Origin of the sequence: Pseudomonas huaxiensis (assembly GCF_003231275.1) — a bacterium.
Classification (GTDB): Bacteria; Pseudomonadota; Gammaproteobacteria; order Pseudomonadales; family Pseudomonadaceae; genus Aquipseudomonas; species Aquipseudomonas huaxiensis.
On record NZ_QKVL01000019.1, the window covers coordinates 1 to 115343 of the forward strand.

Here is a 115343-nt window from a genome sequence, read left to right on the forward strand (position 1 = left end):
CACTTATTGCAACAAAGTTGTCATCACGGTCAAAAGCGCTGAAAAGCGAAGAAGGGAGGCCTTGCGGCCTCCCTTCTTCTATATAGCTACATAGCTAGCCTTACAGACTCGGGAACGCGAACTGCGAAGCCTCATGGCTGGCACGCTGCGGCCAGCGCTGGGTGATCGCCTTGCGCCGGGTGTAGAAGCGCACACCGTCTGGGCCATACGCATGCAGGTCGCCGAACAGCGAACGCTTCCAGCCGCCGAAGCTGTGGTACGCAACCGGCACCGGCAGCGGCACGTTGACGCCGACCATGCCCACTTCGATCTCGTCGCAGAACAGCCGCGCCGCTTCACCGTCACGGGTGAAGATGCAGGTGCCGTTACCGTACTCGTGATCGTTGATCAGTTGCATGGCCTCTTCCAGGCTGCCGACACGGACGATGCACAGCACCGGCCCGAAGATCTCTTCTTTATAGATGCGCATTTCCGGCGTAACGCGATCGAACAGCGTACCGCCAACGAAGTAGCCGTCTTCATGACCCGCTACGCGATAGCCGCGACCATCCACCACCAACTCGGCACCCGCAGCGAGGCCATCGTCGATATAGCCAACGACCTTGTCTCGCGCAGCTGCGGTTACCAGCGGCCCCATGTCCAGGCCACAAGAAGTGCCGGCACCAATCTTCAGCCCCTTGATCTGCGGAACCAGCTTGGCCACCAGCGCATCGGCGACCTGATCACCCACGCACACGGCAACGGAGATAGCCATGCAACGCTCGCCACAGGAACCATAGGCCGCGCCCATCAGCGCGCTGACCGCGTTGTCCAGATCCGCATCCGGCATCAGTACGGCATGGTTCTTCGCGCCGCCCAGCGCCTGGACGCGCTTGCCGCGTTTGGTGCCCTCGGAATAGATGTACTCGGCAATCGGGGTCGAACCCACGAAACTCAGCGCTTTCACTTCCGGCGCCTCGATCAGCGCGTCCACTGCTTCCTTGTCGCCATGCACGACGTTCAGTACGCCCTTCGGCAGCCCGGCTTCCTGCAGCAGTTGAGCGATCAGCAGCGTCGAGCTTGGATCACGCTCCGACGGTTTGAGAATAAAGGTGTTACCGCAGGCGATCGCCAGTGGATACATCCACAGCGGCACCATGGCCGGGAAGTTGAACGGGGTAATGCCAGCAACCACGCCCAGCGGCTGGAAGTCGGACCAGGCATCAATGTTCGGACCCACGTTGCGGCTGTACTCGCCCTTCAGCACCTCAGGAGCGGCGCAGGCGAACTCGACGTTCTCGATCCCGCGCTTCAGCTCACCGGCGGCGTCTTCCAGGGTCTTGCCGTGCTCTTCGCTGATGAGCTGGGAGATGCGTGCTTCGTTCTGCTCCAGCAATTGCTTGAAACGGAACATGACCTGGGCGCGTTTGGCAGGCGGGGTATTGCGCCAGGCCGGGAACGCAGCCTTGGCCGCATCGATGGCCTGCTGCACGGTAGCGCGGCTGGCCAGCGACACTTTATGGATCGCCTGGCCGGTAGCCGGGTTGAAAACGTCGGCGCTGCGCTCGTTCGGGGAAACCAGCTCGCCATTGATCAGGTGTGCAACGGTGCTCATGCAAAACTCCAGAATTCGGGTTCGGGCAGGCGCAAGACCGCGCCCGCCCCGGAAGAAGAAATCAGTCGATGGCGTTCAGGGCTTCGCCCACGGCGTCGAACAGGCGGTCCAGTTCTTGTGGCTTGGTATTGAAGGTCGGGCCGAACTGCAGGGTGTCGCCGCCGTAACGGACATAGAAGCCGGCTTGCCACAACTTCATCGCCGCTTCGTAAGGACGCACGATGGCGTCGCCGTCCCGCGCACCGATCTGGATCGCGCCAGCCAGGCCGTAGTTGCGGATGTCGATGACGTTCTTGGTGCCCTTGATGCCGTGCAACACGTTCTCGAAGTGCGGCGCCAGTTCGGCAGCGGACTGCACCAGGTTTTCTTTCTGCAACAGGTCCAATGCGGCGATACCGGCCGCGCAAGCCACTGGGTGCGCCGAGTAGGTGTATCCGTGGGGGAATTCCACCGCGTATTCGGGCGTTGGCTGATTCATGAAGGTCTGATAGATCTCACTGCTGGCGATCACCGCGCCCATCGGAATGGCGCCGTTGGTGACCTGCTTGGCGATGCACATCAGGTCCGGGGTCACGCCGAAGGCATCGGCACCAAACATCGCGCCCATGCGGCCGAAACCGGTGATGACTTCGTCAAAGATCAGCAGGATGTTGTGTTGGTCGCAAATTTCCCGCAGACGTTTCAGATAACCCTTAGGCGGCGGCAGGACACCGGCGGAACCGGCCAGCGGCTCGACGATCAGCGCAGCGATGTTGGACGCATCGTGCAACTCGATCAGCTTGAGCATCTCATCGGCCAGGGCGATACCGCCCTCTTCCGGCATGCCTTTGCTGAAGGCGTTGCCCGGCAGCACGGTGTGCGGAATGTGGTCGACGTCGAGGAACTGGCCAAACATTTTACGGTTGCCATTCACACCGCCCAGGCTGGTACCGGCGATGTTCACGCCGTGGTAACCACGGGCACGGCCGATCAGCTTGGTCTTGGTGGCCTGGCCTTTCAGGCGCCAGTAGGCACGGACCATCTTCACCGCGGTGTCACAGCACTCGGAACCGGAGTTGGTATAGAAGACGTGATTGAGGTTGCCAGGCGTCAGGTCGGTGATCTTCTCGGCCAACTGGAACGACAGCGGATGACCGAACTGGAACGCTGGCGAGTAGTCCAGCACGCCCAACTGACGAGAAACGGCTTCCTGGATTTCCTTGCGGGTGTGACCGGCGCCGCAGGTCCACAGGCCCGACAGTGCGTCGAAAATCTTGCGGCCTTTGTCATCGACCAGATAGTTGCCTTCAGCGGCGACGATCAGGCGCGGATCGCGCTGGAAATTACGGTTGGCGGTGTAAGGCATCCAGTGCGCATCCAGCTTCAGCTGGCTAGCCAGACCGGCAGGAGCGTTTTCAGGCAGGTTCATCGTCAAGACCTCGCAAGGCGGATTGAACAGCATTCGAAGAAAGCGTTGTGTTGCCGATACGTTGTCACGGCTATAAAGTCCGGAAAACTGGACTTTTCTAATCCTCAGTTCACTGGACACTAAACTATGAGCCGTCGCCCGGAGCCGCTTTCCCAAGTCAGTGATTTCGACATCCGGCTGCTGAAGATTTTCCGCAGCGTTGTTGAATGTGGCGGCTTCTCTGCGGCGGAGAACGTGCTTGGGATCGGGCGCTCGGCGATCAGCCAGCAGATGGGCGATCTGGAACAACGCCTCGGACTGCGCCTTTGTCAGCGTGGGCGTGCCGGGTTCTCGCTGACCGAGGAAGGTCGGGAGGTCTATCAGTCGGCGCTGCAGTTGCTCAGCGCACTGGAGAGTTTCCGCACCGAGGTCAACGGTCTGCACCAGCACTTGCGCGGCGAGCTGAACATCGGTCTGACCGACAATCTGGTGACCATGCCGCATATGCGCATCACCCATGCCCTCGCCCAGCTCAAGGACCGTGGCCCGGACGTGCGCATCCGCATCCGCATGATCCCGCCGAGCCAGGTCGAACAAGGCGTGCTCGACGGCAGCCTGCATGTCGGCGTGGTGCCGCAGGCCAGCCCGCTGTCCGGGCTCGAGTACCAGCCGCTGTACAGCGAACGGTCACTACTTTATTGCGCCGTGGGCCACCCGCTGTTCTATGCCGACGACCGCCAACTGGACGACCAGCGCCTCAACAGCCAGGACGCCATTGCCCCGACCTTCCGGCTGCCCGCAGAAATTCAGGAGCACTATCAGGCACTCCACTGCACCGCCAGCGCATCTGACCGTGAAGGCATGGCGTTCCTCATCCTCACTGGGCGCTACATCGGCTACCTGCCGGATCACTACGCCAGCTTCTGGGTACAACAGGGCCGCCTGCGCGCACTTAAACCCAGCGAGCGTTTTTACGACCTGAGCCTGGCCTGGGTAACGCGCAAGGGACGGCGTCCGCACCTGGTGCTGGAGAGCTTCCTGGAGAGTCTGGCTGCGACACGATGAGACGCATTTGCGATATTCTGCCGCTTCGCGCTTGTCTGCCCGCTGCGGCTGGGGTATCAGTGCAGGTGCCTCTATTTCCCAGCTCTTGCCGGAATCGCCCATGACCCTCGAAGTGCCCGCCCACCGCCCCTTGGCCGCCAAGCCCGCCGGGCGAATTCGCCAGAAGAACGAGCAAGCCATCATCCAGGCCGCCGAGGACGAATTCGCACGGCACGGCTTCAAAGGCACCAGCATGAACACCATCGCCCAGAACGCCGGGCTGCCCAAAGCCAACCTGCACTACTACTTCACCAACAAGTTGGGGCTGTACATCGCAGTCCTGAGCAACATCATCGAGTTGTGGGACAGCACCTTCAACGCCCTGAGCGTCGATGACGACCCGGCCGAGTCCCTCGCCCAGTACATCCGCGCCAAGATGGAGTTCTCGCGACGCAACCCGCAGGCGTCGCGGATCTTCGCCATGGAGATCATCAGCGGTGGCCAGTGCCTGAGCGACTACTTCAGCCAGGACTACCGCGAATGGTTCAAAGGCCGGGCCGCGGTGTTCCAGGGCTGGATCGATGCCGGCAAGATGGACCGGGTCGACCCGGTTCACCTGATTTTCCTGCTCTGGAGCAGCACCCAGCACTACGCCGACTTCGCCACCCAGATCTGCCAGGTCACCGGCCGCAGTCGCCTGACCAAGCAAGACATGGAAGAAGCCGGCAACAATCTTATCCACATCATCCTCAAAGGCTGTGGCCTGACGCCGCCGAACTGACACCCGCTTATGCCTTCTACCCTGCTGGACACTTGCGAATACCGCGAAGAGATTCGCAAGAGCCGCTTCATTACCCTGGCCGCGCCTATCAGCACGCCCGGCGACGCCCAGGCGTTTATCGAGCAGAACAGTGACCTCGCCGCCACCCATAACTGCTGGGCCTGGAAGATCGGCGAGCAATACCGCAGCAGCGACGACGGCGAACCCGGCGGCACTGCCGGTCGACCGATACTGGCCGCCATCGAAGCCCAGGACTGTGATCAAGTGGTAGTGCTGGTGATCCGCTGGTACGGCGGCATTCAATTGGGCACCGGCGGACTGGCCCGGGCCTACGGCGGCGGCGCCAACAAGTGCCTGCAACAGGCGCCGAAGCGCCTGCTGGTCAGTCGCACGGAGCTCAAGTGCAGTTGCTCGTTCAGCGAATTGGCGCTGCTAAAGTTGCGGGTGAGCGAAGCCGATGGCTTGGTGCTGGGCGAGGAATTCACGTCCAATGGCGTCGACGTCCGCCTCGCCCTTGGCGCAACGCAGATCGATACCGTGCAACGGCAACTGGCTGACCTCAGCCGTGGCCGAATCCTGCTCGAGCCCTGCTGAGCGATTTGCCCACATCTGCTGTGGGCCCGGTTGTGGATAACCTCTGCGCACTCCTCTACAGGCCTTGCCCAGCAAGGCCTGCAGGAAAACGATCAGATTTTGATCACAATCTGATGACAACCGCTTATTCGCCGAAAAATCAGCCGCTTAAGTCCGGTTATCAGCGTTGGAAAGCAACAAATCCGGACTTGAACCCCCTACGCGGTGTTGCACACAAATACTGTGGAGGAAGTTGTGGATAAACCGTGCACGCCTGCATCAATCGCTTGCCTGGCCGTCACGCGGAGCAGTTGATCGTTTTTTGATCAGACAAGTTTTCCACAGCCCGTATCGGCCACAACTGTAGCGCCGCCCAGGCCAACTCCATCACCAGAATCCCCCAGATCAATTCGGTCGCGCCCTGCATCAGCGCATACGCTTGCCAACTGGCGAACAGCAATCGGCCCACGGCGTCATAGCGACCGAATTGCACCTGTGGATCGCGAATACGCAGCACAGACCAGACGCAGACAATCGAGCCCATCAGGTTGGCCATCAACACGTGCATCGGGGCGAACGGCGGCAGTTCCCCCGTCAATCCCCAACCAGCGCTCAACTGGGTCAAGGCGCCGTGCAGCAGCGCCAGGCTCCAGGGCGTTACGAATGCCGCCGTGATCAACAGGTCGTACCAGCCACTGGCCCTGACTAGACCCCGATAGCCTTTCTGACTCCACATGTGCCGCTCCTTGCTGGAAAGTAAAGGCAGCAGGCTAAAGCCTGGAGTATGCTCCAAGGTCAACCCTTCCTCAGGAATCGATTGTGCGAATCGGAGAACTGGCCCAGACCTGTTCCGTCAGCCGCGACACGTTGCGCTTCTACGAGGAGCGCGGTCTGATCCGCGCCCATCGCAGTGCCAACGGCTACCGCAATTACCCGGCTGAAACCGTGCAACTGGTGCTGCTGATCAAGACCGCGCAGAAGCTCGGTTTCAGCCTTGGCGAAATCAGCCAGAACGTCGCCGAGTTGTGGCAGGCGAAAGACCCGGAAGCACTGGTCACGCGCTTTATCGAAGACAAACTGGCACTGGTCGAAGCCCGGATCGAGGCTCTTGATCAGTTGCGCCAGGAGTTGCGTGAACGGCTGCAGCAACGCTGCCCCTTGCGCCTGACGGCGTCCCCCTCATTGAAAGGAGCTCTCGCATGACTAACCCGAAAACCGCCCTGATCATCGGCGCCTCCCGTGGCCTGGGCCTTGGCCTGGCTGAACGCTTGAGCGAAGACGGCTGGAAGGTCGTCGCAACCGTGCGCGACCCGGCCAAGGCCAGTGCGCTGGCAGCATTGCCAGGCATCCAGGTGGAAACCCTGGAAATGAACAGCACCACACAGCTCGACGCCCTGCAAAAGCGCCTCGAAGGCCAGGCGTTTGATCTGCTGTTCGTCAACGCGGGGGTTAAAGGGCCGGATAACCAAAATGCCGAAGTCGCACAACTGAACGAGATCGGAGAATTGTTCCTGACCAACAGCGTGGCACCGATCCGCGTGGCCCAGCGCTTTGCCGGCCAGGTGCGTGGAAGCGGCGTTATCGCGTTCATGAGTTCTATCCTCGGCAGCATCAGCATTCCCGACGCTCCGGACCTGGCCCTGTACAAAGCCAGCAAGGCCGCACTGAACTCCATGATCAACAGCTTCGTCGTGCGCCTGGGCGAAACCGGTCTGAGCGTGCTGGCCATGCACCCGGGCTGGGTCAAGACCGATATGGGCGGCGACGGCGCCGACATTGATGTGCCCACCAGCACCCGCGGCATGGTCGAGCAAGTCAACGCTTACGCCGGCAAGGGCGGCGTGCATTACATCAACTACAAAGGCGAATCGCTGGTCTGGTGATTTTTCCTGCGATGTGGGCCGTTCCACGCTAGGTGAAACGGCCCGGCACGGCGCAGCTATAGTTCAACCGGCCGGTCAGGTTTCACAGCCCCGGTCCGACAACCTCTGTAGAATGCGCCGATTGCACCTGATGAGAATTGACCATGTACGACTGGCTTAACGCGCTGCCCAAGGCAGAATTGCACCTGCACCTGGAAGGATCGCTGGAGCCCGAGTTGCTGTTCGCCCTGGCTGAGCGCAACAAGATCGCCCTGCCCTGGAATGATGTCGAAGCCCTGCGCGCGGCTTATGCTTTCAACAACCTGCAAGAATTCCTCGACCTGTACTACCAGGGCGCCGACGTGCTGCGCACCGAGCAGGACTTCTACGACCTGACCTGGGCCTACCTGCAACGCTGCAAGGCTCAGAACGTCATCCATACCGAGCCCTTCTTCGACCCGCAGACCCACACCGACCGTGGCATTCCCTTCGAAGTGGTTCTGGACGGTATCGCCCGCGCACTCAAGGACGGCCGCGAGCAACTGGGCATCGGCAGCGGGCTGATCCTCAGTTTCCTGCGCCACCTGAGCGAAGAAGAAGCCCAGAAGACCCTCGACCAGGCTCTGCCATTTCGCGATGCCTTCATTGCCGTGGGCCTCGACAGCTCGGAGAAAGGTCATCCACCGAGCAAGTTCAAGCGGGTCTTCGACCGTGCCCGTAGCGAAGGCTTCCTGACTGTCGCCCACGCCGGCGAAGAAGGACCACCCGAATACATCTGGGAAGCGCTGGACCTGTTGAAGATCGAGCGTATCGACCACGGCGTGCGCGCCATCGAGGACGAGCGTCTGATGCAGCGCATCATCGACGAGCAGATCCCGCTGACCGTGTGCCCGCTATCCAACACCAAGCTCTGCGTGTTCGACCACATGAGCCAGCACAACATCCTCGACATGCTCGAACGCGGTGTGAAGGTCACGGTGAACTCGGACGACCCGGCGTACTTCGGCGGTTATGTCACCGAGAACTTCCACGCCCTGCACACCCATCTCGGCATGACTGAAGACCAGGCCCGTCGCCTCGCCCAGAACAGTCTGGACGCCCGCCTCGTCAAAGCCTGAAATACCTGAAAGAACGCTCGGCGACCTTCTCGCCGGGCGTGATGTTCAGCCCATCGACAGCGGCGCCGGCATGCGGGCGATTTGCTGGATGCCACGCAGTCCACCGGGGGTCAACTGCACGACCCTGGACTCATCGCTGATCCGCACCCAGCCTGACTGAACGAACAATTTCATGAGACTGCTGCCCAGCGCGCCGCCCAGGTGCGAGCGCCGGTCATGGACCTCGCTGCAACAGTTGCAGAGGCTGCACAGGCGACCATCGCGTGGGGCCAGTGCGTCGATGAAGATGCCCTGGCGAGCAAAATGAACGCGGCCGTGCAGGGTGATTTCCAGTTGCTGCTCGGCCTGTTGCACCCACTGCGCGTCCAGCAGTCGCTGCAGCAAGTCTGCCGCCACCTCGCCGCCAAGATGATCCCAACACAACCGTGCCCGACGCATCGCCAGCGGCACTGTCACTGGAGCCTGCTCGCGTGACGTCGCCGGCCGCTCGAAGTCGCGGATGGTCACGCTGGCCAGTGCTTCCACGGCAGTGCCGATTTCCGGTGCGGCCAACCGGAAGTAACGCTTGCGCCCCCGAGCTTCACGTTTGAGCAGCCCCCCGGCCGACAGCCGGGCCAGATGTGCGCACGCCGAAGAAGGTGTCAGCCCGGCCAGGGTGGCCAGTTCCTCCAGGGGACGCGCCATTCCATCGATAAGTGCCCAGAGCATTGCACTGCGTTTGGGATCGGCCATCAAACTGGCGATCTGGCTGATACTGGCTATCGGTTGCATCTTTCCACTCCCTGCGTAGTTGTCATTGGCGAATGCGGGCTCCTCCCATCTTCAAGCCGGGCAGACAAAGGCCCGGCCGCCGATACCAGGAAACCGGTACGGTACTTACTCGAGGTATAAGTTCATGGGAAAAGGGCATCCCGCCCTTGCTTCAACCTGGAAACATTATCCCGATGATGGCAATTGCCCGGTCCAGTATAAGCCTGCTTATTCCGGCACAAGCGCCACCTTTTGCGACAAACTGCCCATGCTTTCGCAACCCTGGGCGAAAGCCCGGAGCGAGGTGTTCTGCGGAACAACGGTCATTTTTGAGGCGCAAGTGCCTATGTATTCATGGCATCGCGGATTACAGGAAAGTCATCAAGGCAAATTGAATTGTTACTTTACCTACGTTCAAAGTAATAACTTCCTTCATACATATGCGCAGTGTATGTCGGACATAAAAATGAATGCTTAACCTGCTTCTGTTTTCAACTCATCCAGCAACAACCGGCAGCGCTCCTTGAGCAGGGCGCTCAAACGTTGTACCGGCTTGCTCAACTGCGCCCGGTGAGTGCACAGCAGGTTCAGCGGCGTGGACTCACCGCGATAGTGCCCCAGCAACACCCGCAGACGACCGGCGCGTACATCGGCGGCCACATCCAGCCAGGATTTGTAGGCGATCCCCACACCCGCCACGGCCCAGCGCCGCACGACATCAGCGTCGTCGCAGAAACGGTCGCCGCTGACCAGCACGCTTTCCTCACCGTCCTGCAGCTGGAACCGCCAGTGATCATGCACACCGCTGCCCAATTGATAGAGCAGGCAATTGTGTTCGCTCAGTTGGGCAATGCTGCGCGGCTCGCCATGTCGCGCAAGATAGTCAGGCGCGGCGCAGAGCACACGGCGGTTCTCCAGGCACAGCGGCACCGCGACCAGGCTGGAGTCCTCCGGCGTTCCGTAGCGCAGGGCGATATCCACCGGTTGGCGAAACAGGTCGGCGTTGCGATCGCCCAGCAACAGACGCACGTTGAGCAGCGGATGGGCGCGTTGCAGTTCGTCCAGCCAGGGCAGCAGCACGTTGCGGCCAAAATCCGAAGGCGCCGATAACTGCAACACCCCACTGATTTCATCCTGTTCGCGGGCCAGCAGGCGCCGTCCTTCATCGAGACTGGCCAGTGCCGCACGGGCGTGCGCGAGAAAACCCTCGCCCTCGGCCGTCAGGCGCAGGCTGCGCGTGGAACGGGCCAGCAGACGGGCGCCGAGTTGCGCCTCCAGACGCTTGAGCGCCGCACTGGCCACCGCCGGCGACAGGTCGAGCAAGCGCGCCGCCGCCGACAGACTGCCGTGTTCGGCAGCGCTGACAAATAACTGCAAGTCATCGAAGCGCAGCAAGGCGTCCTCCATTTTCAAAAATATTTTGAAAGTTTCTGCGGTTTTAGCGGCTTTTAACCGGAAACGAAAGGGTCAATGATGGCCAGCATCCCGCTCACGAGGAATCCCCTGATGAAAGCCGTTGCCTATTACCAGTCGCTGCCAATCGAAGACGCCGCCGCCCTGCAGGACATCGAACTGCCGGCCCCCGAACCCGGCCCGCGCGACGTGCTGGTGGAAGTCCGGGCAATCTCGGTCAACCCGGTGGACACCAAGGTGCGCCGCAATGCCCAGCCCGAAGGTGGCGCCGCCAAGGTGCTGGGCTGGGATGTCGCCGGGGTGGTCAAGGCGGTGGGCAGTGACGTCAGCCTGTTCCAGCCCGGCGACAAGGTTTATTACGCTGGCTCCATCGCCCGTGCCGGCGGCAACAGCGAGCTGCATGTGGTGGACGAGCGCATCGTTGGCCACATGCCGAAAACCCTGAGCTTCGCCGAAGCCGCTGCCCTGCCGCTCACCGCGATTACCGCCTGGGAACTGCTGTTCGACCGCCTGCAGGTCGCCGAAGGCAAACAGGACTTGGGCCAGAGCCTGCTGATCGTTGGCGCCGCCGGCGGTGTCGGCTCGATTCTTACCCAACTGGCCAGCCAACTCACCGGGCTGCGGGTGATCGGCAGTGCTTCGCGGGAACAAACCCAACAGTGGGTGCGCGAGTTGGGCGCCGACCATGTCGTCGACCATCGCCAGCCACTGGCTGCGGAGTTGAGGGCGCAAGGGATCGACCAGGTCACCCATGTCGCCAGCCTGACGCAGACCGATGAACACCTCGATCAACTGATCGAAGCCCTGGTACCGCAAGGCAAGCTGGCGCTGATCGACGATCCGAAGCAACTGGACGTGACCAAGCTCAAGCGCAAGAGCCTGTCGCTGCACTGGGAGTTCATGTACACGCGTTCGTTGTTCGAAACCCCGGACATGCTGGAGCAGCACACGCTGCTCAACCGGGTGGCCGAACTGGTCGACGCCGGCACCCTGAAGACCACGCTCGGCGAGCATTTCGGCCAGATCAACGCCGCCAACCTGCGCCGCGCCCATGCGTTGCTGGAAAGCGGCAGCGCCAAGGGCAAGATCGTCCTCGAAGGGTTCTGAGGCATCCGACGTACGGCATGACCGTCAGTCCGCAGCTTGCTCCAGGTCATGCCCCGCTCGCAAAAGCGGCGCCTACAATGCGGCAGCCTTTGCCAACCGGAGGTATGCCGCGATGAAGATTGTGCTCAATGCGTCAGGCAAAAAACCGGGCTGCCCTTGGGAAGTCCGGCTCGATCAGCATGTGGTGAGTTTTCGCAGCGAGGCCGAAGCCCGGGCCTTTATCAACACCCTTCAAGCCCGGCTTCAGGCGCCGCATCCACTCAGGCGCTACGCTTGAGTTGCAGGCGGCGGGTCAACACCGCCGCTGTCACCGCCCCGGCACCGCACAGGGTGATGACCAACGCCATGGGGAGCGCGGTGCCGTCATGCAGCGCGCTCACCAGCCCCGCCGCCCCCGCCGCCACACTGAACTGCAGACAACCCAGCAATGCCGAGGCACTGCCGGCGCGAGCGCCCTGCCCGTTCATCGCGCAGGCCGAGGCGTTGGGGATGATGCAGCCCAGGCTGGCAATACACAGGAACAACGGCACCAACAGCGGCCACAGCGCTTGTGTGTGCAGGGCGCTGATGCCCAACACCACCAGACCCGCCAGCAAATATACCCAGATCGTGCGCGCCAGCAGCGAACTGGGCGCGCGCTTGGCCAACAGGCGAGCGTTGACCTGCGCCACCAGAATGAACCCCGCCGCATTCATGCCGAACAGCCAGCCGTAGTGCTCGGCGGGCACGCCGTACAACTTGATGAAAACGAATGGCGAACCGGCGACGTAGGCAAACATCCCGGCCATGGCGATCCCGCCGGTCAGGGCGTAACCGAGAAACACGCCATCCTTGAGCAGTCGCCCGTATTGCCCCAGCGCTCCGGACAACGGTGGCCGCGGCTGATTCGCCGGCAGGCTTTCCGGCAGGCCCCAGGCCACGGTCAGCGCACAGACGGCACTGAACAGCGTCAGGGCGATGAAGATCGACTGCCAGCCATACAGGTTGACCAGCACCCCGCCGAGCATCGGCGCGAGGATCGGCGCCAGCCCCATCACCAGCATCAATTGCGAAAACACTTTCGCCGAGCCGACCGCGTCGCACTTGTCGCTGACGATCGCCCGCGACAGCACCATCCCCGCGCAGCCGCCCAGGGCCTGGACGAAGCGTGCAACCACCAGCGTATCCAGGCTTGGCGCAAAGGCGCAGGCCAGCGATGCCAGGGTGAACAAGGTGACGCCCGCCAACAGCGGAATGCGCCGGCCAAAGCGGTCAGCTACCGGGCCATAGGCCAGTTGGCCGATGGACAGGCCGAGGAAATACGCCGCAAGGGTGGTCTGGATACGTTTTTCATCGGTGCCGAAGGCCACCGCCATCGCGGGAAAGCCGGGCAGATAGAAGTCAATCGCCAACGGCCCGAACGCACTGAGTGCGCCGAGTATGAGGATGGTTCGCAGGTTCATCGGGAATCCGTAGCAGGCTAAGCAAGTTGGCTAGTCTAACTGGCCCACGGGGTTCTCGCTGAAGGAGTTATAAGGAAATTCCAGACGGTCATTGATTCGGCCCTCATCGCCGACAAGCAGAGCGCTGGCCGGCGATGAGACTCGATCACTCAGATTGCGCGAGCTTCGTAGCCTTCTTCGCGGATCAGCTCGAGAATCTGCTCCGACGGCAATTCGCTCTTCACCGACACCTGTTTCTGCGCCAGATCGACGGTCACCTGCGCCGTCGCATCTTCCCGCTGTACCGCGTTGGTCACGGCCTTGACGCAGTGGCCGCAGGTCATGCCTTGCACATTGAATACTTGCATCGTCGCTACCTCCTGGTTGGATTTGGTCGCAGTCTCAAGCTTGCCACCGGGGCAAGGTCAAGTTTGTCGTGGCGCTGCCGGGCTGGAAATCCTCGCCCGCCTCGGCCAAGCTGCGTGCTTGTCGATTCATCAGCAGGAGATTCATCCATGGGCAAGGCAGCGTTGGGCCTTCTCGGTGTGCTGGGGCTGTTCAGCAGCGTTTCCCCGGCCATCGCTGAAAGTCAGGACTACAGCGTGCTGATCATTTCCCGCGAGCGCCTGGAAGTGGCCACCACATGCGAGATCGGGATTTACCTCAACGACCAGCTCTCCGGTCGCGTATTCCAGGAAGACTCCGTCTCCTTCAACCTGCCGGCCGGCAAGGTTGATATCCGTCTGCGTCTACTGCCAGGCCAGGCGCCGGGCTGTTACAACGGCATCGAAAACCAGCGTAGCCAGCAACTCAACCTGCAGAACGGCCAGGTCAATAAATACCGCATCGCCTCGGGCCAGAATGGCCTCTATCTGAAGAAGGCCGACTTGAACTATTGACCTTGCCAGCATGGCAAGGTTGATGCTGGCGGCCAGTCCACGGAGGAGAGCCCCCATGCCCGAGTCAATCACCTTCGACCTGCCGATCTCCGGCATGACCTGCGCCAGTTGCGCAGGTCGGGTGGAACGGGCGCTGCGCAAAGTCGCCGGCGCCGAGCAGGTCAACGTCAACCTCGCCACCGAGCAGGCCCGCATCCTGGCCCCGGCCGACCGCCTGCCGGCGCTGGTGGAAGCGGTCAGCCAGGCCGGCTACAGCGTGCCGGCGCAGAGTCTGGAGTTGCAGATCGGCGGCATGACCTGCGCGTCCTGCGCCGGACGTGTCGAGCGTGCCCTGAACAAGGTGCCCGGGGTGCAATCGGTCAGCGTCAACCTGGCCAGCGAACGCGCCCATGTCGAAGTCATCGGCCACCCCGACAGCAACCTGCTGATCGCCGCCGTCGAGCGCGCCGGCTACAGCGCCAGCCTTCCACACACCGGCCAGACCGCCGTCGATGACAGCGAACGGCGCCTGCGCAACGAGCGCTGGGCGGTGGGCCTTGCCTTGCTGCTGGCCCTGCCGCTGGTGTTGCCGATGCTGCTGCAGCCCTTTGGTATCGAGTGGATGCTCCCGGCCTGGGCGCAGTTCGCCTTGGCCACTCCCGTGCAGTTCGTGCTCGGTGCGCGCTTCTATGTGGCGGCCTGGAAAGCGGTGCGCGCTGGCGCCGGCAACATGGACCTGCTGGTCGCCCTCGGCACTAGCGCCGGCTACGGCCTGAGCCTGTACGAATGGAGCCAGGCCCACGCCGGCATGGCGCCGCACCTGTATTTCGAAGCCTCGGCGGTGGTCATCGCACTGGTGCTGCTGGGCAAATACCTGGAAAGCCGCGCCAAGCGTCAGACCGCCAGCGCCATCCGCGCCCTCGAAGCCTTGCGCCCGGAACGCGCGCTGCAAGTAGTGGAAGGCGTGGAGCGCGACGTACCGATCAGCGCGCTGCGCCTGGACGACCTGGTGCTGGTCAAGCCCGGTGAGCGCTTTCCGGTGGACGGTGAGGTCATCGAAGGCCAGAGCCACGCCGATGAAGCGCTGATCAGCGGCGAAAGTCTGCCGGTGCCCAAGCAGCCGGGCGATCGTGTCACCGGCGGCGCCATCAACGGCGAAGGCCGGCTGCTGGTCCGGACTTTGGCGCTGGGCACGGAAACCGTGCTGGCGCGGATCATTCGACTGGTGGAAGACGCCCAGGCGGCCAAGGCACCAATCCAGAAACTGGTGGACCGGGTCAGCCAGGTGTTCGTGCCCACGGTACTGGTGCTGGCGCTGATCACCCTGATCGGCTGGTGGCTGGCCGGCGCATCCATGGAAGTGGCGCTGATCAATGCCGTCGCGGTGCTGGTGATCGCCTGTCCGTGCGCCCTCGGCCTGGCAACACCCACCGCGATCATGGCCGGCACCGGAGTGGCAGCGCGCCACGGCATCCTGATCAAGGACGCCGAAGCCCTGGAACGCGCCCACGCGGTGAATCGTGTGGTCTTCGACAAGACCGGCACCCTCACCTCCGGCAGCCCGCGCATCGTCCATAGCCGAGCACTTGCGGTGCAACCCGAAGAACTGCTGCAACTGGCCGGCGCCCTGCAGCGCGGCAGCGAGCACCCGCTGGCCAAGGCGGTGCTGGATGCCTGTGCCGAGCGGCAACTGAACGTGCCCGAGATCCAGGACAGCCAGTCGCTGACCGGTCGCGGTATCGCTGGCAGCCTCGACGGCCGCTCGCTGGCGCTGGGCAACCGCCGCCTGCTGGATGAAAGCGGCTTGCAGCCGGGCGATCTGGCAGCGAACGCACAAGCCTGGGAAGCCGAGGGTCGCACCTTGTCCTGGCTGATCGAACGCGCTCCGCAAGCGCGGGTGCTGGGCCTGTTCGCCTTCGGCGACAGCCTCAAGCCCGGTGCCGAGCAAGCCGTGAAGCAACTGGCCGCACAAGGCATCAGCAGCCACCTGCTGACCGGCGACAACCGCGGCAGCGCCAGGGTGGTGGCCGAGGCCCTGGGCATCAAGGACGTGCACGCCGAAGTGCTGCCAGCGGATAAAGCCGCCGAAGTCGGCGCGCTGAAGCAGAGCGGCGTGGTGGCGATGGTCGGCGACGGCATCAACGACGCCCCGGCGCTGGCCGCCGCCGATATCGGCATCGCCATGGGCGGCGGCACCGACGTCGCCATGCAGGCTGCCGGCATCACCCTGATGCGCGGTGACCCGCGCCTGGTGCCCGCAGCGCTGGAAATCAGCCGCAAGACCTACGCGAAGATCCGCCAGAACCTGTTCTGGGCCTTCATCTACAACCTGATCGGAATTCCACTGGCGGCCTTCGGCCTGCTCAACCCGGTACTGGCCGGCGCGGCGATGGCACTGTCGAGCGTCAGCGTGGTGAGCAACGCCCTGCTGCTCAAGACCTGGAAACCGGACACGCCGACAGAGGAGCAAAAACCATGAATATCGGCCAGGCAGCCAAGCGTACGGGCCTGAGCGCAAAGATGATCCGCTATTACGAGTCCATCGGCCTGCTCAAGCCGGCCTCGCGCAGCGACAGCGGCTACCGTCTCTACCAGCAGGACGACCTGCACAGCCTGACGTTCATCAAACGCTCGCGGGATCTGGGATTTTCGTTGGAGGAAGTGGCGAAGCTACTGACCCTGTGGCAGGACCGCCAGCGCGCCAGCGCCGACGTGAAGGCGCTGGCCAGCGAACATATTGCCGACCTCAACCGGCGTATCGAAGAGTTGGTGAGCCTGCGCGACACCCTCAGCGAACTGGTCGCCCACTGCCAGGGCGACGATCGCCCCGACTGCCCGATCCTCAAGGACCTGGCAGCCGGTTGCTGTCACTGACTCACTGCATCCACGGGGGCGGGGGCTCCTCGCCCTTGGTCGGGCCACGCTCGGCATCGACCTTGGCCGCCTTGCGCCGTTCGTCGTCGATCCGCGCGGCCTCGATTTCCCGCATCACGCCGTTCACGTCGGCGGTGTGTTCATCGTCTTTCCACTGCCCGCTGAGGACGCTGTCCGGTTGCAGCTCGCCCGCCTGGTACAGCGACCACATCTCGCGGGCAAAGCGGGTTTCCTTGAGCTCCGGGGCAAAGCGCCCGAAGTAGTGGGCCATGTTCGCCACATCCCGCTCCAGCATGCTGAAGGCGTGGTTGTTGGCGGCGGCGTCCACGGCCTGCGGCAGGTCGATGATCACCGGGCCTTCCGGGTCGAGTAGCACGTTGAACTCGGAAAGGTCACCGTGCACCAGGCCCGCGCACAGCATCAGCACAATCTGACGAATGACAAAGGCGTGGTACTCACGGGCCTGTTCCGGCTCCAGGTCGACATCGTTGAGCCGTGGCGCAGCCTGGCCGTCGTCGCCGGCGACCAGTTCCATCAACAGCACGCCGTCGAGAAAATCGAAGGGCTTGGGCACCCGCACGCCGGCACTGGCCAGGCGGAACAGCGCCGCCACTTCGGCGTTCTGCCAGGCATCCTCGGCTTCCTTGCGACCGTACTTCGAGCCCTTGGCCATGGCCCGGGCCTGGCGGCTGTTGCGCACCTTGCGCCCTTCCTGGTACTCGGCGGCCTGGCGGAAACTGCGTTTGTTCGCTTCCTTGTAGACCTTGGCGCAGCGCAATTGCTGGCCGCAACGCACGACATACACCGCTGCTTCCTTTCCGCTCATCAGCGGGCGCAGCACTTCATCGACCAGACCGTCTTCGATCAGCGGTTCTATCCGTTTGGGAGTCTTCATCGGCTTTTGTTCTTGCTCCTGTCTCTGCCACTGATGGATGCGCTGCCGTAGCGCCGCGCGCACACGATAGCTCAAGCGCCCTGCCGGAAACGGACCCGGATCAAGGGCGAGGGGTTTCAATTTACGTCAGCTCAATTTCTGAACAGTTCCCCGGGGGTGGCACCAAATAACCCTTTGAAGGCGGCGATGAAGGCCGAGGTCGAGTCATAACCACAGCCCAGCGCCGCCTGGGTGACACTCTGGCCCTGTTCAAGCGCGTCGAGGGACGATAACAGACGCATGCGCTGACGCCACGCACGAAAACTCAAACCGGTCTCGCGCTGGAACAGCCGCATCAGGGTTTTTTCCGATCGCCCCAGGCGCTGAGCCCAGTGTTCAAGGGTGTGCGCCTGCTCAGGATGGGCCAGCAGTTCGTTGCATAACCTCAACAAACCGGGGTGTTGCGGCGAAGGCAGCGAGAAGCCCACCTCCGGCAAACGCTGCAACTGATCGAGCAAGACCTGTACCAGATGGGCCTCGTGGCTGTCGCCTTCCGGGTAATCCACCGGGTACACGCAAAACTGCTTGATCAACTCCCGCGCCAGCGGCGTCACCTCCAGCACCCGGCAGTGCGACGCAGCCCAGGACGAATCTTCGCTGCGCACATACAGGCTGCGCATCTCCGCCCGCGTCGAGGTGATCACCTCATGCTCGACCCCGGCCGGAATCCACACGCCCCACTGCGGCGGAGCGAAGTAGCTGCCCTCGGCGGTATGGACTCCGAGCACTCCGCTGATGGCGTAGGAAAACTGCACCCAGTCATGCCGATGACGCGGCGTCCATGAGCCGGCGCCGAGGCTTTCGGCGCGGGCATACAGCGGCCGCGGCAGCGCCGTCAGGTCGGGAATCCGACGAGGGGCGGAATTTTGTCCGTTACTCGGCATCGCTTGGCCTTATGTCGCAAGACGGAAACTGACAGGCAGGTTAGCCTCAATCACGATTATTACAAGATGATTCGAAGGTCCGCCTATGCAAGCACTCAAGCACCTCAAGCGCGTGGTTACCGACTGGTTCCTCTGCGGTATGTTCCTGGCCACCTTTCTCGCCTGGCTGTTCCCGCACTTCGGTGCAGCGGGCGGGGCGATGCATGCCGAGTACGTGATCAACATCGGCGTGTTCCTGGTGTTCTTCCTCCACGGTATCAATCTGTCCAGCGAGCAGATCCGCCACGGCCTGAAGAACACCCGCCTGCACCTGATGGTGCAAGTCTTCACCTTCGTGGTCTTCCCGCTGCTGTGGCTGCTGGGCAAGACACTGCTAGGCAGCCAGATTCCGGCGCTGCTGATGCTCGGCTTCCTTTACCTGTGCGCCCTGCCCTCGACCATTTCGTCCTCGGTGGCGCTGACCGGCAGCGCCGGCGGCAACGTGCCGGCAGCGATCCTCAACGCCAGCCTGTCCAGCGTGCTGGGCATCTTCATCACACCATGGCTGGTGAGTCTGGTGGTGGGCAGCGGCAGCGACGGCATCGACCTCGGCGCCACCCTGCTCGACCTCTGTGGCCTGCTGCTGGCACCGCTGCTGCTGGGCCAATTGCTGCGGCCCTGGCTGGGACGCTTCTTCGCCCGGCACAAGCGCTACACCAATGTCATGGACAAGCTGGTGATCCTGCTGCTGGTCTACGCGGCGTTCTGCAATTCGATGATGTCGGGTATGTGGCAGCAACAAGGGCTGTCGGTGATCGTCACCGCTCTGGTCGGCAGCGCGCTACTGCTGGCGCTGGTCCTGTGGCTGACCACCCGCAGCGCACGGGCGCTGAAGTTCAGCCGCCCCGACGAGATTGCCGCGGTGTTCTGCGCCAGCAAGAAGTCCCTGGCCGCCGGGGCGCCGATGGCCGCACTGATTTTCGGCGCCCACCCAGGCCTGGGTCTGATCCTGCTGCCGATCATGATCTATCACCCACTGCAGTTGATCGTCTGCTCGATCATGGCCGAGCACTACGCCAACCAGCCGGCCCGGGAAGCCGCCGCCCTGGTCAGCGCTCGATAATCGCCGTCACACCCTGACCGCCCGCGGCGCAGATGGAAATCAGCCCGCGGCCCTGACCCGCCTGGTCGAGCAGCTTGGCCAGGTTGGCGACAATGCGCCCGCCGGTGGCGGCGAACGGATGGCCGGCGGCCAGCGAGCTGCCCTTCACGTTCAGCCGGCTGCGGTCGATGGACCCAAGCGGCTGGTCGAGGCCCAGCCGCTCGCGGCAGTAGTCCGCGTCTTCCCAGGCTTTCAAGGTGCACAGCACCTGCGCGGCGAAGGCTTCGTGGATTTCGTAGTAATCGAAGTCCTGCAGGCTCAGGCCGTGGCGCGCAAGCAGTCGCGGTACCGCGTAGACCGGCGCCATCAGCAAGCCTTCGTGGCCTTTGACGAAATCCACTGCGGCGTTCTCGCCGTCCAGCAGGTAGGCCAGCACCGGCAAACCGCGCTCTTTCGCCCACTCCTCGCTCGCCAACAGCACCACCGAGGCGCCGTCGGTGAGCGGCGTCGAGTTGCCAGCGGTGAGCGTGCCCTTCTCGCTGCGCTCGAACACCGGCTTGAGACTGGCGAGCTTTTCCAGGGTCAGGTCCGGGCGCAGGTTGTGGTCGCGGGACAAGCCCTGGAACGGCGTCAGCAAATCGTTGTGCCAACCTTCGGCGAAGGACGCGGCCATGTTCTGGTGGCTGCGCAGCGCCAGTTCGTCCTGCTCCTGGCGGCCGATCTGCCAGGTCTGCGCCATCAACTCGCAATGCTCGCCCATGGACAGCCCGGTACGCGGCTCGCCATTGCGCGGCAATTCGGGTTTCAAAAAGCTCGGCCGCAGCTTGAGCAGGGCCTTGAGTTTGTCTGCGGTGCTCTTGCCGCGATTGGCTTCCAGCAGCACCCGGCGCAGGCCTTCGTTGACCGCGATAGGTGCATCGGAGGTGGTGTCGACGCCCCCGGCAATGCCGCATTCGATCTGCCCGAGAGCAATCTTGTTGGCGACCATCAACGCCGCTTCCAGGCCGGTGCCACAGGCCTGCTGGATGTCGTAGGCCGGGGTCTGCGCCGACAGGCGCGAGCCGAGCACGCATTCACGGGTCAGATTGAAATCGCGGGAATGCTTGAGCACCGCCCCCGCAGCCACCTCGCCCAGGCGCAGGCCGTGCAGGCTGAAGCGCTCGATCAGCCCTTCCAGGGCGGCGGTCAGCATCATCTGATTGCTGGCGCGGGCATAGGGGCCGTTGGAGCGGGCGAAAGGGATTCGATTGCCGCCAATGATCGCGACCCGGCGCAAAACTCGCATAGAAAACTTTCCTTACTTCGCGAAATAGACGCCTACAGCGTAGGTGTTTTTTCCTGGAGCGAACGACCAATGGCCGATCATGGTCCACACTTTGGGGCTTATTTCAGGGAGACGTACTCATGAGTGATCGCTATATCAACTTCGCCAACTCCGATTTCGGACGCCGTGTAGTAGGTGCTGTCGGCCTGCCCGCGCCAGCCCGCCTGGAGCGCTGGGAAGCCGGTCGGCTGCGCCCGGTGGAAGGCGCCCTGCTGCTGGGTGGCGGGCCGCTGGCGGCGAAGGTGGCGGCGTTCGCCAGTCGTCTCACCGATGAGTCCTACAGTTTCGCCGACGAAGCCCTGGGCTTGCCGGCCTGGGTTGCCGGGCTGGGCAGCAAGCTCAAGGCGGTGGTCTTCGACGCCAGCGCCATCAGCGATATCGATCAGCTCAAGCAACTGCGCGAGTTCTTCCAGCCGTTGCTGCGTAGCCTTGCCGGCAGCGCGCATATCGTCATTCTCGGGCGTGCACCGGAGCACCTCGACGACGTACTGGCCAGGGTCGCCCAGCGCGCTCTGGAAGGTTTCAGCCGGTCGCTGGCCAAGGAACTGCGCAACGGCGGCACCCTGCAACTGCTCTATGTGTCCCGCGATGCGGAAGACCAGCTCGAAGGCGCGCTGCGTTTCTTCCTTTCGCCGAAAAGCGCGTTCATCAGCGGCCAGGTGTTGCGCCTGGAAGCCTGCGCCAGCAAGGTGCAGGACTGGACCCGCCCGCTCGCCGGGCGCAAGGCGCTGATCACCGGTGCGGCGCGGGGCATTGGCGCGTCCATCGCCGAAACCCTGGCCCGGGACGGCGCCGACGTCGTGCTGCTGGATGTACCGCAGGCCAGCGATGATCTGCACGCCCTGGCCGAGCGACTCGGCGGTCGTGCGCTGGCGCTGGATATCTGCGCCAGCGAGGCTGCGGCGCAACTGCTCGAAGGCCTGCCGGAAGGCATCGATATTGTCGTGCACAACGCCGGCATCACCCGCGACAAGACCCTGGCCAACATGACCCCGGAATACTGGGACTCGGTGCTGGCGGTCAACCTCAAGGCCCCGGCCGTGCTGACCCAGGCCCTGCTCGACAGCGGCGCCCTGCGCGACAACGCGCGGATCGTCCTGCTCGCCTCCATCAGCGGTATCGCCGGCAACCGCGGGCAATCCAACTACGCGGCGAGCAAGGCCGGCCTGATCGGCCTCGCCCAGGGCTGGGCGCCGCTGCTGGCCGAACGCGGTGCCAGCATCAACGCCGTAGCGCCAGGCTTTATCGAAACCCGCATGACTGCGGCAATCCCGTTCACCTTGCGTGAAGCCGGGCGGCGCATGAGTTCCCTCGGCCAGGGCGGCCTTCCGCAGGACGTTGCCGAAGCGGTCGCCTGGTTGTCGCAGCCAGGCAGCGGCGCGATCAATGGCCAGGTGCTGCGGGTGTGCGGCCAAGCCGTGATGGGGGCCTGAACATGACCCAGACCTGGCACGACGTTGGTCACACCGCCGGCCTTTCCGGGCTGTACCTGAAGGCTGCGAGCAAGCGCAAGATCAGCGGCGACACGCTGCCGGCCACAGGCCTGCGCTGCTCGCTCAGCGTCGATGAACGCAACCTCGCCGCTTACCGCAAGCTCTGCCTGTTCAGCAACGACGGCCGCCTGCCGCCGACTTATCCACATGTCATGGCATTCGCCCTGCAATTGCAGTTGCTGACGGACAAGGCGTTTCCGTTTCCGCTGCTGGGGCTGGTGCACCTGAGCAATCGCATCCGCGTGCTGCGCCCGTTGGGCGGCGTGTCGCGGCTGCGCTTCGCGGTGTCTGTGGATAACCTTCAGCCCCACGAAAAAGGCGCCACCTTCGACCTGCGCACCGACGCCGAAGACGGCCTCGGCCTGCTCTGGTCGGAGAGCAGCCGCATGCTCTGCCGCGGCATGAAGCTCGAAGGCGAGCCGCCCGTCGCGCAAGCGCCGGCGGAACTGCAAATGAGCGAGCTGACCCGCTGGTATGCCGACAGCGATATTGGCCGGCATTACGCCAGAGTCTGCGGCGACTACAACCCCATCCACCTCAGCGCCGCGACCGCGAAGCTGTTCGGTTTTCCACAGGCCATCGCCCACGGCATGTGGAGCAAGGCCGTGGCCCTGGCTCACCTGCGCGGGCACTTGCCGCGCAGTGGCTATGAAGTGGCGGTGGATTTCCACAAGCCGGTGCGGCTGCCGAGCGAGGTCATCCTGGATGGCAGCAAGGAGGCACCGAGCGGGGAGTTCCGCTTGAGCGGGCATGGCGGGCTGGTTCATATGAGCGGTGCATGGCGGCCGCTCGGTTAGACACGCATCGCTTGCCAGTCACCCGCTTCCCCCTGAAGCTATACCGCCTCAGGAGACCGCACATGAATCTGCAAGAACTCACTCAACGGCTGCACCACATCCGCGACAACAATGACTGGCGTGGTTTTCACAGCCCAAAAAACCTGGCCATGGCCGCCAGCGTTGAAATGGCCGAACTGGTGGAAATCTTCCAGTGGCTGAGCGAGGACCAGTCGCGACAGTTGTCCGCCGAACAACTGGAACACGCCGGCCAGGAAGTGGGCGATGTGGTGCTCTACCTGTTGTTGCTGTGCAGCGAACTGGGCCTGGACATGGAGCAGGTGGTGCGCGCCAAGCTGGCCGACAGCGAGAGGCGCTTCGCCAAATGAACGACCGTCATTTCGATGCCCTGGCGACCCGTTTCGCCGAGAAGATCTATGGCGGCGCCAAAGGCGCGATCCGTCTCGCGGTACTGCAGGCGGACCTCGCCGAGTGCCTGCCGGACCGCCCGCTGCGAGTACTGGATATTGGCGCGGGCCTGGGCCACATGTCGTTGTGGCTGGCCGAGCGCGGGCATCACCTGACGCTGGCCGAACCCGCCGCGCCGATGCTCGACGGCGCCCGCGAGCGCTTCGCGGCCGCCGGCCAGCCGGCCACCTTCATCCAGGCGCCGTGGCAGGACCTGCTCGGCGAACTGACCGAGCCCTATGACCTGGTGATCTGCCACGCGGTGCTGGAATGGCTCGCCGAGCCGGAAACCATCTTGCCGGTGCTGCACCAGCTCACTCGTCCCGATGGCCTGTTGTCGCTGGCGTTCTACAACCGCGACGCGCTGGTTTACCGCAATCTGCTCAAAGGCCATTTCCGCAAGATGCGGCGCAACACCCTGGCCGGCGAAAAGCAGAGCCTGACCCCACAGAAACCCCTTGATCCGCGCGAACTCAGGGCGCAAGTTGAAGGTCTATGGCAAATAGACACCGAGAGCGGCGTGCGCGTGTTCCATGACTATATGCCCCCGGAATTCCAGGCCCGCGCCGAACTGATCGACCTGCTCGAAATGGAACTGGCCCACCGTCGTCACCCGGCCTTCGCCGGCCTCGGTCGTTACCTGCACTGGATATGTCGACCCCGTTAGGGCCCAACGCCCTGGGAGAGCCACATGCCGTACCGTGTCGTCCTCGCCCTGACTTGCCTGACCCTGGCCGCCTGCCAGGGCAGCAACCCTTATGTCGCCGACTCCCGGCCCCTGCCGCCCGCGCCCCCGCAGGCGGCCACAACCTTCGATCAAAGCGCCTACCCCGCACCGGCCCGCGACTACGGCCGCTACCGTAGCTGGGCCTGGCGCGACGGCCAGTTGCCTGCGGGCAATGCCTCGACCGACTCCGCGCAACTGGCCGACGTGGTCAGCAATGCCCTCGACCAGCGCGGTCTGCGCCCCGCCCGTGGCGGCCGTAGCGACCTGCTGGTGAGCGCCGGCATGCACACCGAACGGCGCCTGCGGCAGTACCGCGACGATGATTACTCACCCTACGGCGGCTACGGCGGGATGGGCTATCGCCACGGTTACTACGGCAACAGTTACGGGGTCTACGGCAGCGTGCCCGTGGTCCGCACCTACGCGGTCGAGGTGCTGGTGGTGCGCGTTGACCTGTTCGATGCCGGCAGCGGCCAGCCGGTCTGGAGCGCCAGTGCCGAGAGTGGCAGCCAGGGTTCCCTGGCCGACCGCGACGAGGCCCTGCGCAAGGCCGTCGAAAAGGCCATGAGCGGCTATCCTCCCAGCTAGATATCGTCACTGGAGAACAACCATGTTCCGCCGACTCGCTTTATTCTCGCTGCTGGCACTGCTCGCAGCCTGCCAGTCCAACAATGTCAGCCAGGACTTCGACGCCAGCCGCGACTTCGCCGCGTACCGCAGTTGGACCTGGCTGGAACCGGCCCTGCAATACCGCCCGGATGATCCGCGCATCAAGAGCGACCTCACCGAACAGCGCATTCGCCAGGCTGTCAGCGGGCAGCTCGACCAACGCGGCCTGCGTCCGGCCCAGCCCGGCACTCGCGGCGACCTCAACGTGCAGACCTACCTGATCGTGGAAAACCGGCATCAGCAGATCACCACCCAGTATGGTGGTGCGTGGGGCGGTTATTGGGGAGGCTACTGGGGCGGTCCGGCGTTCAACGAGACCCGCACCGTCGAGTACAAGGTAGCGACCATCCAGATCGACATGCTCGATGGCCGCGACGGCAAGCTGGTCTGGCGCGGCAGTGCCGAGCAGGTCATGAACCACTACCCGCCGACCCCTGAAGAACGCAACGCCGCGATCCAGAAGACCGTCACCCAGGTGCTGGCCAACTACCCGCCCCGTTGACCCTTCGTCCGTGGCCAGTCGCCGCTACAGGCGACTGGCCACGTTCTTGACTACACTCCGTTGACGCACGCGACGTGCACGGCCATGTGCCGGCAAAGGAGTGCTCGTGTCTTCCCGATTCTCTACACGTCAGGGCGGTGCCATCGGCCTGATGACTGCGCTGACGCTGGCGTTGGCCGTGGTTTTCGGGCTGCTCGCGGTAGACGGCGGGCGGCTCTATATGGAGCAGCGCAAGCTGCAACGCATCGTCGACATGGCGGCTCTGGAAGCAGCGGGCCAGAGCGCCACCTGCAATGGCATCGGACCGCAGGCCGCGACCCTGGCCAACACCAGTGCAGTGCGCAACGGCTTCACTCTCGTCGGCGGCAACACCCTGGTCACTACCTGCGGCAGCGTCAGCACTGGCGCCAACAGCCTGCGCATCTTCAGCCCGAATGCCAGCCTGGCCCAGGCCATCAAGGTCGTGGGCAACGTCAACGTACCCACCAGCATCGCCGCCGGTATCCGCAACCTGGTGGCCGGCCAACCCATCCCCAACACCCTGCAATTGCATGCCCAGGCCGTGGCCGCCGCGCCGCTGCCGCCCGTGGCCATGCTGCGCCTGCGCTCGACCCTGCTGACCATGGACACGCAAAAATCGGCACTGCTCAATGCACTGATCGATCCCCTGGGCGGACGAGTCACGCTGGACGCGGTGGGCTGGCAGGGCATCGCCAACACGCAGATCAACCTGCTGAGTTTTCTCGACGCGCTGGCGATCAAGGCCAATGTCGGTGCCGGCCATTATGACGAACTGCTGACCAAGAACCTTCACGTCACCGATATCATTCAGGTCGCGGCAAATGTGGCGAGCCAGTCAGGCGCGCTGGCCGAGGTGGTGACCAATCTTGGCAAAGTGGTGGTCGGGGCGAACAACAGCACCGTGATTCACCTGGGCGACATGCTGGATATCCAGAACGGCACCACCAAGGCCGGCCTCGACACCATGGTCAACGTCATTGACCTGGTGAAGGCATCGGTGATGCTGGCGGCCCAGCAGAGCGCCGCAGTGGCGCAGGTCCCGCTGAACCTGCTGGGACTGGTGACAGGCACGATTCGCGTGAAGGTAATCGAGCCGGAGCAGCTTTCCGCCATCGGCAATCCGGCGACCGACGAGATCAAGGTGCACACGGCCCAGGTGCGGGCGCTGATTTCCCTCGACCTGCCGGTTCTGAGCAGCATCACCGGCCTGACCAACGCGGTGCTTTCCCTCGCCTCGCCACTGACCACGCTGATCGGCAACCTGTTGACCCTGAACCTCAAGGGCACCCTGGAATCCATTGGCTGCGCGTTGCTGGTGCCGTGCAAAGTCAGCGACATCCAGTTGATGCCGAACGTGCAGCAGATCAACATCGGCCTGGAAGTCGCGGAGGGCAGCAGCCAGGTCAGCAACTACAGTTGCACACCCACCAAGACCCTCACCGCCAGTACCAAAAGCTCGGCGGCGAAAATCGCCGTTGGCAAGTTCGACACGCCCAATGACTTCTTCACCACGGGCAACACGGCCATCCAGCCGATCCCGCTGATCGACTTCGGCACCAACGTGTGCACCAAGCTGACCATCATTTCCCTTGGCTGCGGCACGCGCGTGCCCTTCGTCGGCGGCGGTATCGGGATCAAGGTCGATACCACCGTGCTGGGAACACCCCCCGCCACGCCCGTGAACCTGTTGTTCAGTGGCCCCACCGAGTTGCCCAAGCTCAATCAACCGCCGGTGTACAAGACGACCACCGGCGCCAGCAATGCTGTTGCCAGCCTCGGCACCACCCTCACTGGCGTGCAGTTACTGACGTACCAGCCGCAGGGCAGTCACCCGCTGGGGCAGGTGGTCACCTCGGCGACCAGCCTGCTGACGGGCGTAAAAGACATTCTGGTGCCAAGAATCACTACCCTGCTCGACCGCCTGACCAGTCCGCTGATCAATTCGCTGCTGAAGGTACTGGGCATCGATCTGGTGGTGACCGACGTTGGTGCCCACCTTGACTGCAGCAGCAACCGCGCTCAACTGGTGCTCTGAACCGGCAGTTCGATGACGAAGCGCGCGCCGTCGCGGCCATTGCTGACACTCAGGGTGCCACCCATGCTTTCGACGATCCGGTAACTCACCGACAACCCCAGCCCGGTCCCGACACCCGCCGGCTTGGTGGTGAAGAACGGCTCGAAGATGCACTCCAGCAGACGCGGCTCGATGCCGCCGCCGCTGTCTTCCACCAGCAGACGCACCCACTGGCCGTCGCGCTCGCTACGCAGCGAGATCCACGGCTGCTCCGGCTTCTTCTCCATCAGCACATCGCGGGCGTTGACCATCAGATTGATCAGCACCTGCTCCAACTGATCCATATGGCCGCTGACCGGACACCCCGTCAGCGGATCACCCAAGCGTACCGCCACACTCTTGGCGGCCAGCCCATCGGCCAGCAGCGACAGCGCCCCCTCCACCGCAGTCCAGGGCTCGAACAGCCCGCGCTCAACCTCCGAGCGACGACCGAAGACGCGCATGTGATCGACCACCTTCGACGCCCGCACCACCTGGGCGTCGATGCGCTTGAGTTTTTCCTGCAAGTAATCGACATCCACCTCACCGCCTTCCAGACGCTTGAGGGCGTTGACCACAGCCATGCGCATCACGTTGAGCGGTTGGTTGATTTCATGGGCGAGCCCGGTGGACATCTCGCCCAGGGTGGCCATCTTCGCGCTCTGCAGCAGTTGCTGCTGGCTGCGCCGGACCTCGGTGTTGTCGCGCCCCACTGCCTGGATTTCCAGCAGACGACCGTCGGCATCGAACAGGCCGCGGTCCGCCCAGATCCACCACGCATGTTGGCGCCCCGGCAGTTGCAGGCAGACTTCGTCACTGCTCATCGGCGCCTCGGGGCTGAGCCGGGCAATGCGCTCGACAAACAGCTCGCGCTGCCCCGGCGACAGCCAGTCGCAGAGGTTCATGCCCGGCAGTTGCGCCGGGGTGCATTCCAAGTAGTCAGCCAGCGGCTGGTTGCCGTAGAGCAGTTCGAGGTCGGGGCGGTAGCGGCAGATCATCGCCGGCGAATCCTCCACCAGCACGCGGTAGCGCTCTTCGCTCTGGCGCACCCGCTCGGCGGCCTGGGTCGTCTCGGTGACATCGAGCCAGATACCTACCACCTCCACTGGGATGCCCAGGTCATTGCGCAACAGACGGGCCTCGTCGAGCACCCAGTGCCAGCCGCCTTCGCTGTCGCGCAGGCGGTAGCGGCTGCGCACCTGGCCCTCGCGCAGCAGGGTGCGGGTGCGTGCCAGCCACAACGGCTGGTCGTCGGGATGCACCCATTGCGCGGGTTGCAGGCGCTCGCCCGGCGCCGGCTGCCAACCGAGCAACGGTTGCAGGCTGGCGCTGAAGAACTCGGCGTGCAGCGCGCCATCGTCGTAGTGCTGGATGTAGATCACCGCCGGCGAACTGGCGATCAGGTTGTCCAGCCGCGCGTGGGCGGCGCTGGCTTGTTGTTCCTGTTGCTTGATGTCACTGATGTCGAGCATGAAGCCGTGCAACCGGCGCGCCTCGCCCTGGCCACGCAGCTCACCGCACAAACGGTACCAGCGCGGTGTGTCGCCAAGCAGGCGCAGGCACAATTGCAGGCTGTCGCCCTGGCGCTGCAGGCTGGTGAAGGCCAGCAACGCCGCCTCGCGATCGGCCGGGTGCACCTGGGTCAGCCAGTCGGCCAGGGTGACCCGCGCCGGCACGCCAAAGCTGATCGCCAGCCCCGGCGCCAGATGCAGATAAGGATCATGCGGCGACCACTCCCACCAACCGGCGCCAAGCAGGCCCTGGACATTGTCCAGGCGCTGCTGACTGGCCTGCAGCCGATCACCCGCAAGACGCGCCAGCAGCGGCTCGGCCAAGGCGTCGGCGAGCAGCAAGGCGTCGTCGTCCAGGCGTGGCTGACCGCGGTCCTCGCACAGCAACCAGGCCTGCACTTCGTGCTGCTGGGTGTGGGGCATCAGGTAGAACGGCAATTCCAGCACCTGCAAGGCCGGCTGGGCGGCGCTGTGGATCAGGTGCTCGGCCGACAGGTCATTGAGCAACACGCCCAGCCGTGGCTCGCTCCACGGCAGGTTGTCGCCGTAGTGCACATAGTTTTTCCAGCCGCCGGCGCCGCGCACCCATAACGTCGCCCAACCCGCCTGCCAGTGCCAGGCAAGACGGCGCAGCTGCTCGCCGGTCTGCTCCGCGAGATGCTCAAGGCTGCAATCGCGCAGCGCCGCCGCGACTTCGCTGGCGAGCATTTGCCGCTGCTGCGCGGCCAGGCCCTGGCGTTGTTGCTGCACCAGGTCGCCGATATCGAACAATTGCAGCAACCAGCCCTCGGGCTGAGCCAGCAACCAGCCACGGGTATGCAGGGTGTGACCGGCGGCGGCGCGAAAGTCCAGGTCAAGCGGATGCGCCTGCCAGTCCGGCGGCTCGCCTTCCAGAGCCAGCAAGCTGTGGGGTTGCACATAGTCCTGCAATCGCGCCGGCATCTGTGCCGGCAAGGCCAGCACGGTGCGCAACGGGCCGCTGAGACGCAGCACCCGCGCCTGATTATCCAGCCACAGTTGCAGGCCGACTGCGGGCGGTGCCGAGGTTTCGGGCCAGGTCGGAAGTTCGCCGGCGCGGGTCCGCCAGCGGTCGAATAACCCCGAGCCGCCGCTCAAAGTTGCAGGCTCGCTTGAGCACCCAGTCGCGCGGGCAGTCGCGGCACTTCGCCAATGACCGGCAATACCAGCACCGGCATCGCCGAGGTGATCTTGGCTTTGTCGTAGTGGACGCTCACCGTCAGCAGTTTGCCCGCAGTGAGTGTCACGGTAGCGTCGCTGGCGTAGTCGAAACTCAAGGCGCCAGGTAGCCAGGCCAGTTGCTGCTCGAGCACTTGCCGGGCCAGGTTGGTGACGTCGGTGCCATAGCTCCCACTGGTGGGATCCAGCGCCACGCAGCGGCGCACCGCTTCGCTGCTGGCCTGGTTGAACGACTGCACCATGAGCATGGGCAGGCTGTAACTGAGCAGCCCGTAGAACACCGCAAAGAACATTACGAAGACCAGGGCGAACTCAATCGCCACAGCACCTTTTTCCCGTCCACCGAAGCTCGCTTTCATGATCGCGTCTACCCTGACAGTGACACCTCTTTGACAAGCATAGAATCAATCAGACCAGGGGATGGCCTTTCGCCAATGCAAAGTCTAGTCGTGCTGTTGTGGCTTGCCCTTTGTGCCGAACAGGATGTGCGCGAACGACAGATCGCCAACGCCCTCACCCTCGGTGCAGCCGCCCTCGCCCTCGCCTATCTGTTCGTCACCGGCCACACCTGGATCGGTGCCGAACCCACCGATGCCGCCGTCGCGCTTGTGCTGGTGATGGTGTTAACCCTTCCGGGTTATATCCTTGGCCGCTTGGGGGCTGGCGACGTGAAGCTGTTGGGCGCTCTGGCCCTGGCAACTGACCAGTGGTATCTGCTGGGCACTTTCATCGGCGCCGGGGTCGCCGTTCTGGTCTGGCTGATCAGCCGACGCTGGCTGTGGTCGTTGCTTAATCAGAAGGTTAAGAAGCGCCTGCAGGCGATCCACGAGGAAGTGTCAAAAAAGCAGCCCTTCGCCCCATTCCTCATGGCGGGCTTTCTGCTGGCCGCTTTATGGATCCATTAGTCGCCTGATGCGTGTGGCACGGGTGTCACGCCTTGTAAATAGTCGAAAGGAGCGACTACTTTTGAGTTAGTGCCCCACCGTGACCCGGGACCGCCTTGGCAGCTTTCAGGGAGGGCACCTCAGCATGGAGTTGCGAGCTAAATGCCAACCAGCCAAGTGAAAGTCCTGGTCGTCGATGACCAGCCACTGATCGTCGAAGAGCTTTGTGAATTCCTCGAAAGCAGCGGTTATCTCTGCGTCCCCTGCCATTCCAGCGTCACTGCCATCGATCGCTTCAACGCCGACCCGGCCATCGGCCTGGTCCTCTGTGACCTGAACATGCCCGAATACGACGGTATCGAGCTGGTCAAGGCGCTGAAGAAGAGTGCCGGGCAGGAGCGCGCCTTCGAAGCCATCATGCTCACCGGCCGCGCCGAAAAGCAGGACGTCATCAAGGCCCTGCGCGAAGGCTTCGCGGACTATTACCAGAAGCCGGTCGACCTCGAAGAGTTGCTCAAGGGCCTGCAGCATCAGGAAACGGAGTTGCTGAAACGACAGAAGAACTTCCATCAGCTTGGCCACCTGAACCAGAAGCTCAAGTACCTCGCCGACTCCATCGACGACCTCTACCAGGACCTCGACAAGGCTCGCGGGCAGGCGCCCGGCAAAGGCGACGGCAACGAAGACAGCGAGCACGACAGCGTCACCATCCCGACCATCTTCTCCCCGCTATCGCCCCGCCAGCTTGATGTGGCGCGGCTGGTCGGCAAGGGCAAGACCAACTACCAGATCGCCTGTGAACTGGGCATCACCGAGAACACGGTGAAGCTCTATGTCTCGCAGGTGCTGCGCCTGACCCACATGCACAACCGCACGCAACTGGCCCTGGCGCTATCGCCCGGACCGTCGACGCCGTGGCAGCGGGTGACGGAGCATTGAGCGCCCTTGAGATCGAGCGCCGCTTAGGCGGCGCATCGCTGGCAAGCCAGCTCCCACAGTGAATTGAACTGCGACTTTAAAAGTGGGAGCCGGCTTGCCGGCGATGCGTCGCCCACGCGGCGCTCGATCTCAAGAACGCTAGAACGCTGGAAACCTTCTGCCCGCCTCACTGACTCCCCGACGACGTCACCTTCTCCCACTTGAAGACATCCGGAATCTTGTAGTCGTACACCTTCTGCCAGCGCTCCATGGTCTTGTCGTATTCCTTGGGCGTGGTGGCCTGTGGGTTGCTGGAGGCGTGCAGCCCTCGGGGTTGCAATTGCAGCCAGGTTTCGGTGGTTTCCTGGGCCTTGGACGAAGGCCCTTCGGGAACCGCCGCGGCAGCGCACGAGAAGCCGGCCAGCACGATCAACAACGGGATTCGCACGTTCATCAGGAACTCCTGGGCGGCTGCGCGCCGCCGGGTTTGAGTTGCTCGGCACGGGCCTGGGCTTCGCTGAACTGGGCCGAACTCAGGCCCAGCCGGCTGACCAGATCGGCGGCCTGTTGCCATTTGTCCTGGTACAGCAGCAGGGTCACCAGGTTGACCGCCGCCAGCCGGTCGGTGTCTTTCAGCTCGATGGCGGTGAGGAACTCGAAGCGGGCCTTTTCCATTTCGCCGAGGTTGAGGTAGATCACGCCGAGGTCGTTGCGGATTTTCTCGTCGGTGGGCGCCAGGCGCACCGCGCGCAGCAGGTGCTGCCGGGCCTGGACGTTGTCACCACGTGCCGAGGCCAGTTGCCCCAGACCATGTTCCGCCTCGGCGGCCATGCAACTACCCAGCAGGCTGCGGTACAGCGGCTCGGCCTCGCTGCTGCCCAACAGGCGCAGCACTTTGGCCTTGCGCACGCGCACCTGGGCAAGGTTGTCGGGCATTTCCTCAAGGTGCGCGAGGCTCGCATGAGGACGGCCGTCGGCGAGCATTTCATCAGCCATGTTCAAAGTCAGTTCCTGGGAGGAATCCGGCTTGGCGCAACTGGCCGAACCGCCCAGTTGCGCCAACCAGGGCGCACCGCCCTGATTGGCGCAGCCGCTCAACAGCACCACGCCCAGTATCAATACGCCGACTCTCATGCACAGCTCCCCATTCAGTGACTGAAGGCCCGTGCCAGCGCGGTCAGACCCGGCCCGGCCAGAACGATCAACAAGGCGGGAAAGAGAAAGACCATCATGACGACGGACATCTTCCCGGACATTTTCGAAATACGTTCCTGCAGCCGCGTCAGGCGCCGGTCATCGAGCAGTTGCTTGAGCGCCAGCAGCGACTTCATCGCGCCACCGCCCTGGGTCAGCAACTGTTGCAGAATCACGCAGGTGTCGTTGAACTCGTCCACCGACAGCAGCTTCGCGGTTTTTTCCAGCTCCGGCGCCAACGCCAGCCCCGAGTCCACCCGAACCAGAATCAGTTGCAGTTCCTGGCTGAGCACGGGAAGCAATTGCCGCCCTTCAGTGCCGAGGATGCGCAGGCTCTGTTCCACCGCGAGCCCGGAGTCGAAGAGGATGCGCAGCAGCGGAATGAAGCTGGAAACCTCATCGGCAATCTGCTGCTGCCGTCGTGCCGCGACGTAAGCGAGGATGCGCTTGGGCAGCAGGTAACCGATACCGAGGGCGAACACCGGCAGCATCCAGGGTGTCTTGCTGTCGGCGTAGAAAAAATGCTGAACCAGCAAGGCAATGAACAGCGCACACAGCGGCACGCCGATCTGCAATGCCGCGAAGAGCGATCGCTGGCGCGTGCGCCGCCAACCAATGCGGTCGAGCAACATGCGGGTTTCGCCGTCCAGGCTCAGCGAGCGCTGGGCCAGCGAGCTGTTGCCCAAGCGCTCCAGCCAACCGTCCTGCGCCAACTCGGCACTCTGCCGGCCTTGCAAACGCAGGGCGACCAAATGCTCACGACGGTGTTGGCGCGTCAGGTGCAACACCAACAGCATGAACGTGAGCAAGAACAGTCCGGCACTGATGAGCAACGCCATTTCAGATACTCCGCAACATGCGCCAAAGCGTCACGCACCCAAGCAACTGCAGGATGAACGCGGTCAGCAGCATCATCTGACCGCCGCTGTTGTTCCACATAGACAACAAGTAACCCGGGTTGGCGATCATGAAGTAGCCGACCATGCTGATCGGCAGCAACGCCAGCACCACAGCGGTCATCCGCGTTTCGCCGGTCATGGCGCGCAACTGGCGGGCACCCTGCTCACGCTCCCGAATCAGCTTGACCAGGTTTTCCAGCAACTCGCTGGCATTGCCGCCATAACGGTGGTTGATACGCAGGCCAAGCGCGAGCATGTGGAACTCGTCCTGGTCATACAGCTCGGCCAGATCCAGCAGGGCCTCATCCAGACTGACCCCCATCTGCACGTTGCGCTGAACCCGCTGCATGGCGCTTTTCAGGGGGGCGGCGGAGACTTCGATGGCGCCCAGCATGGCATCACTGAGGGTGCGCCCGGCTTTGAGGCTGCGCACGGCGTGATCGAGCAGTGTCGGCAGTTGCTCGATCATCCGCCGCAGCCGGCGCTGGAAGCGCCAGCTCATGTAGAGGCGCCACAGCAGCGGGCCGAGCACCAACATCGTCAGTGCTCCCGGCCAGCCCGAGAAACTGCCCGCCAGGGCAATCAGCAACAGCCACGCCGCCCCCCAGAGCAGCAGACGGTCGGTGCGCCGGTCGAAGCCGGCGCGCAACAGCAGCAGCTCCAGCCAGCCGCAGGTCGGTGCCTCGACCGCCACCGGCTCCGGCAACTGGCCCAGCCGCTGCAAGGTGCGCTCTTGCGCCGACTTACGCACGCCGCTGTAGAACAGGCTGACAGAAGCGCTCAGCAACAGCAGCCCGAACAGCCCCAAGACCAGGGCGATCATGGCGCGGACTCCAGCGGATCGTGACGCAGCTTCTCTCCGGCCGGGTTGACCGCGTCGCGCACGAAGGCCGTACCGCCTCGCCGATCAAGGCGGAACAGGGTGTTGGTGACGTACACGTCATCGCGCAGGCCAACCACTTCGAGCACCTCGCTGACACAACGGCGCCCATCGGGCAGGCGGGTCAACTGGATCACCACATCAAGGGCGGCGCAGATCATCTGCCGCAGGGTCTTCTCCGCCACCTGGAGCCCGGTGAGGCCCACCAGGGTTTCCAGGCGCAACAGCGCGTCCTGCGCGGAGTTGGCGTGGACAGTGCTCATGGAGCCGTCGTGGCCGGTGTTCATTGCGGTCAGCACATCGATGACCTCCACCCCGCGAATCTCCCCCAGCAGGATGCGGTCCGGGCGCATCCGCAGGGCGTTGCGGATCAGTTCGCTGGCCTTGATCTCGCCATGGCCTTCGGCATTCGGCGGCCGGGTTTCCAGACGCACGACGTGAGGGTGGTCCAATTGCAGCTCGGCCACGTCCTCAATGGTCACCAACCGCTCGTGTGGGCTGATCAACTGGCTGAGGATGTTCAGCAACGTGGTCTTGCCGGTGCCGGTACCGCCACTGACCAGCACGTTGCAACGCTTGCTCACCGCCAGTTCGAAGAACGCCATGATCCCCGGATCGATGGCGCGGGTCGCCAGCAGGTCGGCGCTCTTGAGCATGTCCTTGCGGAATTTGCGGATCGACAGGCAAGGCCCGTCCAGCGCCACCGGCGGAATGATTGCGTTGACCCGGCTGCCGTCGGGCATGCGCGCATCGACCATTGGCGACGACTCATCCAGGCGCCGGCCAAGCGGCGCAAGGATACGTTGCATCACCCGCTCGACATGGTGCGAATCGATGAAACGCAGATCAGTCTGGTGCAACACCCCGGCGCGCTCGACGAACACGCGGTACGGGCCGTTGACCAGGATTTCGGTAACGCTGGTGTCGCGCAGCAGGACTTCCAGCGGGCCGAAGCCGGTGAGTTCGTCGACCAGTTCCTCGGCCAGCCGCTCCATTTCATAGCGCGACAGCGCCAGGTGCAGGCGGGCGATGTAATCGCCGACTTGCTCAGTGACGAATTGCGCCAGCGCCGGGCGCGAGCCTTCCAGCAGGTTGCGGCCGGAGTCTTCGATGGCATCGATGATGTGACGGTGCAGCGCGCGCTTGAGCGCCTGGGGATCGTTGCCAAGGTTGGCCCGGGGTCCGCCGAACAACTCGTCACTGGTCATGCTTGTTTCCCCAGAGCCGGGTCAGCCAGTTGTTGGCCTTGGGCTTGAGGTTTTCCGAACGCCGCGCGAGGCGATCGCCGAGGGTCTTGAGGGCATGAGTGAGGTTGTCGCGCGGGGCCAGTTCGAACAGGCTCACGCCCTGGTTCCTGGCATTGAGCCGCACCTCGGGACTGGACGGCAGCTCGGTCAGCACCGGCAGGGCGAAGCGCTTGCCGAGGGCTTCGGCGTCCGGTACCACGCTGCGCAGGTAGCGGTCGACCAGCAGTTTGGCGTGCTCCAGGTTCATGCCTTTCTCACGCCAGGTATTAAGCACTTCAAGGTTGCGCCGACACTCGATGACGTTCTGGTCGGTGTACCAGATCAGCTTGTCGCAGTGGCTGACAAAGGTGCGCAGCGCCTCGCTGTCAGCCTGCCCGGTGAGGTTGACGATAATGTGCTGGAAGTGTTGCCGCAGCGCACTGAGCAGCATGTACAGCTCGGCGGCGCTGGTGCGCTCCAGCGCTTCGTCGCCGAGGGCGTAGGCCAGCAGGCGCAGGCCGCTGGCCTCGCGGGCGAAGGCGCTGTCGATCAGGGTGCTGTCGAGCCGGCGCAGATGGCGCAAGGCATCGCCGAAATGAAAGGACGATTCCACGCCCAGCAACGCCAGGCTGTCACCGCGGGGCAGGCCGAGGTCGAGCAACAGGGTTTGCTGGCCGCTTTTCTGCACCACTTGTCCGAGGTGCAGAGCCAGCAGTGCGCCATCGGAACCGCACTGGGTGCCATAGAGCACGGTGAGGCCGCCCAGGTGCGGGTTGGTGGTCACTGGCGGCAGGCGCTTGCCGAGGCGCCGGACCAGCCCGGCCACCTCGCTCGAGCGCGAACCGTAGGCGACGAAATCCCGCGCCCCGGCGCGCATCGCATTGAGCACAAGCTGGTTGTCCATGCCATCGCCGAGGGCGACGATCGCCAGCATCGGTTTGGCCTCCAATACCCCTTCGATCAACGCGCACTGGTTGACTACATGGTCGCGGTCCAGGCCGATGAACACCAGATTGGCGAAGGTCACGTCGACCAGCGCCAGCATTTCATCAAGACTGCCGCTGCCGGCGCCGACCACCTGGCCCAGCGGCGCCAGCGCGGTCTGCAGCCACTGCAGGTCACCCTCGTTGCGGGTGATGGCAAGGAAGGTCTGACTCAGGCTTTCGCTCATTGGGATAACCCACTGCGACGTTCAAAGTCGCCGTTTTCCAGGAAGAAAAGCCGTCCCCAGCTCGGGTCGTAGGTGCGCAGACGCTCACCGGGAAGCTCCGGCAGCTTCGCGTTCACCGCCAGCGGCTTGACCAGGTGGGGCGTGACCACCATCAGCAGTTCGGTTTCATCGCGTTGCAGGGTTGATTGGCGGAAAAACGCACCGAGAATCGGCAGGTCGCCCAAGCCAGGGAATTTGTCCACGGTAGAGCGATTACGGCTGCTGATCAGGCCGCTGATGACGAAGCTTTCGCCATCGGCGAGGGCGATGCTGGTATCGGTGCGCCGCACCGTCAGACCGGGCACGGCGGTGCCGGCAATCTGCACCACGTTGTTGTAGTCCAGTTCGCTGACCTCGGGGGCGACCTTGAGCAGGATCCGGTTGCGACTGACCACCGTCGGGGTCAGTGCCAGGCGGATCCCAAACTCCTTGAACTCGATCGACACGTTGTCGCTGCCGCTGCTGGGCACCGGAATGGGAATTTCGCCACCGGCCAGGAAACTCGCGGTGGTGCCACTGAGCACCACCAGGCTGGGGCGCGCCAGGGTATAGGCGAAACCGCTGTTTTCCAGTGCATTGATCGCCGCCAGGAAGCGACTGCTGCCTCCGCCCCAGACAATGTTGAAGACATCATTGTTCAGCGGAATCAGCGGCGTCACCGACCCCACATTGCCGGGGGAGACTACTGTCGCCGGGGTGGTACCGGGCGACCCGATCAGCGAGTTGTTGGAGCCTCGGAAGAACAACCGCGCGCCCGCTTCCTTGAGCTTGGTACGGCTGACTTCAACGAAGCGGATATCGGCCTGGACCTGGCTGGGCAACTCCGCATCCAGCGAGGACGGCACATCCGTTGAAACCATGTCCGCCGTTGCCCGCCCACGGACAAAGACCATGGTCTGGCGCGGCGTGCTGGCGCAACTGGTCCACAAGCTCAGGCTGGTCGCGCCGGGCCCCATGGCCGTGAGGAGCACAGCGTCATTGCCCACCGGATGCACGTCGGCGACTTTCGGATCGCCCACTGCCGCGCGGCTGATGCCCACCGGCAGGCGGACTTCCTGTTGCAGGCCCTGGTCGATTTCGATCACCGCAGGCACTCTCGGCAACGCGGAACAGCCGCTGGTGGCCGCGTGCGAAGCGGACCATGGCAGTAGCAGCGAAGCCATCAAGGTGTAGACGGAAATCCGCGGAGAACGGCTGCTCATTGAAGGGCATCCTTGCTGGGTTCAGTGGGATTGCTCGGAAGATTGCGTGCCGCGGATGATTTCCATGGCCCGTCGTGGCGCCGGAGTGTTATGGACGGGCGCTGCCGGCTGGACCATGGCCAGTTGACTGAAGCGGTAGAGTTCGCGATTGGCATTGGCCAGCGTGGTGTCCGTGGCCTTCGGGTCAGCCCAGTAGCGAGCCAGGCGATTTTCTTCAGCGCTGCGCACCACCAGGCGCAGGCTGCCGGCCTGGGCCGCCAGTACCAATCGACTCGCCAGCCCTTCGGGAACCGCCACCACCACGGTGCGCGGGGCATCGCGGCGTTTTTGCTCGCGAACCTTGGGATCGACCTCGACCGGCTCGGCTGGTTTGCCGTCGCTGGCCAGCCCCATCTGCTGGCCAACACTGAGCAAGCGCAAGGCCGGGATCACCACTTGAGCGCTGGCCTGGGGATTGTCGGTTTCATCTTTCAGATAGAGCAGCACGTCGACGTAGTCGCCAGGGCGGATCTGCCCGGCTGCGCCGCTGACCTCATCCACTGCGAGCGTCAGGGCCCGCTCGCCCGGCTGAATCATTCGCGCCAGCGGACCACCGGCCTCGAAGCTGCTTTCTTCCAGCCAGGTGCCGGCGGGCAGATCGCGCCACGGCGTGCGTCCGGCAACTTGCTCGGGAGTCTGGAAACTGCCGGCCGGCGCCACCAGCAGGCGCTCCACGGCGAGATCGTCGGTGCTCAATGGCATATTGGCGGCAACATCCCGGCGCAACACCACCACCGGTTTGCGCAATTCATCCTGGACGTTGTTGACGGCTTGCGTCACCGGCTGGGTTGCCGGCGCGGGTGGCGGCGTTTCTGTCGCGGGCTTCCTGCCAAGGGTCAATCCCCAGTAGCCGGCGACGATGGCCCCTAACAAAAACAGTCCGGCGAGTATCAATGTGATGCGACTGCTCATGTCCGGCCCCTCCCTGCCTTGCGCCCCATCAGCCCGGTACATCTTGTTAACGGGCTCACAAATACTCAGTTGGAAGTAACTATTTCGCTATTTGACGGTAGCGCAGGTAGGCCAAAACGCCATTACACCGTCAGATTATTTTCGGTGGCATTTCTGTCACCCCCATAAAACAACAGCTTATTGGCGGCAGTTTTCCACTATCACTTTGGTGTTAATGCTTTCTTACATTTGCTGAAGGGTTAACTCTTGACGATGCTCTGGTGGCAAAGGGGAATCACCCAATCCCCGTGTCACCAGCGCTTCCCGCGCTAAGGAGCAACATCATGCGTCTTGCCAAAATCATCCAGTCCATCCGGGGATTCTTCAAAAGTACTGACGGCGCGTCGGGTATCGAATATGCGCTGGTCGCCTGCATGGTGGCCGTTGCCTTGGTGGCATTTGTGCCAACCATCTCCGAGGGCGTGACCAGCATCTTCACGACCATCGAGGGAGCCCTGCCCGAATAGGAATGACCGTATCCCGGCAGAGCCGCCGGACGCTCCCCCATGAGCCCAACGTAACCCGTGACAGGACTACGCCATGCCTGCTTCCCCCCCACGCGAACAGCTGCTGTTAGTGGATGATGAAGAGGACGCGTTGAACGAACTGGCTGAACTGCTGGACGGCGAAGGCTTTTGTTGCCACACGGCGACATCGGTGAAGCTCGCCCTCCAGCAGTTGACCCGGCACCCGGATATCGCCCTGGTCATCACCGACCTGAACATGCCGGAGGAGTCCGGCATCTCCCTGATCAAACGCCTGCGCGACCACACGGCCCGCGAGTACCTGCCGGTGATCGTCTGCAGTGGACAGATCGACTCTGTTGTTGCAAATGAACTGGAGCGCTTGCAGGTACAGGGCGTCTTTCGCAAACCGATCTATCACACCCGCTTGCTGGACACGCTGAGCAGCCTGTTTCCGCTGGAGCGGGTGCAGGACAAACTCCACGCCGTTCCCTAGGCGCTGTACGAAATGCATCCGAACTCGGCCATGCTGCGTTGAAAACAGGCGAGGATCAGCCGTGCTCGACACTCACCTGCGGGCGGGCCTCAATTAAGGGGTATGTACGTCTCTACGAAAAAGGACCTGATATTTTTGTCAGTTGCTGCGAAGAAACAGGCAGGTTTAGATTAAAGTACACACACCCGCCAGGAGTCTGACATGAATACTTCACAAAGACTTTCAAAAGAATCGAAAGATATATCAGAAACACTTCCCGCCGGCTTCTCCGCCGAACCGGTAGGTGATGATATATATCATTGGCAAGCGACAATTCCCGGACCTGCTGACTCGCCATTTGACGGGGGAGTTTTCTCCCTCAGCATTCATTTCCCGAATGATTACCCCAGCAAGCCACCCAAGGTGGTTTTTACAACAAAAATCTATCACCCCAATATTAGTTCCAATGGTTCGGTTACCCTCAACATCTTGAAAGGTGGTTGGTTACCGACCCTTACCATTGACAAGGTACTTCTTGGTATTTCCGCTCTGATGCTAAAACCCAACCCTGATGACCCACTGGTGCCAGAGATAGCACGGCAATTCAAAGAAGATGACAAGAAGTACTTTGCCGCGGCGAGGGCACATACCCAAAAGTACGCGATGTAGCATTTCATGGAAAAGGTCGCTGAGACGATTCAGACTCGACGATCTATCGCAGAAAAGATCAGGAAATGTCCATCGAATATATCCTGACCACACACGTCCAATCCTCGTCCTTTTTGTTGATATAAAAAGACTGTGAATACGTTGGCACTGTAGTGGCCAGGCAGTCTTGGACATTGAACGGAATAGATGCCCTTGCGAAACACCACCCACCAATGCCCCGAGACTGCCTGACAGCCCCGGGGCATTTCCATTGCCGCTCACTCACAACTGATAACTGAAACTCACCGTGAACCGCGGCCGGCGGTTGAAACTGTCCAGCGCCATGTCCGACATCGGCTTGGCCGCCTCCAGCGAGATGTTGTAGTAACGCGCGTCACCAAAGCGCAGGCCGAGGGCCAGCGATGACATCCGCGAGTCCTGCACCTGCAGTTCGTTGAACCAGGTCCGCGCAGCGTCCAGCACCACATAGGGCTGCAGCACCTTCACCCACTCGCCTTCGCGCTTGAAGCTGTAGTTGACCTCGTAGGCCGCGCCCCAGCCCTTGTCGCCTGACGCTTGATCCACGGGGTAACCGCGGCCGAAGTTCTGCCCACCGAACACCGCCCGTTCGCTGTCGGGCAGGTTGTCGTCGGTCCAGTACAGCGCGGCGGACACTACGCCTTGCCAGTTTTCGAAGAAGCGGTCGCTCTGTACGCCAGACAGCCGCAGGCGGAAGAAATCAAGGTCGTAGCCCGCGTCGGTTTCAGCACCGAAATGATCAAGTCCCTGGTAGACGCCCGCACTGATGATCCGTAGCTGCTTTTCAGTCGCCTTGCGCCAGTCGCCCTCGAAGGCCAGGGCGCGGATGTCGGTGTTGGTGCTGACTTTCAACGGGAAGCCGATCACGCGGTAATCGGTGCTGTCGTCGACGGCGTAGAAGCGTGCTGAGAGGCTCAGCCATTCATTGGGCGAGGCGATCAGCGGATGGGTCAGGCCGATGGAGTAGCGGTCGTTTTCACGGTGCTGCTTGAGGTTGATGTTATCGGTCAGCCTGACCACCGCACGGGGGTCGCTGCGGTAGCGGGATGCCGACAGGATCAGTTGGGTGCCCTCGCTGTCCAGGGACTGCGAGTAGTCGGCGCGGAAGTACCGCTCCTTGTCCTCGCCTGGCGGGAACAGGGCGCTGACACTCACTTGCTCGGCGACTGCGGTCTGCGCATTGCTGTTGGCACCGAACAGGGCCTGGATGTCGTCGCGACTGCCGTCTGTGAGGCTCATGGTGGTGGTGAACGGCTTGCGAGAAGCCTGCACCATCAGCTTGCTCGCCCCGTCGGTGGTGCCCGGTGGAGGCACATTGGCCTGCAAGGTGATACCGGGCACGCGGCTCATCAGCGAGGTGTAACGTTCGAATGCCTGGCGCGTCAGCGGCCGTACGGCCTTGAGCTTGGCCACCAGTTTGTCGAGGTAGCCCGAGACACGACCAATATCGCCCTGCAGTTCGTAATCGCGGATATAGCCTTCGACCAACACGACCCGCAGCCGGCCTTCGGCGAAATCCTGCACGGGGAGAAAAGCGTAGGACAACAAGTAGCCGTCCTGCTGGTAGCGCTGGGTGAGACGCCGGGTTGCCTCGATCAGCTCGCCGACAGTCACCTCGCGATCGATCAGCCCCTGATAGTTTTCACGCAATTCGCTCAGCGGGTAGACCGTCCCGCCTTCAATGCGGATTTTGTGGATCAGCACCCGGGTATTCATCATCAGCGGCTGGGGTTGAGCGGTTGCCGGACTCGGCACTTGCAGCTTGGGAGTTGTCGGCCTGAAAGCATCAGCCGGCAAGTTGGGTGCAGGCAGGTTGCGTTCGGTTTCGTTGCTGTTCAGATAGCTTGGGAGCGGCTCGGCCTGAAGCACACTGACCCAGGACAAACCCACTAACGCGACTGCCATCGATCGCATAGGACACTCCATGATCCTGAAAAGTACGAGGGAACCAAGGCGGTTCCCTCGTCAGACTCAAGCGTAGGTGTTGCCCGTAAGATCGTCTAACAACAGTGATGGCTTTTTACTTTTTGAGGCCCCCGGTCAGGCCGTTGAGCAGGCCGCCAACGCCACCGGTAGCTCCGGCACCGGCATTAGCACCCACGGAACCACCGACACTGGTTCCAGCGGTTACGCCACCCAGGGTTCCTGTCACGGTACTGACCACGCCACCGAGGGTGCCGCCGACACCGCCAGCGCTGCCCGTTGCACTGCCCACGGCGCCCGTTACTGTGTTGACCACGCTACCCAGCCCTGCACCGGCACCGCCAGTTCCACCAGTTGCGCCGTTCAAGGTGCTGGTTACGGTGTTGACTACACCACCCAGCCCTGCGCCGACACCGCCTGTTCCGCCAGTCGCACCGGTCAAGGTATTGGTTACGGTGTTGACCACACCACCCAGCCCTGCGCCGACACCGCCACCGCTGGCTTGGCCGTTGACCAGACCACCCGCCTGGGCGACCGTTACGCCTACTGCACCCAGTGTTGCGCCAACCTGATCGACTACGGGGTTGCTCGTAGCATTGCCCAACTGGGTACCAAGGCTGGTTACCGCACCACCGACCTGACTGACCAGCCCGTTGACCGGAGCGCCCAGACCAGTAGCGGCCCCAACCTGCTGGGTCACGCTGGCTACCGTATTGACGACCGGCGTAACCGCCGAGCTGACTGAGTTGGTCAGTGCCGCAGCCGGGGCGGCCGCGCTACCGCTGGCGACACCGTTACCGCCGAGCAGTGTTCCCAGCGAAGCCACCGTGTTACCAACACCGGACGTAGCATTGCCAGCAGCGCTCACCACAGCGTTATTACTGCCTGCATCGAAGCCAGACCCGAGATCCGCGACGACGCCGCCCAGGGTTTCCGGAAGGCCCGTCGAACCACCCGCCTTGCCATCGCCAACCAGACCGCCTGCGGTAGAGGTGCCACCACCGACATTGCTCAGCAGGCCGCCCACCGCAGTGGTCAGGGGATTACCGTTGCCGGCGGCGGTTACGCCGTCGCCGACCTTGTCGACCAGGCCACCAACCTTCTGCACCACCGAGTCAAGCGGAGCACCCAGCCCAGTCACGGAGCCCAGGTTGCCAGTGGTGTTCTCCACCAGCGACACGACTTGCACAGCGGTGTTGCTGAGTTGCTGGTTGAGACTGCCCAGAGGGCCAGTCGTGCTCTGAGTATCTAGGGTGTTGCCCAGCATGGTGACCGCTTGGCCAACCTGGCCGACCAGGCCGCCAACCACAGGTACCTGCTCGATGACATTGCTACCGGCGAGTGCCTGTACTCCACTGCCAAGGTTCGCAACACCAGCGCCGACCCCGGAAAGGGTCTTGCCAACGGCATTACCGCCAGTGCCCAGTTCGCCGAGGCCGTTGCTCACCCCAGTACCGATACTGGTGACTGCTTGACCCGCGGAGTTCACCAGGCCACCGGCGTTGACGTCGCCCAGCACCGGCAACGTGTTGAGAGTCGTACCGAGGCTGCTGACAGCCGTTCCAACCCCGGAGACTCCGGTGCCGACCTGATCCAGAACCTGGCCGGTGATGAGAGGTGTGGTGGTGTTTCCGCCACCGCCGGCGTTACCGCCACCAGTGCCGCCACCGCCAGTGCCACCGCCGCCCGTACCGCCACCGCCGGTTCCACCATCACCACCACCCGTACCGCCGCCACCGGTTCCGCCACCACCTGTGCCGCCACCGCCGGTTCCGCCATCACCACCACCCGTACCGCCGCCACCGGTTCCACCATCACCGCCGCCGGTTCCGCCGCCACCCGTGCCTCCGCCGCCGGTTCCGCCATCACCGCCGCCCGTGCCGCCACCGGTTCCGCCATCGCCTCCGCCGGTGCCACCGCCGGTTCCGCCATCGCCTCCGCCGGCAGCACCGCCGCCGTCTGTTGGCGATGAACCGTCTACTTCACTATGGTGACCACCGCCACCACTGCTGCAACCCGCCGATGCGGTTATAGCCAGAACCAGTGCCAGTGCCGTGCTTGCTTTGATCCACGCTTGAGTATTCATGATGGCGACTCCATAGCTTTCGCTGCCGCTGCTTGGTGTTTTGTGTTTACGGACGGTCCCAGAGCGGAACCTCCACTTCCGTAACGCCATATCAGCCCCCCAAGCGAGGAGTCACAATTCTGAACTTGGTATTAACCGTTTATATACGCCGACGATGGCAAAAAAAGTCCTTTGAATTCAATTGGTTGAAAACCTCTTTCAGCCAAGATGATGGCACTTCGACTTTCGCGCTATATCCATTTGACGGGTAGCTGGCGTCAATTTCAGGTGCATAACGCATGCATTTGCAGCGCAGCGTCTATGCATGAAAAGCGATTCGGGAAAGCCCGTTGACTACAGTAAACTCCGCGCCCCCTTGCGGGTTTCCACCTGGCCGAGACTTATTCCGGCGAGTTTCGTAGCACTTTTTTCCTGGAGATTTTCCATGCCTGCCCCTGTCTGGTGGCTGCTTTGCCTGCCCTTTATCGCCGGTGCGTTCCTGCCCTTGCAGGCCGGTATCAACGGCCAGTTGGCCAAACAGGTGTCCAGCGTGCTGGCTGCCGCCCTGATCTCGTTTGCGGTGGGCACCGTCGCCCTGCTGGCGCTGGTTCTGAGCCAACGTGAGATGCCCGGGCTCACCGCCCTGAAAGGCCTGACCTGGTGGCATTGGAGCGGCGGATTGCTGGGGGCGTTCTTCATCACCACCGCCGCCTTCGCCGGCCCGCGCATCGGCGCCATGCTGTTCATGGCGCTGGTGCTGGCCGGGCAGTTGGCGATGGCCATGGCCCTCGACCATTTCGGCTGGGCGGGTTTTCGTGAAGCACCGGCCAGCCTCGGCAAGATCGCCGGCCTGGTGTTGATCCTCGGCGGGGTGTGGATGATTCGCCGCTACTGAGTGACCTGGAAGGTCAGCCGTGCGGTCTGGCCGCTGGCATCGAGCACGCTCAGTTCGTACTGGCCGGCCTCGTCGAGGTTGGCCTTCAACAGGTTCTGGCCGGCGGTTTCACCCAGCGGCGCACCGTTGAGGAACCACCAGCGCTGCCCATCACCACCCAGCGCGGACACATCCACATGCAGCGTCTCGCGGCTGGTGGCCGGACGCCGTAACTGATCGCCCTGACGCACGCCGACGATGGACAGCGGCGGCGCCGTTGCCGGCACTTGCGGCGGGCACGCCGGGTCGGTCGCCGGTAGCCGTATATCACGTCGCTCTACCCGCGACAGCCATGGTTCCAACGGCGCTGGCCACAGGGCAATATCCCGCGACTTTGCGCCAGGACACCCCGCATCAACCCGCAAGCCCCGGTCATTGATCCAGACCCGCTCCAGCAGCCCGACACTCAGCGGCTGGTCCTGTGCCATCAGCGTCGGTGGCGTGGTGCCGTCCAGCGTCCAGGCAAACCGCTGGCGGCGACAGTTGGGATCGCTACGTGCCAGCGGCTGACCCAACGGCCAGCAGATCGCTGCCACGCCGACATTGGCTGGCACCGCGGGCACCGGCACGGCGATGCCGCGCTGACTGTCGCGGTTGCTCAACACATCGTGCACTTGCAGCATCAACGGCGCGGCCGAGGCCAGGCCGAACTGACCAGGCACCGGGGTGCCGTCCGGCCGACCGATCCAAACGCCAATCAGGTAGCGCGGACCGACCCCGATCGACCATGCATCGCGAAAGCCATAGCTGGTACCGGTCTTCCAGGCCAGCGTCGGACGCTGCACCAGCTCGGCGTGCGGATCGCGATCAGGGCGGGCCTGGCCGCTGAGGATGCGCCGCACGATCCACGCCGCGCCCGGCGACAGCAGGCGTCGCTCCAGCAGCGGCGCATCCGGTTGCAGGCGCAGGCTGGCACTCATGCCGTCGCGGGCGAAGGCGCTGTAGCCGGCGACCAGGTCTTCCAGACGGCTGCCACCCCCACCGAGGATCAGCGACAGGTTCGGCTCGGCCAGCGCCGGCAGCGCCAGCGGTACACCTGCGGTACGCAGTTGCGCGGCGAAGCGTTTCGGCCCGTAGGCTTCCAGCAATTGCACCGCCGGCAGGTTGAGCGATAGCGACAACGCTGAGCTGGCCGCCACCGGGCCACTGAAGCCCATGGAGAAATTACCGGGACGATAATCGCCGTAACGCCGCGGCACATCCTGCAATAGCGATTCGGAATGGATCAGGCCATCGTCCATGGCCATGCCGTAGAGAAACGGCTTGAGGGTCGAGCCCGGCGAACGCCAGGCGCTGATCATGTCGACGTGACCAAAACGACGCTCGTCATTGAGGTCCACCGAACCGAGGTAAGCGCGCACCGCCATGGTCTGCGACTCGACCACCAGGATCGCCGCCGAAGTCCGCTCGGGAAGCCGCGCACGCCAGCCAATCAGCAGGTCTTCCAGACGGCGTTGCAATACGGCATCGAGAGTGGTGCGAATCAGCGGAGGGCTGTCCGCACGGTTCAGGCGGCGTGCCAACAAGGGCGCCAGTGCCGGCTCCTGGCGCGGGGCGAGCAGCAGTGGTTCTTCCATGGCTTCGTGGATCTGCTGGCCCGGCCACACCTGATATTCATCGAGGCGCTGCAGCACCTTGTCGCGGGCAGCGGTGGCGCGCTGCGGATGGCGGTCCGGGCGCAGGCGGCTGGGCGCTTGCGGCAGCACCGCGAGCAGCGCTGCTTCGGCGGGAGTCAGGTGCAGCGGTGACTTGCCCAGGTACGCCCAACTTGCCGCCGCCACGCCTTGCAGAGTGCCGCCGAAGGGCGCGCGATTGAGGTAGATTTCGAGGATCTCGCGCTTGGACAAATGCCACTCCAGTTGCAGCGTGCGCCAGAGCTGGCGCAACTTGCCGGGCAAGGTGCGCGAGTGTGGATCGAGCAGGCGCGCCACCTGCATCGACAAGGTGCTACCGCCCGACAACACCCGGCCACCACTGAGGTTCTGCCAGGCCGCTCGCCCGAGTGCCAGCGGGTTGACCCCGGGATGGCGATAGAACCAACGGTCCTCATAGGTGAGCAGGGCCTGGAGGTACAACGGCGAGACTTCCTCGACACCCACCGGGTAACGCCAGACGCCTTCGGCATCGGCGAAGCGCCACAACGGCGTACCGTCCTCGGCCAGCACCACCCGGGCCAGATCATCTTCGGGCAGCGGCAATGGCCAGATCCGGTCGGCCAGCCACAGCAGCGCCACCAGCCCCAGTCCCGCCAGCAGCACCTGGGTTGCCAAGCGGGCCTTGCGACCACGCGGCAGGGCTACGCTGAACATCGGAAGCACTCCATCAGGGAACCGTAATGGCCTGGCGATAGCCAAAGGCTGGAAGGCAGCGTGAACGCTGTGACGATCATCAGGACACAACCATGCATGTAGAAGGTTTTTTCGAGTGGCTGGGACAAGCGATAGGCGCCGTCATCCGCTTTGTGGTGGACGCCCTCAGCGGGCTGTTTGCACTGCTGGCCAACGCCGGCACGAAGTTCATCGACGGCCTGGCAAGCACTTTAGGCATGGACACTTCGATCATCAGCATCCTGATTCTGATCATCGGGTTGCTGCTGTTGTATTCAGCGGTCAGAGCGTTCATGCGGGCATCGGTGATTGCCGGGATCATCTGGGCATTGTTGGGGCTGTGGGTGTTGAGTTGGGTGGTGCATTGAACAGTGGGGGCCGCGATTGCGGCCCCCATTGATTTCAACGGCCCTTGATGACCATCTCTCCAGCGCCATCGCCCACAGCCTGCCAGTCCGGCCGGTACATCGACTCCACCTGCGGCGGCGGAATCCGGTAGCTGCCCGGGGTTACCGCACGCGCCAGGTACAGCAGGTGGGTGGTGCCATAACCATCGAGGTTCAACGCCGCCACGTAGCGGTCATCGCGGAACTCCTGATGAACCACGTTGGCGTTCTCCATCGCCTCGCGCCATTGCTTGACCGCACTGCTGGCGTTTTCCAGGCTGGCGGCGCTTTGCGCGAGGTTCTGGTTTTCCAGTTCCAGTCCCGCCGGCAGCAGATCCACCACCAGCGCGTCCGGCACCCGGGCCTTGGCCTGAATCGCCAGGTGCACCAGCACCAGGTCGCCGCTTTCCAGCGAGCGCAGATCCAGCGCCTGGCCGTTCATGCCCAGGTACTCACGACGGATGCTCATATTGTTGCCACTGGCTGCTGGTGCCTGGCGCGGATAGCCGGACAAGGTCAGGCGCTGGTACAGCGTCTGCTCGCCCTCGTTGTGCACGGTCAGCGGCGAAGCCAGTAACGCGCCCTCGAGGTGCAGGCCAGATTGCGCCGGACTCAGCTCGCGGGTTTCGCCGGCGCTGTCCAGTTGCGCTTTCCACTGTCCCTCGGGTTGTTGCGCCAGGCCACGCCCGGCGAGGAACAGGGCATTACGCTCCTGGGTAGACAGCCACGGGCTGGCAGCCAGTTGATCGGAGAGCTGGAACAGGCGATCCGGAATCACCTTGCTGGCGAGCTTGTACTCGTCGAGCAAGGCGAGGATCAGCGCCTGGTCCCGCAACGGGCTGCCGTAATCGGCCATCCACGCGTTGCCGCGGGTGACCGCCAGCCCGGCCTGCAACGCCTGTTCGCCACGGGGCTTGTCACCCATGGTGTCGAGGGCGATCGCCAGTTGCACCAGTGGCAAGCCGGAACGGGCATCGGCGCGACGCTCGAACAGACTGCGCAGGGCACCCAACGGCGCCTGCTGGCTACGGGACAACACCAGCGCGGCGTAAGCCTGCACGGCAAAGCGGCTGTGCTCGGCGTTCTCGCTGTAGTTGACCTCGATCAGATTGCGCTCCTGCACATAACGCAGCAGCCGCTCGCTGGCCTTCTTCAAGGCCTCGGGCGGAACAGCAAAGCCCTGGTCACGGGCGCGCAGCAGGAAGTCGGTGACATATGCCGTCAGCCAGTACTCTTCGTCACCGTCGGAACTCCACAGGCCAAAGCTGCCGTTGTAACGCTGCATGCCCAGCAGGTGCTCGATGCCCATCTCGATCTTGCGCTGGCGGTCCGCAGCCGGCTCGCCGGTCAGACCGAGGCGCTTGAGGGTGGCGGCATCGGCGTAGAGCGATGGGTACAAGCCGCTGGTGGTCTGCTCCAGGCAACCATAGGGATAGGCTTTCAACGCACGGATCTGTTCGGCGAGGTTCAGCGGCGGCCGGCTCGACAACGCCAGGGTCGCTTCCAGTCCTGCCGGCTCGAACAGCGCCAGGTCCTGCTCCGGCAAGCTCCACGGCTCGCCCTTGAGCGCCACGCGGTAATGCTTGAGTTGCGCCGGATAGGCCGGGCGCACGCCGAGGGTCCAGTCACGGGAGAAGCCGGTATCGGTCTCGCCCGGCAGCACCAGGCCATCAACGCGCACGGTGACGCGGCCCTGGCCGAAGCCACCCTTGGCCTGCACCGGCACCTGCAGCGTGACGCGCTGGCCGGGCTTGAGCTTGAGCGTCTGATGGGACGAGCCCAGCAGGTCCAACTGGCCTTCGGTGGCCAGGGCCACCGCGAGGGTCTGTGGTTGTTCGGTGAGGTTGGACAGGTCCAGCGCCAGGCTGGTGCGGTCGCCACCGGCAAGGAAGCGCGGCGCCGACAGTTCGGCGATCAGCGGCGCGGCGACCACGGTCTTGCCCTCGGCCACGCCGAAGTGGTCTTCGCTCCAGGCCTGGGCCATCAGACGCAGTTCACCGTTGAAATCGGGAATCTCCACGGTCGCCTGGCCTTTGCCCTGCGCGTCGAGCGTAACCGGTGCGCTTTGCAGGGCGACGATGGTCACGCTGGTGTCCGGACGCTTGCCGCCCTTGGCCATGCCGGCGTCACCACCGAAGGCGAGGCTGGCGAGACGACCCTGGCCGGCTTCGATCAATTGCCCGTAGATATCCAGTTGGTCAGCGCCGTAGGCCTTGCGACCGAACATGCCGGTAAACGGATCAGGAGTGACGTAGCTGGTGATATTGAGAATGCCGACGTCCACTGCCGCCAGCAGCACCTGGACCTGCTTCGGTACGCTGCCATCGGCATTGCGCGCTTCGATGTTGACGGTCAGCGGGTGCTTGGGCCGCATCTTCGCGGGTGCGTCGAGGGTCAGCGCCAGCTTGCGCTGGGCGCGGTCCAGCGGCAGGTGCAGCACGCCCACGGCGCGCTTCGGTGTGACGTTGGCCTTACGTTCGCCCGGGCGAATCACCAGTGCGCTGACATAGAGGTCATGCCGCGCCCATTTCGGGTCCAGCTTCACCTCGAAGGCCTTGCCCTCGGCGGGGACATCGATCTCCTGCCACCACAGCGGGCCGTCATTGCCTTCCACCATCAAGTAGCCCTTGCCGGCGGCGGGCGGGGTGACCGTCACGGTCGCGGTGTCGCCATCGTTATAGGCCGGCTTGTCGAGCGCCAGGCGTACCTGGTCAGGGCGCACTGCGCCGCCGTCGGCGTTGTCCTGGGCGCGGTAGCCGGCCCAGAAGCGCAAGCTGCTGGTGATGCCGGTATCCGGGTCTTCCACTTCAACACGGTACGGGCCCCACTCCACCGGGAAACTGAGCTTGGTGGTACTGCCGGCGGGAACGTTGATGTTCTGCTCGCTTTCCGTGAGCTGTTTCTCGTTGAAGTTGTAGCTCCAGCCGTCGCTCTGCGAATAGTTCCAGTAGTAGTCGCGGCGCTCACGCACCAGACGCACACGCAGGTTCTCCGCGGCCAGCTTGTTGCCGTCGCGGTCTGCCATCAGCAGTTCGATTTCCACCGGCGCATCGCCATCGGTTTCCTCGCCGTCGAACAAACCGCGCAGGCCCGGCAAACGCTCCGCCGGCCAGATCGGCTGTTCCAGGCGCCGAGTGATCGGCCGACCACCGGACTCTTGCAGGCTGGCCTGCACCGTCAGTTGCAGCGGCGAGCGGGCCTCTGCCCATTCGCTGGCGATGCTGATCGTCGCCTCGCCATTGGCATCGAGAGTGCTTTCTTCCAGCTCCAGGTCGTGGTTCAACTCGCCTTCGGTGACCGAACCGAACTGATAGCCGGGCAATGCCGGTACCGCTTCGCGCAGTGGCCGCACATAGACCTGACCACTGAGCCGGTTACCCGCCGCCGGGGCGCCATACAGGTAGCGGCCGTTGACGCTGACTTCGGCGGTTTCGTCGGGACTTAGCGGTGCATCGCTGCCCTTGAGTTCCAGCGCAAGGCGCTCGGGCAGGAAGTCTTCGACGAGGAATTCGTGAACCTGACGCTTGCCGCCGCCGAGGTCGAACAGCAACTGCCAACGCCCGGTCGGCGCTTCGCCCGCCAGTTGCAGTGGGTACTGATAGAAACCGTTGGCATCGGCTTCCCAGACAAACTTGCGGCTGACCTGCTCATCCGGCCGACGCACTTCCACGTTGATTGGCTGGGGGTTGACCGGCTTGCCGTCCTGGTCGCGCAGCAGACCATTGAGCAGCACGGTTTCGCCGGGACGATAAAGGTCGCGCGGGCCGAAGACGAAGAACTGCAACGGATTGGCCTGCGGGCCGGTGACGGTGAATTCGGAAAGATCCAGCGCGGCGCTGTTCAAGCGCAGCAGCGTGGTGTGTTCGCCCTGGCGCGCCAGCAGCACGTCGGCCTTGGGTGGCAGCGGCAGTTGCGAGTGACCGCTGCTGTCGGTCTTGCCCTGGCCGAGCAGTTTGCCTTCGTTGTCGAGCAGGTCCAGCTCGACACCACTCAGGGCCTTGCCACCTTCCAGCGCCTGGGTGAAGACATCGAGGCGATTGCTGTAGCGGTGCACCGACAGGCCAATATCGCTGAGGGTGAACAGGGTAGCCGGCTGCGAATAGTTGTAGGTGCCGGAGGCACGCATCACCGCCAGGTAGACCCCGGCTTCCTGCAATGGCTTGATCCCGGCCATGGGCACCAGCAGGGTTTCGCGGGTGTTGGCTGCCGGGTTCAGGTCGAAGCGACCGGCGTAGACCAGATCGGCCATGGGCAGCAGCTCATTGGCCTCGTAGCTCTGCAACGCGCTGTTGCGGCCCCACGAACCGAGGAAGGTCGGCAGGGACTCGGACTTGATGCGGAAGAATTCGACATCGACCTTGGCGACGTTCAGGGCGATCACCGGCAGGCCCTCGGCCAGGCGGGTCGGCAGCAACGAACCGCGACTGGCGAAACCGATGCTCGGCTCCATGTCGCGGGTTTCCAGGCGGCTGACGAATTCACCGGCCAGGCGCTGGCCGTTGACGCTGAGCAGACCGGCATCGATGGTCAGCACCAGCTTGCGCTGCGGTTCCAGGTGACGCAGGCGCAACTCCATGCGGCTGTTGGACAGCTCCCAGGCGCCATCGACCTTGCCCTTGACCGTGTCCACCAGGTGCAGGCGCTCGGCGAACGGCTGGTCGGCGTCCAGCGGCGCGGAGAATGTCACCGACAGCGCACTGGCGCCATCGAGCTGCACTTCCGAGACGTCCACCACGTTCAACTGACGGCCGGCGTAGCGCTGGGCCAGCGCGGCGACATCGACAGTCGTCGGTGTAGCCGCAGGTGCGGTTGCGGCGGCCTTCTCGGCGGGCGCGGGTTTATCGACGGATGACGAATCACAGGCGCTGAGCAGCGCCAGCGCGCAGGCCAGCCACAGTCCTTTGTTGAGCATGGGGATAACTCTTTGGCAGCAGGATCAGACGGGAAACTATATATCAAGGCTGCCGGCTTCACCGGCTAATGCCTGCGGGATGAGACAGGGTTCACCCGGCAAAGTGCGGCGAGCTGGGTAGAATGTGCCGTTCCAGGCTGCTGTGCTGCCCTTCTGTAGGAGCGAACCTGCTCACAACGAGGACTGCGCCTCAGCCACATCAAGGACTTTTCATGCCCTCATTCTTCGCCGACTGGCACCACCGACCCACCCACCACAAGGTCTGGGCCCTGGCTGCGCCGATGATCCTGTCCAACATTTCGGTGCCATTGGTGGCCCTGGTCGACAGCACGGTGATCGGCCACCTGCCTCACGCCCACCAGCTCGGCTCTGTGGCGGTGGGCGCCAGTCTGTACACCCTGCTGGTGTCGGTGCTGGGCTTTCTGCGCATGGGCTCGACCGGTTTCGCCGCCCAGGCCGCCGGCCGATCCGACGGCGCCGCGCTGCGCCAGGTGCTGGTTCAGGGGCTGTTGCTGGCACTGTTTTTCGCCCTGTTGCTCGGTCTGCTGGCCATCCCGTTGAGTCATCTCGCCGTGGGCCTGATGCAGCCCGGAGCGGAGCTGGAACAAGGCACTCTGCAATTTTTCCAGATCCGCCTGCTGGGCTTGCCCGCAGCGCTGGCCAGCTTCGCTCTGGTGGGCTGGTTCCTCGGCACGCAGAACGCCCGTGCGCCGCTGATCATCCTGCTGACCACCAACCTGCTGAACATCGTTCTCAACCTGTGGTTCGTCCTCGGGCTGGACTGGGGTGTGGCCGGATCGGCGCGGGCCTCGGTGATCGCCGAATGGGCCGCGGCGTTGATCGGGCTGGCACTGACCCGACCCTCGTTACGCGCGTTTCCCGGCCAGGTCATCTGGCCACTACTCGCACGCTGGCAGAGCTGGCGACCGATGCTCAGCGTCAATCGCGACATTTTCATCCGCAGCCTGGCGCTGCAAGGGGTGTTCTTCCTCATCACCGTGCAAGGCGCGCGCATGGGCGAAGCGACCGTGGCCGCCAACGCCCTGCTGCTCAATGGTCTGCTGCTGACGGCCTACGCACTGGACGGTCTGGCCCACGCCGTCGAAGCCCTGTGCGGTCACGCCATCGGTGCCCACGACCGTCCGGCGTTACGCCGTTCACTGGTGATCGCCGGTGGCTGGTCATTGATCGCCAGCGTGGGGTTTGCCGTCCTGTTCCTGCTCGGCGGGCACCTGTTCATCCAGATGCAGACCGACATCCCGAGCGTGCGTGAAACCGCGTTCGAATACCTGCCGTACCTGGCGCTGCTGCCGTTGATCGCCGTCTGGAGCTACCTGCTCGATGGCCTGTTCATCGGCGCCACCCGCGCCCGCGAGATGCGCGACGCCATGCTGCTCAGCGTCGTCATCGCCCTGCCCTTCGCCTGGTTCGCCAGCGACCTGGGGAATCATGGGTTGTGGCTGGCGTTTCTGTTGTTCATGGCCTTGCGCGGGGTGACGCTGGGGTTGATGGGGTGGTGGTTGCAGCGGAGGGATGGGTGGTTTTCGCGGTAGTCAGGCGCATGCTGGAAGACTTTGTCGCGCCCTCAAGATCGAGCGCCGCCCGCGCGGCGCATCGCCGGCAAGCCGGCTCCCACAGTGGTTGCTCGCGGTGCGCGCGCCGAAAAACCGCTGACAAGATTTCTGCACAAAAAAAGGCCCGCCCCCGGAATCCCAAGGGCGGGCCTTTTCAGTTCAGCGCTATTACGACGACAAGTACGAAGACCGCGTCAGCCCCAAGCGCAGTGCGTCGAGGAACTGGGTCCGCTCGCGGGCCGTTATGCGCGCACTGGCGACCTTGTCGCGGTAGTGGGTCATCAGCTCTTCCGGAGACAAGTGTACGTAGCGCAGCATGTCTTCGATGGTGTCGTGGGTTTCGATACCGGCGTGGTACACGCTGCCGTTCGGGTTCTGGTAGATGTTCACCGAGTCGGTGTCGCCGAACAGGTTGTGCATGTCGCCGAGAATTTCCTGGTAGGCGCCGACCAGGAAGATCCCCAGCAGGTAGTCCTCACCCTCTTTGACCGCATGCACTGGCAGGCTGGTCTCGATGCTCTGCTCATCGACGTACTGGTTGATCTTGCCGTCGGAGTCGCAGGTCAGGTCCTGCAGCACTGCACGACGCAGCGGCTCTTCATCCAGGCGATGCAGCGGCAGGATCGGCAGGACCTGGCCGATGGCCCAGGTGTCCGGCAGGCTCTGGAATACCGAGAAGTTGCAGATGTACTTGTCGGCGAGCTTGTCGTTGAGTTCGTCGAGCACCTGGCGGTGCGAGCGCTGACGCGCCTTGAGCGAGTTGTGCAGGCGTCGGCAGACGGCGAAGTAGCACTGCTCTGCCAGGGCTTTCTCGGCCAGGGTGATCTTGCCGTCGGCGTACTGCGCAGCCACGTCGCTCATGTAGTGGGTGGCGCGCCAGTAGGTTTCGGTGACCATCTCGATATCGGTTGGGCCGAGCAGGTCTACCAGCCATTGCACGGTTTCCGGCAGGCTTTCCTTGTTCTCGATTTCCGGCACGTCGTCATTGTGGCGCTCGACGTCGGTCACCTGCACCACCAGCATGGCGTGGTGCGCAGTCAGCGAGCGACCGCTTTCCGAGAAGATGTGCGGATGCGGCAGCCCTTGGGCGTCGCAGAATTCCTTGAGCATGCCGACCACGACACCGGCGTAGTCGTCCATGTCGTAGTTGATCGAACTGGCGTTGCGCGAGTGGGTACCGTCGTAGTCCACACCCAGGCCACCGCCGACGTCAATGTGATCGACCGGCAGGCCCAGCGCGCGCAGTTCGCCGTAGTAACGGATGGCTTCCTTGAAACCGTGCTGGTAGTCCGCCAGGTTGGCGATCTGCGACCCCATGTGGAAGTGCAGCAGGCGGATGCCCTGGTCGAGCCCGGCATCACGGAAGCGCTGGACCACGGAGATCAGTTGCGCCGCAGACAGGCCGAACTTGGATTTCTCGCCACCGGTGTCAGCCCATTTGCTCGACGCCAGCGACGACAGGCGCACGCGCAGACCGACCTGCGGTTTGACCTTGAGCTCGGCGGCTTCCTCGATCACCAGACCCACTTCCGACTCTTTCTCGATGACGATGAAGACGTTATGGCCGAGCTTCTGGCCCATCAGCGCCAGACGAATGAACTCGCGGTCCTTGTAGCCGTTGCAGACGATGGTGCCGCCCTTGGGCGCCAGCGCCAGCACCGCCAGCAACTCCGGCTTGGAGCCGGCTTCCAGGCCGATGGAAACATTCTGGGTGGCGATGATGTTCTCGATCACCGCTTCCTGCTGGTTGACCTTGATCGGGTACAGCGCGGTGTACTCGCTCTGGTATTCCAGGCGCGCGATGTTGGCGTCGAAGGCGCCGGTCAGTTGGCGAACGCGGTCTTGCAGGATGTCGGGGAAGCGCACCAGCAGTGGCAGCGACAGGCCGCTCTTGCGCAGCTCGTCGACCTGTTCGAACAGGTCGATCGGTGCACTACCCGGGCCATTGGGGCGAACTTCGACACGCCCCGCTTCATTGATCGCGAAATATCCCGCGCCCCAATGGCGAATCCCATAAACACTGCGGCTATCGGCCACGGTCCATTGGCTGCCATCGTCTTTGCGTGTGCGTCGTACGGACATCGAAGTCCCCTATTCAAGAAAGTCAGGTAACACCGGCCAAGCGGGATGGCGCAGTGTAAAAAATGAAAATGACGATTTTCCCTGTTCAGGCATAGACCCCTCACAAGGCAACGAGTTTAGACGCTGGACGAAAAGTCCCGGGTGCCCCGGCCCTGCGCCCGCTCTGCACAAGCAGCGAACACGCAAGAACGAGGCAGGCGATCAGCCGCCGGACTTTTTCGCTTTGAAACCCTGCTTGATCAGCTCGGCCAGCAGCAACTCGACATGGTCGCCCTGGATTTCGATGACGCCGTCTTTCAACGCGCCGCCCGTGCCACAACGCCGTTTCAGCGTGGTGGCGAGGTCTTTGAGCTGTTCTGCAGGCAGCGGGACGCCGCTGATGGTGGTCACCGTCTTGCCGCCGCGACCTTTGCTCTCGCGGCGCACACGGGCGATGCCATCACCTTCGGGGATGACCGTCTGCTTGCAGATGCAGGCATCGATGGGTTTGCTGCAGTCCGGACAGTGCCGACCTGCATCAGTGGAGAACACCAGGCCGCCGAGGGCGGAAAGTGATGAGGCTTTCTTGGCCACTTTTGATCCTCTGTGTTGAGGACAAAAACTGGTCGCTGTCCCTGGCAGGACATCGACCGCGAAGCCCCACTCTGGCAGGGGCAGCGCACCTGCCATGAACGGGTCGCGGCAGGGTGAAAAAGGCCGCGCAGTGTAACGGCAAATGCGCCGGTTGCTAAGTACAGAACTGCGCCATTTTGGGCGATTTTCGCGACGTCAGGCTTGACGGTCGAAAACCCGGTTCAGAGCAGCCAGGGAATCGGGACAATACGGCAGGTGACGGGACTCTTCGCGGATCACTTCGAGATTGGCGAAACGGGCTTCGCTGACCTCTTCCGGCTGCAGTTGCAAAGGCCCGTCCCAGACGGCCGAGAACACCGAACACCAGAGCCGGTTGCCGGGCTGGTCGAAGAAAAAGTGGTCGTGGGCGCGCAGTTCTACGCCACTCACCCCCAGCTCTTCCGCCAGCTCCCGCGCCGCCGAGTCGGCGTACGCTTCGCCCGCCGCGACCATGCCGCCCGCGGCCACATCCCAGTAGCCGGGGTAAATGGCCTTGCTCAGCGTACGTTTATGAACGCACAACTGGCCGGCGCCATTGAACAGCAGGATGAAGGTGCAACGGCCAATGAGGCCGCGCTCACGCAACTCGGCGCGCGGTAGCTCGCCGAGCAGGTTGTCGTCCTCGTCGACCCAGGCGACCCGCTCCAGGTCCGAGGCGGCCCGATGCGCCGCCTCCGCTTCGCTGATGCTCATCAGCCCTGGGACAGCAACTGGCGCAGGTCGATGACTGCGGCGTTGGCCCGGGAAATGTAGTTGGCCATGACCAGCGAGTGGTTGGCCCACATGCCGAAGCCGCTGCCGTTGAGCACCATCGGGCTCCACAGCGCTTCCTGCGAAGCTTCCAGCTCACGGATGATCTGCCGCACGCTGACGGTGGCGTTCTTCTTCGCCAGCACGTCGGCGAAGTCCACCTCGATGGCACGCAGCAGGTGCGACAGCGCCCAGGCCTGACCGCGGGCCTCGTAGAACACGTTGTCGATTTGCATCCACGGGGTTTCAACCAGTTCTTCATCCAGCTGTGGTGCCTGACCCGCGACCACCGCCTCGGTTTTCAGGGTGCTGTTGAGCTTGACCCGGCCAACGCTGGCCGACAGGCGCTGGGACAACGAGCCCAGACGGGTGGCGACATCGCCCAGCCAGTTGTTCAGGTTGTCGGCGCGGGTATAGAAAATCGCACCCTTGTCGGCGGCGGCCAGACGAGCCTGATAGCGGCTCAGGGACTTGATGCCTTCTTCGAACTCGGACTCGCTCGACGGCAGGATCCAGCTCTTGTTGTCGAAGTTGAAGCGCGGCTCGGCCTTGGCCAGATCGGCGTCTTCGGTCGATTGCGACTGCGAGCGGGCGAAGTCCTTGCGCAGGGCGCGGGACAGATCGCGGACCTGGACCAGCACGCCGTATTCCCAGCTCGGCATGTTGTCCATCCACAGTCCCGGAGGGAAACGGTCGTTGGAGATGTAGCCGCCCGGCTTGTTCAGCAGGGTGCCGGCGACGGTCTTGAGGGTTTCGATGGTGGTGTAGCCGATCACCATCTGCTGGCCGCTCTGCTCGGCGGCGATCTGAGCGTTCTGCTGCACGGGGAACAGCGCCGGCTCCTCGCTCCAGTACCAGCCCAGGCCTACCGTCACCAACAGGTACAGGCCGATCACCACCGCCAGCGAACGGCTGAGCAAGCCGCGGAAATAGCTGTCTTTCGGCGTGGAACGACCAGCGCTGCGCTCCTCGCGCGCTTCGGCGCTGCCCGTACGGTTTTTCCAGTCAAGCATGGCGTTGTCCTTATCGGTCAGGGGCATTTCCAGGGTTCGACCGCAACCTCCGGGCATTGGTGCCGACGCATCGACGATTGTCGGAAAATGCGCGGGCGCCGGGGCGGCCTGAGTGTCAGCACTATAAAGCAAGGGCAGAGGATCGCATAAACGACTCACGGGTCAGGAACTGAATTGTTCTCCGGCGTCAAAAAATTGATGCAGGGCACTCGTTTGCTCAGAAAGTGGTGCTAGCATAGAGCCATCACTCGAACTGCCTCACCTTTATAAGTAGTCAGGACATGACCGAGCCAGAAGACCCGAATCGCGAGCGACTAAAGCAACACTTTGCCCAGCGGGTCATTCATCAGGCCCGGCAGATCCTCGAGATCTGGCAGCGGCTGCAACGCAGCGAATGGTCCACCGGCGACCTGGGCGAACTGTGCGAGGCCAACCTGCGCCTGCAACGTTACGCCGTACGTTTCGAGCAACCGGAACACAGCCTGCTGGCCGACGCCATCGGCGAGGTTCTGGATGCGGTCGAAGCCAACAGCGCGCGGCTGAGCAGCAACCTGATCAGCGAACTCAACCGCCTGATGCAGCGCCTGTCGCGCACCGGCCTGCGTCAGGGCGACCGCCTTGAACAGACGCCGCTGCCACCGCTGCGCAAGCCGGTCTACATCATGCTTCAGGACCATGACCGGGCCGAGCGTCTGGTCAAGCAACTGGAGTTCTTCGGCCTGGGCGTGGAAGCGCTGGACAGCGCCAACGCCTTCAACGCATCGATGAACGAGCGCCTGCCCTCGGCGATCGTCATGGACGTGGATTTCGGCGGTCCCGGTCAGGGCCTGAAGCTGGCGGAACAGGCGCAGCAAGGTCTGGAGCAGCGCGTGCCGCTGCTGTTTTTCAGCCTGCATGAAACCGATACACCGACCCGCCTCGCGGCAGTGCGCGCCGGCGGCCAGGAATTTCTCACCGGCACCCTCGAAGCGTCGAGCCTGCTGGAGAAAGTCGAACTGCTCACCAGCGTCGCCCAGTACGAGCCGTTTCGCGTCCTTATCATCGACGACTCCCGCGCCCAGGGCCTGCACACCGAGCGCCTGCTGAACAATGCCGGCATTGTCACCCGCACGCTCACCGATCCGATCCAGACCATGGCCGAGCTGGCCGATTTCCAGCCCGACCTGATCATCCTCGACATGTACATGCCGGCCTGCACCGGCGCCGAGCTGGCCAAGGTGATCCGCCACAACGACCGTTACGTCAGCGTGCCGATCATCTACCTCTCCGCCGAGGACGACCTGGACAAGCAACTCGACGCCATGAGCGAAGGCGGCGACGACTTCCTGACCAAGCCGATCCGCTCGCGCCACCTGATCACCACTGTACGCAACCGCGCCGCCCGGGCCCGCAACCTGAAATCGCGCATGGTTCGTGACAGCCTCACCGGCCTGTACAACCACACCCACATCCTGCAACTGCTCGAAGACTGCAGCTTCCGCGCCCGCCGCGAGAGCGTGCCGCTGAGCTTCGCCATGCTCGATATCGACCACTTCAAGAAGGTCAACGACAGCCACGGGCACCCCATGGGCGACCGGGTGATCAAAAGCCTGGCGCTGTTTCTCAAGCAACGCCTGCGCAAGACCGATTTCATCGGCCGCTACGGCGGCGAAGAATTCGCCATCGTCATGCCCAACACCGACGTCGGCTCCGCGCACAAAGTGCTCGACGAGATCCGCCGGCGCTTCGCCGAGATCCACTACCCCGCCCAGCCGCAGGACCTGTTCTGCACCTTCAGCGCCGGTGTGGTGGAACTGAATGACGAACTCGACGCCCTGAGCATGGCCACCGCCGCCGACGAGGCGCTGTACCGCGCCAAGGCCGCCGGACGCAATCGGGTGCTGCGGGTCGAGACATGAAATCAAATGGCCACTTTTTTTGACCGAGTGGCCCGCTTCGTCATAACCACGTCATAAAAACGCAATAAGTTCAGTGACTTGCCACCAGCCGTTGGTAGTCACGCACATGCGCCTCAAGCTGCTCACCAATCTGAACACCCTGTTACTGGTCCTGGTCTGCCTCGCCCTGGGCGCTACCTTGTGGTGGTCGCAGCGCGCGCTGGAGCGACCCTATCTGCTGATGGAGCGTTACCTGGGCCTGTCCCAGCAGTTCCAGAACGGGGTGGCGCGCAATATCCAGACCTACCTCGCCAGCGGCGACGCCCTGCAACATGCCACGGCCCTGCAGGCCACCCAGCAGTTGCAGGAAGAACTGGGCCAACTGCCGGCCGAACTGGCACACAGCGTGCGCCCGAGCCTGGACAGCCTGGCGACCTTCACCAGCAACGAACTGCTCGCCGCCGGCAAGCTGGCCGGGGATCCGCAGGCCCTGTTGTTGCAGGCCGAACGCGAACTGGGCGCCAACCTGGAACAGTGGCTGCGCTACAGCCAGAACAGCCAGAACACCGAAGCGGCGCGCTATACCACGCCGCTGTTCGAAGCCGGGCTGCACCTGAGTCGCCTGTCCCTGGCCCGCGACAAGCTGGTCAGCAGCGGCCGCAGCGAACTGGCCGAGGAAGTCGAACGGGAACTCAACCTGATTGCCGGACAGGCGCGCATTCTCGATGGCCTGCCGCTGCTTGGGGTCAAGGAAGCCAGTGCCTCGGGCTCCGACGATTTCGCCTCCATGATGGGCCTGGAAAGCGAGAGCAAGAGCGAGGCCGAAGACACCGCCGTCGGCCTGCGCCGAGAGCTCAACAGCCTGATCAGCCGCTACCCCGCAGAACTGCAACGCACCCGCGAGCAAATCCAGCGCCGCGGCGAACTGGCAGCCACCACTCAATCGCGCATCGCCGCCGTGCAGCAGGCCATCGCCGATCTGGAACCCGGCGTACGCAGCCAGCACGCGCAGATCCAGAGCGAAGTGCGCATCATGCAAGGCGTCATGATCGCCCTGATTCTGCTGATCGCCCTGGTGATCGACCGCCTGCAACGGCGCCTGGCACGGGTACTGACCAACCTCGACCCGGCGCTGTCGGACTGGGCCAGTGGCGATTTCAGCAAGCCGATCGCCCTGCCGCCCAGCAACCGCGAGATGCACGACATTCAGGACTCTCTGAACCGCTTGCGCGACTACCTGGTGGAACTGGTGGGGACCATCCGCCACAACGCCGAACAGGTCGCCGGCAGCAGCCACGCCCTGGCCGGCATGAGCAGCGCGCTGCACGACGGTGCCGAGCGCCAGGCCGGCGATACCGCACAGATTCGCGATGCGCTGGGTGAACTGGAAGCCACGATCGTCCAGGTCGCGGGTGACGCCAGCCAGGCCGCCGACGCCAGCCGTCAGGCCGGTGATGCGGTGGAACAGGGCCAGGCCGTGATCGGCCAGAGCCTGAACGGGCTGCGCAAGCTGGTGGACGAAGTGCAAGGCAACGCGCAAATGATCGAAGAACTGGCCCAGGAGTCGGCGACCATCGGCAGCGTCCTGACGGTGATTCGCGCCATTGCAGAGCAGACCAACCTGCTGGCCCTCAATGCTGCGATCGAAGCAGCGCGGGCCGGCGAAATGGGCCGCGGCTTCGCCGTGGTGGCCGAGGAAGTCCGCTCGCTGGCCCAGCGCACCACCGGCGCCACGGGCGAGATCCAGACCCTCATCACCCGCCTGCAACAGGCCGCGCGCGATTCGGTGGAAGGCATGCGCACCCAGCTCGAACACGCCGAAGCCACCGCCAACCAGGCCCAGGCCGCCGATGGCGCGCTGGATGAAATCGTCACTGCCATCCAGACCATCGCTGACACTGCCGGGCGCATCGCCGATGTCACCGCACAGCAGAGCGGCGCGGTCAGCGAGATCCGTGATCATAGTGAACGGATTCATGGTCTGGGTGAGGACAATCTGCAGCGAATCGGTGAAGGACGGGATCAGGGTGAGCAGTTGTTGAGGCTTGGTGGAGAGCTGAATACGGCGGTTCGGGCATTCCGCTTGTAGGTGGTCCTCCCACGCCTTGTCGCTGGCTCGTCAGCGATGAACATCGGTGAAACGCCAGTCAGGAAATTGGGTAATTGCGACCGATGCAGGAGCGAGCTCGCTCGCGATGCGCCGCGCGGGCGGCGCTCGATCTCAAGGGCGCTGGAAAACTCCTGGCATGCGCCTGTTGGCCATTACTCGGTCTTTTGACAGGCACCTTCCAGCCACCACATTGCCGAAAGATATGTAGATACCCACACAGCGACAAGGCCCTCAACAACACAGCCATCCCCAGACTCCGCTATCATGCAGCCACCTCTGCACCCGCGAGACCATCATGCGTCGTCTGCTCTGCCTCCTGCTGCTGGTTCTAGCCATGCCCGCCGTGGCCACCGGCCTGTTCGACAGCCGCCCCAGCGCCACACTGGGTGCTTCCTCCCTGAACAACAGCGCCGATTTCCTGCCGGTGCGCGAAGCCTTCAAGCTCAACCTGATCCAGGGCGACGCCCAAGGGATCAAGCTGCGCTTCGTCGCCAGCGAGGGCTATTACCTCTACCGCCACCGCTTCCAGTTCCGCACCGAACCCGCCGACATCGCTCTGGGCAGCGCCCAATTGCCGCAGGGCGAGGCCAAGCACGATGAGTTCTTCGGCGATGTCGAGGTCTACCACGGCATCCTCGATATCGACCTGCCGCGCACCGACGACAAACGCCCGTTCACCCTGCTGGTGACCTACCAGGGCTGCGCCGACAAGGGCCTGTGCTATCCGCCGGAAACCGAGCGCCTGAGCATCGCCGGCGTCGGCGCAGCTACACCGGTTGCCGGGGGCGCCCCGGCCGCGACCGAGAGCAACTGGAAAAGCCTGCTGCTGTTCTTCCTCGCCGGCGTCGGCCTGACCTTCACCCCCTGCGTGCTGCCCATGCTGCCAATCCTCTCCGGCGTGGTGCTGCGCGGCCAGGTCGGTGGCTGGCGCGGCCTCGCGCTGTCGCTGGCCTACGTGCTGCCGATGGCCGCCTGCTTCGCCCTGCTCGGCGCCTTGATGGGCCTGTTCGGCGCCGGCCTCAACCTGCAGGCGCGCCTGCAGTCGGTCTGGGTGCTGGTGCCGTTCTCGCTGTTCTTCGTGGCGTTCGCCCTGGCCATGTTCGGCCTGTTCGAATTGAAACTGCCGCAAGCCGTGAGCAACCGTCTGGACCGTCTCGCCGGGAATACCAAAGGCGGCTCGCTGCTGGGCGCGGCGGTTCTCGGCGCGGTCTCCAGCCTGCTGGTCTCGCCGTGCGTGTCCGCACCGCTGGCCGGCGCCCTGCTCTATATCAGCGCCAGCGGCGACGCCGTCGGCGGTGCGCTGAAACTCTTCGCCCTGGGCCTGGGCATGGGCGCTCCGCTGCTGCTGGTGGCGACGGGCGGCGCGGCCTGGCTGCCGAAGAGCGGGCCTTGGCTGGTCACGGTGAAAAACGCCATCGGGGTGCTGTTGCTGGGTCTGGCGATCGGCCTGCTCAGTCGTGTCTTGCCCGGCCAGATCACGCTGTTGCTGGTGGGCTTGCTGGCCGCGGGTGTGGCGCTGTTCCTCGGCGCCCTCGAGTTCATCCCGAAAACCACGCGCCAGCGCCTGGCACAACTGCTCGGCCTGGTGCTGATGGTCTACGCCCTGGCCTGCTGGTATGGCGCCCTCAGCGGCCAGAGCGATCCGCTGCGACCGCTTCCCGTCAGCGGCAACGCCGTGACCGCGCAACCAACAGCGAGCGACATCTGGCAAACCATCAGCAGCCCCGCCGAACTGGACCGGGTGCTGGCCGAGGCGAAAGCCGCCGGCCAGCCGCTGGTGCTGGACTGGTACGCCGACTGGTGCATCAGTTGCAAGGTGATCGAGCACGAGGTGCTGAATGCGCCGAACGTGCTGCCATTGCTCAAGGAATACCGACTGATTCGCTTCGATATCACCCAGAGCAGCGCCGAACAACGCGCCCTGCTGGATCGCTATCAACTCTTCGGCCCGCCCGCGCTATTGTTCTTTGCGGCGAACGGCAGCGAAAAAACCGAGGCGAGGGTGGTCGGGGAGACCAACGCCGGCGAATTCGCCGAACATTTACAGCGCATCCGCGCCGATCTGCGTCTATAACTGCTGGGGCCGCAAAAAACCGTTACCAATGACCGGACTTAACAAAATAGTCACATATTTTGCGTGAATCTCGGTCATCGTGCTGGCTATTGCAGTTAACTGGACAGTGCTCGGCTCTTTGCGGCATAGTCGCCGCGCTTGTATTCATGTCCGACAAAAATCAAAGGATGCGCAGATGGCGACACTACTGGTGCTGCACGGCCCCAACCTGAACCTGCTCGGGACTCGCGAACCCGGTGTCTACGGTGCCGTGACCCTGGCGCAGATCAACCAGGACCTGGAGCAGCGTGCCCGCGCCGCCGGCCATCATCTGCAATACCTGCAAAGCAACGCCGAATACGAACTGATCGACCGGATCCACGCCGCGCGCAATGAAGGCGTGGACTTCATCCTGATCAATCCGGCTGCTTTTACTCACACCAGCGTCGCATTACGTGACGCATTGCTGGCGGTGAGCATCCCATTCATCGAAGTGCACTTGTCCAACGTGCACAAGCGCGAGCCGTTCCGTCACCACTCCTACTTTTCGGATGTTGCCGTGGGAGTGATCTGCGGTCTGGGCGCCAGCGGTTACCGACTGGCCCTGGAATCCGCCCTGGAACAACTGGCCGCCGCCGCAAAATCCTGAATAACGCGAGCCTGGCCATCGCCAGGCTTACAAGAACGTTTGAATCACGTTCATACGCCCCTGACCGAACCTTGGGAGTTGATGATTAATGGATATTCGTAAAGTCAAGAAACTGATCGAGCTGCTGGAAGAATCTGGCATCGACGAGCTGGAAATCAAGGAAGGCGAAGAGTCCGTGCGCATCAGCCGCCACAGCAAGACTCCAGCCCAGCAGTACTACGCGCCGGCTCCAATGGCCGCCGCTCCTGCTCCGGCCCCTGTCGCTGCCGCTGCCGCCGCTCCGGTTGCCGAAGCTGCCGCTGCCGCGCCAACACTGAAAGGCACCGTGATCCGCTCGCCAATGGTCGGCACCTTCTACCGCAAAGGTTCGCCAACCTCGCCTGCCTTCGTTGAAGTCGGCCAGAGCGTGAAGAAAGGCGACACCCTGTGCATCGTCGAAGCGATGAAAATGATGAACCACATCGAAGCCGAAATCGGCGGTGTCATTGACGCCGTTCTGGTAGAAGACGGCCAGCCGGTTGAATACGACCAGCCTCTGTTCACCATCGTTTGAACCGCGGAGAGCCTGCGATGTTGGAAAAAGTTCTGATCGCCAACCGCGGCGAAATTGCCCTGCGTATCCTGCGAGCCTGCAAGGAACTGGGCATCAAGACCGTCGCCGTACACTCCACGGCCGACCGCGAGCTGATGCACCTGGGCCTGGCTGACGAGTCCGTGTGCATTGGCCCGGCGTCGTCCAAGGATTCCTACCTGCACATCCCCGCGATCATCGCCGCGGCCGAAGTGACCGGCGCCACCGCCATTCACCCTGGCTATGGCTTCCTCGCGGAAAACGCCGACTTCGCCGAGCAGGTCGAGAAATCCGGGTTTGCCTTCATCGGCCCGAAAGCAGACACCATTCGCCTGATGGGTGACAAGGTGTCTGCCAAGCACGCCATGATCCAGGCCGGCGTTCCGACCGTACCGGGCTCCGACGGCCCGCTGCCGGAAGACGAAGAAACCGCGCTGGCAATTGCCCGCGAGGTTGGCTACCCGGTGATCATCAAGGCCGCCGGTGGCGGTGGTGGTCGCGGCATGCGTGTTGTGCACAAGGAAGAAGACCTGATTTCCTCGGCCAAGCTGACCCGCACCGAAGCCGGTGCAGCGTTCGGCAACCCGATGGTCTACCTGGAGAAGTTCCTGACCAACCCACGTCACGTGGAAGTTCAGGTTCTCTCCGACGGTCAGGGCAACGCCGTACACCTGGGCGACCGTGACTGCTCCCTGCAGCGCCGCCACCAGAAAGTACTGGAAGAAGCGCCGGCTCCAGGCATCGACGAGAAAGCCCGTCAGGAAGTCTTCGCCCGCTGCGTCCAGGCGTGCGTCGAGATCGGCTACCGTGGCGCCGGCACCTTCGAGTTCCTCTACGAGAACGGTAGCTTCTACTTCATCGAGATGAACACCCGCGTGCAGGTTGAGCACCCGGTTTCGGAGATGGTCACTGGCATCGACATCGTCAAGGAGATGCTCAGCATCGCCGCTGGCAACAAGCTGTCGTTCACCCAGGATGACGTGGTTATCCGCGGTCACGCCCTGGAGTGCCGGATCAACGCCGAAGACCCGAAGAAGTTCATTCCGAGCCCAGGCAAGGTCAAGCACTTCCACGCGCCGGGCGGCAATGGCGTTCGCGTCGATTCGCACCTGTACAGCGGCTACACCGTACCGCCGAACTACGATTCGCTGATCGGCAAGCTGATCACCTACGGCAAGGACCGCGACGAAGCCATGGCGCGCATGCGCAATGCCCTGGACGAAATCGTGGTTGACGGGATCAAGACCAACATCCCGCTGCACCGTGATCTGGTACGTGACGAAGCCTTCTGCAAGGGCGGCGTCAACATTCACTACCTGGAACACAAGCTGGCCTCGGAATAACGAGTCAGCCGCTTTCAGCGGTCGAATGGAAAAAGCCCCGCACGTATCCCGTGCGGGGCTTTTTCGTTTTCACTGCGCCATTGTGATCAGCAACAGCGCCTGGGCATCCACCTCGGCCGAGGTAGCCGGCTCGCCACGCAAGTTATGGACCGAACCGTCGGATCGCTGCACCAGCGGCTCCTGGCGAAAACGCGCCATGAAGCGCTGGCCGCGTCGGGCCATGCCCCCGCTACCGCCCTGGCTGGCCTCACGCAGAATCGGGTCGACCACCTCTTGCACCGCGTTGCGGGTAGTGGTGAACACTGTGGTCGCACCCTCGGCAAGGTCGAGCCGCACGCCATAGATGTTACCCATGCACGATGAATACGACCAATGATCCCACTTCGCAGGGATCCCTTTTCGCGCCAGTGCTGACCGCAGTGGCCCGCCGATATCGGCACCACCGGACAGCCAGTCGCCCCCCACCAGCGTGGCCTTGATTGGCTCGCGCCCGGTGCCATGGCCAATGCGAGTCAGCGCGCTGGACAAGGCATCATCAAGCAACGCGCGGATATTGTGATCGACGTGGATCACGGCGCCCGCACGCGTCGACGGGTTATACAGGCAAGCCACCACGCAGCTTTGGGCGTTCAACGAATACAGGTAATTGTCGCTCGCCCCTGGGTCAAACCGGGCGATCACGCCCTCCCCCTGAAGCGCGCCGCGCGCCGGCAAAGGGTTAGTCCGGGCCGGAAAGGCATCGCAGACACGCGAGACCTGCCCCAGGTAGTGAACATCGTTGCCGCCACCCCGGAGCCCGACATGAGGGTTGAACGACCAATGGCCACGGACATCCCGATGGATGGGCATTTTGTACTGCGCGGATGGAAAGTGGGGGTCGATCAGCCGCAACGTCTGGTTATCCAGATCCGCAACCACCTCGAAGTACTTGTCCTTGTGGAGGATATGAAGTCGCCCTCCGCTTTGTCCGCCTGGCGAGCTTTGGAACAGCCCATTCAGCAAACCGTCCTGCTCCAGCCGGCGCAGGTTCTCAGGCGCTCGCTTCAGGGCCTGATGCTTATCCAGGATATCGCCCCCCCTGCGCCCGGCATGATCGCTCGAGCGGAGCCCTTTCATTCCGGACATCTGCAATGCACCCATCGACCGAATGCCCCCGGGACCGATTTGCCGCGCAGCCGTCCAGGCGCCTGGAAGCGCGATACCCCAAAGCCCCAGCGCTACATCAAGCCAATGGTGCAGGGCCCCCGCCGAATCACCGTCGCTGTACGCGGCAATCGCCTTGCTCGTGCCAATTGCCACAAAGACCATATCGAGAGCGAACCCCAATGGCGGAAACACCAGGCTTAGTGGAAGGGCGGCGTAAACCAGGCCTTTTACCACCAGCTCGAAGATGACGTCGTGACGACTTGTGGTCACCGCCTCGACATCATCGATGTGGCGCTGCAGGTAGTCATCGTACTCGTCCAGAAAGTCTTCAACGCGGGTCGCCTCGCGCAGTGAGTCCCGCACCGCCTCGCCCTTGGCCAACTGGGTGAGGCGCAGGGCGGCTGCGGGACGGTCGGTGTAACGCAGATGGGACAGGAAATAATCCTGCATGCCTCCCGGTCCGGCGCCAGTGAACCCCGCATAGCCGCGCAAGGCGATACCATCCGGCGCTTGCGGCGTGTACAGCCAGTCGTGCGCGACACCTTCTTCAATATCCCTGAACACGTAGAGGCCAACGGCCTGTCGGCCATTGATAGCGAGCCTGAACACACCACCGGTGGTCGCGACCTCCTCCGCAGACCCACGCTCCCTTGCGGGCTGGCGCCACGAAAGTCCTTCGATAGCGCCCGCCAGCCGCTGAAACTGCACAACTGTCAGTAGCCCCCTCGCATGGGCAACGTGAACATCCCGCAGCATCGTTGCCTGGGTCAGGGCGCGGTGCAACGCCCGACGCTCGGCATAGATGGCCTGCGTCGGATCGAGAAACTCCGCACGAATCGACTGCACAAAGCGATCGCCCAGAAAAGCACTGCGCAGATACGGTACAAACTCTGCTGAACGCAGTTGACTCAGGTCTTGCCCGACCGAAGAACGGACCGGCATCCGCGGATTGTCCAGTCCCCAATTGTCGTCGTATCCGTACATCGCCAGGTCCAGCAGCGAGCGCGTGACGCTTGGCGTCGAGTCAGCAAGACCGGGCTTGAAATCGAACAGAATGGTTTGCGGATCGACCTCGCCCCGTACCCCGTGCTCGCGCAGATAGGCATCGATGTCAGCCGTAATGGAACGCTTGGCAAACGCCTGGAACGTCTGCTGCCCGGCAACCGCGCGCTGCAGTGCATCATTGAGCAGATGGAGGTCTTCGTTGAGGCCGGCGATCACCTGACGCTGCGCCAAGGGCAAAGCACCGAACCAAGCGGGCGCCTCCTGCAATTCCACACGGGAAAGATGATGAGCCTTGCCCAAGGCAACGAGCGCCTCACAAGACTCCCGGTAGCCAAACGGCGCACGGCGATGATCGCGTTGAACATCCCAGTGATCGGCACGCTCCACGACCTTGTCGAAAAACGCCTCGGCCCGCTGCCGCTGAACGCTATCGATCAGCCCCAGCAGATACTCACGCCCGGCTTCATCGCCCAGCCAGCCACCCAGCTCGATAGCCACCGCCCGCAGGGAAGGCAGCTCGACCCACGCCTGCCCATCGGGCTTGCCGGGCGCGTACAGCACCAGCGACTCCGCCGCTTGATCGCTCTTCTGCACATGAAAAAGCAGGAGGTTCGCCAACGGCAGATCCGGGAGCAACGAAACGCCGACCACCTTCTCGCCCGACTCCGCGCTATCGACGCCGTTGGACTCCCGAATATGCAGGACCCGTTCCAGGCTCTCGGCACTCAGGTGCCCTCGGCAGCGCGCGATAAACGCGCTCTGCTGCAAGTGCGCATCGTAGAGATCGAGAAGCGCCACCGTCAGTTCAGGGTTGTCATGGCGCTCGCTGAGTCGCGCCCGGTATTCCCCGCGCGGATCAACGCTTTGCAGCAAAGAATCCAGGAATGGCTGAGCGAGCGGCGCGTGAGACGCCTTGGGATCGTGGTGCAGGGTTCTGCTTTTTTGCGGGCCCGGCGCAAAGGGTCCCCCGGCCACCAGCGCCGTCAGCGAAGTGACCCGGGTCGCGGAAAAAGGCGCCGCGTTGCCACGGGTTTCCACCTGCAGGCGATCCGGCTCGATATCGATACCCAGCGTGGCGCGCGCGTGGTCGATGATCGCTTGCCGCGCAAAGGCGTGCAGTGAGGTGACGCCATGCAGCAAGTGTTGGACTTGCTGCTCCAGAAACAGGCTGCGTAGCTGCAGCGCGCGCAAGGTTGAAAGGTCGGCCTCGCCCAGCGCGGCGAACCAGTCGCCGAGAGCGGAGCGGGTCAGGCGCCGCACCATCGAGCGCTCGGCATCGGGTAATCCATCACCGGCCTCGAACGACGCCTGCCACTGCTCTTCAAGCGCCTCGATACGCTGCGCCAGAGTCACGGCATCCAGTTGCGCCAGGCTCTGCGGCAAGAACAACGCGTCAATGCTGGCGCAGTGAGCATCCAGCCGTTGCAGGAAAAGGCTGCCGACAGACGAGGTCGCCTCAAGGGCGCCCGGACGGGCTGTCCAGCGCTCTCGCAGCGCACGCTGGTAATCATCGACCACCCCGCTCGCGACACCTTCGATCACCTGCACCAGCACATCATAGGACTCGGCATCCGCTTCGCTATCCGCTGTTTGCGGCCAACGCAGCGGCCCCCTCAAATTGCCATCGTAGCGGGCGACGCGCCCATCAATCAGGCGCTGCAACAGCGCTTCGAACAGCGCCTCGAGAAACGAAGGAGCGATATCACCTTCAGGGTAATAGGTGCGCAGGTGCACCCTCAGGTGATCACCCGCGATATCGGCGAAGGTCAGCCGACCCTCCCAGAAACGCTCGGTCCAGGTCGCCCAGCGCGTCACCTGCACCAGCGACGCTCCGGCCACCGAAGACGATTGCAGATTGTTTTCCATTGTCTGGCTCCTCACGAAGGAAAGGAGCGAGCGTGCGCCAGAGGTAAAGGCGCCGGGTGATAGATAGTTAGGACGCAATCGATCCACACCACCCGCCGCCTGTTATCCACTTTGCGGCGTAGCTGGCGTACACTGCCCGGCTTTCACAGCACTGCGCTGAACCACCCTGGTGAAGGTACCCCAATGCCCTGGTTACAAGTTCGTCTGGCCATCACTCCGGAACAGGCCGAAACCTATGAAGACGCCCTGCTGGAAGTGGGCGCGGTTTCCGTGACCTTCATGGACGCCGAAGACCAGCCGATCTTCGAGCCAGACCTGAACACCACGCCGCTGTGGTCGAACACCCACCTGCTGGCGCTGTTCGAAGCCGATGCCGAACCGGAAGCGGTGTTCGCCCACCTGCAACTACTGACCGGCGCCGAGCTGCCCGAGCACCATGCCGAAGTCATCGAAGACCAGGACTGGGAACGCAGTTGGATGGACAACTTCCACCCAATGCGTTTCGGCCAGCGCCTGTGGATCGTGCCGAGCTGGCACGCCGCGCCGGAACCTGGGGCCGTCAACCTGCTGCTGGATCCGGGCCTGGCCTTCGGCACCGGCACCCACCCGACCACCGCGCTGTGCCTTGAATGGCTCGACGGTCAGGACATGAAAGATACCCAGGTCCTGGACTTCGGCTGCGGCTCCGGCATTCTCGCCATCGCCGCGCTGCTGCTGGGCGCTCGCCGCGCCGTCGGTACCGACATCGACGTGCAGGCCCTCGAAGCCTCGCGTGACAACGCCGGGCGCAACGGCGTTGCCGAAGCAGACTTCGAGCTGTACCTGCCCGAGCACATGCCAGCCCAACAGGCCGATGTACTGGTGGCCAACATCCTCGCTGGCCCGCTGGTCTCGCTGGCGCCGCAACTCAGCGGCCTGGTACGTCCGGGCGGCCTGCTGGCGCTCTCCGGCATCCTCGCCGAGCAAGGCCAGGAAGTGGCCGCGGCCTACGCGGCGGACTTCGACCTGGACCCGATCGCCGAGCGTGATGGCTGGGTACGCATCAGTGGTCGCCGCCGTTAACTGCACTAGACTGGTTCTCATCCCACCCCGGATCGCCGCATGACCGACAGTTTCGTCACCCAGTGCCCGCATTGCCAGACCAGCTTTCGCGTCAGCCACAATCAACTGAGCGTGGCCCGCGGGGTCGTGCGTTGCGGCAACTGCCTGCAGGTGTTCAATGCCGCCCGCCAGTTGCTCGAGCAGAGCGCCGCCCAGCAACCGCCGGTCGCCCCCGCGCCCGTCGCTGAACTGCAGGCGGTCGTGCCTGAGCCGGTCGTGCCGGACGAAACCGTCGAAGCCCCCGCCCTTCCCGTCGATGAACCTGCGCCCGCTCCCGAGCCGGCGCCGGCCCCGCCGGCGAAGAGCTGGAGCAACGTCGATCTGGACCTCGACCACCTCGATCTGGACCGCGAACTGGCCCGCCTGGAGCAGCGCGAGATCCAGCCGAGCGTCGACTTCCACGCCGCCCCGCGCCGGGAAGACAGCCTCAGCGCCAAGCGCGACGATGCCAACAACGACGATCTGCTGGAGGCTGGCCTGTTCAGCACCCCGGCCTCGGAGCGCGAGCCGGACAAACCGTCCCTCGACGAACCGCTGCTGCAACTCGAAACCCGTGAGCCGGACGAGCAGCCATCGCCGGGCGACCGCACCGAGCCTTCGCTGTCGCTGGACCTGCCCGAGCCGGAAGAAACCCCGCCCGTGCGCAGCCACGTGATCGCGGACGACGAAGATGACCTGCCGGATGCCGGCACCCGTCTGTCGGCCCGGGATGATGACGACCTCGACCAACGCAACGATCACGACGACGAGCCCACGCTGAGCGAACGTCGCGACCCGCAACTCGGCGCCATTGCCGAGCCCGAGCGCCCGGCACGCAAGGAAACACTGGTCGACCTGGTCGACGACCCGCTGCAACTGGACTGGCAGAAGCCCCGCAGCAACCTGGGCCGGCGCCTGCTGTGGCTATTCCTGATTCTGCTGGCCGCCGCCGCGCTGGCCGGCCAGTACATCGCCTATCACTTCGACGAACTGGCCCGCCAGGACCAGTACCGCCCCTGGTTCCAGCAGGTGTGCCCGACACTCGGCTGCGAGGTGCCGTCCAAGGTCGACATCGCCCGGATCAAAAGCAGCAACCTGGTGGTGCGTAGCCATCCTGACTTCAAGGGCGCACTGGTGGTGGACGCGATCATCTACAACCGCGCGCCCTTCTCCCAGCCGTTCCCGCTGCTGGAACTGCGCTTCGCCGACCTCAACGGCCAACTGATTGCCAGCCGTCGCTTCAAACCCGCCGAGTACCTCAGCGGCGAACTGGCCGGCAAGGCCGAGATGCCCAGCCAGACGCCGATCCACATCGCCCTGGATATCCTCGATCCGGGCCCGAAGGCAGTCAATTACAGCCTCAGCTTCCGTTCCCCGGAGTAAAAGCAGCCACAAGTTTCAAGCTTAAAGCGGCAAGAAAGAGCCGATCACACGCGATCCTGCTTCCTCTTGCCGCTTGAAGCTTGCCGCTTGAAGCTAGCCGCGCCAGCGGCGGAGCTGTTCAGATTTTATCCAGATTCATCTTTATCCGGTCATCGAGAGCGGGTATCATGCCCACCCTTTTTCGAACTCTAATGATCCGGCCCCACAACAGGGAACTCCTATGTCGGCGGTACGCATCGGCCCATACACACTGCAAAACAACCTGATCCTTGCCCCCATGGCCGGGGTCACGGACCAGCCTTTTCGTCAGCTCTGCCGACGAATGGGCGCAGGCCTGGTGGTGTCGGAAATGGTCAGCAGCGACATGAGCCTGTGGAACAGCCGAAAGTCGCGCCTGCGCATGATCCACGAAGGCGATCCCGAGCCACGCTCGGTACAGATCGCCGGCGGCGACGCGCAGATGCTCGCCGCGGCGGCCCGGGCCAATGTCGAACTGGGCGCCCAGATCATCGACATCAACATGGGTTGCCCGGCAAAAAAAGTCTGCAACAAGGCCGCAGGCTCTGCTTTATTGAAGGATGAAGCTTTGGTCAGCGAGATTCTCCACGCGGTGGTCGCCGCCGTGGATGTCCCGGTGACCCTGAAGATCCGCACCGGCTGGGACCGGGCGAACAAGAACGGCCTGACCGTGGCGAAGATCGCCGAGCAGGCCGGGATCCAGGCGCTGGCCGTCCATGGCCGCACCCGCGCCGACCTGTACACCGGCGAAGCCGAGTACGACACCATCGCTGCCATCAAGCAGGCGGTGTCGATTCCGGTTTTCGCCAATGGCGACATCACGTCGCCACAGAAGGCCCGAACCGTGCTTGACAGCACTGGCGTCGACGGCCTGTTGATCGGCCGTGCCGCCCAGGGCCGGCCATGGCTCTTTCGCGAGATCGAGCACTACCTGCGCACAGGCGAAACACTGCCCGCGCCGGGGCTGGAGGAAGTGGAACGGATTCTGCTGGAGCACCTGGCAGCGCTGCATGCCTTCTATGGCGATGTGATGGGCGTGCGAATCGCCCGCAAGCACGTTGGCTGGTACCTGGCAACGTTACCGGGGGCCAAGGAGTTTCGCGCCCGGTTCAATCGTTTGGAAGACACACACGCGCAATGCGCCGACGTTCGCCTTTTCTTCAGCGAACGTGAACAGAGCCTTGAGACAGAGGACGGACAAGGGGTGGCCGCATGACGATGATGACCGAGACTTTAGTGAGTGGAACAACGCCCGTGAGCGACAACGTCAACCTGAAACAGCACCTCAATACCCCCAGCGAAGAGGGACAGACCCTTCGCGGAAGTGTGGAAAAGGCGCTGCACAACTATTTCGCCCACCTCGAAGGCGCTGCTGTCACGGACGTGTACAACCTGGTGCTCTCTGAAGTCGAGGCGCCTCTGCTCGAAAGCGTGATGAACTACGTCAAGGGCAACCAGACCAAGGCCAGCGAGCTGCTTGGACTGAACCGAGGCACCTTGCGCAAGAAACTCAAGCAGTACGACCTGCTGTAAGCATGAATCCCAACCAGAAAAGGCGATCCCCACAGTGAGGTCGCCTTTTTTGCTGACTCCACCGCGTTATGGAATCTGAAATGACCGACCAGACTACTCGCCTGCCGATCCGCCGTGCCTTGATCAGCGTTTCCGACAAGACCGGGATCCTCGAATTCGCCCGTGAGCTGCAAACGCTCGGCGTCGAGATCCTGTCTACCGGCGGCACCTTCAAGCTGCTCCAGGACAACGGCGTCGCCGCGGTCGAAGTCGCCGACTACACCGGCTTCGCGGAAATGATGGACGGCCGGGTCAAGACCCTGCACCCGAAAATCCACGGTGGCATCCTCGGCCGTCGCGGCACCGATGACGCCATCATGCAGGAGCACGGGATCAAGCCGATCGATCTGGTCGCCGTCAACCTGTACCCGTTCGAAGCCACCATCTCCAAGCCGGGTTGCGACCTGCCGACCGCCATCGAGAACATCGACATCGGCGGCCCGACCATGGTCCGCTCTGCGGCCAAGAACCACAAAGACGTCGCCATCGTGGTCAACGCCAGCGACTACGCGAACGTGCTGGAAAGCCTCAAGGCCGGTGGCCTGACCTATGCCCAGCGCTTCGACCTGATGCTCAAGGCCTTCGAGCACACCGCAGCCTATGACGGCATGATCGCCAACTACATGGGCACCGTGAACCAGTCCGCCGAGACCCTGAGCACCGAAGGCCGCAGCGAATTCCCGCGCACCTTCAACAGCCAGTTCGTCAAGGCCCAGGAAATGCGCTACGGCGAGAACCCGCACCAGAGCGCGGCGTTCTATGTCGAGGCCAAACCTTCCGAGACCGGCATCGCCACGTCCGTCCAATTGCAGGGCAAAGAGCTGTCGTACAACAACGTGGCCGACACCGACGCCGCGCTGGAATGCGTGAAGAGCTTCGTCAAGCCGGCCTGCGTCATCGTCAAGCACGCCAACCCGTGCGGCGTTGCCGTCAGCCCTGAAGGCGGTATCCGTCAGGCTTACGAACTGGCCTACGCCACCGACACCGAGTCGGCCTTCGGCGGCATCATCGCCTTCAACCGCGAGCTGGACGGTGAAACCGCCAAGGCCATCGTCGAGCGTCAGTTCGTCGAAGTCATCATCGCCCCGAGCGTCAGCGAAGAAGCTCGCGCCGTGGTGGCTGCCAAGGCCAATGTGCGCCTGCTGGCCTGCGGTGAGTGGTCGGCAGAACGCGCCGCAGCCTGGGACTTCAAGCGTGTGACCGGCGGCCTGCTGGTACAGAGCCGCGACATCGGCATGATCACCGACGCAGACCTGAAAGTGGTGACCAAGCGCGCCCCGACCGAACAGGAAATCCATGACCTGATCTTCGCCTGGAAAGTGGCCAAGTTCGTCAAGTCCAACGCCATCGTCTATGCCAAGAACCGCCAGACCATCGGCGTCGGCGCCGGCCAGATGAGCCGCGTCAACTCCGCGCGCATTGCTGCAATCAAGGCCGAGCATGCTGGCCTGCAGGTGCAGGGCGCGGTCATGGCGTCGGATGCGTTCTTCCCGTTCCGTGACGGTATCGACAACGCAGCCAAGGTCGGCATCACTGCCGTGATCCAGCCAGGCGGTTCGATGCGCGATGCCGAAGTCATTGCTGCTGCCGACGAAGCCGGCATCGCAATGGTGTTCACCGGCATGCGCCACTTCCGTCACTGATTTACGGCAATCGGCCGCACTGAAGCAGGCATCTGCTGCGTTGGGGCCGGTTCCGCTGATGCTCATTGCCAGACGGCAACTGCGCTCATCGGAACCGACCCCGCCTTGCATCTACCTGCTTCATTGCGACCTCGTACAGCGAATACAAAACGAAGGGCATGCCCTTCACTGAGGTTTTGACATGAACGTTTTGATCATCGGTAGCGGCGGTCGTGAACACGCCCTGGCCTGGAAAGTCGCCCAGGACCCGCGTGTCGAGAAAATCTTCGTCGCTCCCGGCAACGCCGGTACCGCCACCGAAGCCAAGTGCGAGAACGTCGCCATCGAAGTGACCGCGCTGGAGCAACTGGCCGACTTCGCCGAGAAGAACGTCTCGCTGACCATCGTCGGCCCGGAAGCCCCGCTGGTTGCCGGCGTGGTCGATCTGTTCCGCAGCCGCGGCCTGGACTGCTTCGGTCCAACCGCTGGCGCCGCCCAGCTTGAAGGCTCCAAGGCCTTCACCAAGGATTTCCTGGCTCGCCACAAGATCCCGACCGCCGACTACCAGAACTTCACCGAGATCGAGCCAGCCCTGGCTTATCTGCGTGAAAAAGGCGCGCCGATCGTCATCAAGGCCGACGGCCTGGCCGCCGGCAAAGGCGTTATCGTCGCCATGACCCTGGCCGAAGCCGAAGACGCCGTGCGCGACATGCTCGCCGGCAATGCCTTTGGCGCAGCCGGTTCGCGCGTGGTTATCGAGGAATTCCTCGACGGCGAAGAAGCCAGCTTCATCGTCATGGTCGACGGCGCCAACGTGCTGCCGATGGCCACCAGCCAGGACCACAAGCGCGTCGGCGACGCCGACACCGGCCCGAACACCGGTGGCATGGGTGCCTATTCGCCAGCGCCAGTGGTCACCGCTGATGTCCACCAGCGCGTGATGGACCTGGTGATCTACCCGACCGTGCGCGGCATGGCCGAGGAAGGCAACGTCTACACCGGTTTCCTTTATGCCGGTCTGATGATCGACAAGGCCGGTAATCCGAAGGTCATCGAGTTCAACTGCCGTTTCGGCGACCCGGAAACCCAGCCCATCATGCTGCGCCTGGAGTCGAGCCTGATCCTGCTGATCGAAGCCGCACTGGCCAAGGCTCTGGATAAGGTCGAAGCGGTCTGGGATCCGCGCCCAAGCCTGGGCGTGGTCCTGGCCGCCGGCGGCTATCCTGGCGACTACGCCAAGGACGCGCCGATCAAGGGCCTGGACGCCGCCGCTGCGCTGCAAGGCAAGGTGTTCCATGCCGGTACCGCGCTGAAGGACGGCCAGGTCGTGACCAGCGGCGGCCGTGTGCTCTGCGCCACCGCCCTGGGTGACACGGTCGAAGCCGCACAGCAACAGGCATACCGTCTGGCAGCCGAAATCGACTGGGAAGGCGCGTTCTATCGCAAGGACATCGGCTATCGTGCCATTGCCCGCGAGCGTGGCGAGCATCAGGAGTAACCTGCCTGAGCGGGAGCGTGGCGCCTTTGCGCTGCGGCTCCCGGCTCGTCGTCAGGGCCCGGGCAAAACCTTGCCTTCGGCTTGGCACGCCGCGCATAGTGGTACACCGGCACTCAGCTAGGAAGGGAAATCGTCGTGCGTTGGCTCAGGATTGCCATTGGAACCATCGTCAGCCTGCTGACCCTGCTCTGCCTTATTCCGGCCGTGGCCGAATCGAGCAGCGGCTGGGCGGTGCTGCTCGACGGCCAGGCCAATCTGCAACTGGGCGACATCCGTTCCGAACGCTACCGCAACCAGTTCAGCCCCATCGAACTCAACCAGCTCAACGCCGCAGAGCCCAACCAGGCGCTCTGGCTGCACTACCGGCTGCCGCCCGGCCAGCATGAGCAGGTTATCCGGGTGTTCGCGCCCGACCTCTCGCGTCTCGACCTTTACGTCCTCGACGGCAACAACCTGCTACAGCAGTCGCACAACGGCCGTCGCAGTGACAGCGGCCTGCTGACCCTGAGCAGCAGCGACCACCTGCTTTCACTTCCCGCCAGCCCCGTGGCACTGGATGTTTACCTGCGGTTGGTGTCCGAACACCAACTGCGCCCTGGCATCAGCCTGTTGCCTGCGGTCGAAGCCGCCGCCGACCAGCGTCGTCCGCTGTTGTTCGGCTTGCTGTTCGGCTGCCTGGGCATGCTGGCGCTGCACAACCTCACCCGCTTCGCCTACTCGCGCTCCACCGCCAGCCTGTGGCTGGCCGGCTATCACCTGCTGATGATGCTCAGTGCGCTGATCCTGCTCAACCTGAGTGGCCCATGGAACCTGTGGCACTCGGCGCAGACCCCGGCGGCCTACCTGACAGTGCTGCTCGCCACGCTCTGTGGGCTGGTGTTTACCCAGCGCTTCTTCGCCCCGCTTGGCCAACCCCGCCTGACCCGCTTGTTGCAGGGCCAGATGCTGCTGGTGGTGTTCTGCGGCCTGCTGCTGTTGTTCGTCGATACCCTGCCGCTGAACCTGATGACCTACGCGCTGGTGGCACTGGGCTGCCTGAGCATGCTCGGCGTCTCGCTGTATCACTGGTACAAGGGCTTCTCGCCGGCGCGCCTGCTGAGCCTCGGCATGCTGATCTTCACCGTCGGCTGCCTGGTGGTCTTGCCGGCCCTGCTCGGCCTGACCCGCACGCCGACCCAGTGGCTGCTGTTCATCCTGCTCGGCCTTACCGTGTTCAGCGGCCTGCTGCTCAACCTTTCGGTCAGCGAGCGCCTGCGCTATATCAACGAAGCGCGCTTCAGCGCCAGCCGCGAACTGGCCGCGAGCACGGCCGAGATCAACGCCAAGGCCGAGTTCCTGGCCAAGATCAGCCACGAAATCCGCACCCCCATGAACGGCGTGCTGGGGATGACCGAACTGCTGCTCGGCACACCGCTGTCGGTCAAGCAGCGCGACTATGTGCAAACCATCCACAGCGCCGGCAACGAGCTGCTGACGTTGATCAACGAGATTCTCGACATCTCCAAGCTCGAGTCCGGGCAGATCGAGCTGGATGACGTGCAGTTCGACCTCAACGCGCTGATCGAGGACTGCCTGGGCATCTTCCGCGCCAAGGCGGAGCAGCAGAACATCGAGCTGATCAGCTTCACCCAGCCGCAGGTGCCGCGGGTGATCAGCGGTGACCCGACCCGCCTGCGCCAGGCGATGCTCAGCCTGCTGGACAACGCCCTGAAAAAAACCGACCACGGCGAAATTCTGCTGGTGGTCGCCCTCGATCAGCGCGGCAGCAGCCCGCGCCTGCGCATCGCCGTGCAGGACTGCGGCGAAGCCATGCAACCCGCCGAACGCGACGCCCTGTTGCAGGCCGAGCTGCACAGCAAACACTTCCTCTCCAGCAACAAGCTGGGTGGACATCTGGGGCTGGTGATCGCCAAGCAACTGATCACGCTCATGCAGGGCGAATTCGGCATCAAGACCAGTCACAACCAGGGCAATACCCTATGGCTGACCCTGCCGCTGGACCCGCAGCGCCTGGAGCAGCCGGCCACCGATCTCGATGCCTCGCTGCGCGGCGCCCGGGTGCTGGTGGTGGACGACAACGACACCTGCCGCAAAGTGCTGGTCCAGCAGTGCGGCGCCTGGGGCATGAACGTCAGCGCGGTGCCGTCGGGCAAGGAAGCGCTGGCCCTGCTGCGAACCAAGGCACACCTGCGTGACTACTTCGACGCGGTCCTGCTGGACCAGAACATGCCCGGCATGACCGGCATGCAACTGGCGGCGAAGATCAAGGAAGACCCGAGCCTGAACCACGACATCCTGCTGGTGATGCTCACCGGTATCAGCAACGCGCCGAGCAAAGTCATCGCGCGCAACGCCGGGGTCAAGCGCATCCTCGCCAAACCGGTGGCCGGCTACACCCTCAAGACCACCCTGGCCGAAGAACTGTCGCAGCGCAGCAAAGTGCCGCCGCCGGGCTTCATGCCTGCCCAGCGCCCGGCGCCCATCGAACTGCCCGCCGATTTCCGCATTCTGGTGGCCGAAGACAACAGCATCTCCACCAAGGTCATCCGCGGCATGCTCGGCAAGCTCAATCTGGAGCCGGACACCGCCAGTAATGGTGAAGAAGCGCTCAAGGCCATGAAGGCGCAGCATTACGACCTGGTGCTGATGGACTGCGAAATGCCGATCCTCGATGGCTTCTCCGCAACCCAGCAACTGCGTGCCTGGGAAGCCAGCACCCAGAGCCCGCACACGCCGGTGGTGGCGCTGACCGCGCACATCCTCGCCGAGCACAAGGAGCGCGCGCGGCTGGCCGGCATGGACGGGCACATGTCCAAACCCGTGGAGCTGTCGCAGTTGCGCGAGTTGATCGAACACTGGGTGGCCCGCCGCGAGCAGTCGCGGCCAGCCGCCGATGCGCCGCTCTCGCACTGATACACTTGCCCCGCCTTTTCTTCTTTCGCGAGCCCAGACCATGCTTCATGAGTTGTTCAGCGTTTACCTGAAAATGCTCGTGCTCTACAGCCCGTTCTTCGTCCTGTCCTGCTTCATCAGCCTGACCCGCGGCTACTCCAGCAAGGAGCGCAAGCACCTGGCCTGGAAGGTGGCCATGGGTGTGCTGATCGCCAGCGTGCTGCTGTACCTGTTCGGTCGGGTGATCTTCGGCGTCTTCGGCATCACCGCCGATGCCTTCCGCATCGGTGCCGGCAGTGTGCTGTTCATTTCTGCGCTGGGCATGGCCCAGGGCAAGTCGGCAGTGCAGACCGACAACGTGCAGCAGGACGTCACCATCGTGCCGCTGACCATCCCCCTGACCGTCGGCCCCGGCACCATCGGTGCGCTGCTGGTAATGGGCGTCGGCCAGCCGCACTGGGACGACAAGTTGCTGGCCATCGTCAGTATCGCGCTGGCCAGCTTCACCGTCGGTCTGGTGCTCTATCTCTCCAACCGCATCGAGCGGATCCTGGGAGACCAGGGTCTGCAGATCGTCAGCCGACTCATGGGTCTGTTCGTCTGCGCCCTTGCCGCGCAGATCATCTTCACCGGAATCAAGGGCTACCTGATTTCCTGAGGCGCTGCCTCAAAGCTCATAGACCTCCTGGCGAAGAGCCTGCTCCAGGCTCTTCTCGACCTGCCGCCTGAAATTTTGCTCGAACAGGCGCACGTTGAAACGCACCAGCTCGATCCTCGAACCGGTCACCACGCGCTCACGGTAGAGAAACCCGCTGAGCAGTTCCTCTCGCTCCAGGGTTTCGTGATACAGCACCAGGTCCACGTAACCTGGCTTGATGATCCGGCAGGGCAGTAACTGGAAAGACTCAGACGTCAGCGAGCGGGCCTCGAAGCGGTGGAGCGCAGCCTCGCTGGCCTGCAGCGCCTCGATGGACCAACGGGTCATATCCGAATACTGGCTGTCGGCGGTGGCATTGATCTGCGCCAGAACATCGTTCAGCGCTTTGCGGCGTTGCCGATTGGGATCGAAGGATTCCCGCGGCGGTCGGGCGTCCCAGCCCAGGAACATCAGTTGTCGCCGATAGAAGCTGTAACCGTCGCTCACCCCCTGGTTATCCAGCACATCCTGCGTCGCACGCTGGGCGAAGAGCATTGCCATCTGGACGCTCTCACGGACGTCTTTGCCGATATCAGGGAAAAAGGACATCAGGGCATTGCCCACGACGGATGTCCGAGGTTGATCTGTCATAGCGTTCTTGCCTCAGTGAAGGGTGCAAGTGGCTGCCGCGTCGAGCAACACGCGGGCAAAGCGGTCGTGTCCGGGTTCAAGCAACTCGGGAGCTGGTTCGGCCATGAGGCTCTGGATCGACAGGTCGCCGCGCAAGGACGCGCCGTCCAGCGCCGCCACCAGCCAGTCAGGGCCAGGCGTCTGGCTGGTTTCCAGAGCGATGCTGCATAAGCTCAGTCGCGAGCCGGGTCGCAGCACGCCCATCTCCAGCACCAGGCATGCGCCACCTTGTGGCAAGCGCCGCAACACCGAACCGCGCAGTTGCTCGATACCCGGTTGCTGCGGGTCCAGCGCATCGACACAGCGCTCCAGCACCGCACCCAGTTCCGGGTGCTGAGTGCTTAGCCACAACACCAGAGGCTGCATGGGCGCCAGCACGGTCCGACAATGCGCGAGCTCGATGCTCTGGCAACTGTGACTCACCCACCAACCGCGTTTGCCCAGAGCATTGCGATAGGCTCGATACCATTGCCGGTGCTTGTCGAAGCGCGATGTCATCAGACCGTCTGCCGAGCGCTGGGCATAACGCAGCGAACCCAGCACATTCTGGCGATCCACATCTCCGACCTGAGGAGCCACCAGAATCAGGCTGCCCTCGCTGGTCCACATCGTGTAGCCGTCGATATCCACGTCGGTCATCTCCAGAAGAATGCCAAGGGCCCGCTGCTTCAGCGTCGGTCAGATGTCGTAGTCCATGATCCTGCTCAGGGCCCGCTCACCCAGGCGGTGCTCAACGCCCGCGCGCACGCTGGCATACACCAAGCTGTTGAACGACAGGGCCGCAGTGCCCTTGTAGGTTTCCGAGGTGGCGCTGTCCCAGTCGAATACCAGGACATCGACATCCTCCTTGCGTACCGTGCGCTGAATCGCGCCAAGCGCCATCACCACCTCACCGCTCTCGGTCTCGGTACAGGAGGCCAGGCCAACGACCACATGGGAACGTCTTTCCAGATTGCGCTTGAACACGGTCAGGGCCGGCTGGTTGGTTTCCAGGCCCTTGATTGCTGCCTCGGCGAGCGACTTGATCGCGGCGGTCACGGGGCCACCCAGCAGCAGGCTGGTAGCCGCAGACTGCACAGCTTTGACGGCGACGTTGGCAACCTTGAGCGACTGCTCGGTGGTGCTTTCCTTTTCGTGGGTGCGATGCGCGACGACCCAGCCGCAATCGCCCATGACCTGGAGGAACGAGGTGAACCAGGATTCGCTCATGACGGTCTGGTCGTGGAGTTTGTTGGCGACCAGAGTGGCGAACAGGAAGCTGTTTTTTACGTCGATGCGGCTTTGCGCGGACATGCCGGCGCCGAAGGCCACAAGGGAGCTTTCCACCACGGCGGCGGAGCTCAGATTCATGGAAGGGTTGCTGTCGTTGGTCATAGCGAAGTCCTTTTTAGGTGTTCCCTCTCAGGAGGGAACGCCAAGGTACGTCGCAACGACAGCGGGGTCAGGAACGAAGCCTTTCCCCGCAGTACTCAGTCCGCCTGGGGATACCAGCGCGGCGTATAGACCCACTCGCCGCCATCGGCGCGGGCGAAAGTGCGGGTGGTGCTGGAACCGATCAGCACCATGGTGCGCATGTCGACCATCTCGGGCTGCAACTCACCCAGGCGAATCGCCTTGAGCGACTGCCCCGGCCGGGCAATATCGCGGCCCAATACCACGGGCGTCTGCGGCCCGCGATGGCGACGGACGATGTCCAGCGCCTGCCCCAGTTGCCAGGGCCGCGAGCGCGAGATCGGGTTGTAGAAGGCCAGGGCCAGGTCTGCCTCGGCGGCCAGGTCCAGACGCTTCTCGATGATCGACCACGGTTTGAGGTTGTCCGACAGCGAGATCACGCAGAAGTCATGCCCCAGCGGCGCACCGGCCTGGGCCGCGGTGGCCAGCGAGGCGGAAATGCCCGGGAGCATTTCCAGCTCGACCCGATGCCAGGCCGGATCGTCGGAGGCTTCAAGTGCTTCCAGCACCGCCGCAGACATGGCGAACACGCCAGGGTCACCCGACGACACCACAATCACCGAGCGCCCCTGCGCCGCCAGCTCGAAAGCATGACGAGCGCGTTGCAGTTCTTCGCGGTTGTCGGTGCAGTGCAGCACCTGATCGGCACGGAATGGCCCGGCCATGCGCACGTAGGTTTCGTAGCCGAGCACATCGTTGGCCCGCGCCAGCTCGGCCTTGACCGCCGGCGCCATGAGCTCGGCGGAGCCCGGGCCGAGGCCGATCACTGCGACGCGGCCCCGGCTCTGGCCAATGCGTTGCGGATCAATCGGCGCGTTGGCTACCGCTATCGCCAGTCCCTCGCCCACCGCTTGTGGTGCGAGCAACTGCGGCAATGCCCGCGCCGCCAGGGCGCTGACCGAGGCCTGGGCCGGTGCAAAGCGCAACGGCACACCCAGCTCGCGCGCGGCGTCGTGCAAGGCCGGTTCGGCCATGTCGTCAGCCTTGGCGAGCAGGCAGGCCAGCGATGCCTCCGCGATCTTCGCGTCGTGCAGGGCCGCACGCACCGCCTCGGCCAAGCCTGTGACCGAGGCCGAAACCGCCACCAGCACGCACCGCGGATGGATCAGCAATTCGTTGGCTGCCGCCTCGCGTTCGGCGCAGCCGACATGAATGGTCAGGGACGCCTGCTCATCCTGCGGCAAGCGCGCTTCGTCGAGCCAGGGCGCGGCGCCTTCGATGCGCACGCGCTCACCGGCCAGCAAGTCGGAGACGAAGCGCTTGCCCAGCTCCAGGTCCGCCAGGGCATAGCCGCTGGGAGGATTGAGCAGGCAGGTGCCGAAGCGCAGTTCGCCACTGGTGGTGATCGCCGCGGCGACGCCCAGTCCAGCGGCAATTTCCCGCGCCATGACATTCACCCCGCCCAGCCCGCCCAGCAGCGGCACGACCGCGCTACCGTCCTCGGCCACGGCCAGCACCGGTGGCTCCGCGCCTTTCTCCAGCAACACGCCGGCGAGGCTGCGGATCACGATGCCGGCGGCGCACAAGGCGATGATCGGCGTGTCCTGTTGATAGAGCTGGCGCAGGCTGGCGCCGAACTCCTGATAGCTGACATCGACGTCTTCGACCCGGCCAGCCAGGCCGTGGATCAGGGCGTCGGGATACAGCTGCTGGATCTTGCGGGCCGTGGCCACGCTGCCTTTGCCGAGGATGACAATGGCCGGTGCGCGTCGGGTCATCAGCCTTGCCACCTTTCGCCGGGAACGATGATCAGCGAGAAGTACGGCGACGACGCCGGATCGACCTCATCGAGCGCGACGATCTTCTGGTTGGCCATGGTCGCCCGCTCCACGTACAGCGCGCGGCTATCGAGACCCAACTCGGTCAGCACCTGGCGGACCTTGGGGAAGTTACGCCCGAGCTTCATGATCACCGCCGCATCGGCATCGGCCAGACGGCGCTTGAGTTCGTCATGGGGCAGCACGCCGGACAGCACCGACAGGCTCTGGTTGCGATACACCAACGGCGCACCGAGCACCGAAGCACCACCAAGCATCGAGCAGACACCCGGAATCACCTGGGCGTCATAGCGTTCGGCCAGGCGATCGTGCAAGTACATGTAGGAGCCGTAGAAGAACGGATCGCCTTCGCAGATCACCGCCACATCGCGGCCCGCGTCCAGGTGTGCGGCGACCTCGATGCTCGCGGCATCGTAGAAATCGCTGATGACCTGTTCGTAGGACAGCGGCGCCGGCAGCGCCTCGGTGGTCACCGGATAAACCAGTGGCAACAGGGTCTGCTCGCTTTGCAGGTACTGCTCGATGATGCCAAAGGCATTGCCGCGCTTGCCCTTGGCGACGAAGTACGCCACCACCGGCGCTTCACGCAGCAGACGCAGGGCCTTGAGGGTGATCAGCTCGGGATCGCCGGGGCCAACGCCCAGGCCGAGCAAACGTCCACGGGCCTGCATCATTCGACCTCCGTGGCGAGGGCGTTGACCGCGGCGGCGGCCATGGCGCTACCACCCAGACGGCCTTCGACGACCACGAACGGCACGCCACGGCTGTCCGCCGCAAGCATCGCCTTGGACTCCGCCGCACCGACGAAGCCCACCGGGAAGCCGAGGATCAGCGCCGGTTTCGGTGCGCCGGCGTCGATCATTTCCAGCAGGTAGAACAGCGCGGTCGGCGCGTTGCCGATCACCACGACGCTGCCTTCCAGGTGCGGGCGCCACAGCTCCAGGGCCACCGCCGAGCGGGTGTTGCCCAGTTCCTTGGCGAGGTCCGGAACGCTGTCGTCACGCAGGGTACAGATCACCTCGTTGTTGGCCGGCAGGCGCGCGCGGGTGATGCCTTCGGCGACCATCCGCGCGTCGCAGAGAATCGGCGCGCCAGCGGCCAGGGCTTCACGCCCGGCCTTGCCGGCGCCTTCGGAAAAGCGCAGGGCATCGACCACCTCGACCATGCCGCAGGCATGGATCACCCGTACCGCGAGCTTTTCCAGGTCGGCCGGAATCCGCTCAAGGCGGGCCTCCTGGCGAATGATGGCGAAGGAGTTGCGATAAATCTCCTGGCCGTCGCGGATGTAATCAATCATCGAGGGTTGCTCCGTGGGCGGGCGTCCAGCGTGGCGCCCGCTTCTTCCAGTGTCAGGTTGCGCCCGGCGACAACGCCGGGGCCCGGCTGCGCCGGGTCGTGAAAATACAGGTCATAGCGACCGGGGCCGACCGCCAGCAAGGTGACCGGCGCGGTATGCGCCATGGCGCAGGAGCGGCCGCAGCCGCTCAAGTGAACGCCAGCCACCGGGACCGGCTGGCGCAGGCTGAAGGCCAGTTGCAGCGCATCGCCCTTGGTGTCGGCGAGGGCCTTGGCGCAACCGGCCGAGCCGGTGCAGGCGACCACGCCGGCCAGCGGCTCGGCGGCGTCGGTGATCAGGCCAAGGTGAAGCAAGGCGGCCAGCACCCGTTCGGCGCGGGCAATGGCAATGTTCGGCAGCAGCACGCTCTGCCAGGGCGTCATGCGCAGGCTGCCGTCGCCCAGTTCCCGGGCCAACGCACCGACGCCACGCAATTGCACCGCGCTCAGGCGGCCGAGCGGCGCCACCGCGCCCACCGCGACCCGCTCGGTTTGCTGCTGGGGATAGACACCCAGGTGGCGCGCGAGGTCACGTCCGGGGCGGCGCCAGTCGAGCACAGCAGCATCGCGGCGCAGCGGCAACGCCAGGCCGGCGAGGAAGGCGTCCGTGGGCAGTGTCTCCAGCAACTGGCGCATTCGCGACTGACCGGCATCAGCCAGATCGAGAAACCGCTCCAGCACCGCCCGCACCAGCGCCAGCCCTGCCGCCACCGGCACAGCGGCCACCGGCGCATCCCGTCCCGGACAGCCCGCCAGGCCGAAGGCCAGCCACAGATCGTCATCCAGGCGCAGCGGCGACAGCCACAGGTCGTGGGGATGCCAGAGCATCGCCAGGTCTTCGCCGCCATCGAGCTGCACGGCGAACTTGGCCGACAGTGCATGGAAGCGCGGCGTGGTCTGCAGCAGGTCGAGAATCTGTGCGCCCAGCGCGCGGGTGTCGAACAGCATGGCCGGGTCGAGGCCTGCGGCGGGGCTGAGCATCAGGTTGCGCACGTCATCGCCGGCGGCGACCCGCGGGCCCAGGCCGGCCGCCAGCAGGTGCGCGATCAGGCCCTGCTGGTCGCTGCCAACGCCACGAATCTGCAGGTTGCTGCGGTTGGTCACCTCGATCACGCCCCCGGCAAAACGCTCGGCGGCCTCGGCCACGGCTTCGGCCTGGTCGGCGTCCAGATGCCCGGCATCCAGCTTGATCCGTGAGATGCCGCCATCGCGGGCCTGGACGATGCGCCACAACCCCGGGCAGGCCGAGGGGCGAATGGCAGGAGCGGGTTGGGATTGGTTCAAGGGTTCACCCGTCAATCGTCAAATGGGGCTGGGCACCGGAAGGCGCGGTATTATGCCTGCTTTGCCCGGCGGCGGGCCAAGCCTGCCGGTCGGATAGGCCCGGAAAAGAGGAACGGCATGGCGCCCTGGTTGACCATAGTAGGAATCGGCGAAGACGGCTTCAGCGGCCTCGGCAAGCAAGCCCGGCGCGCCCTGCTGCACGCTGCCAGGGTGTTCGGCAGCCCGCGCCAGCTCGACCTGCTGCCCCATTGCCTGAAGGCCGAGCGCCTGACCTGGTCGAGCCCGTTCTCGTTGGCGCCGGTGCTGGCCCTGCGCGGCGAGCCGGTGTGCGTGCTGGCCAGCGGCGACCCGATGTTCTACGGCGTTGGCGCCAGCCTCGCGCGGCAAGTCGCGGCCGATGAGCTGAACGTGATTTCCGCCCCTTCTTCCTGCGCCCTCGCCGCCGCCCGCCTCGGCTGGCCATTGCAGGAGGTGGTCATTGTTTCCGTGGTCGCCCGCCCGCTGGCGCAACTCAACGCTCACCTCTACAGCGGCCAGCGCCTGCTGGTGCTGAGCAACGATGGCAACAGCCCCGCCGCCATCGCCGCTCTGCTGCGCCAGCGCGGCTTCGGCCCAAGCCAGTTGCATGTACTGGAACACCTCGGCGGCAGCGCCGAGCGTCACCTGCAAGGCAGCGCCAACGACTGGCAGGACGGCGCGGTCGCCGACCTCAATCTGGTCGCCATCGAATGCCGCGCCGACGCCAATGCGGTGTGCCTGTCGCCACTGGCCGGGTTGCCGGACAACGCCTTCCAGCACGACGGGCAGATCACCAAGCGCGATGTCCGCGCCATCACCCTGGCTCGCCTCGCCCCGCAGCCAGGCGAGTTGCTCTGGGATGTCGGCGCCGGCAGCGGCTCGATCGGCATCGAGTGGATGCGCGCGCACCCGGCGTGCCGCGCCCTGGCGATCGAAGCCGACGATGGCCGCCAGCAACTGATCGAACTCAACCGCGATGCCCTCGGCGTGCCAGGCCTGCAACTGGTGCGCGGACGCGCGCCGGAAGCGCTGCACGGCCTGGAGCGCCCGGACGCGATCTTCATCGGCGGCGGCGTCACCGTGCCCGGCGTGCTGGAGCATTGCTGGGAGCACCTGCGCCCCGGCGGTCGGCTGGTGGCCAACGCGGTGACCCTGCAAAGCGAAGTGCGCCTGATGGAATGGCGCGAGCGCCACGGCGGTGAACTGACCCGCATTCATGTCGCCCAGGCCCAGCCGCTGGGTGGCTTCGACACCTGGCGCCAGGCGCTGCCGATCACCCTGCTCGACGCCATCAAGCATGCGTGACGAAACCGCCGAACAGCCGGCGCCGCTGCGCAGCGGCCTGACCACCGGGAGTTGTGCCACCGCCACCAGCCTCGCCGCCGCGCGCTTGTTGCTGACCGGGCAAGCGCACGATGCGGTGGAAATCACCCTGCCCAAGGGCAAGCAGGTGCAGATGCGCCTGGAGTTTTGCCGCCTGCACGCCCCGGGCGCCGAGGCCGGCACCCTCAAGGACGCCGGCGACGACCCGGACGTGACCCACGGCGCGCTGCTGTTCAGCCGCGTACGCCTGCTGGACGAACCCGGTGTGCGCTTCGTCGCAGGCCAGGGCGTCGGCACCGTGACCCGACCCGGACTGGTGCTGACCGTGGGCGAGCCGGCGATCAATCCGGTGCCGCGCCGAATGATGACGGAGCACCTGACCCGCCTCGCGCAGGAATGCAATTACTCCGGCGGCTTCGAGGTCACGGTGAACGTACGGGACGGCGAAAACCTGGCGCTGAAGACCATGAACCCGCGCCTGGGCATTCTCGGCGGCCTGTCGATCCTCGGCACCAGCGGTATTGTCCGGCCCTTCTCCTGCTCGGCCTACATCGCCTCGATCCATCAAGGCATCGACGTCGCCAAGACCAACGGCTACGAACACATCGCCGCCTGCACCGGCAACGCCAGCGAGGACACCATGCGCCGGGTCTACGGCATGCCGGAAATCGCCCTGATCGAAATGGGCGACTTCGTCGGCGCGGTGCTCAAGCACCTGCGCAAGGTGCCGGTGGCGCGCCTGAGCCTGTGTGGAGGCTTCGGCAAGATCAGCAAGCTGGCCGCCGGACACATGGACCTGCACAGCCGCCATTCCAGCATCGACCTGCCGCAACTGGCGCAATGGGCCGCAGCGGTGGGCGCCGATGCGGCGCTGCAAGCGACCATCATTCAGGCCAATACCAGCCAGCAGGCCCTGGCCCTGGCCCACGCCGCCGGCGTACCACTGGGCGATGCGGTCTGCGCCCACGCCCTGGCCTTCGCCCGCAGCGTGGTGCCGGCGCAGGTGCAGGTCGAAGTGTTCGCCATCGACCGCCAGGGCGGCATCGTCGGCAAGGCGGGTGTGCAATGAGCCAGCGCATCCTGCTGCTTGGCGGCGTCACCGAGGCCCTGCGTATCGCTCGCCAATTGGGGCCTGAGCACGTCTACAGCCTGGCCGGGATCGGCCGGGTGCCGGATGATCTGGCCTGCCAGGTGCGCGTCGGCGGTTATGGCGGCGCGGACGGCCTGGCCGCCTACCTGCGCGCCGAAGGCATCGACTTGCTGATCGACGCCACCCACCCCTACGCCGCGCAAATCAGCGCCAACGCCGCCAGCGCCGCGACTCTCGCCGGCATTCCCTGCTGGGCCCTGCGTCGTCCCGCCTGGCAGGCCCAGGCCGGCGACGATTGGCGCGAAGTCGCCGACTGGGCCGAACTGATCGCGGCACTGCACACCTTCCGCCGCCCGCTGTTCACCCTCGGCCGCGAACCGCTGCAACACCTCAATGAGATCCCCGACCACCAGTTCTGGACCCTGCGCGCCCTCGACGCTTGCCCCGCCAACGACCGCTGCGAAGTGATCGGCGCCCGCGGGCCGTTTCTGCTGGGCGACGAGCGGCAGTTGTTCGAACGCCGCCAGATCGATGTGCTGATCAGCAAGAACAGCGGCAGCAGTGCCACCGAACCGAAGTTACAGGTGGCCCGCGAGCGCGGCGTACCGGTGTTGATTCTCGGCCGTCCGGCGCTGCCCGAGGTCGACCGTCACTTCGCCGACCCGGCCGCGCTGCTCGCCGCGCTGGCTGAAGGACACCTCCTGTAGCAGGCCAGTGCAGCACTCGGGTATTGCCAACACACCGGCAAGCGATTCCAATGCCTCATCCTTTTCCCTACGCAAGGCTGCGACTATGGAACTGCAATGGTGGATCTGGCTCGTTCTGGGCTTTGGCCTGATCCTGCTGGAACTGGTACTGCCCACCTTCTTCATCATCTGGTTCGGCATTGGCGCCGTGGCGGTCGGAGTAATCGCCGGGCTGGTGCCTGGCCTGTCCCTGGCCAGCGAGCTGATGATCTGGGTGGTGCTCTCCTCCCTCACCGTCGCCCTCTGGTTCAAGGTGTTCAAACCCCGCAGGGCGGACAATCGCTGGACCGCCGACGAGGTGATCGGCGAAGTCGGCCTGCTGACCGCGCCAGTCTCGGAGTTCCAGAAAGGCCGCGTCCGTTTCCAGAAGCCGATCCTCGGCAATGAAGAGTGGGTCTGCATCGCCAACAGCGACATCGCCTCCGGCGAGCGGGTCCGCATCCTCGCGATCGAGGGCAACATTGTCCGGGTCGGCAAGGCCTGAAAGCGTTTCAAGACACCATCAAAGGAAGAGAAATGTCATGACCAGTCTGATCATTACCGCCACCATCGCCCTGTTTGTCCTCATCACCGTATTCAAGGGCGTACGCATCGTACCCCAGGGCGAGGAATGGATCGTCGAGCGCCTGGGCCGCTACCACACCACCCTCAAGCCGGGCCTGAACATCCTCATCCCGTACATGGACGTAGTGGCCTACCGGCTGCCGACCAAGGACATCATCCTGGACGTGCAGCAGCAGGAAATCATCACCAAGGACAACGCCGTGATGTCGCCAACGCCCTGTGCTTCGCCAAGGTGGTGGACCCGCAGAAAGCCGCCTACGGCGTGGTGAACTACTCCTACGCGGTCACCAGCCTGACCATGACCTCGCTGCGCGCCATCGTCGGTGCCATGGAACTGGACGAAGCGCTGTCCAGCCGCGAACAGATCAAGGCGCGTCTGCGCGACGCGATGTCGGAGCAGACCGAAGACTGGGGCATCACCGTGCGTTCGGTGGAAATCCAGGACATCAAGCCTTCGCCGAGCATGCAAACGGCCATGGAGCGCCAGGCCGCGGCCGAGCGTGAGCGTAAAGCCGACGTGACCCGCGCCGAAGGCGCCAAGCAGGCGGCGATCCTCGAAGCCCAGGCGCGCCAGGAGTCGGCCAAGCTCGACGCCGCCGCCCAGGTCAACCTGGCCGAGGCGTCGGCCCAGGCCATCACCCTGGTCAAGAACGCCGTGGGCAATGACGTGACCCCGGCCATGTACCTGCTGGGCGAACGCTACATCAGCGCCATGGAAAGCCTCGCGGCCAGCAACAACGCCAAACTGGTGGTGTTGCCGGCGGACCTGCAAGAGGCGGTCAGGGGCATGCTGGGTCGGGCGAAGGTCTGAATCAATGGGAGCTGGCTTGCCAGCTCCCGCACCTTCCTAAAGCGGCTGCGACACTTCATCACACCCCCATTTTTTACATCCCCGGCGTCTTCTGGCTAAATAGCCATCATTCGAATCCCACCGGATCAACCCATGCCCGCACAACGGCTCGCCTACGCCTGGATCGCCTGCTTCGCAGTGCTGTTCAATCTGCTGGCGATGCCGTTGTCCGCAAACGCCGCCAGGGCGCCCACCGAGCAACTACTGTGGGGCGCATTCTGTTCCACGGGCGGCACCAAGCTGATCGCGGTCTCTCTCGGCCAACCCGACCAGCAGAACGACGACCACGCCGTGATGCAGCACTGCTGGTGCTGCTCCGGTGCCGCGCCCTTGCTGGCGTTGCCTGGCCAGGCGCCGCAACTGGTCCTGCCGACACATGCCTTCTCCACCCCGCTGGCCATTGCCCAGCCCGCCCAGCCCACGCCCCGTGAACTGTGGCCCTCGCTCAATCCCCGCGCCTCTCCCGCCGTTTGATTCACTACGCTGATACCTGCGAACAATCTGAATCGACCGGAGACTTTTCATGCTCAAGAACGTCCTGATGCTGGCTGCCCTGCTGCTGCCCGCCAGCTTCGCCAGTGCCCACGAATACACCAAGGGCGATCTGCATATCGCCCACCCGTGGTCGCTGCAACTGCCACCGAACGCACCCAACGTGGCGGCCTATTTCATCATCGACAACAAGGGCAAGCAGGACGACCGCCTGCTCAGCGTCGACACTCCGATCAGCGATCGCTCCGAGTTGCACGAGCACGTGATGACCGGCGACGTGATGCGCATGCAGCAAGTTCCCAACGTCGCCGTGCCGGCGGACGGCAAGGTGGTGTTCAGCCCGAGCGCCTACCACGTGATGATCATGCAGCCCAAGGACCGCAGCCTGCTCAGCGACGGCAAGCGCTTCCCGCTGACCCTGCATTTCGAAAAGGCCGGCGATATCACCGTCGAAGTCGCGGTGCAAAAGCAGCCGCCTGAAGGCAGCGACGAGCACCAGCACCAGCACTGATCCCTGAGCGCCGCTCGCCATGAGCCTCGCCCGTACCGGACGCCACCGGCCCCCGCACCCTGACCACAGGACACTGCGCGCGAGCTGGCTGAGCCTGTTCGCCATGCTGATGATCTTTATCGGACCACTGGTTTCCCAGTCGATGCCGATGGATCACAGCACCTCCATGTCGATGAACATGGACATGGGCGCAGGCACGGACGACACGGCGGACCATCACGGCGATGCGCACCATGGCGGCGGCGATTCGTCGCTGCACGTCATGTGGGAGAAGTGCGGCTATTGCAGCCTGTTCTTCCATTGCCCGGCACTGCCGCAGCACCTGAGCCTGCTCAACAGCGAGGCCGTCCCGGCCAGCCACCGCCTTGTCGTTCTTCCCCGCCAGGGCCATCCGCGTCCGGCGTTCTTCCCCGGCGCCCGCAGCCGCGCGCCACCTTCCCGCAACGTCGTCTGAACATTCCGAAACAGCGCTCGTCTCCGGCCAATCGCCGCGTGCGCGCGCACCTTCATGACTGATCGATGTTGGAAGACCTATGTCCAGCTCCACCCCTGTCTATCGTTTGTCCCTGCGCGGGACCATTGCGCTGCTGTGCGGCAGCCTCTTCGTTCCCGCTGCCCTGGCCGCGGAAACCGGCCACGAAGGCCATGACCACGGCCAGCCGGAACTCAGCCCCACAGTCATTACCGCGGTGGCGCCCAGTTCGCCGCTGACCGTGATCACCAACCCCAAGGACCCACGCCAGCCCGTGCCGGCCAGCGACGGTGCCGACTACCTGAAGACCATCCCCGGTTTCTCGGCGATCCGCTCCGGCGGCACCAACGGCGACCCGGTACTGCGCGGCATGTTCGGCTCGCGGCTGAACATCCTCACCAACGGCGGCCTGATGCTCGGCGCCTGCCCGAACCGCATGGATGCGCCGACCTCCTACATCTCCCCGGAAACCTACGACCGCCTGACCGTGATCAAGGGCCCGCAAAGCGTGCAGTGGGGCCCGGGCGCGTCCGCCGGGACGATCCTCTTCGACCGCGAGCCGGAGAAATTCGGCGAACTCGGCACCCGGGTCAACGCCAGCCTGCTGGCCGGTTCCAATGGCCGTTTCGACAAGGTGCTGGATGCCGCCGCCGGTGGCAGCCAGGGCTACGTACGCTTCGTCGGCAACCAGTCGCGCTCCGACGACTATGAAGACGGCCACGGCGACACCGTGCCGTCGAAATGGGACAAGTGGAACGGCGACGTCGCCGTCGGCTGGACCCCGGACAGCGACACCCTGCTGGAACTGACCGCCGGCCGCGGCGACGGCGAGGCCCGCTACGCAGGGCGTGGCATGGACGGCTCGCAGTTCAAGCGCGAAAGCCTCGGCCTGCGTTTCGAGAAGTCCAATATCGGCGAGGTCTTCGACAAGCTCGAAGCGCAGGTCTACTACAACTATGCCGACCACGTGATGGACAACTACAGCCTGCGTACAACGTCTGGCACCGGAATGATGGCCGGCCCCATGGCCAGCAACGTCGACCGCCGCACCATGGGCGCGCGCATCAAGGGCACCTGGCGCTGGGAGGACGTGACCCTGGTCAGCGGCATCGACGCGCAGACCAACGAACACCGCCAGCGCACCGGCATGGGCGTCAACACCTATGGCAACCAGCCCTGGACCAAGGACGCCGACTTCCACAACTACGGCGTGTTCGGCGAGCTGACCTGGGAACTGGACAGCCAGGACCGCCTGGTCAGCGGCGCGCGGCTGGACCGTGCCTCGGCCAAGGACTTCCGCAAGACCCGCGGTTCGGGAATGATGGTCATGCCCAACCCGACCGTCGGCAACACCCGCGCCGACACCCTGCCCAGCGGCTTCCTGCGCTACGAGCACGATCTGGTCGACGCACCGGCCACCGCCTATGTCGGCATTGGCCATGTGCAGCGTTTCCCCGATTACTGGGAGCTGTTCTCGCCGACCTTCGGCCCGGCCGGCTCGGTCAATGCCTTCGATGCGATCAAGCCGGAGAAGACCACGCAACTGGACTTCGGCATCCAGTACAAAACCGAAGACCTCGAAGCCTGGGCCTCGGGCTATGTCGGCCAGGTGCGCGACTTCATCCTCTACGACTACACCGCTGGCACCAGCGTCTCCCGCGCCGGCAACGTCGACGCGCGGATCATGGGTGGCGAACTGGGTGTCGCCTATCAACTGACCAGCAACTGGAAGGCCGATGCGACCCTGGCCTACGCCTGGGGCAAGAACAGCAGCGACGGTTCGGCCCTGCCGCAGATGCCACCACTGGAAAGCCGCCTCGGCCTGACCTACAGCGAATCTGACTGGAGTGCCGGCGCCCTGTGGCGACTGGTCTCGGCGCAGAACCGCATCTCGGAAAACTACGGCAACATCGTTGGCAAGGACTTCGAGAAAACCGGCGGTTTCGGCGTGTTCTCGCTCAACGGCGCCTATCGTGTGAGCAAGAACCTCAAGCTCAGCGCAGGCGTCGACAACCTGTTCGACAAAGCCTACGCCGAACACCTGAACCTGGCGGGCAACGCCGGCTTCGGTTACTCGGGCTTTGAGCCCGTCAGTGAGCCGGGGCGCACGTTCTGGACCAAGGTCGACGTGAGTTTCTGACCCAACCCGGGCGCGGCCAGTCGCCGCGCCCATCACCTGGGAGAGCTCCATGAGCAAACCTTCGTTTTCTTTCTACAACCTGGCCTGGCGCTGGCATTTCTATGCCGGGTTGTTCGTGGCGCCGTTCATGATCCTGCTGGCGATCACCGGGATCATCTACCTGTTCAAGCCGCAGCTTGATCCGCTGATGTACCGCTCGCTGATGGTGGTCGAGGCCGGTCACCACCGGCATGGCGCCGACCACCTGCTGCACACCGTGAAGGCCGCTTATCCACAGGGACAGATCAGCCAGTACCTGCCGGCGCCGGCCGCCGACCGCAGCGCGCAGTTCGTGGTCAAGGACAGCGGGCAGGAACTGAACGTGTTCGTCGACCCGTACACCGGCACGCTGCTCGGCGCGCAGGATGCCAAGAGCAACCTGCAGGCCGTGGCCCGCGCGCTGCACGGCGAACTGATGATCGGCACCACGGGCGACCGCCTGGTGGAACTGGCCGCGGGCTGGGGCATCGTCCTGGTGGTGTCCGGCCTGTATCTGTGGTGGCCGCGAGGCGGGCGCATGGCCGGCGTGTTATGGCCGCGCCTGAGCGCCCGCGGACGTCTGCTCTGGCGTGACCTGCATGCGGTCAGCGGATTCTGGGGGGCGCTGGTCTTGTTGCTGATGCTGCTCAGCGGCATGACCTGGACCGGCTTCTGGGGCAAGCAATACGCCGACCTGTGGAACCGCTTTCCGGCAGCAATGTGGAACGACGTGCCGACCTCCGACCAGGAAGCCCGCACCCTCAACTCCGCCGCCCGCCAGACCGTGCCCTGGGCGGTGGAAAACACTCCGATGCCGCAGTCGTCCGGCGCCCATGCCGAGCACCAGGGTCATATGGCGATGGACAGCGCTCCCGCCGCGCCGCAGATCAGCCTGCAACAGGTCGAGGATCTGGCCAACGAGCGCGGCGTCGAGCCCGGTTACAGCATCACTCCGCCGACCACCGCCAGCGGCGTGTTCACCATTGCCGTATTCGCCGACGACCCGCGCAACGACGCCACCCTGCATGTCGATCAATACACCGGCAAGGTGCTGGTGGACGTGCGCTGGAAGGACTACAGCCCGGTGGCCCGGGCCACGGAACTGGGGGTCATGCTGCATGAAGGCAAGATGTTCGGTTGGTTCAACCAGATGCTGATCCTGCTGATCTGCCTGATGGTCCTGCTGGGCTCGGTCAGCGGCCTGGTGATGTGGTGGAAACGCCGCCCCGAAGGCGGCCTCGGCGTACCGCCACTGCGTCATGACCTGCCACGTTGGAAGACCGCCACGGTGGTCATGCTGGTGCTGGGCGTAGCATTTCCGCTGGTGGGGGTGTCGATGCTGGTGGTGTGGGGGTTGGATAAAGTGTTCGGGAGGCGGTTGTTGGCGGCGCGGGCGTGATGCCGTCGCCTCCATTGGGGGCAAGGCGGCGCTCCGCTTGCCAGCGATGACGGTGGTGAACTGATGGGCGCCATCGCTGGCAAGCCAGCTCCCACAAAAGCAGGGCATGCACCTAAAGTCGAGTCACTTTGCCGCGTCTACCCTGCGGCTTTGCGTGTTAGCCTAGCCGCCGCTTCACGCACAAGAAGACTGCAATTTATGGAATGCATGCAATGAATCAAGACCTCACAAAGGACTCGCAGGAACACCACCTGCAACGCAATCTGACCAACCGCCACATCCAGTTGATTGCCATCGGCGGTGCCATCGGTACCGGCCTGTTCATGGGTTCGGGCAAGACCATCAGTCTTGCCGGCCCGTCGATCATTTTCGTCTACATGATCATCGGCTTCATGCTGTTCTTCGTCATGCGGGCGATGGGCGAGCTGCTGCTGTCGAACCTCAACTACAAATCCTTCATCGACTTCTCCGCCGATCTGCTTGGCCCCTGGGCCGGCTATTTCACGGGCTGGACCTACTGGTTCTGCTGGATCATCACCGGCATCGCCGACGTGATCGCCATCGCGGCTTACTCACAGTTCTGGTTCCCCGACCTGCCGCAATGGATACCGGCGCTGGCCTGCGTCGGCGTGCTGCTGTCGCTGAACCTGATCACCGTGAAAATGTTCGGCGAGATCGAGTTCTGGTTCGCGATGATCAAGATCGTCGCCATCCTCGGCTTGATCGGTACCGGCCTGTACATGGTGTTCAGCGGCTTCCAGTCGCCCACCGGGACCACCGCCAGCTTCGCCCACCTGTGGAATGACGAGGGCATGTTCCCCCACGGGCTGATGGGCTTCTTCGCCGGATTCCAGATTGCCGTGTTCGCCTTCGTCGGTATCGAGCTGGTGGGTACCACTGCCGCCGAAGCCAAGGACCCGGAGCGCACCCTGCCACGGGCGATCAACTCCATCCCGCTGCGGATCATCATGTTCTACGTCTTCGCCCTGATCGCCATCATGGCGGTGACCCCGTGGCGTGACGTGGTGCCAGGCAAGAGCCCGTTCGTGGAACTGTTCATCCTCGCCGGCCTGCCGGCCGCCGCCGCGGTGATCAACTTCGTGGTGCTCACGTCCGCCGCCTCGTCGGCCAACAGCGGCGTGTTTTCCACCAGCCGGATGCTGTTCGGCCTGGCTCAGGAAGGCGACGCGCCCAAGGCGTTCGAAAAACTCTCCAGCCGTGACGTGCCGGCCAACGGCCTGTACTTCTCCTGCACCTGCCTGCTGCTGGGTGCTGCGCTGATGTACGTGATCCCGGACCTGATCGAGGCGTTCACCCTGGTCACCACCGTCTCGGCGATCCTGTTCATGTTCGTCTGGTCGCTGATCCTGCTGTCGTACCTGAAGTACCGCACGCACCGCGCCGCGCTGCATGAGGCGTCGAAGTACAAGATGCCTGGCGGTCGCTTCATGTGCTGGGCGTGCCTGGTGTTCTTCGCCGCGATCCTGGTGCTGCTGAGCTTCGAGACCGACACCCGTCAGGCGCTGATCGTCACGCCGCTGTGGTTCGTGTTGCTCACCGTGACCTATCAGTTCGTGCGCAACAGGCGCCATCCGCGCACTGCGGTGCGAGGCAACTGATAGCGTTATCGAAGGGGCCATCCGGCCCCTTTTTTTCGCCTCATTGCTGTGCATCGGATTGATGCGTGGCACCAGTCTGGCTCTTCGTTCCCGGACCTGCGTTGCGGTCCATCGCGAGCAAGCTCGCTCCTACGGGGCAACGCGCAACCCGCGAGCTAGCGCCTCTCCTTGTAGGAGCGAGCTTGCTCGCGATGGACCGCAACGCAGGCCCGAAACACCAGCGCCGCCACTTGTACACAAGACGGCACACCACTTGCAAAAGCCCTTTCCGCGAGTCGCCAACACCCAAGAACTCAACGGAGAGAGAGCACCATGAAGCGTCGTAGTCTGATCAAGGCCTTTACCCTCAGTGCATCCATTGCCGCGATGGGCATGAGCTGGACCCTGCAGGCCGCCGAGACCATCAAGGTCGGCATTCTGCATTCGCTGTCGGGCACCATGGCGATCTCCGAAACCTCGCTCAAGGACATGGCCCTCATGACCATCGAGCAGATCAACGCCAAGGGCGGCGTCAACGGCAAGATGCTGGAAGCGGTGGTGGTGGACCCGGCGTCGAACTGGCCGCTGTTCGCCGAGAAGAGCCGGCAACTGCTGACCCAGGACAAGGTGGCCGTGGTGTTCGGCTGCTGGACCTCGGTGTCGCGCAAGTCGGTGCTGCCGGTGTTCGAAGAACTCAACGGGCTGCTGTTCTACCCGGTGCAGTACGAAGGTGAAGAGATGTCGCCTAACGTGTTCTACACCGGCGCGGCGCCGAACCAGCAGGCCATTCCGGCGGTGGAATACCTGATGAGCGAAGAAGGCGGCGCAGCCAAGCGCTACTTCCTGCTCGGCACCGACTACGTCTACCCGCGCACCACCAACAAGATCCTGCGCGCGTTCCTGCACTCCAAAGGCGTGGCCGACAAGGACATCGAAGAGGTCTACACGCCGTTCGGCCACAGCGATTACCAGACCATCGTGGCGAACATCAAGAAGTTCTCCGCCGGTGGCAAGACTGCGGTCATCTCCACGGTCAACGGCGACTCCAACGTGCCCTTCTACAAAGAACTGGCCAACCAGGGCCTGAAAGCTACCGACGTACCAGTGGTGGCGTTCTCGGTAGGCGAGGAAGAACTGCGCGGTATCGACACCAAGCCGCTGGTTGGCCATCTGGCAGCGTGGAACTACTTCGAGTCGGTGGAGAACCCGGTCAATACCCAGTTCGTGGCTGACTGGAAAGCCTACGCCAAAGCCAAGAACCTGCCGGGCGCGGACAAGGCCGTGACCAACGATCCGATGGAAGCCACCTACGTCGGCATTCACATGTGGGCGCAGGCGGCCGAGAAGGCCAAGTCCACCGATGTCGACAAGGTCCGCGCGGCCCTGGCCGACCAGAGCTTCAAGGCGCCGTCCGGCTTCACCCTGACCATGGACAAGACCAACCACCACCTGCACAAGCCAGTGATGATCGGCGAAATCCAGGACGACGGTCAGTTCAACGTGGTCTGGCAGACCGAGGCGCCGCTGCGTGCCCAGCCGTGGAGCCCGTTCATTCCGGGTAACGACAAGCGGCCGGATTATGCGGTGAAGGGCAACTGATCTCCTCAGGGCCTCATCGCTGGCAAGCCAGCTCCCACAAATCCTGTGGGAGCCGGCTTGCCGGCGATGAGGCCCTGAAGAACACCGCATATCTCACTACCAAAAAAGGGACCCCCGCGCCATGCCCAAGGCCCTCTACCGTCTCATGCTTTGCCTGTGCCTGTTGCTGCCCTTCGCCGCTCACGCCAACGAAGCCGAATACTTCGCCACCGCCAAGCCCAACGACCAGGCCCGCCTGCTCCAGGATTGGGCGGCGCAACCCGAGGCGGCCCGGCTGCCGCTGCTGACCTCGCTGCAACAAGGTCGCATCAGCGCCGACGACGACCGCAAGCTGCGCCTGAACAACCGCCTGCGCGGGCTGGTGGACAACGCCCTCGCCGCGCATCAGTTGCTCGGCAACGATGCCGCGCTGCGTCTGCAGGCCGCGCAACAACTGCAAAAAAGCGCGCAACCGGCCCAGGTCGCATTCCTCGACCGCCAGTTCGCCCAGGAACAAGACAGCTCGGTCCACGCCGCACTCGGCCTGGCCCTGGCCAATCTGCAACTGGCCGCCAGCGAACCCTCCGTGCGTCTCGCCGCGGTACGCCTGCTCGGTGAAACCGGCGACCCAATGGCCCGCACCCGCCTCGAAGCCCTGCTCGATCCGGCCGTAGAGAGCGATGCCGGCGTGCGCACCGCCGCCGAAACCAGCCTGGCCCAGGTCAAACGCAAGCTGCTGATCGGCGAACTGCTCGGCCAGGCCTTCAGCGGCCTGTCGCTGGGCTCGATTCTGCTGCTGGCGGCACTGGGTCTGGCGATCACCTTCGGCCTGCTCGGAGTGATCAACATGGCCCACGGCGAGATGCTGATGCTCGGCGCCTACACCACCTATGTGGTGCAGGTGATGGTCCAGCGTTATGCCCCCGGCGCCATCGAGTTCTACCCGCTGCTGGCGCTGCCGCTGGCGTTCTTCGTCAGCGCCGGGGTCGGCATGCTGCTGGAGCGCACGGTCATTCGTCACCTCTATGGCCGCCCGCTGGAAACCCTGCTGGCGACCTGGGGCATCAGCCTGATCCTGATCCAGGCCATCCGCCTGATCTTCGGCGCGCAGAACGTCGAAGTAGCCAACCCGGCCTGGCTGTCCGGCGGTATGCAGGTGCTGCCGAACCTCGTACTCCCTTACAGCCGCATCGTCATCATCGGCTTCGCCCTGTTCGTGGTGCTGCTGACTTGGCTGTTGCTCAACCGCACCCGACTGGGCCTGAACGTCCGCGCCGTCACCCAGAACCGCAACATGGCCGCCTGCTGCGGCGTGCCCACCGGCCGCGTCGACATGCTCGCCTTCGGCCTCGGTTCGGGCATCGCCGGCCTCGGCGGCGTGGCCCTGAGCCAGATCGGCAACGTCGGGCCTGACCTCGGCCAGAGCTACATCATCGACTCCTTCCTGGTGGTGGTCCTCGGCGGTGTCGGGCAACTGGCCGGCAGCCTCTGGGCCGCGTTCGGCCTGGGCATCGCCAACAAATTGCTGGAGCCGCAGATCGGTGCGGTGCTCGGCAAGATCCTCATCCTTGCGCTGATCATTCTGTTTATCCAGAAACGCCCGCAAGGCCTGTTCGCCCTCAAGGGACGGGTAATCGACTGATGAACCAGCCACTGCTTGTCACTGCCGCGCAAAAAGCCGGACCACGGCTGTCCCTGGCCGTTGGCGCCATCGTGCTGCTGATCCTGCTGGCCCTGCCGCTGCTGTCGCTGCTGCCCGAGGGCCATGCGCTGCAGGTTTCGGCCTACACCCTGACGCTGGTGGGCAAGATCCTCTGCTACGCCATCGTCGCCCTGGCACTGGATCTGGTCTGGGGTTACGCCGGGCTGCTGTCGCTCGGCCACGGGCTGTTCTTCGCCCTCGGCGGCTACGCCATGGGCATGTACCTGATGCGCGAAGCCGCGGGCGATGGCCTGCCGGCGTTCATGAGTTTCCTGTCCTGGACCGAACTGCCCTGGTACTGGGCCGGCACCCAGCACTTCGCCTGGGCCATGTGCCTGGTGGTGCTGGCGCCGGGGTTGCTGGCGCTGGTGTTCGGCTACTTTGCCTTCCGCTCGCGGATCAAGGGCGTGTACTTCTCGATCATGACCCAGGCCCTGACCTTCGCCGGCATGCTGCTGTTCTTCCGCAACGAAACCGGGTTCGGCGGCAACAACGGCTTCACCAACTTCCGCACCCTGCTCGGCTTCGACGTCACCGCCCAAGGCACCCGCGCGGTGCTGTTCCTGCTGACCGTGGCCCTGCTGGTGGGCAGCCTGTACCTCGGCTGGCGGCTGGCGCGGAGCAAGTTCGGCCGGGTACTGACCGCGCTGCGTGACGCCGAGAACCGCCTGATGTTCTGCGGCTACGACCCGCGCGGCTTCAAGCTCTTCGTCTGGGTGCTGAGCGCCGTGCTCTGTGGCCTGGCCGGCGCGCTGTATGTGCCGCAGGTGGGCATCATCAACCCCAGCGAAATGTCGCCGACCAACTCCATCGAAGCCGCCGTATGGGTCGCGCTGGGTGGTCGGGGCACGCTGATCGGGCCGCTGCTCGGCGCGGGCCTGGTCAACGGCATGAAGAGCTGGTTCACCGTGGCGTTCCCGGAGTTCTGGCTGTTCTTCCTTGGTGCGCTGTTCATCCTTGTCACCCTGTACCTGCCCAAGGGCGTGGTCGGCCTGTTGAAGAAAAGGGGCGAACAATGAGGTTTCCGTCCATCCACCCTGAATTCATGCTCGAACCCATCCTCGACCCGGGCAGCGGCCGCGACGCCATCGGCCTCGGCCAGGCGCGCACCCCGGGCCTGGACGTGCGCCACGGCACAGTGCTGACCCTGGAAGACATCAACGTCAGCTTCGACGGCTTCAAGGCGCTGACCGCCTTGAACCTGTACATCGGCGTCGGCGAACTGCGCTGCATCATCGGCCCCAACGGCGCCGGCAAGACCACCATGATGGACGTCATCACCGGCAAGACCCGTCCCACCAGCGGCAAGGCCTGGTTCGGCGAAACCCTCGACCTGACCCGCATGAGCGAGGTGGAAATCGCCCAGTCCGGGATTGGCCGCAAGTTCCAGAAGCCGACGGTGTTCGAAGCGCTCACCGTGTACGAAAACCTGGAACTGGCGCAGAAGACCGACAAATCGGTATGGGCCTGCCTCGGCGCGCGTCTGAGCGGCGAGCAACAGGACCGCATCGACGAAGTGCTCACCACCATCCGCCTGGAAAGCTCGCGCCAGCGACCTGCGGGATTGTTGTCCCATGGCCAGAAGCAGTTCCTCGAAATCGGCATGTTGCTGATGCAGGACCCGCAACTACTGTTGCTCGACGAACCGGTGGCGGGCATGACCGACGCCGAAACCGAATTCACCGCCGAACTGTTCAAACGCCTCGCCGGCAAGCATTCGTTGATGGTGGTGGAGCACGACATGGGCTTCGTCGGCAGCATCGCCGACCACGTCACCGTGCTGCACCAGGGCAGCGTGCTGGCGGAGGGTTCGCTGGAGCAGGTGCAGGCGGATGATCGGGTGATTGAGGTTTATCTGGGTCGTTAGCTCAACGCGATCACGCTCTTCTGTAGGAGCTGGTGCCAATCTGTAAGGACAACCACATGCTGAAAATCGATTCCCTGCACCAGTACTACGGCGGCAGCCACATCCTGCGTGGCCTGTCGTTCGAGGCGAAAGTCGGCGAAGTCACCTGTCTGCTCGGCCGCAACGGCGTGGGCAAGACCACGCTGCTGCGCTGCCTGATGGGCCTGATCCCGTCCCGCGAAGGCAGCGTGTCCTGGGAAGGCCAGGCCATCACCCAGCTCAAGCCGCACCAGCGGGTCCATGCCGGTATCGCCTACGTGCCGCAAGGCCGCGAGATTTTCCCGCGGCTGACCGTCGAGGAAAACCTGCTGATGGGCCTGTCACGCTTCAGCGCCAAGGAAGCCAAAAGCGTCCCGGAATTCATCTACGAGCTGTTCCCGGTGCTGCTGCAGATGAAGCACCGCCGTGGCGGCGACCTGTCCGGCGGCCAGCAGCAACAACTGGCCATCGGCCGTGCCCTGGCCAGTCGGCCGCGCCTGCTGATCCTCGACGAACCCACCGAAGGCATCCAGCCCTCGGTGATCAAGGAAATCGGCGTGGTGATCAGCAAACTGGCGGCCCGCGGCGACATGGCGATCCTGCTGGTGGAACAGTTCTACGACTTCGCCGCGGAGCTGGCCGACCAGTACCTGGTGATGTCCCGTGGCGAAATCGTCCAGCAAGGGCGCGGCGAAAACATGGAGGCCGAAGGTGTGCGCGGGCTGGTAACCATTTAATCTGACCGCCTGCTCAATCCCGGAACCTTGCCATGACAGACCTGATCCGCGATGCCGTGCCCGATGACCTGCCGGGCATTCGCGACATCTACAACGACGCCGTGCTCAACACCACGGCGATCTGGAACGAACAACCGGTGGACCTGGCCAACCGCCAGGCCTGGTTCGAGGCGCGCCAGACGCAGCAGTACCCGATTCTGGTGGCGGTGAATGCTGCAGGCGAGGTGGTGGGTTATGCCTCGTTCGGCGACTGGCGGCCGTTCGAAGGTTTTCGCCATACCGTCGAGCACTCGGTGTACATCCGCGCCGACCAGCGCGGCAACGGCCTGGGGCCGAAGCTGATGCTGGCCCTGATCGAACGGGCGCGAGGCTGTGGAAAACATGTGATGGTGGCCGCGATCGAAAGCGGCAATGCCGCGTCGATCCGCCTGCATGAGCGGCTGGGCTTTACCCTGAACGGGCAGATGCCGCAGGTGGGGGTGAAGTTCGGCAAGTGGCTGGATTTGACGTTTATGCAGCTGGTGTTGAATCCGGGGGCGTTGCCGCCCACTTGATCCGGTCATTTACCTGAACTGTGGGAGCTGGCTTGCCAGCGATGGCGTCGGTGGACTCACTATCGCCATCGCTGGCAAGCCAGCTCCCACAGGGTCCGCGCAAACTTCCCGGCTAAGAGACAAACCGCCCCAACCGCTGCCGCAGCATGTCGTTCTCGCTGCGCAGTTGCCGCACTTCTTCCAGCAACTCCAGCGCCAGCGCCACGCCTTCCCACTCCAGTTCCAGCTCCTGGTGCAGGCGCGCCGCGCGCTTGGCCAGCACCGGCGCCTGGGCGTCGAACAGCCAGTCCTCCGGTGTTCGCCCCAATGGTTCAACAATGCCGTGTTCGACGATTTCGATCACGCAGTCCACCGGCAACTCGGCTTCCTGACAAAACGTGCGCATATCCAGCTGAACGATCAGGGTGCTGCTCATGGTCACTTACTCCATTGAGTTCGCGGGTTGAACCCGGCCTTCTCCGACAGTTTGCTCCACAATTCACGCGTCGCTGCATCCGACTGTGGCGGCATCACCACCTTCAGTTGCGCGTACAGGTCGCCACGTTCGCCCTGCTTGTTCGACAGGCCCATGCCCTTGATACGCAGACGCTGGCCGCTCTGGCTGTCGGGACGAATGGTCAGGTTGACCTTGCCGGTAAGGGTCGGCATTTCCACCTTGGTGCCCAAGGCGGCTTCCCACGGCGCCAGCGGCACGGTGATGATCAGGTCATGGCCTTCGACATCGAACAGCGGATGCGGTGCGAAGCGGATGATCAGGTAAAGGTCGCCGTTCGCTCCACCGCCAACACCCGGTGCACCCTGGCCCTTGAGGCGAATGCGCTCGCCGTCGGTCACCCCGGCGGGGATCTTGACGTTGAGGGTCTTGGTGGTATCGCCGGTGCGCTGGCCCTGGGCGTTGTGCTGCGGAATCTGGAAGCTGATCTTCTTCGATTCGTTGGCCAGGGTTTCCTCGAGGAACACTGCCAGTTCCATTTCCACGTCCTGCCCTCGCCGACCGGTACTGCGCTGCTGCGGGCCACGGCCGAACGGATTGCCGTTGCCGCGCCCGGCCGACCCGAAGATCGAGCTGAAGAAGTCCGAGAAATCGCCACCATTGCCGAAGCCGCCAGCGTCGCCACCACCACGGCTCTCCCAGCCGGGAGGCCCCTGGAAGGGCCGGCCATGCTGGCCGTACTTGCGAATTTCGTCGTACTCAGCGCGCTTTTCAGGGCTGCTCAGCACTTCGTAGGCCTCGTTGGCCTCCTTGAATTTGTCTTCGGCGCCACGCTCTTTGCTGACGTCCGGGTGATACTTGCGCGCCAGCTTGCGGTAGGCGGTCTTGATCGCCTTTTCGTCCGCCGTGGGCTCTACGCCGAGTATCTTGTAATAGTCTTTGAAATCCATCTAAGGAATCACCATCGGTTATCAAATTCACTGCGTGTGAAGATTGGGGTCAAGCATAGCCTTTCAAGGCCGGGCCAGGTTTGTCACGGAGCAGATAATCGGTCTTGATTCTGTCAGCGGCTGGCATACACTGCGCGGCCGTTTTTACTCCGGAACCGCTTCCATGAATCACGCATCCCCGGCCCGTGCCTGTGGTATCGACTTCGGCACGTCAAACTCCACCGTCGGCTGGCACCGCCCCGGCGAGGAGACCTTGATCGTCCTCGAAGACGGCAAGATCACCCTGCCTTCGGTGGTGTTCTTCAATATCGAGGAGCGCCGTCCGGTGTACGGCCGCCTGGCGCTGAGCGAATACCTGGAAGGCTACGAAGGCCGCCTGATGCGCTCGCTCAAGAGTTTGCTGGGCTCCAAGCTGATCAAGCACGATACCAGCGTCCTGGGCACTGCCCTGCCGTTCAAGGACCTGCTCGGCATGTTCATCGGCGAACTGAAGAAGCGCGCCGAGGCCGATGCCGGGCGGGCGTTCGATGAAGTGGTGCTGGGTCGTCCGGTGCATTTCGTCGATGACGACCAGGCCGCCGACCAGGAAGCCGAAGACACCCTGGCCGATGTCGCGAAGAAAATCGGCTTCAAGGACGTCTCCTTCCAGTTCGAGCCCATCGCCGCGGCCTACGACTACGAGTCGGGCATCGACCGTGAAGAACTGGTACTGATTGTCGACATCGGTGGTGGTACCTCGGACTTCTCGCTGATCCGCCTCGCGCCTGAACGCCACATGCTCGATGACCGCCAGGACGACATCCTCGCCACCGGCGGCGTGCACATCGGCGGAACCGACTTCGACAAGCAACTGAGCCTGCAGGGTGTCATGCCGCTGTTCGGCTATGGCAGCCGGATGAAAAGCCAGGCGCTGATGCCCACCAGCCATCACATGAGCCTTGCCACCTGGCACACCATCAACTCGGTGTACTCGCAAAAATCCCAGTTGGCGCTGGGCAGCATGCGCTACGACATCGAAGACACCCTCGGCATCGACCGCCTGTTCAAGCTGATCGACCAACGCGCCGGGCACTGGCTGGCGATGGAAGTGGAAGCGACCAAGATCGAGCTGACCCACGCGGAAAGCCGCCTGGTGGACCTTGGCCGGATCGAGAAGGGTCTTGAAGTGGACCTGAGCCGGGCGCTGTTCGAAGCGGCGATCGACAACCTGCTGGAGCGCGTGCGCGGCAGCGTCGATGAGCTACTGCTCAAGGCCGGCGTCGGTGTAGACCAAGTGGATACGGTGTTCTTCACCGGTGGTTCGAGCGGCATCCCGGCGTTGCGCCAGAGTGTGGCGGCGATGTTGCCGAATGCTCGGCATGTCGAAGGCAACATCTTCGGCAGCATCGGCAGCGGGCTGGCGATCGAGGCGCGCAAGCGCTACGGCTGACCGTCGCCCCGACAAGCTCGCTCACTACCCTGTAGGAGCGAGCTTGCTCGCGATGCGCCCCATTCACAGACTCAAACCAGCTCCGCCCGCCTCAACTCGCTCTTCAGATACGCGTAATAAATCGGCCCCGCCACCACGCCGGGCAGGCCGAACGCGGCTTCGAACACCAGCATCGCCAACAACAATTCCCACGACTTGGCACTGATCTGCCCGCCAACGATCCGCGCGTTGAGGAAGTACTCGACCTTGTGGATAACGATCAGGTAGCCCAGCGCCGCCATCGCCACCCAGATCGACAGCGACAACCCGACGATGGTGATCAGGGTGTTGGACATCAGGTTGCCGATCACCGGCAACAGCCCGAGCAGGAAGGTCAACACGATCAGTGTCTTGGTCAGCGGCAGGTGCACGCCGAACATTGGCAGCACCACGGCGAGGAAGACCCCGGTGAACGCAGTGTTGAGCAGGGAAATCTTGATCTGCGCGAAGACGATGTTGCGAAACGCCTGGACCAGCAACGACAGACGCTCGAACAGCGCCGCAGCCAGCGGCTTGCGCCGTGAAATGTCGGGAATCCGCTGCAAAGCGACGATGGCGCCGAGGATCATGCCGATCAGCAGCGTGACGAACATGTGCGCCGCGCCCTTGCCCACCAGTTGCAACTCGCCCAGGTGGGTCTTCAGCCATTCGCCAATGGCCACCTTGAACTCGGCAGCGCTGGCCGGCAGGTAGGCGTCGACGAACGGCGGCAACTGCCCGCGCGCTTGGTCCACCAGCAGCATGAACTTGTCCAGCGAGGCACCGGGGTTTTCGGCTTCGTGCAGCAGGAAGCTGATGGCGCCGGCAAAAATCAATGTCAGCGTGCTGACCACCAGGGTGCCGAGCAAGGCAACCGCCAGCCAGCGGGCGCGCGGCCCGGCAATCACATGCTGCAGTTTCGGCGTGAGCATGTTGACCAGCTCGAACACCAGCAACCCGGCCAGAAGGCTCGGCAGCAACTTGAGCGGCAATACCAGCAACAAGCCGGTGAATATGATGATCCAACTCGCCAGCACAATCTGACGCTGGGTAAAAGTCATACAACCTCAGACAGCCAAGACGACAAAGCCGGCAGTCTGCCAGCCTTCTGCGGGCAGGCATAGGGGCGCGGGGCACAGGACGACGCGCCATTGCTTCAGGGCAATGGCGCGTCCGGGGAAATGGCTATTTTTTCTTCAGGCAGTCGCTCATGAACGCCTTGCGTTCATCGCCCTTGAGCGCCTTGGTGCCAGCGTCGGCGTTGCAGGTTTTCATCTTGTCCTGCTGGGTAGCGGGCTTGGCTTTCAGGCAGGTGCTCATGAACGCCTTGCGCTCGTCGCCCTTGAGCGTCTTGGCAGTGGCGTCGGCGTTGCAGGTTTTCATCTTTTCCTGCTGTGCGGTGGCGGCGAAGCCCTGTGAAGCCATCAGCAATCCCAGCAACAGCAACGGCAAACGCATCATCTTCATGGCAATTCTCCTGGTCGCCGCGTCGGACGTGCAGCGGTCACAGGAGTTTAGACAAGATTTCTTACATCCCCGGCTCGACTCAACAACCGGCGGCCTTGAGTCGCGCAGCGTGTTCGGTGAACAGCTTCACCGGCTGCGCGCCCTTGCCCACCGCGCCCAGGGACTGGTTGACGATGTCCAGGTGATCCAGCGGGTAGTCATCGCCAATCACTTGGCCCAGGTGCGAGCTGTAGCGCCCGACCATGCCGTCGCAGTGCCCCGCCTCGCGCACGAAACTGCGGGCGAACAGGCGACAGAAGCGATTGCTGCCATCGAGGCGGTTGAGGCCGCGGTCGGTGATGCCCGGCTTGAGCACCCCGGACCAGGAGTAATAACGCACACCGTTGACCTCGGCCGGCCCTTCGCCGCCCCAGGTTTCCGGCAGGCCCTGTGGATAACTGCGGTTGAACAGCGCCACGCCTGCACACGTCAGTGACTGGTGCGAGGCATGCACGTCAATCGGCAGCGCCGGGCCCTTCCAGCCGGTTTCCAGCCAGCCCATCAGGCGCCCGAGACCGTGGAGGATGGCTTTGAGCAGACGTCCGCGAGGCGAATCGCCGGGGTATTTGCGCTCAAGATAGTCGGCCAGCTCCGAGCCATGGTTGGGCCCGGCGATGGACGTCACCGAGGCGACCCATTCCGGACGCTTGGCCGCAGCGTAACGAGCGGTCAGTGCGCCCTGGCTGTGGCCGAGCAGGTTGACCTTGTCGGCACCGGTGCGCTGGCGGATGTCCTCGATGATGCGCAGCAACTGCTCACCACGGACCTCGGTGCTGTTCAGCGGCGATACTTGCACCGGATAGACCTGCGCCCCGCCCCGGCGCAGGGCCGCAACGATGCCGAACCAGTACGGATAGAGCAGCAGGCGAACGAAACCGAGCATGCCCGGCACCAGAACCAGCGGGTAACGGGCGGCAAGTGCTTGCGACATGGCGATCCCCGATCCATGGACGTTTCGCCCACCCTACAGGCGAAACAATGGCAATCGCAATCGAACTCCCGTCCTCGCCCGTGGTTCCAAACTGATACCGGGCCATGACGGCCCATTTCGAGGGAGTACGACCATGTACAAACACGCCCTGGCAGCACTTCTGGTCAGCGCCACCCTGGTCGGCTGCGGCAGCCGCCCGGAGAACCCGGTGGATTACGTCACCTACCGCGAAGAACCGCTGGTCAAGCAGGTCGAGAACGGTATGACCATGCAGCGCGTCATCGCCATCGGCGGCAGCCCGTCCACCGTGATCGATCTGCCCCACGGCGGCACCTGCAACAACTACATCCTCAACCGCGAAGGCCATCAGCAAGCCTACTACGTGCGCTTCGACGCCACCGGGCATGTCGATGCCAAGGGTTTCAAGACCTGCGAACAGCGTGAGAAAGACGAACAGGCCGTGAAGAGCTGATAAAACTTTCCGCCCGGTTCAGCACTCGTACCTGATGTAGCGACCGCGCCGGCAGAGCGCGGCGCATCCGCTTTTCCAGCCTGGAGAAAACCATGAGCACCGTAGAACTGACCGATGTAAACACCCTCCGCGAGCGCGCCCGCAAGCACGTCGAACAAGGCGCGGTGACCGAAGGCTACAGCGCCGACCGCCAGACCATCCTGCGCCTGCTCAACGAGTCGCTGGCGACCGAATGGGTCTGCACGCTGCGCTACAAGCGCCACTACTACATGGCCAGCGGTATCAAGGCGAGCGCCGCCGCCGACGAATTTCTCGAACACGCCAACCAGGAGCAGGAGCATGCTCACAAACTGGCCGAGCGCATCGTGCAACTGGGCGGCGAGCCGGACCTGAACCCGGACAACCTGAGCAAGAACTCCCATGCCCAGTACGTCGCCGGACGCGACCTGAAGGAAATGGTGCTGGAAGACCTGGTCGCCGAGCGGATCGCCATCGACAGCTACCGCGAAATCATCCAGTTCATTGGCGAAAGCGACCCGACAACCCGCCGGATCTTCGAAGACATCCTGGCTCAGGAAGAAGAGCATGCGGATGATATGGCAGATCTGTTGAAAGGCCTGTAGCCCGCCCCATTAGTCCATTGTCCCTTGTAGGAGCGAGCTTGCTCGCGATGGGGTCCGACCACAGGACCGCAATCGCGAGCAAGCTCGCTCCTACAGGTTCAGGTGCGACAGTAGTCAGCCTTTACTTCACCGTCTTCGGCGCTTTCCCCGCCTTCATCTGTTCCAGCAACGGCGTACAACGATTCGGCTCTTCTCCGCTGCTCGGCGCGATCAGCGCCAGCAACCCCGCCGCCGGCCCCGCCGCAATGCCCAGCGCAACCATTCCCGCACCACGCAGCGCCAGCGGCACGGCCTGAACGCCCGCCGACGGCTTGGCGAACGAGCCCCGCACATACAGCGGCGAACGCAGGGAGAACAGCCGCAGCCCCTTGGACTCGGGGTTGATCTTCAGGTCCAGTTGCTCAGTCGCGAAGTTGGCCGTGCCTTCTACGTAGATCACCGCGTTTTCCGTGTCGAACACGAACAGTCGCGTGGTCGCCAGCCCATTCTTGATACCGACGTCAGTGGCCGCGCAGTTGATCTTCACTTCGTTGTCGCCGAACAGTTTGCCGACTACATAGTTGCCGACGTTGAGCCCGGCAATCTCCATCAGGCTGCGGCTCACCGCGCCATCATTGATCAACAGCTTCAAATCGCCGTTGGAGGTGCCCAGCAAGGCCGCGACCGAGTTGCCGCGGCCACTGATATCGGCATCGCCATTGAGCGCGCCGAAGCTGGTTTTCATCGGTTCGAAGGTGGGGAAAAGCTGCTTCAGCTTCAGGTCCCGCGCGGTCAGTCGCGCCCGGCCCTGCATCGGCGCGCTGCGACCGTCGAGGCGCACCAGCATGTCCAGCTTGCCGCCGGCCACGCCGAACGACAGCGGTTCCAGGCTCAACACCCCGTCGTCCAGCACCACATGGCTGTTGAGGTCGGTGAAGGGCAGTTCCTCGGTCTGCACGATGCGTTTGCCGCTGAAGGTGACGTCGGCGTCCATCGCGCGCCAGCGCTCGGTGCGGAACTCCTCCACCGGCAGCACCTTGTCGCCGGGCTGCCTGGCCGCGCCGCCGCGGGCTTTCTGCTGGGCGTTGGAGTCCGCGCCGATCAGCGGCGCGAGGTCCTTGAACAGCAACTGGTTGGAAACCAGCTTGCCGCTCAACTTCGGCCGCGGCTGGCTGGAGACGAAGGCGAGGTCACCATGAATATCGCTGTCACCGATACGGCCATTGAAGCCCTCGTAGCGGAACAGCGCGCCGCCGGGCTTGTGCAGCTTGGCGATAAGGTGACCGTCGGTTTGGTAAGGCGGGGTGTCCGGCAGTGTGACGCCGGTGAGCGGGTACAGATTGCCCAGGCTGGCGCCGGACAGACGCAGGCGCAGGTCGAGGGCGCCGAGGTTGCGCGGGTCGGTCAGGGTCCCG

The 115343-nt window shown here is 63.9% G+C and carries 102 protein-coding genes and 1 pseudogene (1 of these 103 running past the window's edge); 61 read left to right on the forward strand and 42 right to left on the reverse strand.

Translation table 11 applies throughout. The features are described 5' to 3' along the window. Window positions 1-100 precede the first annotated feature (100 nt). The gene (locus tag DM374_RS19225; RefSeq protein ID WP_110971318.1) at window positions 101-1594 is read right to left on the reverse strand and encodes a CoA-acylating methylmalonate-semialdehyde dehydrogenase; all 1494 of its coding nucleotides are present in this window, start codon (window positions 1592-1594) and stop codon (window positions 101-103) included. Between the two features lie 61 nt (window positions 1595-1655). Continuing rightward, window positions 1656-3002 (reverse strand): aspartate aminotransferase family protein, encoded by a 1347-nt coding sequence (locus tag DM374_RS19230; protein WP_110971411.1) that lies wholly within the window; start codon window positions 3000-3002, stop codon window positions 1656-1658. 126 nt (window positions 3003-3128) lie between these two features. Between DM374_RS19230 and DM374_RS19235 the strand changes: the two genes are divergently transcribed. The 3 genes from DM374_RS19235 (at window position 3129) to DM374_RS19245 (ending at window position 5400) form a co-directional block, all read left to right on the forward strand. Beyond that, window positions 3129-4046, forward strand: a complete 918-nt coding sequence (locus DM374_RS19235) for a LysR family transcriptional regulator (RefSeq protein WP_110971319.1) — start codon at window positions 3129-3131, stop codon at window positions 4044-4046. A 100-nt stretch (window positions 4047-4146) separates the two neighbouring features. Next, entirely contained in the window at window positions 4147-4806 is a 660-nt protein-coding gene (locus DM374_RS19240; protein ID WP_095156090.1) for a TetR/AcrR family transcriptional regulator, read from the forward strand. A 9-nt stretch (window positions 4807-4815) separates the two neighbouring features. After that, entirely contained in the window at window positions 4816-5400 is a 585-nt protein-coding gene (locus DM374_RS19245) for an IMPACT family protein (protein WP_110971320.1), read from the forward strand. Between the two features lie 277 nt (window positions 5401-5677). Here the strand turns inward: DM374_RS19245 and DM374_RS19250 are convergent, their stop codons facing one another. Continuing rightward, the gene (locus DM374_RS19250) at window positions 5678-6115 is read right to left on the reverse strand and encodes a hypothetical protein (protein WP_110971321.1); all 438 of its coding nucleotides are present in this window, start codon (window positions 6113-6115) and stop codon (window positions 5678-5680) included. Window positions 6116-6198: 83 nt separating this feature from the next. On the opposite strand from DM374_RS19250, the gene DM374_RS19255 reads away from it, so the two are divergent. From DM374_RS19255 to DM374_RS19265, 3 genes are all read left to right on the forward strand, one after another. Then, complete coding sequence (locus DM374_RS19255; protein ID WP_095156087.1) at window positions 6199-6582, forward strand: MerR family transcriptional regulator; 384 nt, start codon at window positions 6199-6201, stop codon at window positions 6580-6582. Beyond that, a complete protein-coding gene (locus tag DM374_RS19260; RefSeq protein WP_110971322.1) occupies window positions 6579-7262 on the forward strand; it encodes an SDR family oxidoreductase in 684 nt (227 codons plus the stop codon). The genes DM374_RS19255 and DM374_RS19260 overlap by 4 nt, the downstream gene beginning before the upstream one ends. Window positions 7263-7405: 143 nt before the next feature. Next, entirely contained in the window at window positions 7406-8359 is a 954-nt protein-coding gene (locus DM374_RS19265) for an adenosine deaminase (protein ID WP_110971323.1), read from the forward strand. 45 nt (window positions 8360-8404) lie between these two features. On the opposite strand, the gene DM374_RS19270 is transcribed toward DM374_RS19265, so the two are convergent. Further along, window positions 8405-9130, reverse strand: coding sequence for an ArsR/SmtB family transcription factor (locus DM374_RS19270; RefSeq protein WP_095156084.1), 726 nt, complete (start codon window positions 9128-9130; stop codon window positions 8405-8407). A 453-nt stretch (window positions 9131-9583) separates the two neighbouring features. Next, the gene (locus DM374_RS19275; protein ID WP_110971412.1) at window positions 9584-10504 is read right to left on the reverse strand and encodes a LysR family transcriptional regulator; all 921 of its coding nucleotides are present in this window, start codon (window positions 10502-10504) and stop codon (window positions 9584-9586) included. A 111-nt stretch (window positions 10505-10615) separates the two neighbouring features. On the opposite strand from DM374_RS19275, the gene DM374_RS19280 reads away from it, so the two are divergent. Together DM374_RS19280 and DM374_RS33510 are read left to right on the forward strand one after the other, a co-directional pair. Further along, window positions 10616-11629 carry a zinc-binding alcohol dehydrogenase family protein gene (locus DM374_RS19280; protein ID WP_110971324.1) on the forward strand — a complete coding sequence of 338 codons (1014 nt, stop codon included), beginning with the start codon at window positions 10616-10618 and terminating at the stop codon, window positions 11627-11629. A gap of 112 nt (window positions 11630-11741) precedes the next feature. Continuing rightward, window positions 11742-11906: a hypothetical protein gene (locus DM374_RS33510; RefSeq protein ID WP_177431580.1), complete on the forward strand. Its 165-nt coding sequence runs from the start codon at window positions 11742-11744 to the stop codon at window positions 11904-11906. Here DM374_RS33510 and DM374_RS19285 read toward each other — a convergent pair. Both DM374_RS19285 and DM374_RS19290 read right to left on the reverse strand, forming a co-directional pair. Beyond that, window positions 11890-13071: a multidrug effflux MFS transporter gene (locus DM374_RS19285; protein ID WP_110971325.1), complete on the reverse strand. Its 1182-nt coding sequence runs from the start codon at window positions 13069-13071 to the stop codon at window positions 11890-11892. The genes DM374_RS33510 and DM374_RS19285 overlap by 17 nt on opposite strands. Before the next feature lie 149 nt (window positions 13072-13220). Beyond that, a complete protein-coding gene (locus DM374_RS19290; protein ID WP_095156081.1) occupies window positions 13221-13418 on the reverse strand; it encodes a heavy-metal-associated domain-containing protein in 198 nt (65 codons plus the stop codon). Between the two features lie 147 nt (window positions 13419-13565). Here DM374_RS19290 and DM374_RS19295 point away from each other — a divergent pair, with 147 nt between their 5' ends. From DM374_RS19295 to cueR, 3 genes are read left to right on the forward strand one after another with little or no spacing between them, the layout of a single operon-like run. Beyond that, window positions 13566-13949 carry a hypothetical protein gene (locus tag DM374_RS19295; RefSeq protein WP_110971326.1) on the forward strand — a complete coding sequence of 128 codons (384 nt, stop codon included), beginning with the start codon at window positions 13566-13568 and terminating at the stop codon, window positions 13947-13949. A 55-nt stretch (window positions 13950-14004) separates the two neighbouring features. Then, window positions 14005-16407: a heavy metal translocating P-type ATPase gene (locus DM374_RS19300; RefSeq protein ID WP_110971327.1), complete on the forward strand. Its 2403-nt coding sequence runs from the start codon at window positions 14005-14007 to the stop codon at window positions 16405-16407. Then, window positions 16404-16802, forward strand: coding sequence for a Cu(I)-responsive transcriptional regulator (cueR, locus tag DM374_RS19305; protein WP_110971328.1), 399 nt, complete (start codon window positions 16404-16406; stop codon window positions 16800-16802). The genes DM374_RS19300 and cueR overlap by 4 nt, the downstream gene beginning before the upstream one ends. 1 nt (window position 16803) lies before the next feature. On the opposite strand, the gene DM374_RS19310 is transcribed toward cueR, so the two are convergent. After that, a complete protein-coding gene (locus DM374_RS19310) occupies window positions 16804-17697 on the reverse strand; it encodes a PA4780 family RIO1-like protein kinase (protein WP_110971329.1) in 894 nt (297 codons plus the stop codon). Window positions 17698-17828: 131 nt separating this feature from the next. Continuing rightward, the gene (locus tag DM374_RS19315) at window positions 17829-18620 is read right to left on the reverse strand and encodes an AraC family transcriptional regulator (protein ID WP_110971330.1); all 792 of its coding nucleotides are present in this window, start codon (window positions 18618-18620) and stop codon (window positions 17829-17831) included. An 85-nt stretch (window positions 18621-18705) separates the two neighbouring features. Between DM374_RS19315 and DM374_RS19320 the strand changes: the two genes are divergently transcribed. Then, the gene (locus tag DM374_RS19320; RefSeq protein ID WP_110971331.1) at window positions 18706-19722 is read left to right on the forward strand and encodes a bile acid:sodium symporter family protein; all 1017 of its coding nucleotides are present in this window, start codon (window positions 18706-18708) and stop codon (window positions 19720-19722) included. On the opposite strand, the gene DM374_RS19325 is transcribed toward DM374_RS19320, so the two are convergent. Further along, window positions 19709-20986 carry an acetyl-CoA C-acetyltransferase gene (locus DM374_RS19325; RefSeq protein WP_110971332.1) on the reverse strand — a complete coding sequence of 426 codons (1278 nt, stop codon included), beginning with the start codon at window positions 20984-20986 and terminating at the stop codon, window positions 19709-19711. The genes DM374_RS19320 and DM374_RS19325 overlap by 14 nt on opposite strands. A gap of 119 nt (window positions 20987-21105) precedes the next feature. Between DM374_RS19325 and DM374_RS19330 the strand changes: the two genes are divergently transcribed. From DM374_RS19330 to DM374_RS19360, 7 genes are all read left to right on the forward strand, one after another. Then, window positions 21106-22458, forward strand: a complete 1353-nt coding sequence (locus DM374_RS19330) for a 3-oxoacyl-ACP reductase (RefSeq protein ID WP_110971333.1) — start codon at window positions 21106-21108, stop codon at window positions 22456-22458. A gap of 2 nt (window positions 22459-22460) precedes the next feature. Continuing rightward, window positions 22461-23315: a MaoC family dehydratase gene (locus DM374_RS19335; protein WP_110971334.1), complete on the forward strand. Its 855-nt coding sequence runs from the start codon at window positions 22461-22463 to the stop codon at window positions 23313-23315. Between the two features lie 62 nt (window positions 23316-23377). Beyond that, window positions 23378-23683, forward strand: coding sequence for a MazG-like family protein (locus tag DM374_RS19340; protein WP_110971335.1), 306 nt, complete (start codon window positions 23378-23380; stop codon window positions 23681-23683). Then, a complete protein-coding gene (locus DM374_RS19345) occupies window positions 23680-24429 on the forward strand; it encodes a methyltransferase (protein ID WP_110971336.1) in 750 nt (249 codons plus the stop codon). Before DM374_RS19340 ends, DM374_RS19345 begins: the two co-directional genes overlap by 4 nt. A 24-nt stretch (window positions 24430-24453) precedes the next feature. Further along, window positions 24454-25077 (forward strand): DUF4136 domain-containing protein, encoded by a 624-nt coding sequence (locus DM374_RS19350; RefSeq protein ID WP_110971337.1) that lies wholly within the window; start codon window positions 24454-24456, stop codon window positions 25075-25077. Between the two features lie 22 nt (window positions 25078-25099). Then, the gene (locus DM374_RS19355; protein WP_110971338.1) at window positions 25100-25660 is read left to right on the forward strand and encodes a DUF4136 domain-containing protein; all 561 of its coding nucleotides are present in this window, start codon (window positions 25100-25102) and stop codon (window positions 25658-25660) included. Window positions 25661-25766: 106 nt separating this feature from the next. Next, a complete protein-coding gene (locus DM374_RS19360; protein WP_110971339.1) occupies window positions 25767-27716 on the forward strand; it encodes a pilus assembly protein TadG-related protein in 1950 nt (649 codons plus the stop codon). Here the strand turns inward: DM374_RS19360 and DM374_RS19365 are convergent. Then, window positions 27701-30361, reverse strand: a complete 2661-nt coding sequence (locus DM374_RS19365) for a PAS domain-containing sensor histidine kinase (protein ID WP_110971340.1) — start codon at window positions 30359-30361, stop codon at window positions 27701-27703. The genes DM374_RS19360 and DM374_RS19365 overlap by 16 nt on opposite strands. After that, on the reverse strand, window positions 30358-30801 hold the full coding sequence (locus tag DM374_RS19370; protein WP_110971341.1) for a TadE/TadG family type IV pilus assembly protein: 444 nt from the start codon (window positions 30799-30801) through the stop codon (window positions 30358-30360). The genes DM374_RS19365 and DM374_RS19370 overlap by 4 nt, the downstream gene beginning before the upstream one ends. A 75-nt stretch (window positions 30802-30876) precedes the next feature. Here DM374_RS19370 and DM374_RS19375 point away from each other — a divergent pair, with 75 nt between their 5' ends. Together DM374_RS19375 and DM374_RS19380 are read left to right on the forward strand one after the other, a co-directional pair. After that, window positions 30877-31347 (forward strand): prepilin peptidase, encoded by a 471-nt coding sequence (locus DM374_RS19375; protein WP_110971342.1) that lies wholly within the window; start codon window positions 30877-30879, stop codon window positions 31345-31347. Window positions 31348-31488: 141 nt separating this feature from the next. Then, window positions 31489-32265, forward strand: coding sequence for a response regulator transcription factor (locus DM374_RS19380; RefSeq protein ID WP_110971343.1), 777 nt, complete (start codon window positions 31489-31491; stop codon window positions 32263-32265). Between the two features lie 166 nt (window positions 32266-32431). On the opposite strand, the gene DM374_RS19385 is transcribed toward DM374_RS19380, so the two are convergent. Genes DM374_RS19385 through cpaB form a run of 8 tightly spaced genes read right to left on the reverse strand, consistent with a single transcriptional unit; the run spans window position 32432 to window position 39806 of the window. Continuing rightward, on the reverse strand, window positions 32432-32698 hold the full coding sequence (locus tag DM374_RS19385) for a DUF3613 domain-containing protein (RefSeq protein WP_110971344.1): 267 nt from the start codon (window positions 32696-32698) through the stop codon (window positions 32432-32434). Continuing rightward, window positions 32698-33378, reverse strand: a complete 681-nt coding sequence (locus DM374_RS19390) for a tetratricopeptide repeat protein (RefSeq protein WP_095156061.1) — start codon at window positions 33376-33378, stop codon at window positions 32698-32700. Before DM374_RS19390 ends, DM374_RS19385 begins: the two co-directional genes overlap by 1 nt. Window positions 33379-33392: 14 nt before the next feature. Continuing rightward, the gene (locus DM374_RS19395; protein ID WP_110971345.1) at window positions 33393-34277 is read right to left on the reverse strand and encodes a type II secretion system F family protein; all 885 of its coding nucleotides are present in this window, start codon (window positions 34275-34277) and stop codon (window positions 33393-33395) included. A 1-nt stretch (window position 34278) separates the two neighbouring features. Then, a complete protein-coding gene (locus DM374_RS19400) occupies window positions 34279-35160 on the reverse strand; it encodes a type II secretion system F family protein (RefSeq protein WP_110971346.1) in 882 nt (293 codons plus the stop codon). After that, complete coding sequence (locus tag DM374_RS19405) at window positions 35157-36425, reverse strand: CpaF family protein (protein WP_110971347.1); 1269 nt, start codon at window positions 36423-36425, stop codon at window positions 35157-35159. Before DM374_RS19405 ends, DM374_RS19400 begins: the two co-directional genes overlap by 4 nt. Continuing rightward, window positions 36415-37614 (reverse strand): pilus assembly protein, encoded by a 1200-nt coding sequence (locus DM374_RS19410; protein ID WP_110971348.1) that lies wholly within the window; start codon window positions 37612-37614, stop codon window positions 36415-36417. The genes DM374_RS19405 and DM374_RS19410 overlap by 11 nt, the downstream gene beginning before the upstream one ends. After that, on the reverse strand, window positions 37611-38855 hold the full coding sequence (locus tag DM374_RS19415; protein WP_110971349.1) for a type II and III secretion system protein family protein: 1245 nt from the start codon (window positions 38853-38855) through the stop codon (window positions 37611-37613). Before DM374_RS19415 ends, DM374_RS19410 begins: the two co-directional genes overlap by 4 nt. A 21-nt stretch (window positions 38856-38876) precedes the next feature. After that, the gene (gene cpaB, locus DM374_RS19420) at window positions 38877-39806 is read right to left on the reverse strand and encodes a Flp pilus assembly protein CpaB (RefSeq protein WP_110971350.1); all 930 of its coding nucleotides are present in this window, start codon (window positions 39804-39806) and stop codon (window positions 38877-38879) included. 323 nt (window positions 39807-40129) lie between these two features. On the opposite strand from cpaB, the gene DM374_RS19425 reads away from it, so the two are divergent. The 3 genes from DM374_RS19425 (at window position 40130) to DM374_RS19435 (ending at window position 41453) form a co-directional block, all read left to right on the forward strand. Then, complete coding sequence (locus DM374_RS19425; protein WP_110971351.1) at window positions 40130-40312, forward strand: Flp family type IVb pilin; 183 nt, start codon at window positions 40130-40132, stop codon at window positions 40310-40312. Between the two features lie 73 nt (window positions 40313-40385). Then, complete coding sequence (locus DM374_RS19430) at window positions 40386-40805, forward strand: response regulator (protein WP_110971352.1); 420 nt, start codon at window positions 40386-40388, stop codon at window positions 40803-40805. Window positions 40806-41006: 201 nt separating this feature from the next. Then, on the forward strand, window positions 41007-41453 hold the full coding sequence (locus DM374_RS19435) for a ubiquitin-conjugating enzyme E2 variant (RefSeq protein WP_110971353.1): 447 nt from the start codon (window positions 41007-41009) through the stop codon (window positions 41451-41453). A 261-nt stretch (window positions 41454-41714) separates the two neighbouring features. Here the strand turns inward: DM374_RS19435 and DM374_RS19440 are convergent, their stop codons facing one another. Next, window positions 41715-43385 (reverse strand): ShlB/FhaC/HecB family hemolysin secretion/activation protein, encoded by a 1671-nt coding sequence (locus DM374_RS19440; RefSeq protein ID WP_110971354.1) that lies wholly within the window; start codon window positions 43383-43385, stop codon window positions 41715-41717. A 106-nt stretch (window positions 43386-43491) separates the two neighbouring features. Further along, entirely contained in the window at window positions 43492-45570 is a 2079-nt protein-coding gene (locus DM374_RS19445; protein WP_318531817.1) for a collagen-like triple helix repeat-containing protein, read from the reverse strand. A 334-nt stretch (window positions 45571-45904) separates the two neighbouring features. Here DM374_RS19445 and DM374_RS19450 point away from each other — a divergent pair, with 334 nt between their 5' ends. Beyond that, window positions 45905-46354, forward strand: a complete 450-nt coding sequence (locus DM374_RS19450) for a DMT family transporter (protein WP_095156050.1) — start codon at window positions 45905-45907, stop codon at window positions 46352-46354. Here DM374_RS19450 and pbpC read toward each other — a convergent pair. Beyond that, window positions 46348-48702 (reverse strand): peptidoglycan glycosyltransferase PbpC, encoded by a 2355-nt coding sequence (pbpC, locus tag DM374_RS19455; RefSeq protein ID WP_177431581.1) that lies wholly within the window; start codon window positions 48700-48702, stop codon window positions 46348-46350. The genes DM374_RS19450 and pbpC overlap by 7 nt on opposite strands. 92 nt (window positions 48703-48794) lie before the next feature. Here pbpC and DM374_RS19460 point away from each other — a divergent pair, with 92 nt between their 5' ends. Then, complete coding sequence (locus DM374_RS19460; protein ID WP_110971357.1) at window positions 48795-49088, forward strand: hypothetical protein; 294 nt, start codon at window positions 48795-48797, stop codon at window positions 49086-49088. Window positions 49089-49122: 34 nt separating this feature from the next. Here the strand turns inward: DM374_RS19460 and DM374_RS19465 are convergent, their stop codons facing one another. Continuing rightward, the gene (locus tag DM374_RS19465) at window positions 49123-54018 is read right to left on the reverse strand and encodes an alpha-2-macroglobulin family protein (protein ID WP_110971358.1); all 4896 of its coding nucleotides are present in this window, start codon (window positions 54016-54018) and stop codon (window positions 49123-49125) included. A 212-nt stretch (window positions 54019-54230) separates the two neighbouring features. On the opposite strand from DM374_RS19465, the gene DM374_RS19470 reads away from it, so the two are divergent. After that, window positions 54231-55571 (forward strand): MATE family efflux transporter, encoded by a 1341-nt coding sequence (locus DM374_RS19470; RefSeq protein WP_110971359.1) that lies wholly within the window; start codon window positions 54231-54233, stop codon window positions 55569-55571. 189 nt (window positions 55572-55760) lie between these two features. Here DM374_RS19470 and speA read toward each other — a convergent pair whose 3' ends face one another. The 4 genes from speA to DM374_RS19490 all read right to left on the reverse strand — a co-directional run bounded on the left by speA (window position 55761) and on the right by DM374_RS19490 (window position 60049). Then, entirely contained in the window at window positions 55761-57674 is a 1914-nt protein-coding gene (speA, locus tag DM374_RS19475; RefSeq protein ID WP_110971360.1) for an arginine decarboxylase, read from the reverse strand. A 201-nt stretch (window positions 57675-57875) separates the two neighbouring features. Continuing rightward, a complete protein-coding gene (locus DM374_RS19480; RefSeq protein ID WP_110971361.1) occupies window positions 57876-58247 on the reverse strand; it encodes a translation initiation factor Sui1 in 372 nt (123 codons plus the stop codon). A 195-nt stretch (window positions 58248-58442) separates the two neighbouring features. Continuing rightward, a complete protein-coding gene (locus tag DM374_RS19485) occupies window positions 58443-58979 on the reverse strand; it encodes an NUDIX hydrolase (protein ID WP_110971362.1) in 537 nt (178 codons plus the stop codon). Continuing rightward, entirely contained in the window at window positions 58979-60049 is a 1071-nt protein-coding gene (locus DM374_RS19490) for a DUF2333 family protein (RefSeq protein WP_095156119.1), read from the reverse strand. Before DM374_RS19490 ends, DM374_RS19485 begins: the two co-directional genes overlap by 1 nt. A 281-nt stretch (window positions 60050-60330) precedes the next feature. Here DM374_RS19490 and DM374_RS19495 point away from each other — a divergent pair, with 281 nt between their 5' ends. The 6 genes from DM374_RS19495 (at window position 60331) to accC (ending at window position 68652) form a co-directional block, all read left to right on the forward strand. Then, a complete protein-coding gene (locus DM374_RS19495) occupies window positions 60331-61947 on the forward strand; it encodes a diguanylate cyclase (protein ID WP_110971363.1) in 1617 nt (538 codons plus the stop codon). A 1288-nt stretch (window positions 61948-63235) separates the two neighbouring features. Continuing rightward, window positions 63236-64015, forward strand: coding sequence for a methyl-accepting chemotaxis protein (locus DM374_RS34390; protein WP_404821347.1), 780 nt, complete (start codon window positions 63236-63238; stop codon window positions 64013-64015). 316 nt (window positions 64016-64331) lie between these two features. Then, complete coding sequence (locus DM374_RS19505; protein ID WP_110971365.1) at window positions 64332-66110, forward strand: protein-disulfide reductase DsbD; 1779 nt, start codon at window positions 64332-64334, stop codon at window positions 66108-66110. Window positions 66111-66285: 175 nt separating this feature from the next. Next, on the forward strand, window positions 66286-66738 hold the full coding sequence (gene aroQ, locus DM374_RS19510) for a type II 3-dehydroquinate dehydratase (RefSeq protein WP_095156039.1): 453 nt from the start codon (window positions 66286-66288) through the stop codon (window positions 66736-66738). Between the two features lie 88 nt (window positions 66739-66826). Next, window positions 66827-67291 carry an acetyl-CoA carboxylase biotin carboxyl carrier protein gene (accB, locus tag DM374_RS19515; protein WP_110971366.1) on the forward strand — a complete coding sequence of 155 codons (465 nt, stop codon included), beginning with the start codon at window positions 66827-66829 and terminating at the stop codon, window positions 67289-67291. Window positions 67292-67308: 17 nt separating this feature from the next. Then, entirely contained in the window at window positions 67309-68652 is a 1344-nt protein-coding gene (gene accC, locus DM374_RS19520; RefSeq protein WP_095156037.1) for an acetyl-CoA carboxylase biotin carboxylase subunit, read from the forward strand. Between the two features lie 69 nt (window positions 68653-68721). Here the strand turns inward: accC and DM374_RS19525 are convergent, their stop codons facing one another. Beyond that, window positions 68722-72669, reverse strand: coding sequence for a DUF6543 domain-containing protein (locus DM374_RS19525; protein WP_110971367.1), 3948 nt, complete (start codon window positions 72667-72669; stop codon window positions 68722-68724). A gap of 183 nt (window positions 72670-72852) precedes the next feature. On the opposite strand from DM374_RS19525, the gene prmA reads away from it, so the two are divergent. The 8 genes from prmA to DM374_RS19565 all read left to right on the forward strand — a co-directional run bounded on the left by prmA (window position 72853) and on the right by DM374_RS19565 (window position 83392). Further along, on the forward strand, window positions 72853-73731 hold the full coding sequence (gene prmA, locus DM374_RS19530) for a 50S ribosomal protein L11 methyltransferase (RefSeq protein WP_110971368.1): 879 nt from the start codon (window positions 72853-72855) through the stop codon (window positions 73729-73731). A 39-nt stretch (window positions 73732-73770) separates the two neighbouring features. Further along, a complete protein-coding gene (locus DM374_RS19535; protein WP_110971369.1) occupies window positions 73771-75132 on the forward strand; it encodes a DUF3426 domain-containing protein in 1362 nt (453 codons plus the stop codon). A gap of 220 nt (window positions 75133-75352) precedes the next feature. Next, the gene (gene dusB, locus DM374_RS19540; protein WP_095156033.1) at window positions 75353-76366 is read left to right on the forward strand and encodes a tRNA dihydrouridine synthase DusB; all 1014 of its coding nucleotides are present in this window, start codon (window positions 75353-75355) and stop codon (window positions 76364-76366) included. Beyond that, entirely contained in the window at window positions 76363-76683 is a 321-nt protein-coding gene (gene fis / locus DM374_RS19545) for a DNA-binding transcriptional regulator Fis (RefSeq protein WP_003186237.1), read from the forward strand. The genes dusB and fis overlap by 4 nt, the downstream gene beginning before the upstream one ends. An 80-nt stretch (window positions 76684-76763) precedes the next feature. Continuing rightward, complete coding sequence (purH, locus tag DM374_RS19550) at window positions 76764-78365, forward strand: bifunctional phosphoribosylaminoimidazolecarboxamide formyltransferase/IMP cyclohydrolase (RefSeq protein ID WP_110971370.1); 1602 nt, start codon at window positions 76764-76766, stop codon at window positions 78363-78365. Between the two features lie 181 nt (window positions 78366-78546). Further along, a complete protein-coding gene (purD, locus tag DM374_RS19555) occupies window positions 78547-79842 on the forward strand; it encodes a phosphoribosylamine--glycine ligase (RefSeq protein WP_110971371.1) in 1296 nt (431 codons plus the stop codon). 135 nt (window positions 79843-79977) lie between these two features. Further along, a complete protein-coding gene (locus DM374_RS19560) occupies window positions 79978-82755 on the forward strand; it encodes a hybrid sensor histidine kinase/response regulator (protein ID WP_110971372.1) in 2778 nt (925 codons plus the stop codon). Window positions 82756-82795: 40 nt separating this feature from the next. After that, window positions 82796-83392 (forward strand): MarC family protein, encoded by a 597-nt coding sequence (locus tag DM374_RS19565; RefSeq protein ID WP_110971373.1) that lies wholly within the window; start codon window positions 82796-82798, stop codon window positions 83390-83392. A gap of 9 nt (window positions 83393-83401) precedes the next feature. On the opposite strand, the gene DM374_RS19570 is transcribed toward DM374_RS19565, so the two are convergent. The 7 genes from DM374_RS19570 to cobG all read right to left on the reverse strand — a co-directional run bounded on the left by DM374_RS19570 (window position 83402) and on the right by cobG (window position 89925). Next, on the reverse strand, window positions 83402-83980 hold the full coding sequence (locus DM374_RS19570) for a hypothetical protein (protein ID WP_157969727.1): 579 nt from the start codon (window positions 83978-83980) through the stop codon (window positions 83402-83404). Between the two features lie 54 nt (window positions 83981-84034). Then, complete coding sequence (locus tag DM374_RS19575) at window positions 84035-84700, reverse strand: hypothetical protein (RefSeq protein WP_110971375.1); 666 nt, start codon at window positions 84698-84700, stop codon at window positions 84035-84037. 39 nt (window positions 84701-84739) lie between these two features. Next, entirely contained in the window at window positions 84740-85435 is a 696-nt protein-coding gene (locus tag DM374_RS19580; protein ID WP_110971376.1) for a hypothetical protein, read from the reverse strand. 95 nt (window positions 85436-85530) lie between these two features. Further along, entirely contained in the window at window positions 85531-87231 is a 1701-nt protein-coding gene (cobJ, locus tag DM374_RS19585; protein ID WP_110971377.1) for a precorrin-3B C(17)-methyltransferase, read from the reverse strand. Further along, the gene (locus DM374_RS19590) at window positions 87231-87962 is read right to left on the reverse strand and encodes a precorrin-2 C(20)-methyltransferase (protein WP_110971378.1); all 732 of its coding nucleotides are present in this window, start codon (window positions 87960-87962) and stop codon (window positions 87231-87233) included. Before DM374_RS19590 ends, cobJ begins: the two co-directional genes overlap by 1 nt. Beyond that, window positions 87962-88588 (reverse strand): precorrin-8X methylmutase, encoded by a 627-nt coding sequence (locus DM374_RS19595; RefSeq protein ID WP_110971379.1) that lies wholly within the window; start codon window positions 88586-88588, stop codon window positions 87962-87964. Before DM374_RS19595 ends, DM374_RS19590 begins: the two co-directional genes overlap by 1 nt. Further along, window positions 88585-89925, reverse strand: a complete 1341-nt coding sequence (gene cobG, locus DM374_RS19600; protein ID WP_110971380.1) for a precorrin-3B synthase — start codon at window positions 89923-89925, stop codon at window positions 88585-88587. Before cobG ends, DM374_RS19595 begins: the two co-directional genes overlap by 4 nt. A 102-nt stretch (window positions 89926-90027) precedes the next feature. On the opposite strand from cobG, the gene cbiE reads away from it, so the two are divergent. From cbiE to DM374_RS19685, 17 genes and pseudogenes are all read left to right on the forward strand, one after another. After that, a complete protein-coding gene (gene cbiE / locus DM374_RS19605; protein ID WP_110971381.1) occupies window positions 90028-91233 on the forward strand; it encodes a precorrin-6y C5,15-methyltransferase (decarboxylating) subunit CbiE in 1206 nt (401 codons plus the stop codon). Continuing rightward, window positions 91226-92320, forward strand: a complete 1095-nt coding sequence (locus DM374_RS19610; protein WP_110971382.1) for a cobalt-precorrin-5B (C(1))-methyltransferase — start codon at window positions 91226-91228, stop codon at window positions 92318-92320. Before cbiE ends, DM374_RS19610 begins: the two co-directional genes overlap by 8 nt. Then, window positions 92317-93048: a cobalt-precorrin-6A reductase gene (locus DM374_RS19615; protein ID WP_110971383.1), complete on the forward strand. Its 732-nt coding sequence runs from the start codon at window positions 92317-92319 to the stop codon at window positions 93046-93048. The genes DM374_RS19610 and DM374_RS19615 overlap by 4 nt, the downstream gene beginning before the upstream one ends. An 85-nt stretch (window positions 93049-93133) precedes the next feature. After that, window positions 93134-93571: an NfeD family protein gene (locus DM374_RS19620; protein WP_110971384.1), complete on the forward strand. Its 438-nt coding sequence runs from the start codon at window positions 93134-93136 to the stop codon at window positions 93569-93571. 37 nt (window positions 93572-93608) lie between these two features. Continuing rightward, a pseudogene (locus DM374_RS19625) lies at window positions 93609-94462 on the forward strand (SPFH domain-containing protein). A gap of 132 nt (window positions 94463-94594) precedes the next feature. Next, window positions 94595-94975 (forward strand): DUF2946 domain-containing protein, encoded by a 381-nt coding sequence (locus tag DM374_RS19630; protein WP_110971385.1) that lies wholly within the window; start codon window positions 94595-94597, stop codon window positions 94973-94975. A 49-nt stretch (window positions 94976-95024) separates the two neighbouring features. Beyond that, window positions 95025-95504 (forward strand): copper chaperone PCu(A)C, encoded by a 480-nt coding sequence (locus DM374_RS19635; RefSeq protein ID WP_110971386.1) that lies wholly within the window; start codon window positions 95025-95027, stop codon window positions 95502-95504. Window positions 95505-95523: 19 nt separating this feature from the next. Continuing rightward, on the forward strand, window positions 95524-95958 hold the full coding sequence (locus tag DM374_RS19640) for a DUF2946 domain-containing protein (protein ID WP_110971387.1): 435 nt from the start codon (window positions 95524-95526) through the stop codon (window positions 95956-95958). Between the two features lie 79 nt (window positions 95959-96037). After that, window positions 96038-98116 carry a TonB-dependent copper receptor gene (locus DM374_RS19645; RefSeq protein WP_110971388.1) on the forward strand — a complete coding sequence of 693 codons (2079 nt, stop codon included), beginning with the start codon at window positions 96038-96040 and terminating at the stop codon, window positions 98114-98116. Between the two features lie 49 nt (window positions 98117-98165). Beyond that, a complete protein-coding gene (locus DM374_RS19650; protein WP_110971389.1) occupies window positions 98166-99533 on the forward strand; it encodes a PepSY-associated TM helix domain-containing protein in 1368 nt (455 codons plus the stop codon). A 212-nt stretch (window positions 99534-99745) separates the two neighbouring features. Then, window positions 99746-101152 (forward strand): D-serine/D-alanine/glycine transporter, encoded by a 1407-nt coding sequence (gene cycA, locus DM374_RS19655; protein WP_110971390.1) that lies wholly within the window; start codon window positions 99746-99748, stop codon window positions 101150-101152. Window positions 101153-101464: 312 nt separating this feature from the next. Then, complete coding sequence (gene urtA, locus DM374_RS19660) at window positions 101465-102730, forward strand: urea ABC transporter substrate-binding protein (protein ID WP_110971391.1); 1266 nt, start codon at window positions 101465-101467, stop codon at window positions 102728-102730. Between the two features lie 121 nt (window positions 102731-102851). Then, on the forward strand, window positions 102852-104351 hold the full coding sequence (gene urtB, locus DM374_RS19665) for an urea ABC transporter permease subunit UrtB (RefSeq protein ID WP_110971392.1): 1500 nt from the start codon (window positions 102852-102854) through the stop codon (window positions 104349-104351). After that, window positions 104351-105430: an urea ABC transporter permease subunit UrtC gene (gene urtC, locus DM374_RS19670; RefSeq protein ID WP_110971393.1), complete on the forward strand. Its 1080-nt coding sequence runs from the start codon at window positions 104351-104353 to the stop codon at window positions 105428-105430. The genes urtB and urtC overlap by 1 nt, the downstream gene beginning before the upstream one ends. Further along, entirely contained in the window at window positions 105427-106278 is an 852-nt protein-coding gene (gene urtD, locus DM374_RS19675; RefSeq protein ID WP_110971394.1) for an urea ABC transporter ATP-binding protein UrtD, read from the forward strand. Before urtC ends, urtD begins: the two co-directional genes overlap by 4 nt. Before the next feature lie 56 nt (window positions 106279-106334). Continuing rightward, window positions 106335-107033, forward strand: a complete 699-nt coding sequence (gene urtE, locus DM374_RS19680; protein ID WP_110971395.1) for an urea ABC transporter ATP-binding subunit UrtE — start codon at window positions 106335-106337, stop codon at window positions 107031-107033. 32 nt (window positions 107034-107065) lie between these two features. Further along, window positions 107066-107587: a GNAT family N-acetyltransferase gene (locus DM374_RS19685; protein WP_110971396.1), complete on the forward strand. Its 522-nt coding sequence runs from the start codon at window positions 107066-107068 to the stop codon at window positions 107585-107587. A gap of 112 nt (window positions 107588-107699) precedes the next feature. Here the strand turns inward: DM374_RS19685 and DM374_RS19690 are convergent, their stop codons facing one another. Beyond that, on the reverse strand, window positions 107700-108002 hold the full coding sequence (locus DM374_RS19690) for a chaperone modulator CbpM (RefSeq protein ID WP_110971397.1): 303 nt from the start codon (window positions 108000-108002) through the stop codon (window positions 107700-107702). A gap of 2 nt (window positions 108003-108004) precedes the next feature. Beyond that, window positions 108005-108970: a curved DNA-binding protein gene (gene cbpA, locus DM374_RS19695; RefSeq protein WP_110971398.1), complete on the reverse strand. Its 966-nt coding sequence runs from the start codon at window positions 108968-108970 to the stop codon at window positions 108005-108007. 163 nt (window positions 108971-109133) lie between these two features. Here cbpA and DM374_RS19700 point away from each other — a divergent pair, with 163 nt between their 5' ends. Then, window positions 109134-110399, forward strand: coding sequence for an Hsp70 family protein (locus tag DM374_RS19700; protein WP_110971399.1), 1266 nt, complete (start codon window positions 109134-109136; stop codon window positions 110397-110399). Window positions 110400-110470: 71 nt separating this feature from the next. On the opposite strand, the gene DM374_RS19705 is transcribed toward DM374_RS19700, so the two are convergent. The 3 genes from DM374_RS19705 to DM374_RS19715 form a co-directional block, all read right to left on the reverse strand. Beyond that, complete coding sequence (locus DM374_RS19705; protein WP_110971400.1) at window positions 110471-111478, reverse strand: AI-2E family transporter; 1008 nt, start codon at window positions 111476-111478, stop codon at window positions 110471-110473. Window positions 111479-111602: 124 nt separating this feature from the next. Next, window positions 111603-111884, reverse strand: a complete 282-nt coding sequence (locus DM374_RS19710) for a PsiF family protein (protein ID WP_110971401.1) — start codon at window positions 111882-111884, stop codon at window positions 111603-111605. 79 nt (window positions 111885-111963) lie between these two features. Continuing rightward, window positions 111964-112854, reverse strand: a complete 891-nt coding sequence (locus DM374_RS19715; protein ID WP_110971402.1) for a lipase family alpha/beta hydrolase — start codon at window positions 112852-112854, stop codon at window positions 111964-111966. 133 nt (window positions 112855-112987) lie between these two features. Between DM374_RS19715 and osmE the strand changes: the two genes are divergently transcribed. Together osmE and DM374_RS19725 are read left to right on the forward strand one after the other, a co-directional pair. Further along, window positions 112988-113326 (forward strand): osmotically-inducible lipoprotein OsmE, encoded by a 339-nt coding sequence (osmE, locus tag DM374_RS19720; protein ID WP_110971403.1) that lies wholly within the window; start codon window positions 112988-112990, stop codon window positions 113324-113326. 92 nt (window positions 113327-113418) lie between these two features. After that, window positions 113419-113949 carry a ferritin-like domain-containing protein gene (locus DM374_RS19725; protein WP_110971404.1) on the forward strand — a complete coding sequence of 177 codons (531 nt, stop codon included), beginning with the start codon at window positions 113419-113421 and terminating at the stop codon, window positions 113947-113949. A gap of 121 nt (window positions 113950-114070) precedes the next feature. Here the strand turns inward: DM374_RS19725 and DM374_RS19730 are convergent, their stop codons facing one another. Then, on the reverse strand, window positions 114071-115343 hold the 3' portion of the coding sequence (locus DM374_RS19730; protein WP_110971405.1) for an AsmA family protein. The gene runs 797 nt beyond the window's last position; only the last 1273 of its 2070 coding nucleotides appear in the window; its start codon lies beyond the right edge, outside the window — the gene reads right to left on this strand; the stop codon is at window positions 114071-114073.

Excerpts from the sequence above, each read along its gene's own strand:
- cobJ (WP_110971377.1), bottom strand. The coding sequence starts at position 87,231 with ATGACCCGACGCGCACCGGCCATTGTCATCCTCGGCAAAGGCAGCGTG.
- DM374_RS19525 (WP_110971367.1), bottom strand. The coding sequence starts at position 72,669 with ATGGAAAACAATCTGCAATCGTCTTCGGTGGCCGGAGCGTCGCTGGTG.
- DM374_RS19380 (WP_110971343.1), top strand. The coding sequence starts at position 31,489 with ATGCCAACCAGCCAAGTGAAAGTCCTGGTCGTCGATGACCAGCCACTG.
- DM374_RS19430 (WP_110971352.1), top strand. The coding sequence starts at position 40,386 with ATGCCTGCTTCCCCCCCACGCGAACAGCTGCTGTTAGTGGATGATGAA.
- DM374_RS19635 (WP_110971386.1), top strand. The coding sequence starts at position 95,025 with ATGCTCAAGAACGTCCTGATGCTGGCTGCCCTGCTGCTGCCCGCCAGC.
- DM374_RS19240 (WP_095156090.1), top strand. The coding sequence starts at position 4,147 with ATGACCCTCGAAGTGCCCGCCCACCGCCCCTTGGCCGCCAAGCCCGCC.
- DM374_RS19570 (WP_157969727.1), bottom strand. The coding sequence starts at position 83,980 with ATGTCCTTTTTCCCTGATATCGGCAAAGACGTCCGTGAGAGCGTCCAG.
- purH (WP_110971370.1), top strand. The coding sequence starts at position 76,764 with ATGACCGACCAGACTACTCGCCTGCCGATCCGCCGTGCCTTGATCAGC.
- DM374_RS19470 (WP_110971359.1), top strand. The coding sequence starts at position 54,231 with ATGCCCTCATTCTTCGCCGACTGGCACCACCGACCCACCCACCACAAG.
- DM374_RS19280 (WP_110971324.1), top strand. The coding sequence starts at position 10,616 with ATGAAAGCCGTTGCCTATTACCAGTCGCTGCCAATCGAAGACGCCGCC.
- DM374_RS19590 (WP_110971378.1), bottom strand. The coding sequence starts at position 87,962 with ATGCAGGCCCGTGGACGTTTGCTCGGCCTGGGCGTTGGCCCCGGCGAT.
- urtE (WP_110971395.1), top strand. The coding sequence starts at position 106,335 with ATGCTGAAAATCGATTCCCTGCACCAGTACTACGGCGGCAGCCACATC.
- osmE (WP_110971403.1), top strand. The coding sequence starts at position 112,988 with ATGTACAAACACGCCCTGGCAGCACTTCTGGTCAGCGCCACCCTGGTC.
- DM374_RS19460 (WP_110971357.1), top strand. The coding sequence starts at position 48,795 with ATGCATGTAGAAGGTTTTTTCGAGTGGCTGGGACAAGCGATAGGCGCC.
- DM374_RS19490 (WP_095156119.1), bottom strand. The coding sequence starts at position 60,049 with ATGCTTGACTGGAAAAACCGTACGGGCAGCGCCGAAGCGCGCGAGGAG.
- DM374_RS19395 (WP_110971345.1), bottom strand. The coding sequence starts at position 34,277 with ATGGCGTTGCTCATCAGTGCCGGACTGTTCTTGCTCACGTTCATGCTG.
- DM374_RS19410 (WP_110971348.1), bottom strand. The coding sequence starts at position 37,614 with ATGAGCGAAAGCCTGAGTCAGACCTTCCTTGCCATCACCCGCAACGAG.
- DM374_RS19230 (WP_110971411.1), bottom strand. The coding sequence starts at position 3,002 with ATGAACCTGCCTGAAAACGCTCCTGCCGGTCTGGCTAGCCAGCTGAAG.
- prmA (WP_110971368.1), top strand. The coding sequence starts at position 72,853 with ATGCCCTGGTTACAAGTTCGTCTGGCCATCACTCCGGAACAGGCCGAA.
- DM374_RS19265 (WP_110971323.1), top strand. The coding sequence starts at position 7,406 with ATGTACGACTGGCTTAACGCGCTGCCCAAGGCAGAATTGCACCTGCAC.
- DM374_RS19495 (WP_110971363.1), top strand. The coding sequence starts at position 60,331 with ATGACCGAGCCAGAAGACCCGAATCGCGAGCGACTAAAGCAACACTTT.
- DM374_RS19310 (WP_110971329.1), bottom strand. The coding sequence starts at position 17,697 with ATGAAGACTCCCAAACGGATAGAACCGCTGATCGAAGACGGTCTGGTC.
- aroQ (WP_095156039.1), top strand. The coding sequence starts at position 66,286 with ATGGCGACACTACTGGTGCTGCACGGCCCCAACCTGAACCTGCTCGGG.
- DM374_RS19355 (WP_110971338.1), top strand. The coding sequence starts at position 25,100 with ATGTTCCGCCGACTCGCTTTATTCTCGCTGCTGGCACTGCTCGCAGCC.
- DM374_RS19485 (WP_110971362.1), bottom strand. The coding sequence starts at position 58,979 with ATGAGCATCAGCGAAGCGGAGGCGGCGCATCGGGCCGCCTCGGACCTG.
- DM374_RS19375 (WP_110971342.1), top strand. The coding sequence starts at position 30,877 with ATGCAAAGTCTAGTCGTGCTGTTGTGGCTTGCCCTTTGTGCCGAACAG.
- DM374_RS19260 (WP_110971322.1), top strand. The coding sequence starts at position 6,579 with ATGACTAACCCGAAAACCGCCCTGATCATCGGCGCCTCCCGTGGCCTG.
- DM374_RS19615 (WP_110971383.1), top strand. The coding sequence starts at position 92,317 with ATGAGCCAGCGCATCCTGCTGCTTGGCGGCGTCACCGAGGCCCTGCGT.
- DM374_RS19325 (WP_110971332.1), bottom strand. The coding sequence starts at position 20,986 with ATGCGAGTTTTGCGCCGGGTCGCGATCATTGGCGGCAATCGAATCCCT.
- DM374_RS19450 (WP_095156050.1), top strand. The coding sequence starts at position 45,905 with ATGCCTGCCCCTGTCTGGTGGCTGCTTTGCCTGCCCTTTATCGCCGGT.
- DM374_RS19290 (WP_095156081.1), bottom strand. The coding sequence starts at position 13,418 with ATGCAAGTATTCAATGTGCAAGGCATGACCTGCGGCCACTGCGTCAAG.
- DM374_RS19710 (WP_110971401.1), bottom strand. The coding sequence starts at position 111,884 with ATGAAGATGATGCGTTTGCCGTTGCTGTTGCTGGGATTGCTGATGGCT.
- DM374_RS19650 (WP_110971389.1), top strand. The coding sequence starts at position 98,166 with ATGAGCAAACCTTCGTTTTCTTTCTACAACCTGGCCTGGCGCTGGCAT.
- DM374_RS19225 (WP_110971318.1), bottom strand. The coding sequence starts at position 1,594 with ATGAGCACCGTTGCACACCTGATCAATGGCGAGCTGGTTTCCCCGAAC.
- urtB (WP_110971392.1), top strand. The coding sequence starts at position 102,852 with ATGCCCAAGGCCCTCTACCGTCTCATGCTTTGCCTGTGCCTGTTGCTG.
- DM374_RS19315 (WP_110971330.1), bottom strand. The coding sequence starts at position 18,620 with ATGCCGAGTAACGGACAAAATTCCGCCCCTCGTCGGATTCCCGACCTG.
- DM374_RS19235 (WP_110971319.1), top strand. The coding sequence starts at position 3,129 with ATGAGCCGTCGCCCGGAGCCGCTTTCCCAAGTCAGTGATTTCGACATC.
- speA (WP_110971360.1), bottom strand. The coding sequence starts at position 57,674 with ATGTCCGTACGACGCACACGCAAAGACGATGGCAGCCAATGGACCGTG.
- DM374_RS19345 (WP_110971336.1), top strand. The coding sequence starts at position 23,680 with ATGAACGACCGTCATTTCGATGCCCTGGCGACCCGTTTCGCCGAGAAG.
- DM374_RS19340 (WP_110971335.1), top strand. The coding sequence starts at position 23,378 with ATGAATCTGCAAGAACTCACTCAACGGCTGCACCACATCCGCGACAAC.
- DM374_RS19245 (WP_110971320.1), top strand. The coding sequence starts at position 4,816 with ATGCCTTCTACCCTGCTGGACACTTGCGAATACCGCGAAGAGATTCGC.
- urtC (WP_110971393.1), top strand. The coding sequence starts at position 104,351 with ATGAACCAGCCACTGCTTGTCACTGCCGCGCAAAAAGCCGGACCACGG.
- cycA (WP_110971390.1), top strand. The coding sequence starts at position 99,746 with ATGAATCAAGACCTCACAAAGGACTCGCAGGAACACCACCTGCAACGC.
- DM374_RS19610 (WP_110971382.1), top strand. The coding sequence starts at position 91,226 with ATGCGTGACGAAACCGCCGAACAGCCGGCGCCGCTGCGCAGCGGCCTG.
- DM374_RS19640 (WP_110971387.1), top strand. The coding sequence starts at position 95,524 with ATGAGCCTCGCCCGTACCGGACGCCACCGGCCCCCGCACCCTGACCAC.
- DM374_RS19415 (WP_110971349.1), bottom strand. The coding sequence starts at position 38,855 with ATGAGCAGCCGTTCTCCGCGGATTTCCGTCTACACCTTGATGGCTTCG.
- DM374_RS19435 (WP_110971353.1), top strand. The coding sequence starts at position 41,007 with ATGAATACTTCACAAAGACTTTCAAAAGAATCGAAAGATATATCAGAA.
- DM374_RS19405 (WP_110971347.1), bottom strand. The coding sequence starts at position 36,425 with ATGACCAGTGACGAGTTGTTCGGCGGACCCCGGGCCAACCTTGGCAAC.
- DM374_RS19335 (WP_110971334.1), top strand. The coding sequence starts at position 22,461 with ATGACCCAGACCTGGCACGACGTTGGTCACACCGCCGGCCTTTCCGGG.
- DM374_RS19725 (WP_110971404.1), top strand. The coding sequence starts at position 113,419 with ATGAGCACCGTAGAACTGACCGATGTAAACACCCTCCGCGAGCGCGCC.
- DM374_RS19505 (WP_110971365.1), top strand. The coding sequence starts at position 64,332 with ATGCGTCGTCTGCTCTGCCTCCTGCTGCTGGTTCTAGCCATGCCCGCC.
- DM374_RS19575 (WP_110971375.1), bottom strand. The coding sequence starts at position 84,700 with ATGACCGACGTGGATATCGACGGCTACACGATGTGGACCAGCGAGGGC.
- DM374_RS19565 (WP_110971373.1), top strand. The coding sequence starts at position 82,796 with ATGCTTCATGAGTTGTTCAGCGTTTACCTGAAAATGCTCGTGCTCTAC.
- DM374_RS19645 (WP_110971388.1), top strand. The coding sequence starts at position 96,038 with ATGTCCAGCTCCACCCCTGTCTATCGTTTGTCCCTGCGCGGGACCATT.
- DM374_RS19350 (WP_110971337.1), top strand. The coding sequence starts at position 24,454 with ATGCCGTACCGTGTCGTCCTCGCCCTGACTTGCCTGACCCTGGCCGCC.
- cueR (WP_110971328.1), top strand. The coding sequence starts at position 16,404 with ATGAATATCGGCCAGGCAGCCAAGCGTACGGGCCTGAGCGCAAAGATG.
- DM374_RS19295 (WP_110971326.1), top strand. The coding sequence starts at position 13,566 with ATGGGCAAGGCAGCGTTGGGCCTTCTCGGTGTGCTGGGGCTGTTCAGC.
- DM374_RS19715 (WP_110971402.1), bottom strand. The coding sequence starts at position 112,854 with ATGTCGCAAGCACTTGCCGCCCGTTACCCGCTGGTTCTGGTGCCGGGC.
- DM374_RS19620 (WP_110971384.1), top strand. The coding sequence starts at position 93,134 with ATGGAACTGCAATGGTGGATCTGGCTCGTTCTGGGCTTTGGCCTGATC.
- DM374_RS19320 (WP_110971331.1), top strand. The coding sequence starts at position 18,706 with ATGCAAGCACTCAAGCACCTCAAGCGCGTGGTTACCGACTGGTTCCTC.
- urtA (WP_110971391.1), top strand. The coding sequence starts at position 101,465 with ATGAAGCGTCGTAGTCTGATCAAGGCCTTTACCCTCAGTGCATCCATT.
- DM374_RS19250 (WP_110971321.1), bottom strand. The coding sequence starts at position 6,115 with ATGTGGAGTCAGAAAGGCTATCGGGGTCTAGTCAGGGCCAGTGGCTGG.
- DM374_RS19700 (WP_110971399.1), top strand. The coding sequence starts at position 109,134 with ATGAATCACGCATCCCCGGCCCGTGCCTGTGGTATCGACTTCGGCACG.
- dusB (WP_095156033.1), top strand. The coding sequence starts at position 75,353 with ATGTCGGCGGTACGCATCGGCCCATACACACTGCAAAACAACCTGATC.
- DM374_RS19705 (WP_110971400.1), bottom strand. The coding sequence starts at position 111,478 with ATGACTTTTACCCAGCGTCAGATTGTGCTGGCGAGTTGGATCATCATA.
- DM374_RS19390 (WP_095156061.1), bottom strand. The coding sequence starts at position 33,378 with ATGAGAGTCGGCGTATTGATACTGGGCGTGGTGCTGTTGAGCGGCTGC.
- DM374_RS19465 (WP_110971358.1), bottom strand. The coding sequence starts at position 54,018 with ATGCTCAACAAAGGACTGTGGCTGGCCTGCGCGCTGGCGCTGCTCAGC.
- pbpC (WP_177431581.1), bottom strand. The coding sequence starts at position 48,702 with ATGTTCAGCGTAGCCCTGCCGCGTGGTCGCAAGGCCCGCTTGGCAACC.
- DM374_RS19330 (WP_110971333.1), top strand. The coding sequence starts at position 21,106 with ATGAGTGATCGCTATATCAACTTCGCCAACTCCGATTTCGGACGCCGT.
- DM374_RS19595 (WP_110971379.1), bottom strand. The coding sequence starts at position 88,588 with ATGATTGATTACATCCGCGACGGCCAGGAGATTTATCGCAACTCCTTC.
- cpaB (WP_110971350.1), bottom strand. The coding sequence starts at position 39,806 with ATGAGCAGTCGCATCACATTGATACTCGCCGGACTGTTTTTGTTAGGG.
- DM374_RS34390 (WP_404821347.1), top strand. The coding sequence starts at position 63,236 with ATGAGCAGCGCGCTGCACGACGGTGCCGAGCGCCAGGCCGGCGATACC.
- DM374_RS19285 (WP_110971325.1), bottom strand. The coding sequence starts at position 13,071 with ATGAACCTGCGAACCATCCTCATACTCGGCGCACTCAGTGCGTTCGGG.
- DM374_RS19535 (WP_110971369.1), top strand. The coding sequence starts at position 73,771 with ATGACCGACAGTTTCGTCACCCAGTGCCCGCATTGCCAGACCAGCTTT.
- DM374_RS19685 (WP_110971396.1), top strand. The coding sequence starts at position 107,066 with ATGACAGACCTGATCCGCGATGCCGTGCCCGATGACCTGCCGGGCATT.
- purD (WP_110971371.1), top strand. The coding sequence starts at position 78,547 with ATGAACGTTTTGATCATCGGTAGCGGCGGTCGTGAACACGCCCTGGCC.
- fis (WP_003186237.1), top strand. The coding sequence starts at position 76,363 with ATGACGATGATGACCGAGACTTTAGTGAGTGGAACAACGCCCGTGAGC.
- DM374_RS19440 (WP_110971354.1), bottom strand. The coding sequence starts at position 43,385 with ATGCGATCGATGGCAGTCGCGTTAGTGGGTTTGTCCTGGGTCAGTGTG.
- urtD (WP_110971394.1), top strand. The coding sequence starts at position 105,427 with ATGAGGTTTCCGTCCATCCACCCTGAATTCATGCTCGAACCCATCCTC.
- DM374_RS19630 (WP_110971385.1), top strand. The coding sequence starts at position 94,595 with ATGCCCGCACAACGGCTCGCCTACGCCTGGATCGCCTGCTTCGCAGTG.
- DM374_RS19270 (WP_095156084.1), bottom strand. The coding sequence starts at position 9,130 with ATGCAACCGATAGCCAGTATCAGCCAGATCGCCAGTTTGATGGCCGAT.
- DM374_RS33510 (WP_177431580.1), top strand. The coding sequence starts at position 11,742 with ATGAAGATTGTGCTCAATGCGTCAGGCAAAAAACCGGGCTGCCCTTGG.
- cbpA (WP_110971398.1), bottom strand. The coding sequence starts at position 108,970 with ATGGATTTCAAAGACTATTACAAGATACTCGGCGTAGAGCCCACGGCG.
- accC (WP_095156037.1), top strand. The coding sequence starts at position 67,309 with ATGTTGGAAAAAGTTCTGATCGCCAACCGCGGCGAAATTGCCCTGCGT.
- DM374_RS19370 (WP_110971341.1), bottom strand. The coding sequence starts at position 30,801 with ATGAAAGCGAGCTTCGGTGGACGGGAAAAAGGTGCTGTGGCGATTGAG.
- accB (WP_110971366.1), top strand. The coding sequence starts at position 66,827 with ATGGATATTCGTAAAGTCAAGAAACTGATCGAGCTGCTGGAAGAATCT.
- DM374_RS19300 (WP_110971327.1), top strand. The coding sequence starts at position 14,005 with ATGCCCGAGTCAATCACCTTCGACCTGCCGATCTCCGGCATGACCTGC.
- DM374_RS19580 (WP_110971376.1), bottom strand. The coding sequence starts at position 85,435 with ATGACCAACGACAGCAACCCTTCCATGAATCTGAGCTCCGCCGCCGTG.
- DM374_RS19690 (WP_110971397.1), bottom strand. The coding sequence starts at position 108,002 with ATGAGCAGCACCCTGATCGTTCAGCTGGATATGCGCACGTTTTGTCAG.
- cbiE (WP_110971381.1), top strand. The coding sequence starts at position 90,028 with ATGGCGCCCTGGTTGACCATAGTAGGAATCGGCGAAGACGGCTTCAGC.
- DM374_RS19445 (WP_318531817.1), bottom strand. The coding sequence starts at position 45,570 with ATGGCGTTACGGAAGTGGAGGTTCCGCTCTGGGACCGTCCGTAAACAC.
- DM374_RS19425 (WP_110971351.1), top strand. The coding sequence starts at position 40,130 with ATGCGTCTTGCCAAAATCATCCAGTCCATCCGGGGATTCTTCAAAAGT.
- DM374_RS19400 (WP_110971346.1), bottom strand. The coding sequence starts at position 35,160 with ATGATCGCCCTGGTCTTGGGGCTGTTCGGGCTGCTGTTGCTGAGCGCT.
- DM374_RS19385 (WP_110971344.1), bottom strand. The coding sequence starts at position 32,698 with ATGAACGTGCGAATCCCGTTGTTGATCGTGCTGGCCGGCTTCTCGTGC.